The organism is Vibrio chanodichtyis, assembly GCF_028863985.1.
Lineage (GTDB): Bacteria > Pseudomonadota > Gammaproteobacteria > Enterobacterales > Vibrionaceae > Vibrio > Vibrio chanodichtyis.
The window spans coordinates 1-94,477 of the sequence record NZ_JARBFT010000009.1 but is presented as its reverse complement, the minus strand read 5'-3'; the positions used below and the strand labels follow the sequence as shown (position 1 = coordinate 94,477).

Annotated in this window: 84 protein-coding genes, 1 tRNA gene, 1 pseudogene and 1 riboswitch; of the genes and pseudogenes, 43 read left to right on the top strand and 43 right to left on the bottom strand. The window is 46.4% G+C overall.

Going from position 1 to position 94,477, the window contains the following annotated elements; translation table 11 throughout:
• Both PUN32_RS14135 and tal read right to left on the bottom strand, forming a co-directional pair.
• The coding region (locus tag PUN32_RS14135) for a hypothetical protein (protein WP_406707995.1) at window positions 1-82 on the bottom strand (82 nt) is incomplete at its 3' end.
• Window positions 83-173: 91 nt separating this feature from the next.
• Window positions 174-1,124 (bottom strand): transaldolase, encoded by a 951-nt coding sequence (tal, locus tag PUN32_RS10425; protein WP_274723042.1) that lies wholly within the window; start codon window positions 1,122-1,124, stop codon window positions 174-176.
• Between the two features lie 519 nt (window positions 1,125-1,643).
• Between tal and PUN32_RS10420 the strand changes: the two genes are divergently transcribed.
• Window positions 1,644-2,636 (top strand): sugar-binding transcriptional regulator, encoded by a 993-nt coding sequence (locus PUN32_RS10420; protein ID WP_274723041.1) that lies wholly within the window; start codon window positions 1,644-1,646, stop codon window positions 2,634-2,636.
• 138 nt (window positions 2,637-2,774) lie between these two features.
• On the opposite strand, the gene PUN32_RS10415 is transcribed toward PUN32_RS10420, so the two are convergent.
• The 3 genes from PUN32_RS10415 to moeA form a co-directional block, all read right to left on the bottom strand.
• A complete protein-coding gene (locus tag PUN32_RS10415) occupies window positions 2,775-3,617 on the bottom strand; it encodes a sulfurtransferase (protein ID WP_274723040.1) in 843 nt (280 codons plus the stop codon).
• 62 nt (window positions 3,618-3,679) lie between these two features.
• Window positions 3,680-4,438, bottom strand: a complete 759-nt coding sequence (moeB, locus tag PUN32_RS10410; protein WP_274723039.1) for a molybdopterin-synthase adenylyltransferase MoeB — start codon at window positions 4,436-4,438, stop codon at window positions 3,680-3,682.
• 8 nt (window positions 4,439-4,446) lie between these two features.
• On the bottom strand, window positions 4,447-5,682 hold the full coding sequence (gene moeA / locus PUN32_RS10405; protein WP_274723038.1) for a molybdopterin molybdotransferase MoeA: 1,236 nt from the start codon (window positions 5,680-5,682) through the stop codon (window positions 4,447-4,449).
• Window positions 5,683-5,836: 154 nt separating this feature from the next.
• On the opposite strand from moeA, the gene folE reads away from it, so the two are divergent.
• A complete protein-coding gene (gene folE, locus PUN32_RS10400; RefSeq protein WP_166015406.1) occupies window positions 5,837-6,490 on the top strand; it encodes a GTP cyclohydrolase I FolE in 654 nt (217 codons plus the stop codon).
• 131 nt (window positions 6,491-6,621) lie between these two features.
• Here folE and eat read toward each other — a convergent pair whose 3' ends face one another.
• Genes eat through PUN32_RS10385 form a run of 3 tightly spaced genes read right to left on the bottom strand, consistent with a single transcriptional unit; the run spans window position 6,622 to window position 10,271 of the window.
• Window positions 6,622-8,013, bottom strand: coding sequence for an ethanolamine permease (eat, locus tag PUN32_RS10395; RefSeq protein WP_274723037.1), 1,392 nt, complete (start codon window positions 8,011-8,013; stop codon window positions 6,622-6,624).
• 15 nt (window positions 8,014-8,028) lie between these two features.
• Window positions 8,029-8,871, bottom strand: coding sequence for an ethanolamine ammonia-lyase subunit EutC (gene eutC / locus PUN32_RS10390; protein WP_274723036.1), 843 nt, complete (start codon window positions 8,869-8,871; stop codon window positions 8,029-8,031).
• Entirely contained in the window at window positions 8,868-10,271 is a 1,404-nt protein-coding gene (locus PUN32_RS10385; RefSeq protein WP_274723035.1) for an ethanolamine ammonia-lyase subunit EutB, read from the bottom strand. Before PUN32_RS10385 ends, eutC begins: the two co-directional genes overlap by 4 nt.
• A 198-nt stretch (window positions 10,272-10,469) precedes the next feature.
• Here PUN32_RS10385 and PUN32_RS10380 point away from each other — a divergent pair, with 198 nt between their 5' ends.
• Window positions 10,470-11,492 (top strand): helix-turn-helix domain-containing protein, encoded by a 1,023-nt coding sequence (locus PUN32_RS10380; RefSeq protein ID WP_274723034.1) that lies wholly within the window; start codon window positions 10,470-10,472, stop codon window positions 11,490-11,492.
• A gap of 100 nt (window positions 11,493-11,592) precedes the next feature.
• Here PUN32_RS10380 and PUN32_RS10375 read toward each other — a convergent pair whose 3' ends face one another.
• A complete protein-coding gene (locus PUN32_RS10375) occupies window positions 11,593-13,341 on the bottom strand; it encodes a formate--tetrahydrofolate ligase (RefSeq protein WP_274723033.1) in 1,749 nt (582 codons plus the stop codon).
• A gap of 483 nt (window positions 13,342-13,824) precedes the next feature.
• Window positions 13,825-14,235, bottom strand: coding sequence for a large-conductance mechanosensitive channel protein MscL (gene mscL / locus PUN32_RS10370; protein WP_274723032.1), 411 nt, complete (start codon window positions 14,233-14,235; stop codon window positions 13,825-13,827).
• Between the two features lie 269 nt (window positions 14,236-14,504).
• Here mscL and yjjG point away from each other — a divergent pair, with 269 nt between their 5' ends.
• The gene (yjjG, locus tag PUN32_RS10365; protein ID WP_274723031.1) at window positions 14,505-15,179 is read left to right on the top strand and encodes a pyrimidine 5'-nucleotidase; all 675 of its coding nucleotides are present in this window, start codon (window positions 14,505-14,507) and stop codon (window positions 15,177-15,179) included.
• Between the two features lie 110 nt (window positions 15,180-15,289).
• Here yjjG and PUN32_RS10360 read toward each other — a convergent pair whose 3' ends face one another.
• The 4 genes from PUN32_RS10360 to phnW all read right to left on the bottom strand — a co-directional run bounded on the left by PUN32_RS10360 (window position 15,290) and on the right by phnW (window position 21,835).
• On the bottom strand, window positions 15,290-17,908 hold the full coding sequence (locus PUN32_RS10360) for a glycosyl hydrolase family 18 protein (RefSeq protein ID WP_274723030.1): 2,619 nt from the start codon (window positions 17,906-17,908) through the stop codon (window positions 15,290-15,292).
• Window positions 17,909-17,960: 52 nt separating this feature from the next.
• A riboswitch (cyclic di-GMP riboswitch) is annotated at window positions 17,961-18,052 on the bottom strand.
• Between the two features lie 442 nt (window positions 18,053-18,494).
• Window positions 18,495-19,307 carry a phosphonoacetaldehyde hydrolase gene (phnX, locus tag PUN32_RS10355; RefSeq protein WP_274723029.1) on the bottom strand — a complete coding sequence of 271 codons (813 nt, stop codon included), beginning with the start codon at window positions 19,305-19,307 and terminating at the stop codon, window positions 18,495-18,497.
• Window positions 19,308-19,316: 9 nt separating this feature from the next.
• On the bottom strand, window positions 19,317-20,714 hold the full coding sequence (locus PUN32_RS10350) for an aspartate aminotransferase family protein (protein WP_274723028.1): 1,398 nt from the start codon (window positions 20,712-20,714) through the stop codon (window positions 19,317-19,319).
• A 17-nt stretch (window positions 20,715-20,731) separates the two neighbouring features.
• Window positions 20,732-21,835: a 2-aminoethylphosphonate--pyruvate transaminase gene (phnW, locus tag PUN32_RS10345; RefSeq protein ID WP_274723027.1), complete on the bottom strand. Its 1,104-nt coding sequence runs from the start codon at window positions 21,833-21,835 to the stop codon at window positions 20,732-20,734.
• Between the two features lie 243 nt (window positions 21,836-22,078).
• On the opposite strand from phnW, the gene PUN32_RS10340 reads away from it, so the two are divergent.
• The 4 genes from PUN32_RS10340 (at window position 22,079) to phnR (ending at window position 26,845) form a co-directional block, all read left to right on the top strand.
• A complete protein-coding gene (locus PUN32_RS10340) occupies window positions 22,079-23,089 on the top strand; it encodes a putative 2-aminoethylphosphonate ABC transporter substrate-binding protein (RefSeq protein WP_274723045.1) in 1,011 nt (336 codons plus the stop codon).
• A 144-nt stretch (window positions 23,090-23,233) separates the two neighbouring features.
• Window positions 23,234-24,406 (top strand): putative 2-aminoethylphosphonate ABC transporter ATP-binding protein, encoded by a 1,173-nt coding sequence (locus PUN32_RS10335; RefSeq protein ID WP_274723026.1) that lies wholly within the window; start codon window positions 23,234-23,236, stop codon window positions 24,404-24,406.
• Window positions 24,407-24,416: 10 nt separating this feature from the next.
• Entirely contained in the window at window positions 24,417-26,117 is a 1,701-nt protein-coding gene (locus PUN32_RS10330; protein ID WP_274723025.1) for a putative 2-aminoethylphosphonate ABC transporter permease subunit, read from the top strand.
• A 23-nt stretch (window positions 26,118-26,140) separates the two neighbouring features.
• Window positions 26,141-26,845 carry a phosphonate utilization transcriptional regulator PhnR gene (gene phnR, locus PUN32_RS10325; RefSeq protein WP_274723024.1) on the top strand — a complete coding sequence of 235 codons (705 nt, stop codon included), beginning with the start codon at window positions 26,141-26,143 and terminating at the stop codon, window positions 26,843-26,845.
• Window positions 26,846-26,892: 47 nt separating this feature from the next.
• On the opposite strand, the gene pbpG is transcribed toward phnR, so the two are convergent.
• The 7 genes from pbpG to PUN32_RS10290 all read right to left on the bottom strand — a co-directional run bounded on the left by pbpG (window position 26,893) and on the right by PUN32_RS10290 (window position 34,606).
• Window positions 26,893-27,837 (bottom strand): D-alanyl-D-alanine endopeptidase, encoded by a 945-nt coding sequence (gene pbpG / locus PUN32_RS10320; protein ID WP_274723023.1) that lies wholly within the window; start codon window positions 27,835-27,837, stop codon window positions 26,893-26,895.
• Between the two features lie 111 nt (window positions 27,838-27,948).
• Complete coding sequence (locus PUN32_RS10315; RefSeq protein WP_274723022.1) at window positions 27,949-28,965, bottom strand: LacI family DNA-binding transcriptional regulator; 1,017 nt, start codon at window positions 28,963-28,965, stop codon at window positions 27,949-27,951.
• A 6-nt stretch (window positions 28,966-28,971) separates the two neighbouring features.
• Window positions 28,972-29,598 carry a dual specificity protein phosphatase family protein gene (locus PUN32_RS10310; protein WP_274723021.1) on the bottom strand — a complete coding sequence of 209 codons (627 nt, stop codon included), beginning with the start codon at window positions 29,596-29,598 and terminating at the stop codon, window positions 28,972-28,974.
• Window positions 29,588-30,412, bottom strand: coding sequence for an inositol monophosphatase family protein (locus PUN32_RS10305; RefSeq protein ID WP_274723020.1), 825 nt, complete (start codon window positions 30,410-30,412; stop codon window positions 29,588-29,590). The genes PUN32_RS10310 and PUN32_RS10305 overlap by 11 nt, the downstream gene beginning before the upstream one ends.
• 53 nt (window positions 30,413-30,465) lie before the next feature.
• Window positions 30,466-31,575 carry an ABC transporter substrate-binding protein gene (locus PUN32_RS10300; protein WP_274723019.1) on the bottom strand — a complete coding sequence of 370 codons (1,110 nt, stop codon included), beginning with the start codon at window positions 31,573-31,575 and terminating at the stop codon, window positions 30,466-30,468.
• Window positions 31,576-31,614: 39 nt separating this feature from the next.
• A complete protein-coding gene (locus PUN32_RS10295; RefSeq protein ID WP_274723018.1) occupies window positions 31,615-32,778 on the bottom strand; it encodes an ABC transporter ATP-binding protein in 1,164 nt (387 codons plus the stop codon).
• Between the two features lies 1 nt (window position 32,779).
• A complete protein-coding gene (locus PUN32_RS10290; protein ID WP_274723017.1) occupies window positions 32,780-34,606 on the bottom strand; it encodes an ABC transporter permease in 1,827 nt (608 codons plus the stop codon).
• A 241-nt stretch (window positions 34,607-34,847) separates the two neighbouring features.
• On the opposite strand from PUN32_RS10290, the gene PUN32_RS10285 reads away from it, so the two are divergent.
• The 3 genes from PUN32_RS10285 to PUN32_RS10275 all read left to right on the top strand — a co-directional run bounded on the left by PUN32_RS10285 (window position 34,848) and on the right by PUN32_RS10275 (window position 38,464).
• Window positions 34,848-36,338, top strand: a complete 1,491-nt coding sequence (locus PUN32_RS10285; protein ID WP_274723016.1) for a histidine-type phosphatase — start codon at window positions 34,848-34,850, stop codon at window positions 36,336-36,338.
• A 149-nt stretch (window positions 36,339-36,487) separates the two neighbouring features.
• Window positions 36,488-37,414 (top strand): porin, encoded by a 927-nt coding sequence (locus tag PUN32_RS10280; protein WP_274723015.1) that lies wholly within the window; start codon window positions 36,488-36,490, stop codon window positions 37,412-37,414.
• A gap of 258 nt (window positions 37,415-37,672) precedes the next feature.
• A complete protein-coding gene (locus PUN32_RS10275) occupies window positions 37,673-38,464 on the top strand; it encodes a M48 family metallopeptidase (RefSeq protein WP_274723014.1) in 792 nt (263 codons plus the stop codon).
• 97 nt (window positions 38,465-38,561) lie between these two features.
• Here PUN32_RS10275 and PUN32_RS10270 read toward each other — a convergent pair whose 3' ends face one another.
• Together PUN32_RS10270 and PUN32_RS10265 are read right to left on the bottom strand one after the other, a co-directional pair.
• A complete protein-coding gene (locus PUN32_RS10270) occupies window positions 38,562-39,041 on the bottom strand; it encodes an RNA-binding S4 domain-containing protein (protein WP_274723013.1) in 480 nt (159 codons plus the stop codon).
• Window positions 39,042-39,239: 198 nt separating this feature from the next.
• On the bottom strand, window positions 39,240-39,782 hold the full coding sequence (locus PUN32_RS10265) for a DUF3332 domain-containing protein (RefSeq protein WP_274723012.1): 543 nt from the start codon (window positions 39,780-39,782) through the stop codon (window positions 39,240-39,242).
• A gap of 353 nt (window positions 39,783-40,135) precedes the next feature.
• Here PUN32_RS10265 and PUN32_RS10260 point away from each other — a divergent pair, with 353 nt between their 5' ends.
• Window positions 40,136-41,371: an L-lactate MFS transporter gene (locus PUN32_RS10260; RefSeq protein ID WP_274723011.1), complete on the top strand. Its 1,236-nt coding sequence runs from the start codon at window positions 40,136-40,138 to the stop codon at window positions 41,369-41,371.
• A 94-nt stretch (window positions 41,372-41,465) separates the two neighbouring features.
• Here the strand turns inward: PUN32_RS10260 and PUN32_RS10255 are convergent, their stop codons facing one another.
• Window positions 41,466-41,657, bottom strand: coding sequence for a YgaP family membrane protein (locus PUN32_RS10255; RefSeq protein ID WP_274723010.1), 192 nt, complete (start codon window positions 41,655-41,657; stop codon window positions 41,466-41,468).
• A 210-nt stretch (window positions 41,658-41,867) separates the two neighbouring features.
• Between PUN32_RS10255 and PUN32_RS10250 the strand changes: the two genes are divergently transcribed.
• Window positions 41,868-42,872 carry an efflux RND transporter periplasmic adaptor subunit gene (locus PUN32_RS10250; RefSeq protein WP_274723009.1) on the top strand — a complete coding sequence of 335 codons (1,005 nt, stop codon included), beginning with the start codon at window positions 41,868-41,870 and terminating at the stop codon, window positions 42,870-42,872.
• A 1-nt stretch (window position 42,873) separates the two neighbouring features.
• Window positions 42,874-46,035: an efflux RND transporter permease subunit gene (locus PUN32_RS10245; RefSeq protein WP_274723008.1), complete on the top strand. Its 3,162-nt coding sequence runs from the start codon at window positions 42,874-42,876 to the stop codon at window positions 46,033-46,035.
• Window positions 46,036-46,106: 71 nt separating this feature from the next.
• On the opposite strand, the gene PUN32_RS10240 is transcribed toward PUN32_RS10245, so the two are convergent.
• Both PUN32_RS10240 and PUN32_RS10235 read right to left on the bottom strand, forming a co-directional pair.
• On the bottom strand, window positions 46,107-46,904 hold the full coding sequence (locus PUN32_RS10240; protein ID WP_274723007.1) for an EAL domain-containing protein: 798 nt from the start codon (window positions 46,902-46,904) through the stop codon (window positions 46,107-46,109).
• A gap of 361 nt (window positions 46,905-47,265) precedes the next feature.
• The gene (locus PUN32_RS10235; RefSeq protein WP_274723006.1) at window positions 47,266-47,901 is read right to left on the bottom strand and encodes a hypothetical protein; all 636 of its coding nucleotides are present in this window, start codon (window positions 47,899-47,901) and stop codon (window positions 47,266-47,268) included.
• A gap of 309 nt (window positions 47,902-48,210) precedes the next feature.
• Between PUN32_RS10235 and PUN32_RS10230 the strand changes: the two genes are divergently transcribed.
• Complete coding sequence (locus tag PUN32_RS10230) at window positions 48,211-48,756, top strand: cytochrome b (protein ID WP_274723005.1); 546 nt, start codon at window positions 48,211-48,213, stop codon at window positions 48,754-48,756.
• Window positions 48,753-49,322, top strand: coding sequence for a YceI family protein (locus PUN32_RS10225; protein WP_274723004.1), 570 nt, complete (start codon window positions 48,753-48,755; stop codon window positions 49,320-49,322). The genes PUN32_RS10230 and PUN32_RS10225 overlap by 4 nt, the downstream gene beginning before the upstream one ends.
• A 165-nt stretch (window positions 49,323-49,487) precedes the next feature.
• On the opposite strand, the gene PUN32_RS10220 is transcribed toward PUN32_RS10225, so the two are convergent.
• Window positions 49,488-51,119: an ATP-dependent endonuclease gene (locus tag PUN32_RS10220; RefSeq protein WP_274723003.1), complete on the bottom strand. Its 1,632-nt coding sequence runs from the start codon at window positions 51,117-51,119 to the stop codon at window positions 49,488-49,490.
• A gap of 288 nt (window positions 51,120-51,407) precedes the next feature.
• On the opposite strand from PUN32_RS10220, the gene PUN32_RS10215 reads away from it, so the two are divergent.
• From PUN32_RS10215 to PUN32_RS10205, 3 genes are all read left to right on the top strand, one after another.
• Window positions 51,408-53,150 (top strand): bifunctional metallophosphatase/5'-nucleotidase, encoded by a 1,743-nt coding sequence (locus PUN32_RS10215; RefSeq protein ID WP_274723002.1) that lies wholly within the window; start codon window positions 51,408-51,410, stop codon window positions 53,148-53,150.
• 526 nt (window positions 53,151-53,676) lie between these two features.
• Window positions 53,677-54,630 (top strand): TerC/Alx family metal homeostasis membrane protein, encoded by a 954-nt coding sequence (locus PUN32_RS10210; RefSeq protein ID WP_274723001.1) that lies wholly within the window; start codon window positions 53,677-53,679, stop codon window positions 54,628-54,630.
• 258 nt (window positions 54,631-54,888) lie between these two features.
• Window positions 54,889-54,963: transfer RNA gene (locus PUN32_RS10205), tRNA-Gly, on the top strand.
• A gap of 210 nt (window positions 54,964-55,173) precedes the next feature.
• Here PUN32_RS10205 and PUN32_RS10200 read toward each other — a convergent pair.
• Entirely contained in the window at window positions 55,174-56,412 is a 1,239-nt protein-coding gene (locus PUN32_RS10200; RefSeq protein WP_274723000.1) for a GGDEF domain-containing protein, read from the bottom strand.
• Window positions 56,413-56,714: 302 nt separating this feature from the next.
• Between PUN32_RS10200 and PUN32_RS10195 the strand changes: the two genes are divergently transcribed.
• The 13 genes from PUN32_RS10195 (at window position 56,715) to PUN32_RS10135 (ending at window position 68,631) form a co-directional block, all read left to right on the top strand.
• Window positions 56,715-57,089, top strand: a complete 375-nt coding sequence (locus PUN32_RS10195) for a late competence development ComFB family protein (protein WP_274722999.1) — start codon at window positions 56,715-56,717, stop codon at window positions 57,087-57,089.
• A gap of 18 nt (window positions 57,090-57,107) precedes the next feature.
• Window positions 57,108-57,386, top strand: a complete 279-nt coding sequence (locus PUN32_RS10190) for an HlyU family transcriptional regulator (RefSeq protein WP_274722998.1) — start codon at window positions 57,108-57,110, stop codon at window positions 57,384-57,386.
• Between the two features lie 291 nt (window positions 57,387-57,677).
• A complete protein-coding gene (locus tag PUN32_RS10185) occupies window positions 57,678-59,216 on the top strand; it encodes a Re/Si-specific NAD(P)(+) transhydrogenase subunit alpha (RefSeq protein WP_274722997.1) in 1,539 nt (512 codons plus the stop codon).
• Between the two features lie 11 nt (window positions 59,217-59,227).
• A complete protein-coding gene (gene pntB / locus PUN32_RS10180; protein ID WP_166015449.1) occupies window positions 59,228-60,604 on the top strand; it encodes a Re/Si-specific NAD(P)(+) transhydrogenase subunit beta in 1,377 nt (458 codons plus the stop codon).
• A gap of 152 nt (window positions 60,605-60,756) precedes the next feature.
• Window positions 60,757-62,214, top strand: a complete 1,458-nt coding sequence (gene vxrA, locus PUN32_RS10175; RefSeq protein WP_319946307.1) for a sensor histidine kinase VxrA — start codon at window positions 60,757-60,759, stop codon at window positions 62,212-62,214.
• On the top strand, window positions 62,189-62,845 hold the full coding sequence (gene vxrB, locus PUN32_RS10170) for a response regulator transcription factor VxrB (protein WP_166015450.1): 657 nt from the start codon (window positions 62,189-62,191) through the stop codon (window positions 62,843-62,845). Before vxrA ends, vxrB begins: the two co-directional genes overlap by 26 nt.
• Window positions 62,846-62,847: 2 nt before the next feature.
• Window positions 62,848-63,732, top strand: a complete 885-nt coding sequence (locus tag PUN32_RS10165; RefSeq protein ID WP_274722996.1) for a DUF2861 family protein — start codon at window positions 62,848-62,850, stop codon at window positions 63,730-63,732.
• A 60-nt stretch (window positions 63,733-63,792) separates the two neighbouring features.
• Window positions 63,793-64,956, top strand: a complete 1,164-nt coding sequence (locus PUN32_RS10160) for a conjugal transfer protein TraF (protein WP_274722995.1) — start codon at window positions 63,793-63,795, stop codon at window positions 64,954-64,956.
• A gap of 42 nt (window positions 64,957-64,998) precedes the next feature.
• Entirely contained in the window at window positions 64,999-65,160 is a 162-nt protein-coding gene (locus PUN32_RS10155) for a YoaH family protein (protein WP_274722994.1), read from the top strand.
• Window positions 65,161-65,172: 12 nt separating this feature from the next.
• Complete coding sequence (locus tag PUN32_RS10150) at window positions 65,173-65,619, top strand: hotdog fold thioesterase (RefSeq protein WP_274722993.1); 447 nt, start codon at window positions 65,173-65,175, stop codon at window positions 65,617-65,619.
• Window positions 65,620-65,850, top strand: coding sequence for a DUF3389 family protein (locus tag PUN32_RS10145; protein WP_274722992.1), 231 nt, complete (start codon window positions 65,620-65,622; stop codon window positions 65,848-65,850).
• Between the two features lie 81 nt (window positions 65,851-65,931).
• Entirely contained in the window at window positions 65,932-67,659 is a 1,728-nt protein-coding gene (locus tag PUN32_RS10140) for an SgrR family transcriptional regulator (protein WP_274722991.1), read from the top strand.
• Between the two features lie 405 nt (window positions 67,660-68,064).
• The gene (locus PUN32_RS10135; protein ID WP_274722990.1) at window positions 68,065-68,631 is read left to right on the top strand and encodes a PhnA domain-containing protein; all 567 of its coding nucleotides are present in this window, start codon (window positions 68,065-68,067) and stop codon (window positions 68,629-68,631) included.
• A 204-nt stretch (window positions 68,632-68,835) separates the two neighbouring features.
• Here the strand turns inward: PUN32_RS10135 and PUN32_RS10130 are convergent, their stop codons facing one another.
• The 5 genes from PUN32_RS10130 to PUN32_RS10110 form a co-directional block, all read right to left on the bottom strand.
• Complete coding sequence (locus PUN32_RS10130) at window positions 68,836-69,024, bottom strand: hypothetical protein (RefSeq protein ID WP_274722989.1); 189 nt, start codon at window positions 69,022-69,024, stop codon at window positions 68,836-68,838.
• Window positions 69,025-69,175: 151 nt separating this feature from the next.
• On the bottom strand, window positions 69,176-70,768 hold the full coding sequence (locus tag PUN32_RS10125; protein WP_274722988.1) for an ABC transporter ATP-binding protein: 1,593 nt from the start codon (window positions 70,766-70,768) through the stop codon (window positions 69,176-69,178).
• Window positions 70,768-71,820, bottom strand: a complete 1,053-nt coding sequence (locus PUN32_RS10120) for an ABC transporter permease (RefSeq protein WP_274722987.1) — start codon at window positions 71,818-71,820, stop codon at window positions 70,768-70,770. The genes PUN32_RS10125 and PUN32_RS10120 overlap by 1 nt, the downstream gene beginning before the upstream one ends.
• Entirely contained in the window at window positions 71,817-72,902 is a 1,086-nt protein-coding gene (locus PUN32_RS10115) for a microcin C ABC transporter permease YejB (RefSeq protein ID WP_274722986.1), read from the bottom strand. Before PUN32_RS10115 ends, PUN32_RS10120 begins: the two co-directional genes overlap by 4 nt.
• Before the next feature lie 8 nt (window positions 72,903-72,910).
• Complete coding sequence (locus PUN32_RS10110; protein ID WP_274722985.1) at window positions 72,911-74,728, bottom strand: extracellular solute-binding protein; 1,818 nt, start codon at window positions 74,726-74,728, stop codon at window positions 72,911-72,913.
• A 377-nt stretch (window positions 74,729-75,105) separates the two neighbouring features.
• Here PUN32_RS10110 and PUN32_RS10105 point away from each other — a divergent pair, with 377 nt between their 5' ends.
• The gene (locus PUN32_RS10105; RefSeq protein WP_274722984.1) at window positions 75,106-75,543 is read left to right on the top strand and encodes a DUF3069 domain-containing protein; all 438 of its coding nucleotides are present in this window, start codon (window positions 75,106-75,108) and stop codon (window positions 75,541-75,543) included.
• A 137-nt stretch (window positions 75,544-75,680) separates the two neighbouring features.
• On the opposite strand, the gene PUN32_RS10100 is transcribed toward PUN32_RS10105, so the two are convergent.
• On the bottom strand, window positions 75,681-77,120 hold the full coding sequence (locus PUN32_RS10100) for a sucrose-specific PTS transporter subunit IIBC (RefSeq protein WP_274722983.1): 1,440 nt from the start codon (window positions 77,118-77,120) through the stop codon (window positions 75,681-75,683).
• A 245-nt stretch (window positions 77,121-77,365) separates the two neighbouring features.
• Between PUN32_RS10100 and PUN32_RS10095 the strand changes: the two genes are divergently transcribed.
• Together PUN32_RS10095 and PUN32_RS10090 are read left to right on the top strand one after the other, a co-directional pair.
• A complete protein-coding gene (locus PUN32_RS10095) occupies window positions 77,366-78,358 on the top strand; it encodes a LacI family DNA-binding transcriptional regulator (protein WP_274722982.1) in 993 nt (330 codons plus the stop codon).
• A 78-nt stretch (window positions 78,359-78,436) separates the two neighbouring features.
• The gene (locus tag PUN32_RS10090; RefSeq protein WP_274722981.1) at window positions 78,437-80,074 is read left to right on the top strand and encodes a glycoside hydrolase family 32 protein; all 1,638 of its coding nucleotides are present in this window, start codon (window positions 78,437-78,439) and stop codon (window positions 80,072-80,074) included.
• 76 nt (window positions 80,075-80,150) lie between these two features.
• Here PUN32_RS10090 and PUN32_RS10085 read toward each other — a convergent pair whose 3' ends face one another.
• Entirely contained in the window at window positions 80,151-80,864 is a 714-nt protein-coding gene (locus PUN32_RS10085; RefSeq protein WP_274722980.1) for a tRNA (adenine(22)-N(1))-methyltransferase, read from the bottom strand.
• A 209-nt stretch (window positions 80,865-81,073) separates the two neighbouring features.
• Here PUN32_RS10085 and PUN32_RS10080 point away from each other — a divergent pair, with 209 nt between their 5' ends.
• The 3 genes from PUN32_RS10080 to PUN32_RS10070 all read left to right on the top strand — a co-directional run bounded on the left by PUN32_RS10080 (window position 81,074) and on the right by PUN32_RS10070 (window position 84,674).
• A complete protein-coding gene (locus PUN32_RS10080) occupies window positions 81,074-81,424 on the top strand; it encodes a GlpM family protein (protein ID WP_274722979.1) in 351 nt (116 codons plus the stop codon).
• A gap of 38 nt (window positions 81,425-81,462) precedes the next feature.
• Window positions 81,463-81,900, top strand: a complete 438-nt coding sequence (locus PUN32_RS10075) for an NUDIX hydrolase (protein WP_274722978.1) — start codon at window positions 81,463-81,465, stop codon at window positions 81,898-81,900.
• A 413-nt stretch (window positions 81,901-82,313) separates the two neighbouring features.
• Window positions 82,314-84,674, top strand: a complete 2,361-nt coding sequence (locus PUN32_RS10070; RefSeq protein WP_274722977.1) for a Lon protease family protein — start codon at window positions 82,314-82,316, stop codon at window positions 84,672-84,674.
• A 76-nt stretch (window positions 84,675-84,750) separates the two neighbouring features.
• Here PUN32_RS10070 and PUN32_RS10065 read toward each other — a convergent pair whose 3' ends face one another.
• On the bottom strand, window positions 84,751-85,188 hold the full coding sequence (locus PUN32_RS10065) for a DUF2850 domain-containing protein (protein ID WP_274722976.1): 438 nt from the start codon (window positions 85,186-85,188) through the stop codon (window positions 84,751-84,753).
• A 327-nt stretch (window positions 85,189-85,515) separates the two neighbouring features.
• On the opposite strand from PUN32_RS10065, the gene ppnP reads away from it, so the two are divergent.
• Together ppnP and PUN32_RS10055 are read left to right on the top strand one after the other, a co-directional pair.
• Window positions 85,516-85,803: a pyrimidine/purine nucleoside phosphorylase gene (gene ppnP, locus PUN32_RS10060; RefSeq protein ID WP_274722975.1), complete on the top strand. Its 288-nt coding sequence runs from the start codon at window positions 85,516-85,518 to the stop codon at window positions 85,801-85,803.
• A 210-nt stretch (window positions 85,804-86,013) separates the two neighbouring features.
• Window positions 86,014-86,172: pseudogene (locus tag PUN32_RS10055) on the top strand (sensor domain-containing diguanylate cyclase); the annotation flags it as partial.
• 498 nt (window positions 86,173-86,670) lie between these two features.
• Here the strand turns inward: PUN32_RS10055 and PUN32_RS10050 are convergent.
• Window positions 86,671-87,945: an ABC transporter substrate-binding protein gene (locus PUN32_RS10050; RefSeq protein ID WP_274722974.1), complete on the bottom strand. Its 1,275-nt coding sequence runs from the start codon at window positions 87,943-87,945 to the stop codon at window positions 86,671-86,673.
• 332 nt (window positions 87,946-88,277) lie between these two features.
• On the opposite strand from PUN32_RS10050, the gene PUN32_RS10045 reads away from it, so the two are divergent.
• Window positions 88,278-90,284: a cellulase family glycosylhydrolase gene (locus tag PUN32_RS10045; protein ID WP_274722973.1), complete on the top strand. Its 2,007-nt coding sequence runs from the start codon at window positions 88,278-88,280 to the stop codon at window positions 90,282-90,284.
• A 101-nt stretch (window positions 90,285-90,385) separates the two neighbouring features.
• Here the strand turns inward: PUN32_RS10045 and PUN32_RS10040 are convergent, their stop codons facing one another.
• The 6 genes from PUN32_RS10040 to PUN32_RS10010 all read right to left on the bottom strand — a co-directional run bounded on the left by PUN32_RS10040 (window position 90,386) and on the right by PUN32_RS10010 (window position 93,475).
• Window positions 90,386-90,589: a hypothetical protein gene (locus tag PUN32_RS10040; RefSeq protein ID WP_274722972.1), complete on the bottom strand. Its 204-nt coding sequence runs from the start codon at window positions 90,587-90,589 to the stop codon at window positions 90,386-90,388.
• A gap of 85 nt (window positions 90,590-90,674) precedes the next feature.
• On the bottom strand, window positions 90,675-91,526 hold the full coding sequence (locus PUN32_RS10035) for an IS3 family transposase (protein WP_274722971.1): 852 nt from the start codon (window positions 91,524-91,526) through the stop codon (window positions 90,675-90,677).
• Entirely contained in the window at window positions 91,523-91,831 is a 309-nt protein-coding gene (locus tag PUN32_RS10030) for a transposase (RefSeq protein ID WP_274722970.1), read from the bottom strand. Before PUN32_RS10030 ends, PUN32_RS10035 begins: the two co-directional genes overlap by 4 nt.
• Window positions 91,832-92,027: 196 nt before the next feature.
• Window positions 92,028-92,273 carry a type II toxin-antitoxin system BrnA family antitoxin gene (brnA, locus tag PUN32_RS10025; protein ID WP_274722969.1) on the bottom strand — a complete coding sequence of 82 codons (246 nt, stop codon included), beginning with the start codon at window positions 92,271-92,273 and terminating at the stop codon, window positions 92,028-92,030.
• Entirely contained in the window at window positions 92,260-92,526 is a 267-nt protein-coding gene (locus PUN32_RS10020) for a BrnT family toxin (RefSeq protein ID WP_274722968.1), read from the bottom strand. Before PUN32_RS10020 ends, brnA begins: the two co-directional genes overlap by 14 nt.
• Before the next feature lie 181 nt (window positions 92,527-92,707).
• Window positions 92,708-93,475, bottom strand: coding sequence for a hypothetical protein (locus tag PUN32_RS10010; protein WP_274722966.1), 768 nt, complete (start codon window positions 93,473-93,475; stop codon window positions 92,708-92,710).
• A gap of 253 nt (window positions 93,476-93,728) precedes the next feature.
• Between PUN32_RS10010 and PUN32_RS10000 the strand changes: the two genes are divergently transcribed.
• Together PUN32_RS10000 and PUN32_RS09995 are read left to right on the top strand one after the other, a co-directional pair.
• Window positions 93,729-93,971, top strand: a complete 243-nt coding sequence (locus PUN32_RS10000; RefSeq protein WP_274722964.1) for a type II toxin-antitoxin system Phd/YefM family antitoxin — start codon at window positions 93,729-93,731, stop codon at window positions 93,969-93,971.
• Window positions 93,972-93,978: 7 nt separating this feature from the next.
• Entirely contained in the window at window positions 93,979-94,278 is a 300-nt protein-coding gene (locus tag PUN32_RS09995) for a type II toxin-antitoxin system RelE/ParE family toxin (protein ID WP_274722963.1), read from the top strand.
• Window positions 94,279-94,477: the final 199 nt, after the last annotated feature.

Sequence of the window (94,477 nt, the reverse complement as noted above, 5' to 3'; positions counted from 1 at the left end):
CACCTGGGTGGCCAGAATTAGCTTTTTGAACGCCATCCATGCTCAGGGCGCGGATAGCATTGGCAAGTTGTTTGCGATTCATAGGGTTACTCATTTTCAAGAAATTGGAGAGCAGCAGCGCTCAATAAAAAACAGCATAAAAAAGCGAGCCTGAGCTCGCTTCAAAATCAGCATCACAGCTTAGCGGCGATCATTGCTTCCAGTTTGCCTTGGTCAACCGCAAAGTTGCGGATGCCTTCTGCCAGCTTTTCAACCGCCATCGCATCTAGGTTGTGCTCCCACAGGAATTCGCTGTGGGTCATGGCGGCAGGGCGAGCGGTGGTGCCTTGTGAGTCAACCAGTTTTGCAACCACTTCACCTTCGGCCGCTTCAAGCTCAGCCAGTAGTGAAGGTGCGATAGTCAGGCGGTCACAGCCGGCCAGCTCTAAGATCTCACCGATGTTACGGAAGCTTGCACCCATCACCACAGTTTTGTAGCCGTGCTGTTTGTAGTAGTGGTATATCTTAGTCACTGACAGTACGCCCGGATCTTCGCTGGCGGTAAAATCACGGCCTTGTTTGGCTTGATGCCAATCCATGATGCGGCCAACGAAAGGCGAGATCAGGTACACGCCCGCTTCGGCACAGGCGCGCGCTTGCGCGAAAGAGAACAGTAGCGTCAGGTTACAGTTGATGCCTTCTTGCTCAAGAATTTCTGCCGCACGGATCCCTTGCCAAGTTGAAGCTAGCTTGATCAAGATACGATCGTTGCTGATCCCCGCATCGTTATACATTTTTACCAGTTGACGAGCTTTAGCTACGCTGCGCTCGGTGTCGTAAGACAGACGCGCGTCCACTTCAGTCGAAATACGACCCGGAATGGTTTTTAGAATTTCTTTACCAATGTTGACTGCCAGCATGTCACAGGTGTCTTGTACTTGCTGCGCTTTATCGCTGCTTTGCGTTTTAGCGTAGGCGATCGCTTGATCGATCAGCGGTGCGTATTCAGCAATTTGCGCCGCTTTTAGGATCAGAGATGGGTTGGTGGTGGCATCTTGGGGTTGGTATTTTTTGATCGCATCAATTTCACCAGTATCTGCCACGACGGTAGTCAGTTTACGAAGTTGCGCTAATTTATTGCTCATTTCGATCGTCCTATTGGGTTAGGTTCATCTGCCGCTTAACAGTTTGAGAATGTCAGCAGTTGAGTGGCTCATGCTCTTTCACCACGAAAGAGTGAGTCAGTAATGCAAAATTTCAGCGCTCGAACCTTTACGTTGAACATTTGCTTTGAACATTTGTTCGCGCACTGAGTAAATGATGGAATTATATTTATCCTATCTAGCGTGAAAGTCAATTTGCTAAGCGGGTTTATGACAGCTTAAACCGAAAATTTATGGTGTTAAATCTTCGCCATACAATTAAATCGTTTGCTTAAATCCGTCATTGGGCAAATAACCCAACTCAATATCCAAAATTGCCACTGAGAAAATGTAATGCAACTGAATATTTGATTGATGTGCTGTGAATGGTTACCATAGCCAGTAAATTGGTTTTAAGCACATCATTATCAGTAGTGTAGTGCTTGTTTGCGCACTATGTTGGTTGAACTCGCCGTGGGTTGAACCCGCAGCGTGCCCGCTGGTAATAAAGGAAACGCCACAATGCCCCAACTTGCCGATATGCCATTAGAAAATGGTGATTTACTGACCGAAATTGCCATCGCTTATTATCAGGATGGTGCCACTCAAGAAGAGATCTCTAAAAAGTACACGCTTTCACGGGCCAAAGTGGGCCGCTTACTGAAACAGGCTCGCGATGAGGGGATTGTTGAGATTACGGTTAAGTATCATCCAGTCTTTAGCGCCAAAATTGAACAGCGCCTGATTGAGCGTTTTGGGGTGCGCCGCGCGTTAATTGCCCTTGATCATCCCAATGATGAAGCACAGCGTCAGCAAGTCGCGAGTTTAGTCTCCAATTATCTCACCAGCACGCTGAAAAACGGCATGGTGGTTACGGTTGGGCAGGGGCGCAATGTCTCGGCAGTGGCGCATCATATTGGGGTGATCACGCCGCGTGATTGCAAATTTGTGTGCAGCATCGGCGGCATTCACCCACGCGGTGGGATGTTTAACGCCGACCACATTTGTCGTCAGTTAGCCAAGAAATATGGCGGCAGTTCGGAGACTTTATACGCTCCTGCTTATGCAGAAAACCGCGAGCAAAAACGAGTCTTTATGCAAAATAGTACGGTTAAACAGACCCTAGATCTGGCACGCAAAGCCGATATCGCCTTGGTGGGGATTGGCGATATGAGTGAAAACAGCTACATGGTTGATCTTGGCTGGTTTACGCCGCAAGAGGTGGTGCAATCGCGCTTAACTCAAGGCGTGGTCGGCGATTTCGCGGGGCATGATTTTTTTGATGTGCATGGTCGAGTCGCCAATACGGTGATGAATGATCGCGTGATTGGCCTTGGGATTGATGAGTTTCGCCCGATTGCGGAAGTGATCGCCATTGCCGCGGAAAACAGTAAGCCACTAGCACTGCTCGGAGCATTACGCACTGGGGCGATTGATGTGCTTGCGACCAGTGTCAGTAATGCATTGACCGTTCTCAACTTAGATGAGCAAATGCAACGTGCATTAAGCTCATAACGGGAATTAACGTTAGTCACTCATCATTAAAGCGATGAAAAAGCGAGCGGGTTTTAATATCCGCTCGCGGTTGATTATTCGCTATTGGATATTGATTATCGCCGATGTGGGATTGGACTGCTCACTACTCACTACTCACTACTCACTGCTTATTTCAATCGGCAGATCCTGCCTTTGGCCCCATTCGGTCCATGAGCCATCATACAGCGAGAGGTTTTGATAACCGCATGCATACGCGGCGAGCAATACAATGCAAGCGGTAACCCCGGAGCCACAACTGAACAGATATTCTGATGCGCTGGGCTGTAAAACATCGCTCAATACAGGACGCAGATCTGTTTCTGGCTTGAGCTGATGTCCGTTCATTAATTGTGTAAACGGCAAGCAGATCGAGTTGGGAATGTGACCGCTGCGCACGCCAGCGCGCGGTTCAGGTACTTGCCCTAAAAAACGCGCCAATCCACGTGCATCAATAATTTGGCTGTGAGGGTTATCGATCTGTTTGAGGAGATAACTTGCATCCACCAAGGCTTGTGGTTTGAGTTTGCCGGCAAAGTTGCCTTTTGTACTGGGTTGGCGATAAGTTTGAGTGACGTTGTAACCTTGAGCCTTCCACTCAGTGAGACCTCCGTTGAGCACAAACACGTTATCATGTCCCATAGCTTTGAACATCCACCACGCCCGGGGAGCGGCAAAGGTGCCACTATTGTCGTACACCACAATCATCGAGTCTTGATTGATACCGAGTTGTTGAGCAAGCGTATTAAAGCGCTGCTCAGAAGGCATCATGTGCGGCAAGGCGGAATCAAGATCGCAAAACACTTTGTCGTAATCAAAGCGTAGCGCCGTTGGGATTTTGTTGACCCAATCTTTTTCAGACTCGCTGGCGATTTGAAACTCGATACTGCTATCAAGGATCACCAATTTGCGATCGGACAACTGCTGTTGCAACCATTGTGCGCTGACTAGTGGTGAAGTCATAAGTTACTCCTTGTATGGCGCTTAATCAGTGGGGGTTGGAACGATGGTCATGGTTACGATACTTAGCCTTGTGGGTGACAAATCGGGCAATCGGCCAATTGGATCAGCTTCATTTCTCGCCACGACATGCTCATCGCATCCAAGATCAAAATCTTACCTTGTTTCGGTGTGCCTAAACCGGCCAGCACTTTGATCGCTTCCATGGCTTGCACGGCACCAATAATGCCGACCACCGGAGCCATCACTCCGGCCTCGACGCAACTGAGCGCCGCCGAGCCGAATAGGGCACTTAAGCATTGGTAACAAGGCTGGGTCGGGTCTTGATAAGTAAACACGCTGACTTGGCCTTCCATGCGAATGGCCGCGCCGGAGACCAGTGGTGTTTTGTGCTTAAAACACAGGCGATTGAGCTGGTTACGTGTATCCACATTATCACTGGCATCCAGCACCAGATCGTGGCGCGCAATCAGCGTATCCAGAGCTTGATCGGACAAACGCGCTTGGATTGTCTCAACGTGCAGATGAGGGTTGAGTTGCCGCAGCGCATCGGCCGCCGAAGCGACTTTCGCGCGGCCAATATCCGCATCGTGGTGTAGCACTTGGCGCTGCAAATTGGAAAGCTCGACGACGTCATCATCAATCAACGTCATCTGTCCGACACCTGCGGTGGCGAGGTATTGGCTCGCGGCACAGCCCAAGCCGCCCGCGCCGAGGATCAGTATTGAACTCTGCTTAAGCCGTTCTTGCCCTTCAAAATCAAATGCTTTGAGAATGATTTGCCGGTTGTAACGCAGCATTTCGTCATCGCTGAGAATATCCACCATCACTCCTAGTACAGGGTTGGGTTAAACAGTTGGATGTGCACCGTTTCGCCGACTTCCACGCGGCCACGCTCACGCTCAAGCACCACAAAACAGTTGGCTAAACTCATCGAACGGAATGCGCCAGAGCTTTGGTTACCGGTGCTTTCCACCACGAATTGACCATTTTCAATCCGATAAATGCCGCGTTGGAAATCCGTTCGTCCTGGGGCTTTTTTAAAGGGGCTGCACGTGATCGCTGGGATCGACTCTGGCGCTTGCCAAGCCGAGTGTCCGGCTAATTTAGCCAGCATAGGTTGCACCAGCACATACATGGTCAGCATCGCGGAAACGGGGTTACCCGGTAGACCGCAGAACCAAGCATCTTGCAATGCACCAAATGCAAAAGGTTTGCCCGGTTTGATCGCCAGTTTCCAAAAACCGATTTCACCGAGTTGCTCTAAAATATCTTTGGTGTAATCCGCTTCACCGACACTGACGCCGCCGGAGGTGACCACCACATCGGCCAAGCGTTGCGCTTGCTCAAACGTGGCCGCCAACGTCGCAGGGCAATCTGGCACGATACCTAAATCAATCGCTTCGCAACCGAAGTTTTCAATCAAGGGTTTAATACCGTAGCGGTTGCTGTCGTAAATTTGTCCGGCTTGCAGCGGCTCACCGAGTGGCTTGAGCTCATCACCGGTGGAGAAAAACGCGACTTTCGGTTTGCGATACACAGTGACGTGGCTAATGCCAAGAGTGGCAATCATCGGAATATCACGCGCGGTTAAGCGTGCGCCACGTTCTAGCACCACATCGTTTTGACCAATGTCATCACCGGTTGGGCGGATATTGTTATTGTGTTTGACTTCATGCTGGCAGAACACCACACCCTCTGCGGTGACGGTCGCTTGCTCTTGCATGATCACCGCATCACACCCGACAGGGATCGGCGCGCCGGTCATGATCCGCACGCAGGTCATTGCCGGCCAGTCACCCACCAAAGGTTGCCCAGCAAAAGATTTACCGGCCACCGGTAGCGGTTGTTGCTGAGCGAGTTCTGCGCGGCGTACGGCATAGCCATCCATCGCTGAGTTATCAAACGGCGGCACGTTAATTGGCGATAAAATCGCCTCGGCCAGCACATAACCGAGCGCATCTGCCAGTGGTAAAAGTAACGTGGTTGAGACAGGAGTAATGCGTGACAGCATGTTGTCGAGCGCATCTTCTATCGGCATTAAGCCAGGAGCATCGCAGCAGCCCATTCGGGAATGTCCTATGTTGGTGTTCTTTTGCGGCAAACTGTAGCACACAATCGCTTGTACGCTGCAGTATCCACGCGAATTTTGGGGATGTAATTGTCACTAAATCCGCGTATTCTTGTCAGCCATCCAAAAGGGGTATTTAAGAGGTAGAACAATGTCTGGTTTGAGCGAATCTGCGAAGTTGGTCAAGAATGCGCTAGATCTGCGTGGTTTGGAAACGCCAATGCAGGCCAACTTGGCAACCCCAGCACAAAAAAAACAACAAATTGAACATCATATGCGCGAGATCCTCAATTTACTGGGACTCGACTTAACCGATGACAGTTTGGAAGAGACACCACAACGAATTGCCAAAATGTACGTTGATGAGATTTTCTCTGGCTTGGATTACGCCAATTTTCCTAAAATCACGGTAATCGAAAACAAGATGAAGGTGAGTGAGATGGTCAAAGTCAAAGACATCACACTGACCAGCACTTGTGAACACCATTTAGTCACCATCGATGGCACGGCAGCGGTCGCGTACATTCCGCGCGGTAAAATCATCGGTCTGTCGAAAATTAACCGTATTGTGCGCTTTTTTGCCCAGCGTCCACAGGTGCAAGAGCGGATGACCCAGCAGATTTTGGTCGCGTTGCAAACTTTACTGGAGTCTGACGATGTTGCGGTCACGGTGGATGCCACCCACTACTGCGTAAAATCCCGCGGCGTGATGGACGCCACCAGCGTTACCACCACCACTGCGTTGGGCGGGATTTTTAAATCCAACCCTGCCACCCGCGCTGAATTTTTGCATGGTTTGCGTTAGTTTTTAGGCCGTTAACTCTAACCGATTTTTTAAACCGATTGTTTTGTTTAGAAATAACAGCAAAAAAGCACCTATGAACAGGTGCTTTTTTTGGTTGTGCTGAACACATAGTTGCGGTTTATTGCATCAATTTATGCTGCTTCCAGTTCTACTTGTGCCTGATATAACAGAGCGAATTCTTCTTCAGCGCTTTTCGCAATTAAGCGATGCTGGCCAATCATAAAGTAATACAGCATACCCACCGCAAACAGGATCAGAGTAAATAGAAATGCTCGTATATCATAAGCATACACCCCAGTTAGCGCGACCATTGATAGGATCAAGGCAACGCCTGATGTAACGGTACCGCCTGGTGTTTTGTATGGGCGAGGAATATCAGGATACTTAATACGCAGCATGATGTGGCTGGCGGACATCATCGCGTAAGAGATAGTCGCACCAACCACTGCCATCGACAGAATCAAATCGCCTTCACCAGTTAATGAAATGATAAAGCCGAGAATCGCCGGGTAGATGAGGGCGCGAACCGGTGCTTTCCGTTTGCTGGTCAGTGACAGATTTTTAGGCAGATAACCCGCGCGTGATAGAGCAAACACTAAGCGGCTGTAACCGTAGATAATGGAGAAAAACGATGCAATTAAACCGGCTAATCCCAGCACGTTGACGAATGTCGCCAGTTGTGAATGACCTGCAATATTCAACGCATCGACTAAAGGCACCGCGCTACTGCCAATGACTTTAGCACCGACGGCACCACTGAGTAGTACCACAACCAATACCGCAGTAAACAACAGGAACAACATCGCGGCGATGATACCTTTAGGAACATCTTTCTTTGGATCTTTGGCTTCTTCAGCTGCCAGCGGCACACCTTCTACAGCAAGGAATAGCCACATTGCAAAAGGTAATGCGGCCCAAACGCCGTAAAGCCCCATTGGCATCATCAAATCACCACCGCTGATGGGTTCAATATCAAACAGATTAGCGCTATTGAACTCAGGGACAAGTGCGATGCCGGTAGCAAGAATGGCTAATACCGCCAGACCGCTTATCACCATCATGACTTTTAGTGCTTCGCCGACTCCAAAAATGTGTATACCAACAAAAGCAAGGTAGAACAGCGCATAAACGATTGGGCCATCAAATCCCGTGAGTTCATTTACCGCTGAACCAATAAAAATGACGATGGCGGCTGGAGCTAACGAGTATTCGATAAGCACGGCCAACCCAGTGAGAAATCCCCCCATTGGCCCCATCGCCTGACGAGCAAAGCTGTAGCCCCCACCAGCCGCTGGAATGGCTGCTGACATTTCGGCCAATGACAGTACTAGCGCTAAATACATAATACCCATTAATACCGCTGCGATAACGAAACCGCCCCAGCCAGCTTGAGCAATACCAAAGTTCCAACCGGCAAAATCACCGGATATGACGTACGAAATTCCCAATCCGGCGAGCAAGATCCAACCTGCTGCGCCCCGTTTGAGCTGGCGTTGTGCCAGATAGTCGTTTGATGTGGTCATACTAATATCCTTATGTTATGACGTTGAAGTTAAAGAAAAAACCTTAGTTTGCTGGTGTTCAAGGATCATGTCGTCAGACCGATCTTTCAGTTCTACCCCCGTGAGTTTAAGGCGGCGAGATTCAGCCAGCAGATAGAAACATTTCATCGCCGCCGCCTGATAAGGTAGGCCTTGAGGACGAACATTGGAGATGCAGTTACGTAATGAATCTTCGGTGCCGCGTTGCGGATGCCAAGTCAAATACAGCCCTAAACTGTCCGGTGAGCTTAAGCCCGGACGCTCACCAATCAATACCAAGACTTCACGAGCATTTATCGCTTCACCTACATCATCACCGACCGCAACTCGGCCCTGATGCACAATGCTCAATGGCGCGATATTCCACTCATGTTGTTGATCTAGGTTAAGTTGCATGATTAATGCGTCAATAAAGGGTGCGGCATGATGACTAATGGCATAAGACGAGAGGCCATCTGCGATGACGATCGCCAAGTCATAAGGCGCCACTGTGGCATCACTGTGTGTTTTTAACTGCTCAATCGATGATTGGCAGAGTTGGCGGCCTAGATCAGGTCGCTGTAGATAAGTGAGTCGATCATTGGCCTGACTATGCAATGAAAATGCAGGAAGATAAGGGATCAACGCTGTTTTTTCTGCCAGTTGTGCAAGCAATTGTTGTTCATCCAACGGTACATGTACCGCATCTATCGCCTGAGCATGAGAAAGCTGAAAGCGCAGCAATTCTTCGGTTGGAATACTGGTACCAACGCGACCGATCCCAATGCGCGCTTGAGTAAACTGGCGCAGTTTGTGCCACGGATCTTGGTGAATGAGCGCTGAAATTGGGATCACACTCATACGGCCTCCTGGATCAACCGTAACGGTTGGCTAAAGTGAGGCGATAATTGGTCAGCAAGTTGCTTGTCGGCATCCTGACTGACGATCTGCATTTTTTCTAGCCAAGCTTCAAATTCCGGAGCGGGTCGAGAACCTAGTACTCGTCGTGCATAAAGTGCATCATGAAATGAGGTGGTCTGGTAGTTAAGCATGATGTCATCGGAACCTGGAATGCCCATAATAAAAGAACACTCAGCGACACCGAGTAGAGTCAACAGGTTATCCATGTCATTTTGGTCTGCATAAGCGTGGTTGGTGTAGCAGATGTCACAGCCCATCGGCAGTCCGAGTAATTTGCCACAGAAATGATCCTCAAGCCCCGCACGAGTAATTTGTTTGCCATCAAACAGGTATTCAGGGCCAATAAAACCGACCACGGTATTGACTAATAGTGGTTTGAATTTACGAGCTAACGCATAGGCGCGGACTTCACAAGTTTGTTGATCAACCTGGTGATGACCGTTGGCCGAGAGCGCGCTGCCTTGGCCGGTTTCAAAATACATCACATTGTTACCGACTGTGCCTCGTTTAAGGCTCAGCGCTGCATCATAGGCTTCCGCAATCGCATTCAAGTTGATACCAAACCCTTGGTTGGTGGCTTCGGTACCGCCAATCGATTGGAATACCAGATCGACCGGAGCGCCTTTTTCGATCGCCTCTATTGTGTTAGTGACATGAGTTAGCACGCACGATTGGGTCGGGATCTCGTAATACTGAATCACGTCATCCATTAATTTCATAAGTTTTATTGCCTGACTTACGCTGTCGGTCGCAGGGTTGATCCCAATCACCGCATCGCCGTTGCCGTACATCAAACCATCAAAAATGGATGCCGCAATTCCACTCATATCATCGGTTGGGTGATTAGGTTGCAGACGCGTCGATAAGCGTCCCGGTAAGCCGATAGAATTACGAAATGCTGTCAATACCTGACATTTTTTTGCTACTAAGATCAGATCTTGATTACGCATGATCTTACTAACTGCTGCGGCCATCTCTGGTGTAATACCAGCGCAAACTCTTGTCAGTTCTACCTGTGTGGTGGTCTCTTGCAAAAGCCAGTTACGAAAGTCGCCAACGGTTAGGTGGGCAATTTCCAGAAATGCACTGGCGTTATGTTCATCAATAATTAAGCGGGTAATTTCATCTTGTTCATAAGGGATCAACGCTTCATTCAGGAAGGTTTTCAGCGGCAGTTCAGCAAGTAGCATTTGTGCGATCACTCGCTCTTCCGCCGATGTTGCCGCGACACCTGCAAGTTGATCGCCAGAACGCAGTGGCGATGCTTTTGCCATCACTTCTTTTAGGCTAGCAAACTGATAAATCTGACTGCCTAACTGGTATCGGTAGCGTGAACTCATGATGCCTCTCTACAGTAGTATTCTTGGTTCAGTTGCACTTAGGCCTGAACATTGCAATTTGGATTACGGAATCAACCAAAAAAGTTTGCGAAAACTGTTCCGTATCTATGACGGAAATAGGCAAAACAAAATAAATCAATAAAAACAATTGGATATGTTTTTAGTTGTTTAATGCTGGTGCAAAATGGGGAGATGAATTTGTCTCAGTTGCTTTATGAAGGGAATTCATGCGCACCAATCAGGTGCAAACAATACAGTTTTGATGTTAACCAACAAGCACACAGCTTGACGGCTTGGGAGCAAAAATATGATCAGCATAGTGCGGGGCAATTTTATGGGTATCTGGATGAGATTCAGTTGCCCGGTTTGCACTTGTTCGAGGAGTACACCAGCCATGCGGTGCAGCAAGAATGTTGTCTCAAGCCTAATGCAGTATGGATTGGTTTCTCAATGGGTAGCTCACGCCCGAAAGTGAATGGTTTGCACGCTGCCGCTCATCAATTGATGATTCGTCCGGCACAGCAACAGTTTGAGCTGGTGACACCTGCAGATTTTCATATTTTTGGTATTGTGATTGACCATGACCTACTCCTCAATCAATTACCAAGTAGCGATAGTGCGCAGTGGGAGAGGGCAACCCTGATTGGAAATGATCAGCCTGAATACGGATGCTGGTCGCTGATCCGTTTGATCCGAGATGTGCTGAATTCGCAGTCGATGTTTGGTCAAAAGCTATTAGAACAGGGGGGTGCGCAAGGACATTTACAAGCTATGTTAAGGCAAGCGGTGCTTGAGCGGCTGGGGGCTTTTCAAGCCTCTGCTGAGCGTGAACCTCGTAGCCATCATTCTCGACGTCAGGCGCTACAGCGACTTTATAAATACATCAAGCAGAGTGGTGATTATCCGCTGAGTATTTCGCAAATGTGTACTATCGCGTGCGTTAGTCAGCGAACACTGCAATATTGTTTTGAACAAGAATTAGGGGTTAGCCCTGTAAGTTTTGTGCGTGACGGTCGTTTAAATGCAGTGCGTCGGGTGTTATTGGCTCAATCAGAAGCTTGTGCGATTAGCGATGTGGCGCTCAGTTTTGGTTTTTATCACCTTGGGACGTTTAATTACTACTACAAGCGGCTATTTGGAGAAACACCTAGTCAGACGCGTGAGCGCGCAGAGAGGTATCAATCTGCTGCTGTAGTCAAACCATGGGGCATGACAGTTTAAGGTATCATACGAGATATTGTTTTTCTCAAGCAGCCATGCCCAGAGGGCATGGCATGATATATACAAGTTAGTGTGAATAGTCAGTCGGCGTGCGGGTGGATTAACTCAAACCGACAATATTGCCATCGAGATCGAGATCCAGCGCCATAAAGGCGGGCTTTTCTGGCAATCCCGGCATGGTCATTACATTGCCACACAATGCGTAGATAAATTCTGCCCCTGCACATAAGCGCAATTCACGGATCGGTACTATAAAATCGCGAGGTGCGCCTTTGATTTGTGGCTCGGTCGAGATAGACAGTGGGGTTTTGGCTAAGCAGACGGCCAGTTTGTCAAACCCTTGCGCTTGCAGCTGGGCTAATTGTTGCGCTGCTTTATCGCTGAGAGCAATATTGGCCGCGCCATAGCCTTTGCTGGCAACCGCTTTAAGTTTTTCATCCAATGGCATCGCGGCATTATACAGCGGAGTAAATGACATGGGTGTTTGGCACTGTTCCACCACTTTTTCGGCTAGCAAGCGAGTACCTTCGCCGCCGAGAGCAAATCCTTCGGAAATTGCCACTGAGACATGATTGGGTAGCGCGGTAATCCATTGTTCTAACTGTTGCAACTCTTGCGCGCAATCTTGTGGGAAGCGGTTGATGGCCACCACGGCTGGGACACCATATTGACTGACGTTATCAATATGCCATTTAAGGTTGGCAAAGCCGGCCTGTAATGCCGCGCTATCTGGGCGGAATAGTGAATCTGGCAGCGCTTGACCGGGACGTAAATCGTACAGGCCAGAGTTGGCTTTCAGCCCGCGCAGGGTAGCGACAATCACTGCGCAATCTGGATGTTTACCCGAAGCTTTCGCCTTAATATTACAAGCTTTTTCAAAGCCCATATCTGAGCCAAAGCCGCCTTCGGTGACGGTATAATCCGCCAAGCGAGTGGCGATTTCATCAGCAATGATCGATGAGTTGCCATGGGCAATATTGGCAAACGGGCCGGCGTGGATCAGGGTTGGTACCCCTTCTAAAGTTTGCATCAACGTGGGTTCAATCGCTTCTTTCATGCTGACAGCCATTGCACCTGCCACTTGTAAATCTTCCGTGGTGATAGGTTGATTATCGAGATCATAAGCCAGTACCACGTTGCCGATCCGACGGCGTAAATCGCGCAGATCGGAGGCAAGAGCCAGAATCGCCATTAATTCTGATGCGGCAGAAATATCAAAACCATCTTCACGCTCAAACCCATTAATGGTTTTGCCAGTTTCGTTACGTCCGACAGTGACCATGCGTAGAGCTCGATCGTTATGATCCATCACTCGTTTCCATACCACCCGCTGTGGGTCGATACGCAGCGCTTGCATGCCGGTGCGCTGCTCAAAATCTTGATAACCGAGGCGCTGCTCATGGTAAATTCGCGCATCAAGCGCGGCGGCGGCTAGGTTGTGCGCCGCCGTTACCGCATGAATATCGCCGGTTAAATGTAAATTGAGCTCTTCCATTGGGGCAACTTGGGAATAACCACCGCCCGCCGCGCCACCTTTGACGCCAAAAATAGGGCCCATCGACGGCTGGCGAATACAGGTCATCACTGAGTGATTAAGCTTCGCTAGCCCTTGGGCCAAGCCAATCGTGGTGACGGTTTTGCCCTCACCCAGTGGGGTAGGGGTAATTGCGGTGACCAAAATCAGTTTGCCTTGCGGTTGGTTGGCTAATCGTTGTAGGCAGCGCAGTGATACTTTGGCTTTATATCGACCGTGGCTTTGGTATTCTTCGGCCAATAAACCGGCTTGGTTGGCGATGCTATCGATTGGTGCTAGTGATGTTGCGCGGCAAATTTCAATATCTGGCAGCATAAAACCCTCATCGGAAGTGGTTATTGTGGTGAGGCAAACGTTTGCGCGCAGATCATAACGATAAAATATGGCTTGTAAAGGGGATTGTGCAGCCAAATCTGCGTGTGAGAGGGATTGTAAAGGATTGCTGATTTTGATCAATTGCAGCACGTGTTTCTCGCGCATTTTTAAGATGTTAGGTAAGCAGCGTGGTGGGTACGCGGCAAGATGAGCCTGATGTTTATTCCCTACTTGAAGCTGCAGTGATGTTGGCTAGGTTGGTTCACCCCAGTCAGATAGGTTTGTCTATGCTCATGGGAACTCACTCACTTGCCGCCTACCTGCAACGCCAAGTGGTTTGGGTATAGTGAGCAATAAAAATAGCGTTGACGATCAACGTCCACGCTATTTTTGCAAGTCGGCGAGTGGGATAAATTAAGCGAGTCGCAGAAATAATCGAATTTGTTTCTGGGTTGGCTTGGATCCTACCGGTGAAAATCGAGTTTATTTATCTTGCTGTGCTTTTAATAAATCACGGATTTCGGAGAGTAGTTGCTGATCTGGGGTCGGCGCTGGTGCCGCTTTGGGGGCCTCTTCTTCCTTACGTTTCAAACTATTGATCGCTTTTAGCCCCATGAAAATCGCAAACGCAATAATGGTAAAGTCGACCACGGTTTGAATAAATTTACCGTAGGCAATGACCACCGCCGGCGCATCACCTTGGGCCGCGAGCAGTACCATACTGAGGTCGCTAAAATTCACCCCACCTAAAATAATACCAATCGGCGGCATAATAATATCGGCCACAAACGATGAGACGATTTTGCCAAATGCAGCACCAATAATGATACCCACTGCCATATCAATCACATTGCCGCGCGATGCAAACGCTTTGAACTCTTTGAGTAAGCTCATGAGATTCCCTCCAAACTTGAATGAGATGTTAATATTAGGATGCAACGCGATCAGGAAAACCGAGTGGTTTTGTGCTGTCTGTTACCTTATCAAGCTTAGAAGTGCTTCAAGATTCTTGCCATTTGATAGTGAAAATTTTTTGTAAATCAACTGTTAATCTTAAGTGAGGCAACCATCTCACTTATGGTTGATCATTTGATGCGATGGCGCACCCGTATTCATTCTAGCCAAAAAACACTACACTGGCGGCAAAGAGTTGGGAGAGCCTTATGCAGTACGATTGGATTTTATTTGATGCCGATGACACCTTGTTTGATTTTGATGCGTTTAAAGGGATGCAACTGATGTTTGCCCGTAAAGGTGTGCAGTTTACTGAGCTGGACTTTCAGCAATACCAAGCGGTCAATCAGCCGTTGTGGGTCGAATACCAAAACGGCGAGATCACCGCCGACCAGCTTAAAGAGACCCGTTTTGCCAGCTGGGCCGCTAAGCTAGAGACAACCACCGCAGAACTTAACCGCGCATTTTTACAAGCGATGGCCGATATTTGCACTTTACTGCCCGGAGCGATGGAACTGATGCAAGCGCTGCAGGGTAAGACTCGCTTGGGCATCATTACCAACGGCTTTACTGAGCTACAAGCGGTGCGCTTAAGCAAAACTGGTATGAGTCACTTTTTTGAGCACATAGTGATCTCCGAGCAAGTTGGGGTCGCCAAACCGGATGCCGGGATTTTTGCCCATGCTTTACATCAAATGGGCAATCCGGATAAAAAGCGTGTTTTGATGGTAGGGGATAATCCGCATTCAGATATTTTAGGCGGTTTGAATTTTGGTATTGAGACTTGCTGGTTGAATGTACATCAGCAGCCTAAACCGGAAGGGATTGTGCCGCATTATGAAGTCGCTTCGCTCGATGAGCTGAGAAAGATTTTGTTGGCTTAACCAGATCTGGATGAGGTTGATGGTCAGTATGTTAAAGCAATGGTCATAAAAGAGGAGCGCATTTTGCGCTCCTTAATCTGTGACTGCATCTGTAGCTGTGACGCGGTCAATTAATTACATGATGCTTGACCAATGTTGACCCATACATCGGCAGTGCCTGGTTCATCACCTTGTGTCCACCATTTTGCTTGCCAACGCGAGCCATTATGGTTGGTTTGATCGGTGCCGCTATAAGCAATACCCGCCGACCATGGTAACTCAACGTTAGACACGAGTTGCCATGCTTCATTGCTCGGTGTCGGCTCAGAGCCTTGTACCCACCATTTGGCGGTGTAAACTAAACCATTGTGACTAATCGTTTCGTTGGTATACACAGTCGATGCATTCCATGCTGGATAGTTACCGGCATTAGGATCGGTCGCTGCGCATTGGTCGTCGCCGGTTCCGCCATCTTCAATATTTTTCACCTGCACTTGAGTGGCCGCCGTAGCTGACGCTTCACCATCATTCACGGTAACTTCAATTGTGAATTGAGTATCGGCATCGACCTCTGGTGCGCTAAGGGTTACTGAACTTTCATGACCACCATCCAGTAGCACAAACTCACTTGGAATACTCCATGCGTAAGCTAGGGTGTCGCCATCAGCATCATACGCGTTGGCAGTCAGGGTAAACTGCGCTTGCTCATTGACATAAGTGACAGGAGATAGCGTCACGGTTGGCGCTTGATTACTCGCTGCAGCTTGGTTGGTGATCATCACGCTGTCAGTCGAGGAGGCCCCTTTCGGATCCGTTACGCTAAGGGTAAAGGTGTACGCCTGATCGATCTCTGTGGCAGGAACCTCAATACTGGCTTGCGCGGTATGATTATTAGAGATGGTCAGTGGATTACCGCCGGTTTGTGCCCAATGGAAAGTCAGCATTTCACCTTCAGGATCGCTAGACTGTGAACCATCTAATGTAACAGTGATTGGACCGGTAACCGTTTTATCCGCGCCGGCACGAGCAATTGGTGCTCGGTTTTCTGGTTCAGTTGAACCATCACCATGGCCTAAACCTTCATGCATGGCATTGAGTAAATCACCATTATCTGCATCCATCTCCCAGTGGAAGATACCGCCCATACCTTGCTGCATCACATATTGAGCTTTGGCTTTGATTGAGCGTGGATCATCGTAGGTGATCAAATCACCGGTTGAGGCTTTAAACAGGTACGGGGCTTCAGCCGCTTGGTCATAACCGTATTCAAATCCTTGACTTGCACCGTGGTTATTGACGATATCGCGATAATCCACCACGCCATTTTCCCAAGTGCCTTTAATTGGGCCAGTCGCAACGCCAGTAAATGGATTACCATTGGTGTAGTTGTGTACACCGGTCCAACCACGTCCATAAGCGGCTGCGCCAATCACCAGTTTTTCCGCTGGAACACCTTGTTCTAGTAACAGCTCGACACCGCGCGAAGCGTAGTATTTGGACGCCGATTCGGCGCTGTTGACGCTAGACTGATGTAGTCCGGTTTGATGGTTTAATACGCTGTTATCCCAAGCGCCATAGAAGTCGTAAGACATCATATAGATGTTATCGAGGTATTGAGCGGCTTTAGCGTAATCGACCACTGCGATCTTATCGTAACCGACGTTAATCGCTGAAGTGAGCTCATAGTAGCGGCCATTTTTGCTGCCCAGCTCATCAAGCATGGTACGTAACTCTTTAAGAATTGTTACATACAGCTCACCATCGCGCTCTTTATCGCCAAGATTTGGGTTAGCACCGCCACCGCCTGGGAATTCGAAGTCAATATCGACCCCATCGAAAAATTTCCAAGTTTCGAGGTATTCACGGACTGAGGCAACGAAGGTATGTCGTTTCGCATCGTCGTGCATCAGGAAGAACGGATCAGACAGCGTCCAACCGCCAATCGATGGCAGAATTTTTAGATCGGGATTGGCTTTTTTCGCCGCCATCATTTGTCCAAAGTTGCCTTTGTAGGGAGCAGACCAACCTTCAACACCAAGTTGTGGTTTTTGAATTGCTGCCCATGGGTCGTGGATTGCCACTTTAAAATCGTCACGGCCAGCACAGGCGCTTTGCAGTGCTTGGAAAGATCCATCGATAGTTTTGAGCGAGTCATTGATGCCATCGCCGCCACAGATTGGCACAAAACCGTAAAGAATGCGGTTTAGGTTAGCGGTCGGTACTTTATCCATCGGATAATTACGGCCATAAACTCCCCACTCAACAAAGTAGGTACCGACAATTTTGCCCGATTGATTCTGGTATGGTTGGTTGTTTTCAGTCCAAATGGTCGACATGGGTTCTAAATGGCTGCCATCGGTATCGGCAATGGTGAGCAACTGGGTCTCTGAGCGACTGGTACCGTCTTGGTTTTCCAGCTCCACCGCCATGTTATAGCGGCCACCTTTACTCATTTTAAACACCGCTCGGTTAGCGGAGGCTGCACCTTCCCAAACCACTTGCTCATCGAGCAAAATTCGTGCAGTTTGCGCTGCATCGCCAGACCACACATCCCAAGTGACTTCAATGCTGATCTCATCATGTACCGCTTTAACCAGCTTTTCATAAGCGACTTGCGATTGATCAACTTCGACCAGTGCGTAAGTGTAATCGCCCCAGCCTAAGGTTGGTTTACCCGGCGCAGCAGCGAATACGCTGGCGCTGGTGAGCGCCGTTAAAATAGACAGGGAGAGCATAGATTGTTTAAGCATAAACATAACCTTGATGATTAACCCATAAGATCATCAAAACAACCATTGGTTGATTTGCAACCCCGCTACCATAGAGTGCAATAAGCACTCGACAGGCCGGAAGCTTTGCGTCTCATCTTTTCAGATGATTTGCCAAATGGATATGATTGATAAACAACAAACATAGACAACGGCTTAACAGTGAGTCCGCTAGTTTATGTGTAAAAAATGCTTTTTTAAGCGTTGGTTATGATCGCACAATCAAACCAAGCCAAAAGTCGCTGCGGATTATCGCCGTTGCAAAGCCATAGATACAAACGATTTGCCGTGATACTTATTCAAAAAAACGGAAGTGGTTGATGAACTTTTCGTTGAATAATAACTGCGTCGAATAATCGTGATGTGAATAGTTTTTTCTCTAGGTAGGAGTTAACACTACGGCATCATTTCTGCTATGGCTAAGCAGTTTGTTTTTACACCGTTAGTTTGAGCGTGAGGGCGTGGGTGAGTGATATCTGCGCCGTGTATTGGGGCAAAAAACCTGCCGTAGCAGGTTTCTGAACCGGAGTGTGAATGGCTTCATTCGACCATTGACCGCACAGCGAGTTTAAGGTTGCTCACCGGCTAAGAGTCGGCGTTCAATGTCGGCTAGGGCGGCTGGTAAATCGGCAATTGTATCAATTAAGTAGTGAGGTTTACCTAGTTGCAATTTAGCGCTGGCGCGTTCACGAGCCGCTTGTAGCGTTGCCGCGTCGGCATTTTGATACTCTTCGAGGGTTAACCCGGCCTCGTTGCCCGACAGCAGTAAACCCACTGTCCACATGCCGGCATTGTGGCCTTCTTCAATACCTGGCAGCGCATCATCGACTTTGACGCAAGCGCGCACATTGGTTACCCCAAGTTCAATTACATTTTTCAGTGCCATAAAGGGGGCTGGGCGGCCGCCTTGCGCTAAGTCATCCGTTGCGACCACATAATCTGGGTGATAACCGTAATCGGCCGCGACCGGGATCAACACATCCATGACTGGACGTGGGTAGCCAGTGCAAGATCCAATCTTAATGCCTTGCTTTTTCAGTTGATTAACCACCTCTAACGCGTGTGGGATCGGCGCTGCGTGATCGGCGACTTTAGCGATTTGCAACGGCATAAAGGCGGCATAAATCGCATCAATATCGCTGGCATCCATGGCACGACCGAATTGATTTTGCCAACGCTCGGCAACGCTCGGTAGTTTGCCAACTGCTTCAATGTGCTGCCATTTACCCAGCCCCATCGGCTCGCGTGCTTCATCAAGGCTGATCGCAAAATCAAAACCTTGTTTGAACGCTTCAACAAAAATCGAGGTTGGCGCAAAGGATCCAAAATCAACAATGGTGCCAGCCCAATCAAAAATAACCGCTTGAATCGGAGAGTGCATAGTGTTTCCTTAATGTGAATAACCCATTTGCTGGCTTACGGCGAGCAAAGCGGAGTGCAAAATATCCAGAGCTTTATCCAGCTCTTGACGGGTGATAATTAAAGGCGGACTGAGTTGCAGAACGTTGCCTTGCGAAACTTTAAAACTGAGCCCATGGGCTAAGCAGTGGTAGAGCACCGCTTCGGCTGCTTGGTGTGCGCGCTGCTTAGTGTGGCGATCGGTCACCAGTTCCAGTCCCCATAGCAAACCGATTCCACGCACATCGCCAATTAAGGCAAACTGTTGCTGCAGCGTAGTCAGGCGTTGGCGTAGGTAAGCACTGTCGGCTTGTACTTTGCCGAGCAGATTTTGCTGCTCAATCACTTCAATGGTGGCTAATGCCGCGGCGCAACCAAGTGGGCTTTTTTCATGGGTGTAGTGTCCCAATGACACCTGAGCGGCGGTGTTGTATTTTTCTTTGGTGAGTAGCGCGGCGATAGGGATCAGCCCTGCGCCTAACCCTTTACCAATACACAAAATATCCGGTTCAATACCAAAGGCTTGGTGGGTAAACCATTCACCACTGCGTCCCATGCCGTTAGGAATATCGTCAATGATCAGTAATACGTTGTGCTTATCACAGATTTCACGAATTCGCTGCCAATAGGCACGGCTTGGCACTTGCACATCGGTATTGCGTACGGCTTCGGCAATAAAGGCGCCAATGCCGCCTTCTTTTTCGATCACGTATTCCAAATAATCGGCGTAATGTACATCGCTACCATTTTGTTCAGCAAAGGCACCACGGTAAGTGATGGCGGGTGGAATGCGTTCGACGCCGGCCATTAATGGCCCCATGCCTTCACGAAAACACGCTTCGCCACCGACCGAGATAGCATCGAGTGACGCACCGTGAAAAGAGTCCCACAGACTGACCACTTTAAAGTTGCCAGTGACATGACGGGCTAATTTAAGCGCCATGCCAATCACTGAGGTACCACCGGGGGCAAATAACACCCGATTGAGCTCTGGGCCGGCAATTTCGGTTAGTTTTTCTGCGCAGCGCACCGCGGTTTCATGGGTAAAACGGCGGGGCGCAAACGGTAGATCTTGCATCTGTTGGCTAATCTTGGCGATCACCTGCGGGTGACCATGGCCAAGCTGATGAACATTGTTGCCATGAAAATCCAGATAAGCTTGACCCGCAACATCATGCAAATAGCACCCTTCAGCCCCCGCTAACGCATCCAGACAAGGGGTTGACATGGCTTGATGCAGAAAAACCTTCGCGTCACGTTGTAATAAATCGTGGGTTGCTGGGTCATCAATCTGCGCCAACCAAGCTTGCCGTGCCGCGGTGGTATTAATATCCCCCTCGCTGCGCCAATGGGTCGGATTCTCGGTCGGTGAATTCGTGCATAGTTTCATCGCTGATCCCTAACCGCTTACGCGTGATCCCAGTACATCGCTTGCTGCATGGCTGCCAGTAAGCGCTCAATATCATGCGGGTAGACTTCGCCAATATTGCCAATTCGGAAGCAATCGGCATTACTCACTTTACCCGGATAAATCACAAAGCCTTGCTGTTTTAAGCGCTGATAAAACTCAGCAAACTGATAAGCAGGGTGCGATGGTGAGTAGAAAGAGGTAATAATTGGTGAATGTAACTCTTCAGCCAGCAGCGGGGTAAAACCAAGCTGACGCATACCGCTGACTAACGTGCGCTGATTGGTCTGATAACGCTGGTAACGGGCAGCAATACCGCCTTCTGCTTCTAATTCTAACAGTGCTTGATAGAAGGCGCGCACGGTGTGAGTGGGGGAGGTAAAACGCCATTTACCGTGATTGTGCTCCATGCACTGCCATTGATCGTACAGATCGAGGGTGAGCGAGCGAGCGCGGCCTTGGCACTGTTCAAGTTCGCTGCGTTTGGCAATCACAAAGCCAAATCCCGGAACGCCTTGGATACATTTGTTGGCAGAACTGATCATAAAATCGATCCCCAGCTCACCAATGTCCATTGGAATTCCACCAAAACTGGACATCGCATCCAAGATCACCCGTTTACCGTGTTGTTTCGCCAGTTGCGCGACAGTTGCGATCGGGTTGAGCATGCCGGTGGTGGTTTCACAATGTACAATCGCCACATGGGTGATCGCGCTATCGGTCGCCAGTACGTCGGCGATCTGTTGCAGATCTGGCTGTGCGGTTTCACCCGGCGCAATCACTCGGTAAGCAATGTTGAGATAATCGGCAATTTGCGCAATACGTGCTCCATAAGCGCCATTGTCAACCACCAGCAGTTTATCATGTGGAGTCATCACTGAGCCGATGGTAGCTTCTACTGACGCCGTACCGCTGCCTTGCATTAAGACCGAGGTATAACCTGTTTGCGTGGTGGCCAAGGTGACTAATTTGCGGCGAATCACTTCAACAATCTCTAAGTTGTAGTCATCATCCCAAGTACACCAGTCTTTGAGCATCGCTTCACGTACCGTTTCGGAAGTAGAAAGCGGGCCGGGGGTGAGCAGCAGATACGCGTTTTTCATACAAGATTCCTTTTTTTGGACTATACCAATTAATTCGCTCTATCTAACAACGAGAATGGCCGGCGGTAAACCCTGTGCCGTGCGATTTCATAAAAGTTTCATAACTGGGAATCGATGCATTGGTCGGCAGTGAAGGCGAACAAGCTTAGTAAAACTGCCAATTTTTGTTCATAGAAACGTCATATAGGCTGGTTAGGGTAAATAGCAATTCTGGTGCATACCAAGCTAACTCAATCGGAGATGATGATGAACAAACGTTTCGTGAAAGGAACTCTGACCGCGATCGCGACTCTTGTAACCGCGCAAGTTTTTGCGGCACAACAAGTCACGGTTTATACCGCGTTTGAAACCGATCTACTGGCCAAATACAAAAACGCATTTGAGCAACAAAACCCTGATATTGAGATTAAATGGGTGCGTGATTCGACCGGGATCATGACCGCAAAATTGCTAGCGGAAAAAACCAATCCACGCGCGGATGTCGTATGGGGATTGGCTGGATCGTCGATGGCGCTGCTCAAAGATCAAGCGGTACTTAAACCTTATGCTCCAAAAGGTGCAGACCAGTTGCGGGCAAGCCTTAATGATCCACAAGCTCCACAAGCTTGGTACGGTAACGATGCTTTTTTCAACGCGTTGTGCTTTAACGAAATTGTCGCCAAGCAACTCAATTTGCCTAAACCACAAACGTGGGAAGATTTGACCAATCCAATTTACAAAGGTCATATCGCGATGCCAAACCCTGCTTCTTCCGGTACTGGTTACATGCAAGTTTCTGCTTGGCTGCAAAATATGGGTGAAGATCAAGCTTGGAACTATATGCAGCGTCTTGATCAAAATATTGCTCATTACACTCACTCTGGCTCAAAACCTTGTGTGCAAGCCGGTATGGGTGAAGTAGTGATTGGCCTGTCAATGGCAACTCGCGGTGCGAAACTGAAAACGCAAGGTGCACCTTTAGCGGTGATTGTACCGAACGGGATTGGTTGGGAATCGGAAGCGGTCGGTCTGGTTAAAGAGAGCGAGGCGGCGAAACGAGTGGTGGATTGGTCGGTCTCTAAAGCGGCGAATGAGCTGTACATTGAGAGCTATCCTATCGTTGGCCACCAAGAGGTCAGCAAGCAAGTGGATAACTATCCAGATGTTGAGAAAGTGATGGCGAAGATGGACTTTAACCAGATGGGTAGCGATCGGGCGCGAGTGCTGCAAACTTGGTCAGAAAAGTTCGATGCTAAATCGGAACCTCAATCTTAATTATGATTGATCAAGGAGGCGCAAGCCTCCTTTGTTGTTTCATCGACCTGTCATCAGATGGTCACGCTTTAGCGATAAAACTGTCACCGCATTGCAATAAAGTCTTGCTAAGTTTGGACTATACCAAATTTAAGGATGACCGTTATGACCACGCATCAATATCGTGCCCCTGCGCAGAGTGAATCTCAGCCACTTGATAACAGTTACTTAGCTATCCGCGATGTAGTCAAGCAGTTTGGCTCATTTACCGCACTGAATAACATCAGTTTATCGATTGAAAAGGGCGAATTTGTCTGTTTTCTCGGCCCGTCTGGTTGCGGAAAAACCACTTTGCTGCGCGCGATTGCGGGGTTAGATCTGCCAACCTCGGGCAGCATCCATCAAAATCACCAAGCGATCACCTTTTTACCGCCAGAAAAACGCGACTTTGGCATTGTATTTCAATCTTATGCGCTATTTCCCAATTTAACGGTGGAAGAAAATATTGCGATTGGCCTGCGCAATCAAGGCATGTCAGTGCGTGATGCGCTAGAGAAAGTTGAACAGTGGCTAGAGATTATTGGGTTAGCCACTTCTGCACAAAAATACCCAAGCCAACTGTCGGGCGGCCAACAACAGCGGGTGGCTTTAGCCCGTGCGCTGGCATTGTCACCGGGCTTATTGCTGCTTGATGAGCCACTTTCTGCTTTGGATGCCAAAGTTCGTACCCATCTGCGCGACGAAATTTGCCAATTACAGCGTAAGTTGGGGATCACCACCATCATGGTGACCCACGATCAAGAAGAGGCGTTAACCATGGCCGATCGAATTGTGGTGATGAACCATGGGGTAATTGAGCAAGTCGGCACGCCACAACAGATCTATCAACAACCGGCCAGCCGCTTTGTGGCGGAATTTGTCGGCACCATGAATTTCATTCCTGCGTCAATGGCAACTGCGCATCAAGTGCGGATTGCTGAATCCTTGATCACTTTACCGAAAATTGAGAACGGTACACCCACGCAAGGCGAGCAGTTTGATTTGGCGGTGCGTCCTGAAAATCTTGAACTGGTGACGCGTTATAGCGATGCGATTCCTGTGGTGATCCGACATATCGAGTTCCTTGGTGCGTTTTATCGCATTGAATGTTTATTGCAAGAGGAACGATTGGCTCCGCCAGTGTATGTCGATTTACCGATTAACCAAATGCAAGCGCTGAATTTAAAAACCGGTGATGTGCGTTATTTAGCGCTGCGTGAAGGGCAGTTACTGGCTTATCGACGCAAAGTGGTCACGGCGGCATCAGCCACCGCGAGCGCTTGTGCATATGCGGCGTAAGGAGATGAGTATGCTGAATTTAACCGCGACGCTGCCGAGAGGTGTATTACCACGCTGGAGCCGTGATAGCGTGATTTTGTCCGCCACCTTGCTGGTGTTACTAACCCTGATGTTGGTGTTTATTGTTGCGCCGCTGGTAGCGATGTTGGCCAAAAGTGTACAGAACGGGCAGGGTGAATTTGTTGGGCTGACTTATTTTGCACAATATTTTTCTTCGGCCGCTTTGTGGCAATCAATGCGCAATACTTTAGTGCTGGGGCTCGGGGTCACTGCGGTGGTCGGTTTACTGGCCTTTGGCTATGCTTATGCGTTAACTCGTTCCTGTATGCCGGGCAAAACTTGGTTTCGTGTGCTCGGCAGTGCGCCGATTCTAGCGCCATCGTTATTGCCCGCCATCAGTTTGATTTTTCTGTTTGGTAATCAAGGGATGCTCAAAGCTTGGCTGGGCGGCACATCGATTTACGGTGGGCTAGGCATTGCGCTGGGCCTGATCTTCTGGACCTTTCCCCACGCCTTGATGATTTTAACCACCTCGCTCAGCACCTCCGATGCCCGTTTGTATGAAGCGGCGCGCGCGCTGAAAACCTCGCCGCTAAAAACCTTTTTTATGGTGACCTTGCCTGCGGCTAAATATGGCTTAATCAGTGCCTTAATCGTAGTGTTTACCTTAGTGGTGTGTGATTTCGGGGTGCCGAAAGTGATTGGCGGCAGTTATAACGTACTGGCGACCGATATTTTCAAACAGGTCGTCGGGCAACAGAATTTCGCGATGGGCGCAGTGACCAGTATTGTGCTGTTGCTGCCCGCGGTGTTGGCGTTTGTGGCGGATCGCTGGGTTCAGAAAAAGCAGCAAAGCTTGTTTGATACACGTTCGGTCGCTTACCAACCCTCGCCACATCGTCTGCGTGATGGGCTGTGTTTGCTGTATTGCGTGGTGATCTGTGTTGCGATCCTCGCTGTACTGGCGATGGCGGTGTACGGTTCGCTGGTGACTTTTTGGCCGTGGAATACCGCGTTAACCCTGAAAAATTACCAGTTTTCCGAAACCAGTACCTATGGTTGGAGCCCGTATTTTAACTCGCTCACCTTAGCCAGCTTGACTGCGCTATGCGGCACGGTGCTGATTTTTCTCGGTGCTTACAGTATTGAAAAAGGTCGAATTTTAGCCCCATTGCGCCAAGTGATGCAGATGTTGAGTATGGTACCGATGGCGGTGCCGGGTTTGGTGCTCGGCTTGGGTTACATTTTCTTTTTCAATCATGCCAGCAATCCGCTCAATGGTTTATATGGTGGCATGCTGCTACTGGTGATTAATACGGTGGTGCATTACTACACCGTGGGGCATATGACTGCGGTCACGGCATTGAAACAACTGCCACCTGAGCTGGAAGCCACAGCTGCCTCGATTAAGCTGCCCCAGTACCGTTTATTGTGCAAAGTCACCTTACCGGTTTCCTTACCTGCGGTATTAGATATTGCTAGCTATCTGTTTATTAATGCATTAACCACCACTTCTGCGGTAGTATTTCTCTACTCAACCGATACCGTTCCTGCCTCGGTGGCGGTGCTGAATATGGATGATGCCGGACAAACCGGCGCGGCAGCCGCGATGGCGGTGATGATCATGCTCTCTGCGGCGTTGGCAAAATTGCTGCATGTGGGGGTTGAGTTTGGATTGTTTGGTCGCCTGCAAGCTTGGCGCAAGCGTTAGAGCAAAAAGCAATAGGATCGCAAGTGCAATACGTAAAAATTAAAGATGCTATCGTCGAGCAGATTGATGCCGGGATGCTGATGCCGCGGCAAAAACTGCCTGCCGAGCGAAAATTGGCCGAGTCGTTTGATACCACGCGAGTAACTTTGCGTGAGGCGCTGTCACTGCTGGAGGCGGAAGGCAAAATTTATCGTGAAGATCGCCGCGGTTGGTTTATCTCTCCTGCGCCGCTGCGCTATGACCCGACACAAACGCTAAACTTCACCAATATGGTGCTGGCTCAGCAGCGCCAGCCGAAAACTGAATTGATCGCCGCGAAGGCGATGATTGCCAATAAGCAGGCAACACGCCTGCTTAAGCTAAAACCCTTTGCTGATGTGTATCGGGTCGATCGCGTGCGTTATTTGGATAATCGCCCTGTGGTGTATGTGACCAATTATATTCGCCCCGAGCTATTTCCTAATCTGTTGGATTTTGATCTGTCACAATCGCTGACCGATCTGTATCGCGAGCATTACGCCACTCAATACCAAACGATCCACTATCGGATTTCCACCAGCTCATTATTGGGTGAGATGGCGCAAGCCTTGCGTGCAACCTCTGGTACGCCAGCGATGGTGGTTGAACGAGTCAATTACAACCAGCAAGGCGAGCTGATCGATTGTGATATTGAATATTGGCGTCATGATGCGATCACCATTGAATCGATCGCCGAATTAAAGCGCTGACGGGTCGCATCGCCACTGAGTGCGATGCGAGCGTTTATCTGTTGTGCTTATTCGCTAGCGACATTGGCCAGTACTTGATTACGCTGCTTTTTATACTGTTTCACTTGCGCTGGGAGCGGCGTAACTTTACCGGTTTCCAACCAATTGCGTAGGCGATTGGCATCGCCTACGGGAGAGAGTTTTCCTTGGGTATCGAGCACCACAAACGCCACTTGGCGTTGATCCATTTCGGTGCGCATCACCAAACAATGCCCTGCTGCATTGGTAAAGCCGGTTTTGGTGAGATGAATATTCCAGCGATCATTAAACACCAAGCGATTGGTATTACGAAAATCGAGCGTGTATCTGGGCTTAGCAAAAGTAACGGTTTTCTTTTCGGTCGCGCTCAGCGTGCCAAGTTGCGGATATTGTTTACTGGCTTTGAGCAGTAATACCAAATCATGCGCGGTGGAGACATTTTTTTCCGACAGCCCTGTCGGCTCAACAAAATGGGTATGCTGCATACCCAAAGCTTTCGCCTTGGCATTCATCGCTTTAATAAACGCTTGGTAGCCGCCGGGGTAGTGATGGGCGAGGCTAGCCGCGGCACGATTTTCCGACGACATCAAGGTAAGCAGCAGCAGCTCTTGCCGGCCTAGTTCGCTGCCAATCCGTACCCGAGAATAGACCCCTTTCATCTCCTTGGCTTCTTTAATCGTGATCGGTAACTTAGCCTTCATCGGGAGCTTGGCATCTAAGGTGACCATTGCGGTCATCAGCTTAGTCACCGAGGCGATAGGCTTAACCGCATTGGGGTTGCTGGCATACAGCACTTCGTTGGTTTTCAGATCAACCACCAGTGCGCTATGGGCGGAGAGCTCCTGTTTCGGCACGGTTTTCGGCGGGGCAGATTTCATGGCAGATTTGCCACTGCTGGGATCTGCCCCATAGCTGGGACTGCTCAGTATCAAACATCCATATAACATCAAAATAAGGCGCGAGAGGGTCATCATATTAAGCTCACTGAACCGTTAATGGGGTTAAATCTCCGTTATTTAACCCGTTTACGACTAAGTATAGAGCTCAGACACCGAACCGTAGCTCGTTCGCTAAAATAAATTAAGTTAGTGATTAGGGGGCGAAAGTCTAACCGATTGTCGCCAGATCAATGGGGCAGAGAATAATAAATTGAGCTTGGTTTCTGGGGCTTCCAAGCGTTGAATAATCGCATCGGTCATCTCTTCTAGTGGCTGACCAAAGGTGGTGAGTTGATAGCTCAACCACCCCGCTTGCTCAATATTATCAAAGCCAATCACACACAGATCCTCTGGGATCGAGAGTTTAAATTCCTGCCTGGCGGCATCCATAAACCCGCAAGCGATCAAATCGGTGACGCAAAACACGCCATCTGGCCGATGTCTTGAGGCGAGGATCTGACGCGCGGTTTCAATGCCAGTTTGATAACAAGTTGGCCCTGAGCGATAAATGCTACAGGCAATGTTTTCCTGCTGTGCTGCGGTTAAAAACAGCTGCTCACGTTTTACCATACTGGGTGATTGGATGGTTGATGACACCACGGCGAGCCGCTGACAGCCTGCTTGTTTCAGGCGATATAAGGCGTCGTACATGGTGCTGGTGTAATCCAACGAAATATGGTCGGCACCGTCAAATTGACCAGCACGATTGACCAAAATGACATGCTGTCCACTGTTGACACAGGTTTCAACCAGCGAGGCTTGCGGAGTACCAGAGAGGACGATGGTGGCGGAGGCGCGATAATTCAGTGTTTGACGTAGCGCCGCATCCACCACCTCGGCGGAACCAGAGGTGTTGATCACCATCACTGCACGGCCTGCCAATTGCAGTTTTTGAGTTAACGCATCCATTAATTTGGCTTGAAACGGAGCATTTAAGTTTGAGCCAAGCAGACAGACTGGGCGGCTACGCTCATTGGATAACCCACGCGCGAGGTGATTGACGTGATAATTGAGGGTATGAGCGGCGGCTAATACCCGCTGGCGGGTTTCATCAGAAACACTGGCTCCTACGGTAAAGGTTCTCGATACCGCTGAACGTGATACGCCCGCTAAGCGGGCGACCTCGGCGGCACTGGCCACCATTTTTTTGTTCGGTTTACTCATAAATCCTTATTTATCGATGTGGTGTCCAAAGCCAGCCGCGCGCAATAATTTTTCCATTTCGATCGCTTGCTGTGCCAGCTCAATTAACATCGGCTTTGGCGTTTCAAACCATTCATCTGGGTGTAATTGGCGTTTATCACGAATGTGCTGAATCGCTGAGTCTAGCGTGGGAAATTTCTCTGGCCACTCTAAATGTAGAAATACTGCTACTATAGTCACAGAGCGGCTTCTGCCGCCACGACAATTGACCAAAATATTGCCTTTTTGGCGCACCTTGTAGGACGGTTTCACTGGGATCTGCTGGCTGAGACTTGAGCGCATCAGATGGTAGCCGGCGAGCACCATCGCTTGTGGATTACCCGCGCCATCAATCAATCCGATCTTGTAATAGCGGATCGGGGCTGCGCCAAAAGCTTGCAAACCTGCGCTATGCTGCTCATCCAATTCGGTGACCAGATCAATATCTAAATTGACCGCACAGTTGATCACGGTGCTAATGTTGTGCTGTTGCAGCAACTGGGCATCACTTGCGCCGGTTGAGCCACCAATGTAAATATCCACGCCCCAATGGGGAATATTGCTGGCGATTAAGCTAATCGGTGGGCGAGGGTAGTGAGGGCGATTATTGGCCATGTGGGTTCTCTATTTCAGTCGCAGGTTTAAGGGGGATGTGTGTCGCTTGTGACAGTGTCGCGGCGACCGATGGCGCGGCCGCGAGGATCGCGCCACCTTGGATAATATCCGCAGGGCGGCTTGGGAATTGACCAATGCGTCCGCCCGATTCTTCAACCAGCAGTAAACCGGCGAGGCAATCCCATGCGTTCATATGCAGTTCGGCATAACCATCGGTGCGCCCTTCGGCGACCCAAGCTAGCGCTAAGGCGCCAGAGCCACTGCGCCGAATATTGGCACCACTGGCTAATAGTGCGGTATAGGTCTCAAGGTAGCGCTGTTGCGTCACGCGATTCGACCAGCCAAGTTCTAACGAAGTAGCCTGTAATGGCGTGTTGGCGACGTGGATTGGTTGGCCATTTTTCTCGGCGTAACCGTTTTTGCGGGTTAAATACAGCTCCTGCGTAACCGGATTATAAATGCCACCAAGCAGAGTGATGCCCTGTTCGACGAAGGCGATCACTACACAGAAATGGCCAATCCCGCGCGCAAAATTCGCAGTACCATCAATAGGATCGATGATCCACAGCCGTGCATGACCATCATCGCCACCGGACTCTTCACCTAAAATGCCATCTTCTGGAAAGCGGGTTTGCAATTGGTGACGGATATATTGCTCAACCAGCAGATCCGACTCGGTCAAAAAATCTTGCGCACTTTTGAGAGAATAACAGTTTGGATCGCGGGAGTTAAAATGGCTAAGTGCCAGTTCACCGGCTTGGAGTAACAGCTGTTTGAGCGTGATTTCTCGCGCTTGTAAGTCAAATTCGTTCAAAAAAGTTGTCCTATACAGCTGCGTAGCACTGGCTACGCAGCAAATAAAAAAGGTTAGCGTTGGTAGTTAAGGCTCCAAAGATCCATCCAATCCTGACGCATTTCCCAGTCTGATTTCGCGGTTGCGGTTTTGTACTGCATCAGTTGGTCGCGATATTGCTCGATGCCGGAGACATCTTCGCTTGGCAGACTGACTTTGAGATTGGAGGACATTTTGCCATCCACACCTTGCGCCTTGATCCCTTCCGCAGTCAGCAGGTAATGGATAAACAGCTTAGATGCGTTTGGACTGTTGGTTTGTGTGGTGATCACCCCTGGTGTTGGGTATAAGCTGCCAATAAAAGGTTGCATACCACTACAGATGCCAAGCTTCATGCCGTTTTGATTATCACGAAATTTTGCGGTACTGATCAGGCCGACAAAACTGCTTTTGGCATCTGGCGCACCGATCGCTTGTGCGGCATCACCATCGGATTTGGTAAGCAATGGACCATTGTTGGCTAAACGTTTGACAAACTCTGCGGTGGCCGAGGCTTGATCGGTAGTTAGCGGCTCACCATAGCGGTCTTGGTAAGCTTGTGCCATTTGAGCATCATAGTGCGTGGCCAATTGGTTAAAGGTGTCCGAATAGAGCGGTTTAATGAGCGGATCTTGCATGGCAATTTTATTACGCCATTGCGGCTCGGTTAATTGCCAAATATTGCTGATCGGGCAGGTGGTATATTCAGCGGTGTTATAAGCCCAGATATTAGGCGAGAGGACCACACTGAGCGGCGCGCGATATTCTGGATCAATATCTTGCTGCATATCCGCCGGAACCCAACTTTGTACATAGCCCTTATCCAGCAGTTGTACTTGAGTGGCGGGTGCGTCTTCAATCAGGGCAACATCCGCTTTGACATTGTTGGCCTGTGCTTCGCGGCTGATGATTTCAATGATTTGTGGTGATTTCGCTTTGATACCGAGCGCTTTGACACCGTATTTGGCGGTAAAATCTTTCGCCTGTTGGACAATTTTGCCAGTCGGAGCATAGATGGTAATCGACTCTTCTTGCTGCGCGGCGGCAATCATCACTGATAAGTCCAATGCTTCCGTTGCATGGGCATTGAGAGAAAGGCTTGCCGTTACCACAGTGAGCGCAAGCAAATTGTATTTCATTTCCATATCATTTCCTTTATGGGTATGGTCTAGAGTTGGGTTTAGTTATGCTAAAGCGGCATAGCCAATCGTGGTGTTGCGTTTCATCGGTTGTGAGAGCGTGGGTGACAGTTCCACTCTTACTCCGCTTGGGTCAAAAAAATGCAGGGCGTGATCGGGCAATTCAGCGTACACCTGCTGCCCGGCTTGGTAATTTGGTCGCACTTGGGTTGAATGACATAGGCGATCGTGCCCCGCAACCAGCTCTACCACCCAACTGCCTCCGGTTGGGATGATGGATTCAACACTCATGGCAATGCTGCCGAGCGTTTTTTCGCGGTGCACGATAACGGCTTCAGGTCGAATGCCGCAGTGCTGCGCTTGGTCAAGATCACGATAGCGCTGATGGAGTTGACGTCTCACTTCGCTGTGATTGAGCACGGTTTGTTCGGCAAGCGGTGAACTAAACTGACTAACCTCTAACATGTTTAGCTTCGGTGTGCCAATAAACTCAGCCACGAAACGGTTGGCCGGTGAAGAGTAGATCTCATCTGGTGAGCCGACTTGCTGTAATTCACCTTCACTCATCACCGCGATGGTGGTGGCTAATGTCATTGCTTCCCACTGATCATGGCTAACAAAGACAATTGTGGTACCAAACGTTTGGTGGATACGGCGCAGTTCCGCGCGCATTTCTAAGCGCAGTGCGGCATCCAAGTTAGATAATGGCTCATCCAATAACAGCACTCCCGGATTAACCGCCAGCATGCGCGCTAACGCTACCCGCTGTTGTTGTCCGCCAGAAAGCTGAGAGGGATAGCGATGGGCATACTGATCAATGCGCAGTTTTTCCATCACATCTAAGCAGCGTGCTCGCCGCTCTTGCTTGGGTAATTTTTTCAGCTTCAAACCAAATTCAACATTTTGTTCCACCGTCATATGTGGCCACAATGCGTAGCTTTGAAACACAAGCCCAAGCCCCCGTTTTTCTGGCGGGATAAAACAGCCGCTGGCGACCGAATCCATGATGCGACCATCAATCGCAATATGACCGCCGGTGGTGTGTTCGATGCCAGCGATCATGCGTAAAATGGTGGTTTTCCCGCAGCCGGATGGGCCGAGTAAGCACATAAAATCGCCGTGATTAACCGTCAGATCGAGCGCTTTTACCGCTGCCGTGCTGGCACCCGGATAGATTTTATTCAGTTTAGATAAAGTAATGGTCGGCATATTAACTCTCCAATCCTTGAGCTAGGCCAGTGCCTGAAATACGTTGGATCAAAATGGTTCCTCCCCATGCCACCAGAGCAATGATCAGCACTACAGCATTGGCGGCTTGGTCGTAGTTGTAGTCAATCAATCTGAGTGAATAGGTGGTGAGGACGTCGGTGGCTGGAATGGCGAGAATAATAAATAGACTCACCCCTTTAATTCCGGAAATAAAGGGCAATAAGATGCCAGTTGCTAATGGTGCGGCTTGAATTGGGATAATAATGTGGGTTAAACGGCTCAGCCAGTTTGCCCCCGCAATCCGTGCCGCTTCTTCCGGCTCTTTACCTAACTGAGCCATAGCGGCGATACCGGATCGACTCGCAAACGGCATCTGCTCGGCGATCAGCGCGATAATCAATAAGATCGGCATGCCATACAGGGCAGGGATCGGGCCGCGGCTGACCGCGAACAGCGATAAAAACGCGGCGGCAAAGGCAATTCCGGGTACCAAATAAGGCATAAAGGTGACTTGTTTGAGGCATTGTCCCATCCATGGCAAGCCACACCGCAGCACCGCATAACCGACCAATAAACCCAGTACACCAGAGACCAGTGACGCGCTACCTACAATCATCACCGTGTTCCAAGCTGCATCCCAAAATTCCTGTGTTAACAAAATCCCTTGATGCATGGCCAAGGTGTCAAGATTTTCGCCAATCCAATAATCGAAGGTGAAATTTTCGAGAGTAAAGCGCCCCGGCAAAATCATAATGGTCGACATAAATAGAGTTAGTAGGGGAATGGCGACACCAATCATCACAAACAGAGTGGCGAGACTGCTCGCGGGTAGGCGCATCAAACCGAGTCGATTGAGACGATCCATTTGTCCTTTACCGCCGACGGTGACAAATCGACGCGCTTCTTTCATCATTCGAATATCGATCAGTAAGGTGACGATGCCAATCAGCATAATCACTAAGGCGACCATGGCGGCCACGCCGCTTTGGCGAGAGTCTAATGCACGATAAAGGGTGGTCGATAAGGTGTTGAAATTGATCGGTAGCCCGAGAATATAAGGCACTGCAAATTCACCAATGCAATCAGCAAAGATCAGTAGCGCGGAAGAGAGCAAGGCTGGGCGCACGAGCGGCAGTACAATCTTTAACGAGATGGTTTTGCGATCCGCACCTAGGATACGAGCGCAATCCTCTAATTGTGAATCTAAGCGACGTAGCGCATTGCCGACAATCAGGATCACCAGCGGTATATAGTGGATAACTAAGATCACAATCATCGGGAACAGGCCATAAGCCAACCAGTCTGGGGTGGCGATGCCCATCGCTTCTAGCCAACCGGGCTGGCCGCCGACGGTGTGATTTTTAAAAATCGTGGTCCAGGCAAGGGCAAATGTCCATGATGGCAGCATAAAGGGAACAATTAATGCTGTAGCAAACCATTTCCGACCGAACATATCGGTGCGATTAATTAACCACGCTAGTGTGACACCAAAAACGAGTGCAAAAAATACCGTTACGCTGGCCATGGTTAAAGTGTGTTGCAATGGCTGCCATAATAATAAGGCTGACATCGGTGATGTCATCAGTCGTGAGAAATAATAATCGGTTATTTCTCCTTCCATTTGCTGCGTACGCATTTCATCACCAGGATGAACAATGAATGCATCAATCGCGATTGATAATACTGGGGCAACAATTAAATAGGCAAAAAATAGCAATAGCAGCAATGCTAATATATTGGCTGGTTCATGGCGCATTATTGCTGCGCGATGTTTCATCCGCTTAAAAATACTGATTGGCACCGAAGTGGGATGGGTGGTTTCTAACACAATGCTTTCCATTTCGTTTATTTGATGGTGTTAGCCTAGTTAAATAAAATGACAGTTAGATGAACCTTTTGCACATAGGTGCAAAAAAGTCGGTATTGAAATAGATATGTCATAAAGCAAAGTTAAGGTTCGTGCTGTCTCTTCTTGAATGAAGGGCATCCATTCATTCGATACTAAGGAATAGTAATGACACGACATACTCTTATTGCATCATCGATGCATTGCCGCGTTGAGCTGTGGTATGAGCGCGATGGTAACTGCAGCAAACACTTCCGGATCTTATCAGTACAGCAGTAAGGCGATTTACGCCGCCCAACAAGATGCTGCGACTTATGAAGCTGCGCCAGCGGGTTATCAAGTGGTTTACTCACAATTGGTTGAACGCCATGGTGCCCGTGCACTCTCTAGCCCTAAATACGATATTTTGAGCAAGCAAGTTTGGGAGTTAGCCAAGCAACGTGGTCAACTGACCGAACTGGGCAAAAAGCTTGGTCCAGCGATTGATCAAGTGATCGCCGCTAACCAAAAATTGGGTTATGGCTTGTTAACCAAGATCGGTGAAGAGGAGCCAGCGGGTATTGCGACTCGTATGGCACAGCGTCTGAATTCGATCCTGAGTCAGGATGCCAATCAGCCAGTTTGCATTCAGGTGCAAACCTCTGGTAAAGAGCGCGCCAACCAAACCGCACACTATTTCATGCAAACCTTGGCGCAAGATGTCGCTTATGTGAATGATAACGCAGCACAATGCTATCAGGCGCAAACTGAGCCTGAGTCGATCGATAAGCAGTTGGTTAATCCGTATGAGCTGTATTTCCACAAGAAAGATCCAGCGAAGAGCGCCGACTATAAGCAATACGCAGCCAACTTTGCCGCCTACGAAAAGTTCCAAGATTCCGACCAATTGGATGACACACTCGATGCACTGGCGGAGTTACCGCAAACCAAACAGCTGTCTCGCCAGATGTTAGAGCGGATTTATACCAAACCGTTTGTCGATTTTTTAGAAAACGAAGTTTCGCGTGATAAAAAATGCGATCTCAGCCAAGAGAATTGCATTAAAACCAATACTCGCCAGCCTGGTGAAAAAGAAGATGATTGGAAGTATGTGCAAAGTGAAGTCGATGCCGCTTCAATGCTATACAACTTATTCATCATTGGCCCTGGTATGTTGCGTGAAGCGCAAGCCCAAGGTGCAGCATGGAATTTAGAGCAGTTTATTACTCCTGAAGAGTCTGCTTGGTTCTCTTATCAATCGGATGCCGAAGATTTTTATGAGAAAGGGCCGAGCTTTGCGAATGGTCATGGCGTAACCTATAACATTGCTAAGCCACTGTTAAAAGACATGTTTAATCAAGTTGAAGCGGTAGCCAATGGACAGCAAGCTTATCCACATGTTGCCAAATTGCGTTTCGCCCATGCTGAGCAGATCATGCCGTTAGCCGCACTGCTTAAAGTCACTGGTAGCACACAACAGGCCGATCCTAACACTCTTTATAGCCAGCAAAATAACGAATGGCGCGGTGGTTGGGTTACGCCTTATTCTGCCAATATTCAATGGGATGTGTACAAAAACAGCGCTAATGGTAGCGAAACATTAGTGAAAATGTTTTACAACGAAAAAGAGATCGCCTTTAAAGCTGGCTGTGCCGTTTATCCTGGTACGCAATATTTTTACAGCTTAACTGAGCTTAAACGCTGTTATAGCGCAGAGCTTATGGCAACCAATTAATCATTGATGTAATGATGGCTGATGTGATCAATTAAAACTTTTACTCAATAAAAAACTTTTAATTAAAGGTAATGGCGAATTTCACTTGAATGAATTTAAGTGAGAGGCGATTACCTGCGCGTTAAACTGCATTTAATATGGAAATGAAAATGAAATTTGTTAAAACTGCTTTAGCTCTGGGATTAATGTCAACCACCGTTCAAGCGGTGACTTTAGTTGAAAATAAAGGTATTAGCTTTGATATTAAGGGTGACTTGCAAATACAGTTACAAAAAGATAATGACAAATATCAAGATGCCCAGTTCAATTTTGATTCTTTAGAACTCACCAATATTATCTCCTATGAAGTTAATCAAGATTTGACCATGTTTGGTGAGCTAGGTTTTGATTTTGCTGATGCGGCTAATAAGTCTGAAGACAGTGTTGAATTGAGTAATGCACTGGTTGGCTTTGAATATCGCAATATGTTATTGACCTTCGGCAAGCAAGATTATGCCTCTGATGAGTTTGGTATTGCTGAAGATTATGAAATGGATTCTGACGATGTGGCTTTCCCTGAAGATGAAGGCAAAAATGTTATTTTGTTGAAAATGGATTTTAAACCGTTTGAGCTGATTCTCTCGACCGATTTACCCGTTAAAAACAAAGACAACGAAACCACACGATCATTTGATGCCTTTGCGGCAGTCGAGGTTTGGGATTTTCAGCTAGCAGCCGCTTATCAAAATTTTGTCGATGAAGGGGATAAATTCCAAACTTATGGTCTGAGTGTGGCTTATGACGCTGGATTTGCGCTATTTGCTGCCGATTATTCACAAACCAAAGACGATGCAGAAGACGCCACCTTTAAAGTGTATAACTTAGCCACACTGTTTAGCGTGAGCGATTCAATTGATATCGCACTGGGTTATGTGAGCAACAAACAAGAGTCAAAGTCAGAAATCAATGAGTGGTATGCCAATGCCACTTACTATGTGCCTAATTTCAAACGTTTAAGCGTATTCTCTGAAATCTCTCATACCAATGGTGATGATGCCGAGCTGGCTTATTTGGCTGGGGTACAAATGAAGTTTTAATGCTTGAACAGCACTAAATCAGCACTAAATTAATTGATAGCACCGCGCTGGCGACGATTCGTGAGCGCGGTGCTTTGCATTATCGCTGGCCGATCCTGATCGCGAGCGACTCCGAGCGAACGCACAGATCCGGATCATTCCCCACTTTTGATGAACCATTTTATCGCTAACCGTACGATTTTAGCTTTCAGTTAGCGCGTTGTAACATTATGCTTTCTTAGGTTTAACATTTATTGCCGTGAACTTAAGGAGCATTTCATGCACCAGACTCGCTTGATACTGGTTTTATTGATCGCGGTTGGCTTAATCGCTTGCGCTGCATCGCCAACCGGAAGAAATCAATTATTGCTGTTTTCTGAACAGGATATGAGCCAGCTTGGCGTACAATCTTTTGCTGAGATGAAAAAGCAAACTCCAGTTAGCCAACAAGCTAAAACCAATGCTTACGTTCAGTGTGTGGCCAATGCAATTGTGGCGCAGGTACCCAAACAACCCAGTTTTGCACAGTGGGAAGTGGTGGTATTTGAAAGTGATCAAGTGAATGCCTTTGCCCTGCCTGGTGGCAAAATTGGTGTATATACCGGGCTGCTTAATGTGGCGGTCAACCAAGATCAATTAGCAACGGTGATTGGTCATGAAGTGGCGCATGTATTATCCAATCACAGTAATGAGCGTTTATCACAATCGCAGATCGCCAATGCCGGATTGCAACTGACCGATATTGCATTAGGCGCATCGGAATATAGCCAATACCGCAATGTGACGATGGCTGCGTTAGGGGTAGGGGTGCAATATGGGGTGATTTTACCTTATGGGCGCAGCCAAGAATCAGAAGCGGATGTGTTAGGGCTTGCGCTCATGGCCAAAGCAGGATTTGATCCTAATCAGAGCATTGAATTGTGGAAAAATATGGCGAAAGCTTCAGGAGGCCAGCAGCCTCCGGAATTGTTATCGACCCATCCATCTCACAGCACTCGGATTGCCGATCTCACACGGACAATTGCGACACTTCCGGTTTATCAAGCCCATCCCGCCCGCTGTGTGAGGTAATCATTATTTGACCATTGAGCCAGAGTGATCTCTGGCTCATGATCAATGTTACCGGTTCAGGATAAAAGGTACAGCGTCACATTAACATGGCGAATGATTAAAAAAGGCGAATCGCGCTACGCCCAGATGATGACGGCTTATCATCATGGTTTTTTTGCGGTTTTTTTGGCTTAGTGTTGGCTTTAGGGTTCGCCGTGTTGGATGTTTTCTGCTTTGGTTTGCGGCTCGGCTTAGCCTTGGCTGGCAACGATGGGTGAGTTTGCTTGGCTTGCTTCGGTTCGACCGCAACCTTGCTGATCGGCGCTTCAGTGACTGGCGCATCACAAATCACTAAATAAAACTCTTGGTTAAATTCAATCAAATCACCATCAAATACTTTACAACGTTTGCGAGTTTCGACTTCACCATTGACCCATACATAACCTTCGCTGATCACATGCTTGGCTTCACCGCCTCCGCTCACGGCGCTTGCGATTTTGAGCACTTTATACAGTTCAATCGGTTGATTAGAAACTTCCACTCCAATCGCTTCAATTTCGATTTCGTGATCTGCTGGGGGTAATGCTGCGTCTGTCATGCCTGGTCTCTCAAAAAATTTTTCGCAGTCTAGCATATTGTGGCGCGGCATAGCGCACTTTGCATGAGCGCTAAATAATTTTTCTTTGGCCGTGGATTTTGGCGAGCGAGAGCGGAAAGGAAATAACCTCGCCATGTGCGAGGTTATGCGTTGTCGGATCAGCCAGAATGGTGTTGATTATGGCTGGCGATCGAACGATCAGATATGGTTAGCCGCGATGTAGGCATCCAATTCTTGATGGTTAACTACGGTCAGCAGTTCGCCATCGAGATAAAATGCCACGTCATCTTGGTTTTTTTCGCCACGCAACACTTTGCGTGAACCGTCGATGTAAGTCACTTCCATCTGCAAAGTTTGTGGATCCAGTTGCTGCATGGTGGCTTTTTCGATTGGCAACACTTGCGTTTGCAAAGGAGCTTCGGTCAAAGAGCGATCCAATTGATCATTCACTTTAAAGATAGCTTTAGCTGGCAGATCAACTACTGCAGGTGATTTACCAGAAATTGGGTTTTTGCCGGTCCAAAATTCAATGGAGTTGAAAATAAACAGGTCGGCAGTACTCGCGATGCCATATACCGGAGAAAGCAGCAAGAATAGACCTTCACGTGCATAACGGTTATCGACAACTTCCAAGTTGAACTTGTTGACCAATCCAGTGGTTGCCATTTGTCCCATACAGCCAGTCAGGGAAGTTACACCTAATCCGGCCACTAGTGCCATTTTTAATAGTTGCTGATTCATATCATCTCTACGCGGTTGAAAAAAAACGAGTCATGATAGAGTTTTTTCTCAGTTTTGGAAGAAAATAAACGCAGAATTAACCATATTTTCACGCAGTGCTGTGGATAGGTTTTTACCCATTTAATCGCGTAATGGTTGGAGACAATTGATTAACATGGGAGTGAGGTTAGCCGCGGCATTTTTGTTACCACTAAGAGTTTTTTATCGCTCAACAAAAAGTAATTCCAATCATCAAGCGATTGGCTATAATCCGCGTACTTTGTCAAAAGCGTTGAATTTTGCAAAGTAATTTTGAACAAATGCCGATAACCGATGGGTTGTCTATTCTAATTTTTGACTGAGTATCACAAACAATGAGCAAGATTGATAAAGCTATGCGCATTCTGCTGGCGGGTTTCTGTATCAACCTTTGTCTTGGCATTCTTTATGCCTGGAGCGTATTTAACAAAGCCCTAGTGACCGACTTTGGTTGGAGCGCAACGGATGCTTCTTCGCCTTATGCGATTGCGACGATTGCTTTTTCTGTCTGTCTATTAATTGCGGGTATTTTGCAAGACCGAATGGGGCCACGTAACATTCTGATTTTAGGTACAACCTTAACCGGCTTGGGCATGATTGCATCTGGTTTTGCTTCTTCAGTGTTGATGCTGAATATCACTTTCGGGGTGATTACCGGTGCGGGGATTGGTTTTGGCTATGCTTGCTTATCGCCGTCAGCGATGAAATGGTTCCACCCGAGCAAAAAAGGCATGGTTAACGGCTTGATTGCCGCAGGTTTTGGTTTGGCGGCGATTTATCTTGCGCCCCTGACCTCAACCTTGATCACTCATCTCGGCATCCAAACCAGCTTTATGATCTTGGGGGCTGGCGTATTGGTGATCGCAGTACCACTGGCTTGCACGATTAACAATCCACCGGAAGGTTACCAACCGGCGGCACCGAAATTGAAAGACGGTCAATCCGCTAAAGTGGTGGCCGATGCGGTAAATCTTAACTGGAAAGCGATGCTAAAAACGCCACAGTTTTATACCTTATGGGTGATGTACGCGCTGGCTGCTTCAGTTGGTTTGATGATCATTGGTAATATCACCAATATTGCAAGTGTGCAGGCAAGCTTGCCAAATGCTGTTTATCTGGCATCGATCTTGGCGATTTTTAACTCTGGTGGCCGTGTCGCTGCGGGAATGCTATCGGATAAAATTGGTGGCGTGCGCACTCTGTTGCTGGCTTTCTTATTGCAAGGCATCAACATGGTACTGTTCGCCACATTTGATTCAGAATTCACCTTGATCATTGGTACCGCGATTGCGGCGGTTGGTTACGGTACGCTATTGGCGGTTTTCCCATCGATTACTGCTGAGTTTTATGGCCTGAAAAACTACGGTACCAATTACGGTGTGCTGTATACCTCGTGGGGTATCGGTGGTGCGATTGGCGCGGCTGTGGTGGGTTATTCAATGACGCATGGCGGTGGCTATGATGTAGCGTACATTATCTCTGCGAGTATGATGGCGGTGTGTATTGTTTTAGCGTTCATCACCAAGCCGATTTCAGCTGCAAAACTGGCTCAGTTACAAACTAACGCGTAATTGATCGTTTTTGATTGCTCTTTTCTAAGCGGTTGACCGAGGTCAGCCGCTTAAGTTTAATCTCACATCACGATCGCAAGATCGCTGCAAAACACTATTGAGCATCGAGCCCTAATTTCTTCAACAGTAATACTGCAGGGCAAAATCCAGTAAATGCGCTTTGGATCAGGTTGATGCCGACCAAGACAGTCAACCATAAAAATTGGCTATGTACCCACCAAGTCAAGATCACCGAGAGCAGAATCATACTGCCGGCTAATACTCTGACACCGTTTTCAATCGTCATATTGTCACCTCATTGATGGTTTGGGCATAGCTCATAGAGAATAGTCGATATTGGCTAGTTTTGTTCACTTCTTCACGTTGTTTGAGGATAACTGATTGATCCCAATCTAAAAGGCTTCAAAAATATCGTCACCGACAGAGTTATTAGACTAGTGTTATAAATAATAAACTTGAGAGGATGCTACTTGGTTGGCACAGGGTAAGGGAAAGGATGAAAGCATTAATATGCACTATTGGATTGCTATTGGCATGCTCCGTGTATGCCAACACTCAGTCAGAACCGCAGATCTTTGTGGTAAAAAAAGCGTCGTTTTCGCACCGGATTGAGTTCGATGGTGTAGTGCAGCCGGTCAATCAAGGCTCTTTGGCTGCACAAACCACTGGACGTGTGGTCGGAGTGTTTGTCGATGTCAATGATTGGGTCAAAAAAGATCAAGTGCTGTTAGAGATTACGGCGATCCAGCAATCTGCCGCATTACAAGCAACCCAAGCCCAGTTAGAGAGTGCCAAAGCGCAAAATAGTCAGGCACAAGCTCAGCTTAATCGCTATCGTCAACTGTTTCCTAAAGGTGCAATTTCTCAAGAGCAGATGGACTCTGCCGCTGCCCAAGCCGAGAGTAGTGAGGCGGCCGTTAGATCAGCACAGGCTGCGGTAGCACAAGCGAAAGAGTCGTTAGGCTATACCAATATTACCGCACCTTATGATGGTATCGTGACTCAGCGAATGGTCGAATTAGGTGAAACTGTTGCACCGGGTACACCATTGGTGAGTGGTTTTTCATTGGATGCACTGCGGGTTGAAATTGAAATTCCACAGCGTTATCAGCCGGTTGTGGCTAGCGTTGCACAGTTCACCGTGCGTACAGCACAAGGCGAGCGAATCAAACCCATTTCATTGAGTCTGTTCCGTTATGCCGATCCACAGTCGCATACCTTTAAAACTCGTCTTGAATTACCTGAAAAAACGCCAGCTTTAGTTCCTGGAATGTGGGTCAAAACTGAATTTGATCATGGTCAACATCAAATTTTGGTTGTTCCCCTCCATGCCGTAATACAGCGCGCAGAATTAACTGCCGTATATCGTATTACCGATGGGCAACGTTGGCTTAATCCTATTCGTGTCGGACAAATCTACGGTGATTATGTCGAAGTGTTAGCAGGGTTAGAACTGGGTGATGAAATCGTGATCGATGGCTTAAGCGTAAAAGGTGAATAACATGCAAACTCGACTTGGTATAGCGGGTCGCATTGCCGCCGCTTTTCAACACTCAGCGATGACCCCGCTGCTTGCCTTAGTGGGGTTGCTGATGGGCCTATTCGCGATAATCATCACTCCTAAAGAGGAAGAGCCACAAATCGATGTCACTTTTGCCGATATATATATCCCTTTTCCCGGCGCGTCACCTCGTGAAGTAGAGAGTTTAGTGACAACACCTGCGGAACAAGTGATCTCTGCGATTGAGGGTATTGACAAAATTTACTCTTTCTCGCAACACGATGGGGCAGTGATTGTGGCAATTTTTAAAATCGGAGTTTCACGCAATGACGCTGTGGTGCGGATCTATAACCAGCTCTATTCCAATAAAGATTGGATGCCACGAGGAGTTGGGGTAGGAGAGCCGATTATCAAGCCGAGAGGGATCGAAGATGTGCCGATTATCGCGATAACCTTGGCGGATAAAACGGGTCACTTCAATCAGCAGCAGTTAACTCAAGTGGCACATGGTTTGGAAACCGAGCTGAAACGTATCACTGGCACGCGTGATATTTATACCATTGGTGGACAAAACACCATTGTTGATGTGCGGCTTGATCCTACCAAAATGAACAGTTTTGGCATAACCATCGATCAGCTTAATCTGCATTTACCGACGGCCAATCAAAGCTCAACCATGCTGCGTTTAACTCACGATAACCAAGCATTTCCGCTGAAAATTGGCCAGTTTTTAACGCATATCGATCAAGTGAAACAGTTGGTGATCGGAGTACATCAGGGCAAACCGGTATATCTGGCCGATGTGGCATCCGTATCCTTTGGTATCAATACGCCCACTCAACACGTATGGACTGGAGATCGTGATGGTATTCATCCTGCCGTCACTATTGCCGTGGCGAAAAAAAATGGTGAAAACGCGGTGCAGGTGGCTAAAGCGGTGGAAGCACGTTTAGTTAGCCTTGAAAATCAATTGATCCCACAAGGGATTGAGGTCGAGATAACGCGCGACTATGGGCAAACTGCGGCTGACAAAAGCAATACTTTGATTGGCAAACTGGCTTTTGCCACCACGGCGGTCGTGGTGTTAGTGTTACTCACCATGGGTTGGCGTGAATCGATAGTGGTAGGGATGGCAATCATGGTCACTTTGATGATCACGCTGTTTGCTTCTTGGGCATGGGGCTTTACCCTTAACCGCGTGTCGTTGTTTGCGCTGATTTTTTCAATCGGTATCTTGGTTGATGATGCGATTGTGGTGGTCGAGAACATTCATCGCCATATGGCATTCGGCAAACACAGATTAGCCGAATTGATCCCATCGGCCGTCGATGAAGTGGGCGGCCCAACCATACTTGCGACCTTAACCGTGATTGCTGCGCTGTTGCCGATGGCATTTGTCTCTGGATTAATGGGGCCGTACATGAGCCCGATCCCGATTAATGCTTCAATCGGGATGCTTATCTCGCTGGCGGTAGCGTTTGTACTTTCACCTTGGTTGGCGAGAAAGCTTCTTAAAGCGGTTAATCATCCGCAACAAGGTAGAGCCACCGATAGCCTATTTCACAAAATTATGTCGCCTTTTGTCACCGCACCAAAGCAGAGACGTAATCGACGATTTTTGCTGTTGACCATTTTGGCTTTGATTATCGGCTCGATACTGCTACCAATATTGCAAGTCGTAGTGCTAAAAATGTTGCCGTTTGATAACAAATCGGAATTTCAGATTGTGCTCGATATGCCAGAGGGTAGCGCACTAGAGAAAACCCAGCGGGTACTGTTTGAAATGGGGGCGGCGCTTAATCAAGTTCCCGAAGTCCGTGATTACCAAATCTACGCTGGCACCGCTGCTCCAATTAACTTCAATGGTTTAGTGCGCCACTATTTTATGCGCAATCAATCCCATCAAGGCGATATTCAAGTGAATTTGTTGGGGCGTAAACAGCGCCACCGCGATAGTCATACCATTGCTCGCCAACTTCGACCACAGCTCAATCAGATTGCCCAGCGCTTTGGCGGCAAAGTGAAAGTAGTGGAAGTGCCGCCGGGACCACCGGTTTGGTCGCCGATTCTGGCTGAAGTGTATGGCCCAACGACGGAAATTCGTCACGCAGCCGCGCGTCAAGTGAGGGAGATTTTCCTTCAAACTCAAGATATTGTTGATGTGGATATCTATCTGCCAGAGTTGCATCAACAATGGCAGGTGGTGATTGATCGTAGCAAAGCGGCGCTTTGGCAAGTACCGTATGCCTCGATTGTTGATGCGCTTGCGACGGCTATCGGTGGTAAACCCATTACTTATCTACACAGTGAACATAGCAAGTACCCCATCCCGATCCAGATCCAAGCCGCCGAGACTGCCAAGGTGCGCTTAGAGCAGGTGCTGAATATGAAAGTCAGCAGCCAAACCGGTGATGCTTATCGGCTCTCGGATCTTGTTGAAGTACGCCAAACCGGTATGGATGATTACCTAGTGCATAAAAACCTAGTGCCGATGGTGATGGTTGTCGGGGATATGGCCGGCGAGCTCGATAGCCCTTTATATGGCATGTTTGCTATTGGGCATGCACTTGATCAACAAATGGGGCTAGATCAGTATTACACCCAGCAACCGGATGGTTTAAGCGCGATAGCAGTAGCATGGGATGGGGAATGGACGGTCACCTACGAAACGTTCCGTGATATGGGAATCGCTTATGCTGTTGGTATGTTATTGATTTATTTATTAGTGGTTGCTCAGTTTAAATCTTACATCGTGCCGCTGATCATCATGGCGCCAATCCCATTAACGATTATTGGCGTAATGCCGGGTCATGCATTACTTGGAGCACAATTTACTGCCACTTCAATGATTGGAATGATTGCCTTAGCTGGGATCATCGTGCGCAATTCGATTTTGTTGGTTGATTTTATTAACCAACAATTCGAGTTAGGCAGTGAGTTATCTGAAGCGGTCATTCAGTCAGCGGCAGTAAGAGCCAAACCAATTATGCTCACGGGATTCGCTGCGATGATTGGCGCACTATTTATTCTTGATGATCCGATTTTTAATGGTCTGGCGATCAGTTTGATCTTTGGGATTTTCGTTTCTACGCTACTCACTTTAGTGGTGATACCAGTACTGTATTATGTCGTGATGCAGCAACGTTTAGCACGGAATAAATAGCCGCTTATACACACAAGCCAAGCAGATATTCAACATCCGCTTGGCTTGATAAGACAAAAACGTGCTCAATGCTAATTGGTATTGGCCACTTGTGCTGCTTGAGCGATCCCTTCTGGTAAACCAAGATAGTAACCTTGATACATATGAATATTCAGTTTGCGCATTGCTGCTAATTGTTCTGCCGTTTCTATGCCTTCAACCACGGTATCGGCACCAGAACTGCGGGCTAATTGCAGGCCGGTCAGTAATCCAGTGCAATTGCCGACCATGTAATCTAACAGCAGTTGGCGGTCTAATTTGATAATATTGGGTCGCAACATCGCCACTCGTGCTGGGGTGGAGGCTCGGCAACCAAAATCATCAATCGCAATTTGAAAACCACTCGCCGCCAATTGTGCAGTGGCAATCTGTAACCGTTGTTCATCACTCGATTCGACTTCAAGTAATTCCATCACTACCCGTTGATGTGGGATGTTCAATTTAGCCAGTTGGATCGCTAGTTGGCTGGTACTAATATTGCCGTCGGCAAATTGTTCACCCGCGATCGGTAATAGATTGAGAAACAAACGAGTATCTCGGTAGACCGAAAGGTTAAAATTGCGAATGTGGATCGCTCGGCTAAGTCGTTCGACATTTAGCTTATCTTCGACCGCGAAGGCATCTGAATGGAAAAACAGATCCGGCCGTATTTGAGTCCGTTGCTGAGTATAAATCCGCACCAATGCTTCTGCACCAACCACCTGATGCTGTTTATCAAAAATAGGTTGAAAAACACTGCGTAGTGTTAAGCCGTTGTATCTTGCATAATACTCGCCATCTTCATCGTAATAGATGCTATCGAGAACGAGTCGTTTATCAGTTAGAACCATAACAATTCAGTACCCTTAGCCAAAAACAGCGTAACACTTCCCTGTACTCATACCTTTATCATTGGCATGTTATTAACCAAATATCGAATGTGTCAATCTGCGCATCATCCAATAGTATGAGACTGAGTTGTTGATGTGAGTGGTAAAGTACCTAGCCAAGTTGTAATTAAACAGTGCGTTGTTTTTATAATATCTTTAAATACATAGAGATAACACGCATACTAACGCTATGTATTGAGTTCGGTATTGATTATTATCATTTTTGTGCTAAATAACGACTCTAATGTATTGTATGCAAACGGTTTTAAAAAATTCGACTCACATCACCTTTGCATAAACTTAGTTATGCCATCGCGAATGATTAAACCCACTGTAACACCGCATAAAGTTGTACATACTTACGTACCCGTTGTTGATTTTTAGAGCGTTTAAGTGGATGACCAAACTTTATGTAGCAAGGCGTGATCTGGTAGTAGTGTTCCAAGGTTTGGGTTAATTGGGCATCACTTTCCTGTAATGCAATACCTTGGGCATGATATTCCTCCATTTCATCGGGCAATTGGCCAGTCCACCAGTGCAGTAATTCGCGGCTTTTTTGGCTGCGTCCCATCCAGTGATCATTGAGTAACAGTAATAAATCATTGGGTTGAGTAGCGTAGGCATACTCTTGCTGCCATTGGCCAATGTCGCGCATCAACTTAGTTCGGCACGCTTTGCCGGCGCTCATTAGGTGATGAGTGAGGATCCATACCGTACCGACGTCGCTGGACACCCGGAAATGGTGAGGAAGATCCCGTTGGTAGGTCGATTCCAATGCCGCGTATTCGCAAGCATGACCAAATTCACTTAATGTGCGCGCCAATCGTCTCGCAAAAGCCAAGCCTAAGTGATGTTCACTCATCCCTTGATTATGGATGGTCGGATAATGCTTCTCACAAAGCCGAAGGCAATCGACCTGAAATTCACTGATACTTTGCGTCACGATATCCAATAGCAAGATGTTGTTCTCCCTAACAAAAACCAAGCAAGATTAGCACAGTTACATTTTGTCACTAGTGGTAAACCGTGAGTTCTTGATCTCTGGCGCTTTTCTGAGTTGAAAATGGAAAAGGAATGTCGTCAATTTCGCATAAGATTGTGAATAGCAGGATGATCGGGATCGGTGTCATCACTTGTTCTAAAAATTTGATGGAGTTCTTCGGTTAGCTTGGCTAGGCACTAGGCAAGATCTGGTCAATACTCTTGATCAATACCAAGCGGCAACAATCCTCGTTGATCACTAGAATTTTATAAGAGCCAGCATGCAATGAATCAGTTAACTGTTCCACACTATAACCTTATCGCCCGTAGTCTGCATTGGATCTCTGCTTTGCTGGTGATCGCTCTGTTTGCGTTAGGGACGTGGATGATGGATCTCTCTTATTACAGTACGTGGTATCACATCGCACCGCAATGGCATAAATCAGTCGGTGTGTTACTGGTTGGATTAACATTGCTACGAGTGTTATGGAAGAGTGTGGCGGCTTCTCCGCAAATTGATGGCGCGCAGTGGCAAAAAATCGCAGCAAAAAGTGCTCACCATTTGATGTATATCGGACTCTTAGTGTTGTTTGTATCTGGTTATCTTATTGCCACGGAAGATGGACGCGGGATTAACGTTTTTGATTGGTTTACTGTCCCAGGTGCTGGGGCGTTATTTGAACATCAAGCAGATCGAGCTGGTATCGTCCATTTGTACACTGCTTGGGGCTTAATCATCATGGCGGTGTTGCACGCCGCGGCGGCACTCAAACATCACTTTATTAACCGCGACAACACATTACGTAAAATGCTGACAGGAGTATCAAAATGAAAAATAGCCTTATAGCGATGGCCGTTACCGCCATGTTATCGACCCCATTGGCAGTGAATGCCGCAGACTATGTGATTGACACTAAAGGTGCACATGCTTCGATCAACTTTAAAGTCAGCCACTTAGGCTATAGCTATATCCAAGGCCGATTTAATACCTTTGATGGTGAGTTTAGTTATGATCCAGCCAATATTAGTGCAGCAAGTGTGAAGGTTAATGTGGATACTCGCAGTTTAGACTCCAACCATGCAGAGCGTGATAAACATATCCGCAGCGCGGATTTTATTGATGCGGCTAAATATTCAACCGCTACCTTTAACAGCAGCCAAGTGGTTGATAAAGGTAATGGTCAACTTGAGATCAACGGTAATTTAACCTTGCATGGTCAAACCAAACCGATCCAGATCGAGGCACAATTTATTGGTGCAGGACAAGATCCATGGGGTGGACAACGTGCTGGTTTTGTTGGGACGACCCGTCTTGAGCTACAGGATTTTGGTATTCAAGTTATGGGTGCTTCTAGCTATGTTGAATTAGAGCTGCACGTGGAAGGGGTGCAAAAATAATTGCGCTGCAACACATTTAATCATTGATTAGTTTAATAATGAACTCCGTTTAGTCATCAATAAACTTAGTGATGGTGAATCCACCAACCTGTTAGTTAACCATCCCCCAAGCGAGCATAAGGGGGATTATTTTCATGGTGTGATGGTTAACTGGCTGATGCGTGGTTAAGTATTACCGTTTGCCATGGTAATCACTCGCTTAAGTATCCAGCGTAGCAGTAGCGGAACAGACTCAATGCCATTGCTTTCACAATGCGAGGTGATGGCTAAGGCTAAATCTGGTTTAGCATGTTTTTTCAAAACTTTAGACACTACTTTTTTGGCCGGCATTAAATGATCAGGCGGGATCTTGGCCAACTGCTTAAAGAATGCTTCAAAGCCATGCGCATAGAGAAAGTGCTCAATGTCTCGATCGGGCAACTCCGTTAATCGGTGTCGCTCTTGATCATGCTTGAGCAACCCCCTTACGGTGGCGGAGTATTTTTTACCGGCTGGGTCGCCATCACTGACCACATGCCAATCAATTCCAAAGGCACGCGCCACTTTAATTAAAGATTTCAGTCCTGATTGAGCAAACTCGATAATTTGTACCCCTTCAGCGGCTAAGTTGTAGCCACACTGGCGGGCTAATTCATGGAATAGCCAAACCTCAGTTTCACCCTCCACCAATAACCAACAGCGTGCAAAAAGAGCGCCTGAGCGGTGGAAGCGAATATGAAAACCAATCCGGCGTAATTCATCGCGACTTAAACTGCGCTGTGAAACTCGGGTGGCGATGGTGCAATCAGACTTTCTGACCAAACGACGGATCGAATGCAACGGCACCGCCGCGAGCAAATCACTACTGTTGGTGGTGAGAATTTTCTGCATCGGCAGTAAATCAAAAAAATTCCACGCCCGAGCAAGGTGAGTCGGGTGTAAGCGACCCTCTGGGTCTTCAATAATTAAGATTGGTCGAGCGCAGCGGCGCAGCTCTTTTGGCCCTTTACCTTGCAGATAAGCATTGAGCAAACCAAGCAATAACAATTTGGTCGGCTTATTTTGAGTTTGATTGATGATTTGGCTTAAATTTTTCTCGCTTGATAAATGAGTGTAGAACAGGCTATCTCGCTCACGACGTGGATTTTTGCGTGTTTGACTTTTAAAAGAAAAATAGTGCTCAATCAAAGAATTCATCGCATTCAGACTGCTGTGAATTTCCCCTTTATTAACGTGCCCAGGACTGGCCATCAGCCTCCGCCAAGTATTGCTCAGCCGTTTTTCTACTCGCGCATTGCTGCCATTACTGGATTGAATGCCGCGTTCAAAGCGACGTGAATCTTTTAAGCGGATCACCGGATGTAAACTCATCAATTCTTGCGCAAGTTGTTCCGAGTGATGCAGCGCGAGCACATTGCCGGCTAAGTCGAGAAATGCGTATTGGGTTGTGATCTGATATTGGACGCGAGAGGCGGAGATCCGATAGATAATTTGCGGAATACCTTGTTGATTGGTTTGCCAAAGTGGCTTGAGTTTACGATAGCGTCCGGCTTGGGGCTCATGATTATCCAGCGCATTAAATATCAAAATGATCTGTAGATGTTGAGTCTGAGGATCGGCAACTGAATAATCAACATGAAAATCGGCTAGGGTGAATTGATATAAGGTACCATCGGTTGGCAATGCCACCGATAAGGCATCGAGTAAGGATGATTTACCCCAAGTATTTTCACCAATCAACGTCGTCACTTGATCAAAAGTCAATGATAGTCGGCGAATGCCACGGAAACCTGCAATTTCAATGCGTTCTAAATGCATAGGTGGCTCCTTTGCTACCTCAGCAAGATTGTTACCTCAGCAACAACAGCGGATAATTTTTTGACTCTATAATTTAAGAATAAAGGAAAAATTCAATCTAAGCAGGATGTTAACTGGATGATTTCCCGTTAAAGGTCACATTTTGCAGAGGAACTTTACCCTGCTATGCCAGATTAAAAATGTGATGCCAATAAACAAGCTTCACTAAAGTTTCAAGAAGGTTTCATAAAAGTCACGATTCTGTCATGATCAGCAAGCTAGGATTAGAGTGAATAACAGAGAACACGTATGCCTATCAGAATAAGCCATCAGCCAGCTTCGATCACGTTGGCACATATTAATGACACCCACTCCTACTTTGAGCCGACTTCATTACAACTGACGCTTGAGCATCAAACCGAAATTTTAAAACCTTTTGTCAGTGCAGGCGGATTTGCACGCATTGCCACCCGTGTTGCCCAGTTGCGTGATGATGCGCAGCGTATGCAGCGTGGATTCTTATTTTTGCATGCTGGTGATTGTTTTCAAGGGACCTTGTATTTTTCGCTGTTCAAAGGTCAGGCCAATGCGGACATGCTCAATGCCCTTAATCTGGATGCGATGGTGGTTGGTAACCATGAATTGGATTTAGGTAACCAGCCAGTCGCAGAATTTGCTCAGCAAATTCAATTTCCTCTATTGGCCGGGAATTGGGATTTATCACAAGAGCGGGCCAACAAAGCACCGAGCTTGGCAAACAACCCCAAGATATACAGCTATGATGCGCAGCAGGGCCATGCTCGTTGGATCGAAAAGAGCGTCAATGGTGAAAACATCGCTATTTTTGGTCTTTCGATCGATAAAATGGCCGACATTGCTAACCCAGATCCAGATACGCCGTTTGTCAATGCGCTTGCTACCGCCAAAGCAACGGTTGCGGCTATCCATCAGCAAGGGATCAATAAAATCATTCTGCTTAGCCATTTAGGTTATGACGGTGATATCGCGTTGGCTGAACAAGTGGACGGGATCAGTGTGATTGTCGGAGGGCACAGCCATGTATTACAGGGCGATTTTTCAGCCTTAGGCATTGCTAGCCAAGATCACTACGGGCGACGGGTCAATCAAACTTACATTGTGCAAGCGGGATTTTATGCGCTGATGCTCGGTCATTGCCAGATTGATTTTGCTGCGGATGGGCAAGTAACCCGATTCACTGGGCGCAATGAGCTGTTGCTTGGTCGCCGCATGTTTGTCGATGCCAGCATGAGCCAAGTGCAGTTAGATGAGAACTATCGTCAAGCACGTGATCAGGTTGATAATCACCCGAATGTGGTGGTGTGTAAAAAAGATCTTACGTTGCAAGCGCTGCTGCAGGACAAATATGTTGCTAAAGTGCGCCAACTCCAACAACAAATTATTGCCCACGCGGATCATGGTTTACGCCATATTCGCATCCCAGATGCACAAGGAGGAAGCCAGATTGCACCCTTGGTCGCCAAAGCATTTGCCCACGCTTTAAATAAACGTGGTTTAGATGTTCAGTTTGCGATCCATAACGCCGGAGGGGTACGAAATTCGATTTTACCGGGGGCCATTTCTGTGGCCGATGTGGCCGGAAAACTGTTGCCTTTTGCCGTACCAATTGGCGTTTACCAAGTGAGTGGACGGGTGATTGCTCAAGTATTAGAAGGGGCGATCAATAACGCTTTAAGTAATGGTGTGGTCGGTACCGGTTCAGGAAGTTACCCTTATTGTGATCGATTACGTTTCCAATATATTGCGGATAACCCACTCGGTGAGCGGATCACCAAACTACAAATCCAGCAAGCAGACAAGTGGCAACCGATTGATTTTAATCTTATGTACTGGGGGACATCATCGGCTTATACCATGAAAGGCAAAGAAGGCTACGATGCTTTGCTGGCGATGGAAGGCGAGGGAATAGTGACGCAAATTTCCATGGCTGATGCATTTATCGAACTATTAACCGACTGCCCAACACTCTTATCACTGGATTCCAATACTATCTATGAATGTCCCCTGCAATAATAATCAAGTTGGCATATTGTTTGCTTCGTTACAGCGAGTTGCCGCTCACCTCTGATGGGCAAAACGGAGGGAATATGTTCAGTAAAGATTGGTTTGACGCATTAATGATGATGGTTTGGGTAGGGATATGGTCAGCATTGGTTTATTTGTTGCCTTTTGCTGGTGTTTAGCCACTGTATACATCTACTCATCTACTGGAATAGATAGACTGAAATTGTTCACATGTTGGGCTGGAGATGCTTCATGGTTATTTGCTAAAAGAGCCTCAAATGAGGCTCTTTTTTATGGATCTAGACAGTTTCTGAGCAGAGGCATAGAATGATTGAGTTTTGGGGAGTAGTCGCCTAAGGTTTATTTGTCGTCATCACGTTGGAATGAATTCAACCGGCAAATATAAGTGCTGAATCCGAGTTCAATACTTCGACGAGACCAACGCATTCAATGCCGCACTAAATGCGGTGATTATTAGTATGCGGAAGGTTTCGACACTCAATAATTGAGCGAAATCTTCCAACATGGAGTTAGCATGTCCCCAATCACTTATCTGGGCTTTGGCCTACTAACCTTAGCGCTGGTCGTCGTTGATATTTGGCAAACGCGCGGTGGTAATGTCACTATCAAAAAAGCCGCTATCTGGAGCTTATTTTGGTTTCTGTTAGCTTTTGTGTTTGCCGCCACCATTTATTATGGCTGGCAATGGTATGCCCCAACTAGCACTTATAGTGCGCAAAAAGCCACTATCTCCTTTATTACCGGTTATCTGCTTGAAAAATCATTGAGTGTCGATAACTTGTTCGTGTTTGCGATTATTTTCCATCAATATGCGGTACCTGACCATTTACGCCCTCGAGCTTTACTATGGGGGGTAGTTGGTGCTTTGGTGCTACGTGCGATTATGATTGCGGTTGGAGCTCAGTTACTTAGCCAATATCATTGGGTCTTATATGTGTTTGCACTGTTCTTGATTTGGACTGGGATCCAGCTTGCACGTGATAAAGGTGAAGAAACCATCAATCCATTGCCCGAGCGATTGATCCGCCGCTGGTTTAAAGTCACTGACCATTATCAAGGTAATGCACTGTTTACCAAGCAGCAAGGCAAGTGGTGGGTTACGCCGATGTTTATCGTGATTGGCGTGATTGCTTTTATGGATGTGATGTTTGCACTTGATTCAATTCCGGCAATTTTTGCGGTCACCCAAGAGCCGTTCTTAGTGTTGGCGGCCAACGTCTTTGCTTTGCTCGGATTGCGTTCACTCTATTTTGTACTACAAGGCATGATGGATAAGTTCTTCTACCTGAAACCAGCCTTGGCTTTCATCATGGTATTTATCGGGATCAAAATGATGTTAGTCGGATCAGAGTGGGCAATTCCTACCCCGGTTTCTTTATGCGTATTGCTGATCACCATGACGGTCGCGGTAATTGCCTCTTTACTGCGTGAGCGTAAAAAACAGATCACTTGTGATCAAAAAGGCTAGCTTCAATCTACAGTATCTCTCCTTAATAATGTGATTAGGGAGAGATCTTTATCACGGTGGACGGACATCTCGCGGATACAGTGCGGTTTAACCAAAAGGCTTACGATTGAAAAAACACGGCTCACTGCGTCAAGCTCAGCCCGCAGAGAGTGAAATGCAGATGGTTTTGCTCAAGAGATAAGCAAACAGTATGCGAATGATTAAAAAGGGGTTTTCTTTTTCGAAGAGTGTGGCATAGTAGCGGCGTCTCTTCGATGCGCGGGCATCGTATAATGGCTATTACCTCAGCCTTCCAAGCTGATGATGCGGGTTCGATTCCCGCTGCCCGCTCCAAGTCCCTATCACCTATCTATTCGTTCCTTAGCCGTTTATCTATTAAACCCATACTGTTTTTGTTACTGCTTATTTACAGCTATTTTGTCTTAGCTGGATTCGTTTGACGATAAACGCCAGAAATAGCGAGTACGCTCTTTTTTGTTTTTTAAATCAAACACTTAAGGTATTGGATGATGTACTAGGGTATATTCATCAACTGGTTAATCATTAGCGTGCTAATTTTACGCAGTTACGACCGGCTTGCTTGGCATTATAGAGTGCGCCATCGGCTGCTTTGAGGGCTTCATTGGGGTCACGATGTTTTTCTGAGTCACAAACTCCAATACTGGCAGTTATCGTGACAATGTCACTGTTTGTTTTGCGGGAACGCTGTTTAGCCCCATCAGCATTGTTTTTCGGTCGTTTGCTTGGATTACGGATCACTAGCTCATAGGATTCAATATCTTGGCGTAACGCTTCAATAAAAGGCTGCACCTCTTTAGCCAATTTCCCCTTGTAAATGATCGAAAATTCTTCGCCACCGTAGCGATACACCCGAGCTTTACCACCTATCAGACGTAAACGTGCCGCAACCAGCTTTAACACATCATCGCCCGTATCATGACCGTAGGTGTCATTAAATTTTTTGAAGTGATCGACATCAAGCATAGCGACGGTAAATTTTCTTCCCATGTGCTTAAGATCTTGATCTAATGCTTGTCGGCCTGGGATCTGGGTCAGTGGATCGATGAAAGCCATTTCATGTCCAGCCGAGATCAGGTAAATCAGCAACAGCAAACCCGCCAGAGAAAACATGGTGGTAGAAATGTAAGCCACATGAAATAGTACAAATGCATTCATGGCTAACAGAATGGCGCTATAAACCACCGCATCCAGTAATTGATTACGCGTGAGTACTGAAATTGCGGCAATACCGGCTAAAGCAACCAAGTACCCGACCATAATCAGCGGTAAACGGGAAATTTGCGGTACCACAAAGAAGATATTTTCGGTCAAATTCAGATGATTTTTTTCGATAAGGTGTGACTGAGTTAGCCAAGCCCAAAAGATAAAAAGCAATAAAATCAATAAATAACTAGCAAAAGAGTGACTGAGTAATCCCGAATTTTTGTAGGCATAAGGTAAGAAACAAGCCACGGGTAGAAGCAGGCTTAACATGATCAATTCAAGCATAGTTGCGCTATTAGTTAACGGCGTTTGCAAACGAATTTGAATCAAAGCGTAGGCGACCAGCATAGTGACAGCCACCATCGCGATCCGACTTTGCTTAAAAATATGTGCCACAATTAGCGATACGAAGAAGAGTATGTAGGGGAGATTCATCGTCATGCCCAGATTGGACGTTATCACGACTTCCACATTATGGATGCAAAGCCATACCACAGCCAATAGCGACAACGGAAAACCAAAACGAAACCAAGGTGATGTGACAAAGCTAGAAGACATGAATTCCTGAGGTTCTAGAATGAATTAGTAATAATTCTACGATTAAAATCTGTCACCAAGGATACTTTGATTTCATGATTTTCCAAGCTTTTTAGGCAAGTTAAGTGATGAATACAGTGCTAATCAGCTCTTTTCATTATGAAATTTGCACTTGATTAAAGAAAAAGCCCCTTAAACTCGGCTATATTCATTCCAGTAGCGAGTGTTTTTCGGCATAGATCGCCGGTAGCCTACCGTAGCATGTCGATGAGTAATGATGTGGTAAGCGGAGCAGCGTTTAGGTATTTGGGTAGGAGATAATGATGCAATTGAGTGAAGATGTGCATAACTATATGGAAACCTTGGTTGGTCAAGTGCTCGGATTGCCAACATATTCGCAAGTTTATTCGCCAGATCAATTGGCAGATTTGGCTTGTTTGGCTTTAAGTCAACTTAGGCCAATTTATATTCGTCATGATATCGATTTTCTCGCAACATTACCTGAAGCCAAGCTGGTGATCCTTAAAGAGTATGCTCAGATTGCTGTTCAAGCGGCACAATCCATGATAATTAATGATCGGCGTCAGCAGCGCGATCATGACCTACCGGTAATTTTCACTCATGCGCGATTTGATGATGATGCCGAATTAGAGTGGTTTGAAGCTCCAATTGTGAATAACATTAAGCCCCGTCAATAAAATAAGGAACCCAACCCAATGGGATTATTTGCGCGCATTTTTGGAAAAACGAAACAAGCTAAATTACCCGAAATAGAGCCGATTGAGTACCAAGGGTTTCTCATCTATCCAGAGCCGATGGCTGAAAATGGTCAGTTTCGTGTCGCGGGTCGTATCACACAAGAGTTGCAGGGCGAATTAAAAACCCACCGTTTTATTCGTTCGGATCTGGTGGCGAGCAAAGCGGATGCGGAAGAGCTAATGCTCAAGAAAGCACAGCTTTTTATTGATCAAATGTCCGGTCAGATTTTTTCCTAATAAGCCTACATGTTGATAAAAGTCATGAATAGCTTAGGTTGTTCAGACCATGCTCAATCGCTTTTCAGCTCTGGCCGATGTAACTTACTGTTTTTATGTAATATCCACAGCACTGGTTTGACCTCTGCTGTGTGTGAAAATCGTTGTAATTATCTAACAGAGTTCACACAATTAGCCGCAACCTGGCATTAAAAGTAACCAAGCTTCGTAATTGAATTACAAACAACTTGCAGTTCATGCCATCGTCCGATAAAAACAGTTAATCATTGTGCCAATAGTCAAGGAACCGCTATGCAAATTGGTGTACCAAAAGAACAGCTCGCCGGAGAAACGCGAGTGGCTGCCTCCCCATCCTCGGTGGAGCAGCTAATAAAATTAGGATTTGAGGTCTGTATCGAATCAAAAGCTGGCGTTTTGGCGAGTTTTGATGATGCCGCTTATGCCGCCGCCGGAGCGACGATCGCTTCAACGCAAGAGGTGTGGGCATGCCCATTGATCCTTAAAGTTAATGCGCCTTTAGATGAAGAAATTGCCATTCTAAAACCAGACACTACGCTGATCAGTTTTATTTGGCCGGCACAAAATCCAGCGTTGATGGAAAAGCTGGCGAGCAAAAATATCAACGTGCTCGCGATGGACGCCGTGCCGCGTATTTCTCGCGCTCAAGCATTGGATGCGTTGTCTTCTATGGCCAATATTGCCGGCTATCGCGCGGTTGTTGAAGCGGCCCATGAGTTTGGCCGTTTCTTTACTGGTCAAATCACGGCGGCCGGTAAAGTGCCACCGGCGAAAGTGTTTGTGGCTGGCGCAGGTGTGGCTGGTTTAGCGGCGATTGGCGCGGCGGGTAGTCTAGGGGCGATTGTTCGTGCATTTGACGTGCGCCCTGAAGTGAAAGAGCAAGTACAATCGATGGGCGCTGAATTTTTGGAAGTCAATTTCCAAGAAACCGCAGGCTCTGGTGATGGCTATGCCAAAGAGATGTCGGATGAGTTTAACCGTAAAGCGGCTGAACTTTATGCTGCTCAAGCGAAAGACGTCGATATTATTATCACTACCGCATTGATCCCAGGTAAACCAGCACCAACGCTGATCACTAAAGCGATGGTCGACAGTATGAAAGCGGGAAGTGTGATTGTCGATTTGGCCGCGGCTAACGGTGGTAACTGTGAATATACCGTGAAAGATCAGGTGATCACGACCGCTAATGGCGTCAAAGTGATTGGTTACACTGACATGGTTGGGCGCTTGCCAACTCAATCTTCACAACTGTATGCCACCAACTTAGTTAACCTGCTCAAACTGCTGTGCAAAGAAAAAGATGGCAACATTGAGATTAATTTTGACGATGTGGTGTTGCGTGGCGTCACGGTGATTAAACAAGGTGAAGTGACTTGGCCTGCACCGCCAATTCAAGTTTCTGCTCAGCCTCAGCAAAAAGTTAAACAACAACCGGTCAAAGCTCAGAAAAAAGAGCCTGAGCCAACCTCACCAATCAAAAAACTGGCTGGTTTTGCGCTGGGTGTCGGTCTATTTGGCTGGGTTGCCTCGGTTGCACCGGCGGCTTTTCTTGGCCATTTCACCGTATTTATCCTTGCGTGTGTCGTCGGTTACTACGTGGTGTGGAACGTTACTCATGCATTGCATACACCTTTGATGTCAGTCACTAACGCCATCTCCGGTATTATTGTGGTTGGTGCGTTACTACAAATTGGGCAAGGCAGTGGGATTGTCACCGTGTTAGCCTTTATCGCTATTTTAATTGCAAGCATTAACATTTTTGGTGGCTTTACTGTCACTAAACGTATGCTTGAAATGTTCCGTAGAAACTAAAGGAGTACATAATGTCTGCAGGATTAGTACAAGCAGCGTACATTGTTGCTGCTTTATTTTTCATCATGAGTTTGGCGGGGCTGTCTAAGCAAGAATCCGCGCGCATGGGTAACTATTATGGTATTGCCGGTATGGCAATTGCCTTACTGGCGACAATTTTTAGCCCTAGTGCGCAAGGTATTGCTTGGGTATTACTGGCGATGGTGATCGGTGGTGGGATTGGTATCCACTACGCTAAAAAAGTTGAAATGACCGAAATGCCTGAGCTGGTGGCGATACTGCACAGCTTTGTGGGTATGGCGGCAGTATTGGTTGGCTTTAATAGCTATATCGATGCACCACAAGCGGCAACTCACGCCGAACATGTGATCCATTTAGTTGAGGTCTTTTTAGGGATCTTCATCGGTGCGGTGACATTTACCGGTTCGATTGTCGCGTTTGGCAAACTGCGTGGCATCATTAAATCCACCCCATTGAACCTGCCACACAAACACAAATTGAATTTGGCTGCATTAGTGATCTCTGCTCTGCTGCTGGTGCACTTTGTGAATGTTGATGGCAGCATTATGGCACTACTGGTGATGACTTTAATCGCCTTTGCGTTCGGTTATCATTTAGTGGCCTCAATTGGTGGGGCGGATATGCCAGTAGTGGTTTCCATGCTTAACTCCTATTCAGGATGGGCAGCGGCTGCCGCTGGTTTTATGCTGGCCAACGATCTGTTGATTGTGACGGGTGCGCTGGTTGGTTCTTCTGGTGCGATTCTGTCTTACATTATGTGTAAAGCGATGAACCGCTCTTTCATCAGCGTGATTGCGGGCGGCTTTGGCCAAGAAGTGGTGATCAGCAGTGATGAAGAGCAAGGTGAACATCGTGAAACCAGTGCGGAAGAAGTCGCAGACATGTTGAAAAACTCCAAGTCGGTGATCATTACTCCTGGATATGGCATGGCGGTTGCGCAAGCACAATATCCAGTTTACGAAATCACTGAAAAGCTGCGTGCACAAGGCATCACAGTTCGTTTTGGCATCCATCCGGTTGCCGGCCGCTTACCTGGTCATATGAACGTACTGTTAGCGGAAGCTAAAGTACCGTACGACATTGTATTGGAAATGGATGAAATCAACGATGATTTCCCAGCCACCGATACCGTATTGGTGATCGGTGCTAATGATACGGTTAACCCAGCGGCACTCGAGGATCCAAACAGCCCGATTGCCGGTATGCCAGTATTGGAAGTGTGGAATGCGAAAAATGTCATCGTGTTCAAACGTTCGATGAATACCGGCTATGCTGGGGTGCAAAATCCACTGTTCTTTAAAGAGAACACCATGATGTTGTTTGGTGATGCGAAAGAGAGTGTCGACGCAATAGCTAAGGCACTATAAGTTTCACACACACCATCGAATCGAGAAGCCAGCATTATGCTGGCTTCTTTGTCTTTGTGTTGATCATTATTGACATCAATATAACACTCTAATATCGCTTTATCCGATAATGCGTTATAGTTTTTGCATACCAAGTCAAACAGCATTATCCCTTGATAAAAGCGTTTATTGTTACATTGGCAAGTTTACACTTAGCCATTTTACCCAGCACCGTTTATGCCGATTCGCTCCCTGAGCGCATCGATCTTTTTGTGTCGCTGTTTGATTATCATGCGGCCATCACATCTTATGATATTCGTTCAATTCAAACGGATTTTCCCACTCGCTTGTTGACGCCCGATAGTATGTTACCGCAGACCTCTGAGTATCCACTGAAAGATATTCAACAACTGTACAAATTAGCGCAAAATTGCACCGGAAAGTTGCCGCTCAGTCCACTGATCACAGAGCCTTTAGTTTTTACTCGTTCGTTATGTAAAGGCTCCAGTCTTTCTCCTCGTTGGTTTGCACGCAGTGGCCTTATTCATCCAGGAGGGGGGAGCTATGCCGTTCGTTATGCTGAAAAATACCCGGCTCAATTTGATAAACTACAGCCTTATATGCATATTCAAGAGCGCCCCAAAGCGGTAGAAGGGAGCTTGCTGTATCATTTACAAAATATGAGTGAAGACTCGATCAATGCTTTGATTAGCGGCGCATCAATGTTTGGTGTTGGTGATCAATTATGGTTGCGAAAAGGCGATATTTATTACTTATTTAATGAGGAGACTTGGTTAAGTAATACCAATAAAGCCGGATTAAGCTATAGCCTGATCTCGGCGGAAAATACCTGTTTTATTCAGCGCGGCAATTTATGCTGGGATGTCGAAGATCATTCAGTGCTACTGCGTACCAGTATGATTATTTTGGTGCTGGCCAATATTTTGTTGGTGCTTGGCTGGTCAATTTATCGCTGGAATTACAAACGGCAAGAAATGCGCAGCCGTATGCTGATTTTACAGATTTTAACTCATGAATTACGTACCCCGATCGCGAGTTTATCGCTGACCGTGGAAGGATTTCGTCGTGAATTTGAGCAGTTACCAGAGTCTCTGTACGATGAGTTTCGCCGCTTATGTGAAGACACCCGACGATTACGCCAACTGGCTGAAGCCAGCAAAGACTATTTGCAGTCCGACAGTCAACCTTTAGCTTCAGATTGGGTTCCTTCGGTTGAGGAATGGTTGCAGTATAAAGTTGAGGAAGAATTTAGCGGCAGCGTTACTTTAAAGATTAATCAAGATGTTGCAGCTAAACTCAATGTGTATTGGCTCGGTGCATGTATGGATAATTTACTGCGTAATGCGGTCAAATATGGCGTAGCACCTGTGACTTTAGAAGTCATCACTCAAACTCATTCAGTCACCTTTAAAGTGACTGATCAAGGCTCGCTAACGCACCGGGATTGGCGTCATTTGCGCAAACCGTTTGTCAGTAAAAGCGGCTTAGGACTCGGTTTGACGATTGTCGAATCAATGGTGGAACGGATGGGGGGCAAAATGTCACTCGAAGGTCCGCCGACTACCTTTATTTTGGAGATACCTTGTGAAACAGACACTGCTTCTCGTTGAAGATGATAAAAACCTCGCAGATGGTCTATTGGTTAGTTTAGAGCAAGCCGGTTATGACTGTTTACACGCAGAAACCATCGCCGATGTGAAACCGCATTGGAACAAAGCCGATCTGGTGATCCTTGATCGCCAATTACCGGATGGTGATTCAGTTCAACATTTACGGGATTGGAAAAAAATCAAAGACATTCCCGTCATTCTACTGACGGCTTTAGTGACAGTGAAAGATAAAGTAACCGGGCTTGATGCTGGAGCGAATGACTATCTCACTAAGCCTTTTGCAGAAGCCGAATTATTTGCACGTATTCGAGCCCAATTGCGTTCACCAGATAATGGGCAAGATGATAGCAAAGTGGTGACCGCCAACTTAATGATTGATAAGGCGACTCGCGAGGTCCTATTTAATGGTGAATTAATTACTTTGACGCGTACCGAATTTGATCTGTTGCTATTTTTAGCCAGTAATTTAGGGCGAGTGTTTACTCGTGACGAATTATTGGATCATGTTTGGGGTTATAACCATTTTCCAACCACGCGCACGGTCGATACTCACGTTTTACAGTTGCGCCAAAAACTACCGGGGTTAGAGATCGAAACACTGCGTGGTGTTGGCTATAAAATGAAAGCTTAACCATGTTTCGAGTGAACTCTCTATTACTGCTAACCGGCGTGTTCTTGAGCACGCCGGTTGTGGCGAATGTTACCCGCTGGTTTGAAAAAAACACGCCACTAACTCAAGCCCATCAACATTTATTAAATAATGATCTGGAAAATATGTTCAGCTCATTGGTTGAAGTATGGCAGCTTGAGAAAAATAAAAATTTACCAACACATTTGAATAACTTATTAATTCAATCACTCAGTGTTGATTGTGGTCGCGGGCTGGATAACAAGCCTTTTCCAGAATGGATTCAAGGAATTACCATCAGAAGAGTGGATGTACAAAGTCCAGGCCGAGATGCCTATCAAGTCGCGATTGAGACGAAGACCAAAGTACCCATCGTTGATATCCGCTTGATGAAATGGGTTGATAAAGTGGTTTCAACCGATAGTTCCTTGATTAATCGTAGTGACAGCGTCACACCAGCCAATTATACCTATTCCCGTCGTTATAATTTGAGCAATCCGCTTGGCGCAGGATTATATCGCATCGATATTACGGCCGCTGATCAGTCATCATGGAGTGCTTGGGTTATTTTAGGCGATATCATTGCCAAACAAGTGGTACGTTGGACCTCAAAAGATGAGTGGCAAATTCAAAAGAATCAACTGCTTAATCCACACTGCCCATTGCCTAAATTATCCATTTCTGTTTTTGACCATATTGATGGTAGTTATAAGCAGATTTGGAATCAGAGCTATGAATCCGATTACCCCACCAATTTAGAGAATGTTTCATTACCCTCTGATCGTTACATTGTAACGGTATCCATGATCCAGCAACGTTGGCAAGGTCCGATTGCGATTGAGCAATCTCAAGTTATTAGTAAAACGTACGATGTTAATGTAGAGGAATAGCTGAAGATATTGGACAATATGCCGCTATAGAATAAAAAGACGAATAGGCGCGTTATTTCCATGAAAAAAATTAATCTGGCGGTGGGTTGTTCATTAGTTTTTCTTTCTCCCGTGGTTATTGCTGCTAATTATGCGATTGAAGCTCGTGGTGATGCCATGGGCGGGGTTGGCGTGGTGTCCGGTAATTTTTTAACCGGGCCATTTTATAACCCTGCGCTAGTGGCTATTTATCGCCGCAATGATGACGTAGGTATGATTCTGCCTAGCATTGGCTTGTCGTATAACGACCCTAATGACCTGGTGAATGATTTAGACAAAGTGTCGGACATCATCAAGCGTGGTAAAGAAAATTACCAAGGTGAACTCAATCAAACGCTAACCTCAATGCAAGGCAGTGTGCTGAATGCTGAGCTGGGTGGGGTGGTAGCGTTTGCCATTCCGAACCAATTCATTTCTGCCAATGTGTTTGGTAAAGCTTATACCGAATCGTTTGCCGCTCCCATTATCGAAGGGGGGTCATGTGCGGATAGTGACTTTAACTGCCAGCTACAACAAGCTCAAAAAAGTTCTGTGCATGCGGTATCGGTTGGTGTCACTGAACTGGGGATCACGCTGGCTAAATATCAAACTTTCCTTGGCCAACATATGGCGTTTGGTATCAGCCCTAAGTTGCAGCGCGTCTACACTTATGTGTATGAAGCCAGTCTAGATAACTATGACATCAAAGATCTGCGCGACAATGGCACCGGTGAAACCATGTTCAATATCGATGCGGGTGCATTGTGGTTTTATGGCCCGTTTCGCGTTGGCCTTGCGGCAAATAACTTAATTGCCCGTGAAATTACCACCAAAACCATTACTTCTTCAGCCTCTGGTAAGCCAATTGCATACACTTATGATATGAAGCCACAATACACAATTGGTGCGGGGATTGTGGCAGACTACTTTACACTCAGTGTTGATTACGATCTCAACGAAGATAAGCGCTACAAAAATTTCCAAGATAATACGCAAATGATCCGCATTGGCGGTGAAATTGACCTGATGCGCCAGCTAAAACTGCGGGCTGGCTACAATAAAAACCTTGCCTATGATAATAGCGAAGGAACCTTGACCGCAGGGGTCGGTTTATCACCACTGAATCTTTTCCAATTGGATATTGGCGCCAGTTATACCAATGAAAACGCGATGGGGGCTTACGTTAACTTCCTTGCCAGTTACTAAGCATCTCTTTATAGTATGGCTCCCTGCTGAGGAGCCTATTTTATGTTTGATGATCTACCCACGTTAACCCATGCTGAGCAGCAAGCCGCCGTTGAACAGATCCAACAATTAATGGCGCAAGGTATCAGTACCGCCGAAGCCATAAAAATAATCGCACAGCAAATTCGTCACCAAAAAGCCCATCAACCTGCAACCGATGATTAGATAGGAAGCGGTATGACCATTTGGAAAAAACCGATCAGCTTAGAAGTACTGAATGCCACTTCAAAACATACCCTGATTGAGCATCTCAATATTGTGTATAGCGAGCTAACCGAGCAGAGTCTTTCCGCTACCATGCCTGTGTGTCATTTTACCCATCAACCATTAGGCATGTTGCACGGTGGTGCTTCAGTGGTATTAGCCGAAACCTTAGGATCGATCGCCGCCAATTTCAGTGTGGGAGAGGAGTCTTATTGCGTTGGATTAGATATCAATGCTAACCATATACGCGCGATGCGTGAGGGGATAGTGACTGGCACGGCAACTCCGCTGCATATCGGGATCTCCACTCAAGTGTGGCAAATTGAGATCAAAGATCAGCAAGGTCGATTAATTTGTATCAGCCGCCTCACTGTGGCGGTAAAACGCTCTCGTCCACAATCCACAATGACAGAGGCTTAAGTGGTTATTCAATTTAGTGGCGGAAAAATCATTCTCTCTGTACATGAAGTTGTGGTGCGACTTGATCGTCACTCGGTAACTTTACAAGCTCACGCTGATGCCATCACCTTGATGGGCAAGGGCGCAAATGTCATGATCGCCAATGGTAGTGAAAGCAAGTGGTCGATCAAACTCGATGATGAAATTCAACTGCGGTCGATTGCGGATATGCTCGCTTGTGACGTGCTTTAAAAGTTTGTGTACTCAACTTGCTCCAATGTCGAAAAATAGGGAAACTATCGACAATTAGTCTTGAGATGAGATTTCCTCTTTATGAGCAGCCCTCGGCTACGTGTTCAATTCGATACATTGTTCGAACATTTTCAAGGACAAGATGTTGAAACTCAATTAGAAGATGTAACAGACATTCTATTTTGTACCCGGCGTAACGCGCGAATTGTGCTCAATAAAATGGAAGAGGAGGGTTGGCTTGAATGGCATCCCGCCCCAGGACGTGGCAAGCTCTCGCAATTAATCTTTAAACGTACTCGGGCAGATGTGTGTGAAAATCTCGCTCGCCGCTACCTGAATGAAGGCAAAATAAGCCAAGCGTTTGCAGCACTGAATCAAGATGCCGCGAAATTAACCCAAGTGATTGAAAGCTATCTTGGGGTACAGCATCAAGAGGGACTGCAAGTGGTCAGGTTGCCATACTATCGTCCACTTTCCATGCTCAATCCGCAAAAAATGATGCGCCGTTCAGAGCAGCATATCGCTCAACAGGTGTTCAGCGGCTTAACTCGCTTAAATGAGGCGGAACAATTACAGCCGGATTTAGCCCATGCTTGGCAAGCGATTTCTGAGACGCATTGGCGATTTTATTTACGTCCCGGGGTGCGTTTTCATAATGGTAATTTACTGACGACTGAATTGGTGGTGCAAAATCTTTGGCAACTTCGATTGGTGAATCTATTTGCCCATATCGAGCGAGTCGCTGCGCCGTATCCTTGGGCAGTCGATGTGTTTTTAAACAAACCCGATGCACATTTGCCGTTAATGCTTGCCGAAGTGTGCGCCAAAATGCTTCCAGCCGATGCCGATCGCAACCAAGATTTTGATTTAATGCCTGTGGGTACTGGTCCTTATAAAGTGGTATTAAATGATGAAAAACGCTTAGTATTACAAGCCTTTGATGGCTATTTCGGCTTTCGTCCATTACTCGATAGAGTCGAAGTCTGGGTGATTGATGAAGTTCACTCATCCATGGTATTTCCCAGCTTATCCAATCCGATCAAAACCGCGCGAGGATCTTCAGAAGAAGAGGTGGAGTTGGATCCCGGCTGTACTTATTTGCTGCTCAATCGTCGTAATGGTGTCGCCAAAGATGCACATTGGGCGCGTTATTTATCCGAGCGGCTCAGTGCGCTAAACCTATTTCGCCTATTACCGGAAGAGAAGATTATTGAGCTTGGGGTTTTGCCCGCTTATGGTTTAAAACCCGGTTGGTACCATCACTCAACACCGCCTCATAAGATATACCCACCAGAAGCAAAACAAATCACCATTGCTTATCATGCACAGCATCCAATGTTTCCCACCGTAGCCAGTGCGATTAAGCAACTGCTTAATCAAGATGGCATCAGTGTCAACATTATTAAGTATGAGCATACCGTACTAGAAACCGAACAGGTTGATATTTGGATCAAAGCGATGGGAATAGCTAATCATCGTGACGAGGCTTTAGCGGGATGGATACTCAATTATTCGGATATTGAATTTATGAGCCAAAATGAGGATTTTAATCAGTGGGTGAGCCTAATTGATACTTGGCGTGCGAATTCATCGGGCGTATTTCCGGCCAAAGAGTTAGGTAAGTCCTTGATTGAAAAACTACAGTTGATCCCAATGTTCCATTGCTGGTTAGGGATCAGCAAAGATCAGTGTGGTGCTTTGCAAAATGCTAAATGCAATGCACTGGGCTGGTTTGATTTTAGTCAAGTCTGGGTTAAACCAGAATTATCTGCCAAAGGTTTTGCTGTGCAACGTTATAGCAAGTCATGAAATCGTAATATCAAGCGGTGATCCGCTGATGGTTATTCGCTAATCATCATACTTAACATTGCTCAATGATAAATATGATGATTAGCTATTTTATGGTAAATCCTATTATGTTTAATCCCATTTAAGCGGGGGATCATAGGCAAGAGAAAGGCTGGTGGTTTTAATACTACATTTAACATAAGATTGATAATGCGAAGTGCATTGCTAATTTAAGACAATTATGTCTTAATCACCGTAAGTGAACGATTCATGAAAATTGGAAGTTTAACATACCTTACTGTTTGACTATTAACGCATTTATTTGCCACCACGAGTCACAACACAAGGTAAATCTCGCGATATCCCTTTAAATTTTGAGTTTAAAATGGATAATACGCGCTTACATATTTTTACAAGGTGGGTACCATGTCTACTGAAGCAACTTTACTTGAACGCTGTCAATCACAATGCGAGCTATGTGCCGCACCAGCGCCTCTTTCTCCTTTTGTGGTTGCGCCGCACACACTAGTTACAGTTGATCACGCGGTTATGCTATGTGATACCTGTAAAGGGCAAATCGAAAACCCTGAGACGGTCGACGCGAACCACTGGCGCTGCCTAAATGACAGCATGTGGAGCCAAGTTCAACCGGTTCAAGTACAAGCATGGCGTCAACTAAAACGTCTTGCCGAAACGCAAAGCTGGGCTGGCGATCTGCTTGAAATGATGTATCTGGATGAAGACACGGCGAAATGGGCTGAAATTGGTATGGATGATGATGCCGATAAGCCGCGCGATGTGAATGGTGTCGAACTGAAAAAAGGTGACGATGTCACTGTTATCAAAGATCTGCCAGTTAAAGGCTCAAGCATGGTGATTAAACAAGGCACTGCTGTGCGTGGTATCGCTCTGACTGATGATCCAAAGCACATCCAAGGCAAAGTTAATGGTCAAACCATGTATATCATTGCCGAATATTGCCGTAAGAAATGATCACTCTTAAGTACAGACTGATTTAACAGCGACTTAATGATGTGTATAACCCAAAGTGCCTCAATAGTGACTTTGGGTTATTTTTTTACGTTCAGGCACACAAGCTAATCATCTGCACCAGAATGATGTAGGCAAAGCAACAAAAACGCCGACCATTGGCCGACGTTTCCATTGATATCTACTGTCAATCACTCGCTGAGTGACTTACCGGTATAAGCCGAGATCTTTTTGAAGATGCGCTGACAATTCGTCCGCTTGGTAATGACGTGGAGCATTTGCCAAAAACAGAATGTCGACTAGGTGAGCTATCAATCCTTTGAAGTTAACCGCGTAGGTCTTGCTATCCTTAGAGGTTGGAGCCGCAAGGGTCCCCATTTGCATTAGCTGAGCCATGTTTGCCTCTGTTGAATCGGTTACTTATTTTATTAGGTTCAATTTTAGTCAATCACCGCGTGGTTAGAAAATGACGAATTTTACCGATTCAGATAACTTAAACTAATGCACTATTCCCAACTTACTCGCCTAGCTACCCTTTATGCTTCATTTAGGCCAAGGCAAGACGCACCAACTGTTGTGTATACGGATGCTGTGGTTGAGCAAATAAGCGTTGGGTTTCCCCTTGTTCGACAATGGCTCCCGCCTTTAGCACCATAGTGTGGTGGCACATTGCGCGGATCACCGCTAAATCGTGACTGATAAACAGATAAGTTAACTGGTATTTTTGCTGCAGATGTTTAAGTAAATCCAAGACTTGTGCTTGCACTGTACGATCAAGTGAGGAAGTCGGCTCATCGAGCAAAATAAACTCGGGCTTAAGGATCAGCGCACGAGCAATCGCAATACGCTGGCGTTGTCCACCTGAAAACTCATTCGGATAACGATGCCGCGTGCTGATATCCAACCCCATCTCTTGCATGACCGCACAAATGGCTTGATCAATCTGCTCTTCATTCATCTGACGATGAACACGCAAGCCCTCCCCAATCACTTGAGCGACCGACATGCGCGGATTCAGCGCGGAATAAGGATCTTGAAACACCACTTGCATTTTGCTGCGATACGGCAACATCTCCTTACGCCCTAGCCTTTGCAAATCTTCTCCAGCAAAACGAATTTCTCCTTGGGATGCGAGCAGTTTTAAAATGGCCATACCAGTGGTGGATTTTCCTGAACCACTTTCGCCGACTAAGCCCAGCGATTGCCCTTTGACTAAAGTGAAATTAACGTCCGTCACGGCTTTGCTATACCCTTGTGTGCGCTGAAAGAATCCGCCTTTGATGGGAAACCAAACTCGCAAATTTTCGACCTGTAATAACGTAGGGGCATTCATGTCCGCCGTAATTGGAGCCCCACGAGGATCGGCGTTGATCAACTGTTGTGTATAAGGATGCTGTGGCGCGGCAAAAAGTGTTTGGCAATGATTGGTTTCCACTAGCTTACCTTGTTGCATTACGGCCACTCGATCTGCAATTTGGCGCACTATGCTTAAATCATGGGTAATAAACAACATCGCCATGCCAAGCTCTTGTTGCAGTGATTTCAATAGCGCCAAGATCTGGGCTTGCACTGACACATCCAACGCGGTAGTCGGTTCATCGGCGATCAGTAGTTCAGGCTCATTGATCAGCGCCATCGCGATCATCACCCGCTGACGTTCACCACCTGAAAGTTGATGTGGATAAGCATTAAGCTTAATTTGTGGATGATGGATCCCGACCTTGGTGAGCCATTCTAATGCGATTTGCTGTGCCGCCGCTGAGCGTAAACCACGGTGAATGGCTAACGTTTCCACCAACTGTTGACCAATTTTATGTAAGGGATTGAGTGACACCATTGGCTCTTGAAAAATCATGCCAATTCGCCCGCCTCGTAATCCGCGCAGTGTTCGCTCTGAGCAGCGCAGCGTATCAATCCCGGCAAACTGAATACGGCCATTTAAGTAATGAGCCGAACCTTTGCCAAGTAGGCGTAAAATCGCATTTGCCGTCACTGACTTGCCCGAGCCACTCTCGCCCACCAAGGCTAAGGTTTCGCCACGCGCGATCTGTAAGCTGACCCCTTCTGTCACCGGGCGTATTTTGTCTGCCGCACCAAAACCGATCGAGAGATCATCAATCTTCAATAACCAATCGTTCACTAGCCCCTCCGTTGCAAATGAGGGTCAAAGGCATCACGCACCGCTTCACCAATAAAAACCAATAAGCTCAGCATCAGTGATAGTACGATAAACGCCGATAAACCAAGCCAAGGTGCTTGCAAATTCGCTTTACCTTGCGCGAGCAATTCCCCTAGCGATGGCGAGCCGGCAGGCAAACCAAAACCAAGAAAATCTAACGAAGTCAAAGTAGTGACCGAGCCAGAGAGGATAAATGGCATCATAGTCAATGACGCTACCATCGCATTCGGTAACATATGGCGTAGCATGATCCGTAAATCACTGACCCCCAGCGCCTGTGCTGCCCGCACATAATCAAAGTTACGGCAGCGTAAAAACTCGGCACGCACGACACCCACTAAACTCATCCAGTTAAACAGTACCATGATGCCAAGTAACCACCAAAAATTAGCTTCAACAAAACTCGATAAAATGATCAATAGAAACAAAGTCGGCATCCCTGACCAAACCTCAATAAAACGCTGACCGAGCAGATCTAACCAGCCGCCGTAATAACCTTGCACCGCGCCAATCAGCACGCCAATCAGGGAGGAGATCAGCGTTAATATAAAACCAAACACGATCGAGATCCGAAAGCCATAGATGATCCGCGCTAATACATCACGACCTTTATCATCGGTACCCAGCCAATTGACCGCATCAGGTGCTGATGGTGCGCTGCCAGCCAGATTGAAGTTGATGGTGTCATAGTGAAAGCGGATCACTGGCCAAATAATCGTCCCTTGCTCTTCTATCAATTCAATGACGAATGGATCGGTATAATCGGCAGCGGTAGCAAATTCTCCGCCGAACTCGGTCTCGCTATAAGTTTGAAAAATCGGCGTATACCAGCGTCCTTGGTAGTGGATCAGCAGTGGCTTATCATTGGCGATCAACTCAGCAAATAGACTTATCACCAGCAATAGTAAGAAAATCCATAATGACCACACACCACGCCGATTAGCGTTAAATCGAGCCCAGCGCGCTTGGGTTAACGGATTGGGCGCGGGTTGTATTTTTTGCCACATTTTCATCCGCGAGCCTCAAAATCGATACGTGGATCGACCCACATGTAAGTCAGGTCTGAAATAATACTCAGCAGTAATCCGAGCAGGGTCATAATATACAAAGAGCTAAACACCAGCGGATAATCGCGTTGGATGGTGGCCTCAAAGCCGAGTAGACCTATCCCTTCCAATGAGAACATCACTTCAATCAGCATTGAGCCAGTAAAGAAAATACTGATAAACGCACTTGGAAAACCGGCAATAATGATCAACATTGCATTACGAAACACATGACGATAGAGGATCGCTCGCTCATCCAACCCTTTAGCCCGTGCAGTCACCACATATTGCTTATTGATTTCATCCAAAAACGAGTTTTTGGTCAGCATACTTAAGGTGGCAAAACCGCCGATCACCATTGCCAATGTAGGTAAGGTAAGATGCCAAAAATAATCAAAAATTTGTTGGTACCAAGGTAACGCGGCAAAATTATCGGAGACCAATCCACGCAGTGGAAACCAACTGAAATAGTTGCCGCTGGCAAATACAATGATCAACATCAGCGCAAACAGAAAACCAGGAATGGCATAGCCGATGATCACCAACGCACTCGACCAAATATCAAATCGTGAACCGTGATGGATCGCTTTGCTGATGCCCAGTGGGATTGAAATAAGGTAAATCAGTAAGGTGCTCCAAAGCCCAAGCGAGATCGAAACGGGCAAGCGTTGAATGATCAAATCAATCACGTTGCCACCACGAAACAGACTCTCACCAAAATTAAAACTGGCGTAATCTTTCAGCATCTGCCAATAACGCTGGTGCAATGGTTTATCAAACCCAAACCGACGAGTGATTTCTGCCACCACCTCTGGGTCTAGTCCCCTTGAACCTTTATAGCCACTCACTGTCGCGTCCGTAGTGGCGGTGACCTCTTGGCCGCCACCACTAAAACGCTCCATTAAACCAGAAGTGTTGCCTTCCAGCTGGGCGATCGCTTGCTCAACTGGACCGCCTGGGGCAATTTGAATGATAAAAAAGTTAATGGTGATAATCGCCCATAAGGTCGGCACCACCAGCAGTATACGGCGTGCAATATAACTCAGCATTACGCCTCCTAACGCCGTTTTTCCGGCAAACGCTGCGCTTTTTGTTGGTCTATCCACCAAGTGTCTAAGCCTAAAGAATATTTAGGCAATTGCGTTGGACGGCCGAATTTATCCCACATCGCCACCCGATACATGCTTAAATGCCATTGTGGGATCAGGTAGAAATTCCATTGCAATACTCGATCGAGCGCTCGTCCTAACGCGCGCAGCTTAATGGTATCTTGCTGACTCGTTGCGATTTGCTCGGTGAGAGCATCAAGCACCGGATCATTTGCCGCGGCGGTGTTGTAAGTGGAATCCATATAATGTGAATTCCACACAATCAATAAATTGGGACTCGGATAGGGATTCGCACTGTAACCATGTGAAATCATATCAAAGTCACGATCACGTAACCGTTTCGTGTACTGGGTGGTATCGACCGTGCGGATCTTCATCTCGATCCCCATTAATTGCAGATTTTTTTGCAGCGGAATGGCAATTCGCTCCGCGGTTGGGCTGTAAATCAGCAACTCAAAACGCAGTGGTTGACCGGTTTGGGTATGGGTCATCACCTTATTATTCAACTCCCACCCGGCCTCTTTCAGTAAGGCAAATGCCTTACGCATCTGTTGGCGGATCCGCCCGCTACCATCGGTCACCGGTGGTTGATACACCTCACTAAAAACGCGGGCTGGCACACTCTCTTTATAGGGCAATAAAATCGCTAACTCAGCGGCATCCGGCAGTTGTTGCGCGGCATATTCAGTATTTTGGAAATAGCTGCGAGTGCGCTGGTATTGATCATAAAACAGGTTCTTATTCATCCACTCAAAATCTAAGGCGTAATTTAACGCTTCACGCACTCGAACATCTTGGAACACCGGGCGCTGAGTGTTGAAAATAAATCCTTGGGTAGCTGCGGGGGCCTGATGAGCAATTTGCTCTTTCTTGATCAATCCTTGATCAAAATGACTGCCGGTATAGGCGGTTGCCCAAAATTTAGCTTGATTCTCTTGGCGTAGGTCAAACTCTCCCGCTTTAAAAGCTTCCAGCATCACCGTATCGTCACGATAATAATCATACTGAATTTGTGCAAAATTATGCCGACCCACGTTGACCGGTAAATCTTTCGCCCAATAATTTGGATCGAGCTGATAGGTCACGCTTTGCCCAGGTTTGAAAGCCACAATTTGATAGGCGCCACTACCAATTGGTGGCTGATTGAGTGGTTCGGCCAGATTTTTATCTTGCCAGAAATGTTTGGGTAACACGCGGGTTGATTGTGCGAGGCTAAACAGTTGTTCACGGTTAGGTTGCTGCATTTCGATGCGGACTGTTCGTTCAGCAATCGCCCGCACTGACTTTACATCTTTGTAGTACACCCGATATTGCGCGACCCCTTCGCTCATAAATTTATCAAAGGTAAATTCCACATCTTGCGCTGTAATGGGCTGTTGATCATGAAAGCGTGCCAGTGGATTAAGATCAATTTCCAACCAAGTGAAATCATCAGAGTAGCGAATTTTACTGGCAATCAGCGGATAGTATGAGTCGATTTCATCCGCCGGTGAGAACATGAGTGGATCATACAATTCTTCGCTATTGGCGGCGGCTACCCCACGAGATGCAAAACGGTTAAAGTTATCGTATGTGCCTAATTCGCCAAAGGTGACTTTGCCATATTTGGGCGCCTGTGGATTTACATAATCAAAATGCGCAAAATTGGCAGGATATTTGGCTTGCCCAAACCCAACCAGCCGAGTGGTTTCGACCACATTGGCCCAGCTTATCTGGCTAGATAACACCAGCAGGATACCTAATCCTATCGCTTTGTAACTGCGCATCGCTCTCTCCCTCAGCATGTTATCTTATCCTATTCCATATCAAACTTAGATGTGATGGTATAAATAACCAATCATACAGACAGTTAAATCGCCTTAAACCTAAGCTTTTGGCCGATGCTAACACAATTTTTTATCTGAAACGCCACCAATCCGTAGTCAATTAAAATCGATTGGGCTTCATGATTGCCATCGCTATTCGCTTGATTCTGGCTCAAATCTCATTTTATTGATAGAGCAACCAGCGTTTAGGCTAAGTGTGCAAAAATTGATGCAACAAAGCGCGTTAAATGTGCAGACAACGCCTATTTTACGCGGTTGTATTGACATTTTTTGATAACTTCCTAGCATGGCATTTTTCACTGTAATGAGAATTTTCCATGTCTGAGACAACCCCAACCGAAACACCAGCAGTGGACTTAGCATCCATCTCACCAGAACTGCGCCAAGTTCTAGAGTTTGATCAAGTGCCAGAAGCAATGTATCACATGGTAACTTCGATTCATGAAGTCTCTGAAGAAGTGGTTCGTGAATCCTGGAACTCACTGCCAGCCAGCGCACAAAACATTCTGGATAATTTTGAACAGTTTCATGCACTGATTTCCGTTAGCCAAGCTTTTGCTGGGCTTAATGTCATGGAAGAGTTCCCAACCTTGAATCTTCCTAAAGAGATGAGCGAGCAAGATAAAGAGGCCTATCGGGCTCAGTTGCTGGATCAAGTGCTGCACAACTGTGTTAAAGACATGGTTAAACAGATCAAAAAAGCACGCCGTGACCCAATCCTTAAACGTGATTTTAAAGACGTGTTTGCCCAATAAGCCAATCACCTAGGATCTTGTTGATCAAAAGCGGTAAATGGCCAAGCAACTATGCAAGGAGCGCATTAGCGCTCCTTGCATTTTAGGCAAAAAAAAGCCCACTCAATCAGTGGGCTTGCGTACTTCATAGGGGGAAGTTACGCCATTACCTGAACCCCTTGCTTGGCCTGCTCACGTAGCCCAAGTAAGAAAGTCAAACCAAATGCGGCGACAAAAGCAATCACCATCCCAACAATATAGTAGCCAATTTGCTGTGGAGTAATCGAAATGATCCCAGGCAAGCCTGCCGCGCCTAAAGCTTGAGCTTTGACATTAAATAACGTAATGAAAGCACTTGCCAAAGCCGAACCACAAATCGCTGCAATAAACGGATAACGCAGCTTCAAATTAACACCAAACATTGCAGGTTCGGTAATACCCAATAATGCGGTGATACCAGATGGAATCGCAATCCCTTTGAGTTTACTCTCTTTGGTCATCACGCCCACCGCTAACGCTGCGGCACCCTGAGCAACATTTGACATAGCCGCAATCGGGAAGATAAAGGTTCCACCAGTGGTGATAATGTCGGCCAATAATTGCGTTTCGATGGCAATGAAGCTGTGGTGCATGCCAGTGATCACAAAAGGCGCATAGATGAAACCAAATAAACCACCACCGATAAAGCCTGCTGAATCATAGAGCCAATTTAGCGCATCTCCGAGCATGAAGCCAATATCACGAGTCAGTGGGCCGACCAAGGTGAAGGTGAGAAAACCGGTGATAAAAATTGCCAACATTGGTGTCAGTAGGTTATCCAACACTGAAGGCACAATTTTACGCAGACCATTTTCAATTTTGGCTAAAATGAAAGCCGATACCAGTACCGGTAGCACCGAACCTTGATAACCCACTTTCTCAATAGCAAAACCAAGAATATTCCAAGTTGGCACTGTGCCCGATACCGATGCACTGCCAAACCCCCAGCCATTAAGCAGATCTGGGTGTACCATCAGCATGCCAAGTGCGGCGCCTAAAAACGGATTACCGCCAAATTTACGTGAGGCTGAGAACGCAAGTAATACTGGCAGATAGACAAACGGAGCATTGGCAAAGGTGTTGATCATGCTGGCTAAATCAGCCAATCCAGGATTAGCATCAATCAGTGATTGCCCTTCAATGAATAAACCGGTGGCCGTAAGTACATTGAATAACCCCATTAACAGACCACCAGCCACAATGGCAGGAATAATCGGCACAAAAATATCCGATAAACCTTTCACCGCCCGTTGCGCCCAGTTCTGTTTTTCTGCACCAACCGAAGCCACATCATTGGTTGACATGTCAGCTAACCCAGTTAATTTAGCCATTTCAGCATAGACTTGGTTCACAATGCCTGAGCCAAAAATGATTTGATACTGCCCTGCAACTTTGAATTGTCCTTTCACGCCTGGCAGTGATTCGATGGCGCTTTCATCGAGTTGCGTTTCATCTTTTAACACTAAACGTAGACGAGTCGCACAATGCGCAAGTGCTTGAATATTGCTTTTGCCACCCAAGCTATCTAGAAGTTGTTTTGCTATGACTGGATAGTCCATAACTCACCCCGGTATTTATTTTTGTTCAATTGAAAATAGGCCGTTTGCCATATCAATTGGGAACGTTTGCAAGATCATTCTTGTCTGTTTCTGAGTTGTGGTCAAAATCAATACCATCAAAATGTGAATAAGATCGCCAAATTTACTAAGGATGCCGCATGAAACAGGGTTAAAATGCGATTACTCATTTGTTTGTAGTCTCTATTTCTGCAATCAATCCCAATTTTGCGCCTTCAGGATGCTCTATGGCCAGTTTGCATGATGTTGCCCGTTTAGCGGGTGTTTCTAAATCTACCGTTTCTCGTGTTATTAATGATGAATACGGCGTTAAACAATCTACAAAAATCAAGGTGTTACAGGCAGTTAAGCAATGTGGTTATGTCGTTAATCAAGTCGCAAAAGATCTCAAATCACAAACCACCAATTTGATTGGTGTGATTGTACCCCGTGTTTCTTCTCATGCCACTGCGCAAGGAGTAGATGGACTAACGGCCATTTTCGAACAAGCAGGCAAGCATGTGCTATTGGCCAACACCCATCAAGTGCATGCAAAAGAAATCGAATATATTCAAATATTTAACCAAAAAAGAGTCGAAGGCATTGTCTTTTATGCGACGCACCTTGATAAGCCTCTAGTCGAAGCGATTCAGCAATCAGCCGTTCCGGTGGTGTTGGTGGGACAAGACGGCTCGTTATATAACATTCCGAGCATAGTGCACGACGATCATCGAGTGGGTTTTGAGGCCGGACAACGCTTAGTCACTGCCGGATGTCAGCATATTGGTTTTATTGGTGTGCAAAGTGATGATATCGCAGTCGATGTACTGCGCTCACAAGGCTTAGAACAAGCCCTCGCCTTTCATCAATTAGAACTGCTTTTTCATAGGCGCGGAGATTTTTCGCTGCACTCCGGTTATCAAATGGCCAAACAAGCCTATCAAGATCACCCACAGCTTGATGGCCTATTCTGCGCAACTGACCGACTGGCGATTGGCGCAATTAAAGCGCTGCAAGAGCTCGGCGTTCAGGTTGGCCAGCAAATTAAATTGCTTGGGGTGGGCAATGATGAGTTGGCTTATGTGAGTACACCACCATTGGCAACTTTTAACTATGCATTTGATAAAGCTGGCGAAAATGCAGCGAAAATGCTGTTGGAGCGGATTGCGGGTCGTGGACAAGAAATGAGTAAAGTGGTGCTGACCTTCCAAAATATTCAACGGGAAACTTGCCCTGTGTGATCACGAAAAACTTGCTTTACCGGTTTGGGGACGCTAAATTGAGAACGTTCCCGACATTTTTGATGGTAAGGTAAGTCAATGTTATTAGAAAAACTGCTCGCATATGCCGGTGGAATCGACAACGTCACACGGATTTTAGCCCCGCAAGGTCGCGTGGCTTTAGCTCTACGCGGCGCGCCCTTAACAACTGATGAATTAGCAATCGACGAAATTGATCTGCAATCGGTACTTGGCGAATGGCAGATTTCCATCCCACGTAATGCTTCTATCTCTGATCAGCAGTTAGCCGAGATTGGTTTAATTATTGCTCAGCGCCAAAAAGCGCAGACCTTACCTTATCAACGTGCGGTGGCAAGCCCTTATCGCCCCCAATGGCACATCTCTCCACCACAAGGGCTGCTCAATGACCCCAACGGTTTTATTTACCATCAAGGGCAATATCACCTTTTTTATCAATGGTCACCTTTTGCCTGCCAACATCAAGATAAATATTGGGTCCATCTTACCAGTGCTGATTTAGTCGATTGGCAGTGGCAATCGGTCGCTCTAACCCCTGCCGATTGGTTTGATAGCCATGGCGTTTTCTCCGGTCATGCGGTCAGTGATCAAAAAAATTTATGGTTATTCTATACTGGCAACACCCGCTTAGGGGTCGATCGCCAACGGCAAACGATGCAGTGTGCAGCCCGCATGAATGATTGCGGAGAGTTTGAAAAACTCGGGCCGATGATCCGCTCGTTACCTACTGGTGTAACTGAACATATTCGCGACCCCAAAGTAATTGGCCGCCAAGGCGATTGGCAAATGTTACTGGGAGCTCAAACGCTGCAGCATCAAGGACGACTGGCGATTTACCGCTCCCATGATTTACTCAATTGGCACTTTGATAAGCTGTATGGGGATGAACTCGGCGACTATGGTTATATGTGGGAGTGTCCTGATTGGTTTGAACTACAAGGTGAGCGTTTCTTGGTATTTGGTCCACAAGGGATCAAGTCAGACAATCCTCATCACACGATTCAACATCAAAATCGGATTTTCCGGGTGACCCAAAATCCGCAAGGTGAAGTCGCCTTCCACCAAGGTTGGCCTTTGGATGAAGGGTTTGATTTTTATGCTCCGCAAAGCGCTCAAACTGCCGATGGGCGTCGTGTACTCTGCGCGTGGATGGGCTTGCCCGATGAACTGCAGCATCCCACTTGCGACCAAGGTTGGATTCATCAACTCACGGCACTGCGTGAATTAGAGTGGCGCAATGACCGGCTTTATCAACAGCCATTGCGTGAGCTACAAACGCTAATGCATGCCCAGCAATCACTACTTTTAAGTGACATTGTCACTGACATGCAAAGCAAAAGCTTTGCCCTTAAAGTGACTCTGCCCTGGGGCTGTGAATTGCGCTTAATGCAAAACGCACACTATCAGGTCCGATTGACGTTAGATGCCGAGCAACAAGTACTGCGCCTTGACCGCTCAGCAACCCAGATCCGTCAAGGTGATACGATTCGCGAACTTTCACTGAGCAGCGCAAATGTCGAGCTATACATTCTCGCCGATCAATCCTCACTGGAAATTTTCATCAACCAAGGTGAACATGTGATGACAAGTCGCATCTTTACCCCACAAGATGCTACCGGGATTTCGTTGCATGGTGCCACTGTACGCGCTGAATGGGCCAATATCGCTGCAAGTTGTGCGCCATTTGCTACGGTTTGATACTGCAACAATCTGATACCAAATAAACACTGAGCTGGGTCAACCGCCTAGCTCAGTGCTTTTTTTGAACCAGCACTTAGTCATTTAAGCCGTGAGTATGCGGGATAATGACCTGCTGATACGCTTGCCTGCGCTGCTCGGCAGCCCTATCACCGCCTTGAGCTTTGCGTTGATAATGATGCTGTAATTGTTGTAAATAGCGCTGCGCTATTTTTTGCTGCACTTGGTTGTCGGTGTGCCACAACGCTTTGCCAGTTAAAGAGAGCGGATGCTCAATGGCGGCCGAGGCGCGGTTAATTTGCACATGCAACAGCTCATAAATCCGCTGATTTTCTTCCAACAAATGCTCACTGTGCAACTCAGCACCAAGATTGATTAACTGTTCACGCAATGTATACGTGTGATGTACTGGACACAGCAGCAGATCTAAGCTCAATGTCGGATGGCGTTTAACCAGCTCAGTGATAAATTCACTCATCAAATCACCACCGACTCCAGCAATAATCACCAGCTGCGATCCAGCATGTGCTGCTAATGGCAAATCGCGCACATCAATACAATAGGTATGCCAACGAGCTAAGTCTGAAGCTGCTGGAAAAAAATCGGTTAAATCGCGCGTTACCTTTTCCATCAGCTGCGGCACGATATCGACAAAATGCACGCAGCTGTGCGGATGTTGCTTAAGTAATGCGGCGCCGAGTAAGCCATGATCGCAGCAGCAATCCCAAATGTGATCATAGTGTCGATTGACTTGCTGAACTAACCGGGTTAGCCGTTTGCCTAATTTCATGCCATTCCTCAATTCACCGTCTTATTCAACTGGTGACTTAATTAAAACTTTGCCAATTATACGGATGGTTGAATGGTGACTTAAGTTGGTTGTTTTTACACGCGAAAAATTTGCCAACCAAAACTACAGATGGCTCAATTGCTAGTTCACCTTGATCCTTCGCTGTTTTATAGTGAGAGCATCTTATCTCGCTTCTCAAAGGAAATGTCATGGCGAGCCTGTTTATCAAATGCCTACTGGGTGCATTAGCGGTATTGATGATTGCTTTATTATCCAAAAGCAAAAATTTTTTTATTGCCGGATTAGTCCCCCTGTTTCCCACTTTTGCCTTGATCGCCCACTACATCATGGGCACAGAACGGACGATGCAAGATTTACGGATCACCGCACTATTCGGCCTTTATTCGCTGATCCCATACGCAGCTTATTTGCTCGCTGTTTATTATTTTAGCTATCGTTACAGCCTAACCGCGACTTTGCTTGGCGCAACATCAGTTTGGCTGATGTTTGCTGGGCTATTGCTGATGGGTTGGACCCGTTTTGCCACTCACCTTACCTAAAAAAAACAGACTTAACTCACCGTTAATTTGAGGAAAATATGTCGATTGTCAAACCGTTAGCCACTCAGTTACCGATCGCCGAATGTGTTTCGTTCTTGCTGATCAAACAAAATCAAGGATTGCTGGAGCGCCGCTCCGCCAGCAAAACTTGCGATCCCAATATTGTTGCCATTCCGGGTGGCCATATTGAAGCGGGAGAAAACCAGGCACAAGCCCTGCTGCGTGAAGTGCAAGAGGAATTAGGCATTGAGGCGACACGCTTTGGGTATCTCTGCTCGCTCTATCATCCGACCCAACTTGAGCTGCAATTGCTGCACTATTACGTTGTCACCGAGTGGCAAGGAGAAATTGCGTGTCATGAAGCCGATGAAGTATTTTGGCAACCGCTGAGCACTAGTGCAGTCGAAACCGTGGCCGATAAAATTGCAGTGCAAGAATGGCAACGACTTTATCAAAGCGGATTACTCAGCGCTTAATGCTTTGTTGCAAGATGCCAGATCGCATGTACGCTCTATTGGTAGCAATAAAAAACTCGCTCTTTATCGAGCGAGTTTTTTAAGGTCGGCGGCCAAACCGAATTGACAGCTATGCCATGGTCAAATCAGCGAAAACGCACCAAGCGTATTCACCTACAGCTCAGTATAGACCGCGTTTGTGAAGCTAATATGAATCACCAAAAATTCTATTGCATATTATCGAGTTAAGTAATTGTTGACTTAAAAGATCACTGGATGGCAATCGGTTCAATACACTTGCCAATAACGATTTATACGCTAACTTTTGGGCTGAAACTTATTTAAATTGGTAATAAATCACTAAAAAGACAATGATTTATCTCTACACTTAAGTGAGATATTCCCAACCCCACCTCGACAATAGGAGTGCATTGATGGCGATTCAGCATCTGAGTTTTGAGCAACTCTACCAAGTAGCAAAACTAGAAAATTTAGCCTGTAAGTCAACTAAGGAACTGGCTCCGATTGATCAAATCGTTGGGCAACAACGCGCACAAAAAGCCGTCGAATTTGCCATGTCGATTAAAGAAAAGGGCTATAACATCTACGCAATTGGCCACAATGGATTGGGTAAGCGCACCATGATTTTACGCTATCTCAGTCACCATCAACATGATGCAAGTCAGCTGTATGATTGGTGTTATGTAGCCAATTTTGATGATATCCGCGTACCCAATGTACTCAAACTGCCCTGCGGGATCGGCCTTAAATTTCGCCAAGATATTGAAAAATTGATGAGTAAATTGGTAACCGCGATTCCCTTAGCCTTTGATAACGAAATCTATTTTAGTCGTACCGAAAAGCTCAAAAACCAACTGACCCAAAAACAAGAAAGTGAACTGGCAAACATTACCCGTAGTGCCAAAGATCGTGGTGTCAGTTTAACTTTGACTGCGCAAGGAGAGTATCAATTTGTTGCTTTAAATGGTGAGGAGATGCACACCGAAGCGACATTTGATGCACTCTCCAAACGAGAGCAGGAGCATTTTTGTCATACCATCGATGAACTCGAGGTGAGCCTGCGTAATATGGTCCGTCAACTTACGGAATGGGAAGAGTCATACAGCGAAAAAATCAAAAAATTGAATGATGAAGTAACGCTGGACGTGATTACCCATTTTATCAAGCAGTTGAAATTGGACTATTCAAAAATCCCTGAAATCAAAGCCTATTTGACCGACTTACAGAAAGATATTGTAGAAAATGTCGATATTTTCTTAGATGAAACCAACGATCAAGGTGAAATCGCCAACGCCTCTTTGGATAAAAAACTTCCTCGCCGTTATAAAGTGAATTTATTAGTAAGCCGTAATGCCGATGAATTCCCAATAGTGGTTGAAGAGAGCCCTAGCTATCATTCACTGTTTGGTTATGTGGAAACCGCGACCTACAAAGGGACCGTCTTCACCGATTTTTCCTTGATTCGCCCGGGTAGTTTGCATAAAGCCAATGGTGGTGTGCTGTTAATGGATGCAGTAAAAGTGCTTGAACAGCCCTATGTTTGGGATGGTTTAAAGCGTGCTCTGCGCTCACGTCAGCTCAGCTTCACCTCATTAGAAAAAGAAGTCACATTAACTGGAACGGTATCACTTGATCCCGAGCCGATCCCGCTCGATGTCAAAATTATTTTGTTTGGTGATTATCGGACCTATGAATTACTTACTCATTATGATCCTGAATTTAGCGAACTATTTCGGGTAACTGCCGATTTTGCTGATGAAATGCCACGCAATGCCGATTCGGAGCTGCACTATGCGCGTTTTATATCTAGCATAGTGCACGATGCCAATATGCTGCATTGCGATCGTAAAGCGATCGCCCGCATCATCGAACACAGCTCGCGCACTACCGGCGATCAAACGAAATTGTCGTTACATTCGGCACATATTGCCAATTTGCTACGCGAATCTAACTATGTCGCCAAGCAAGCCAATGCCAATCTAATCCGCCAAAGCCATGTTGAAGAAGCGTTACGTAACCAAGAATTGCGGGTCAATCGTCTGCAACAAACAATGATGGAGAGCTTCGTCAATGGAACTACGCTGATTCAAACCGAAGGCAGTGCAGTGGGCCAAGTCAACGCATTATCCGTGTTAGCCACTTGCGATCATATGTTTGGCATGCCCAATCGGATCACCGCGACGACTTCCTATGGTGAAGGCGAAATTATTGATATTGAACGTAATGTGGATCTTGGCGGCAGCATCCATTCCAAGGGGGTAATGATTTTATCGGCTTATCTTAGTTCTGTCTTTGGTCGTACCGCACATATTCCGTTAACTACCACAATTACCTTTGAACAATCCTATGGCGGAGTTGATGGTGACAGTGCCAGCATGGCGGAGTTTTGTGCGATTGTTTCGGCATTCTCCAAGCAACCGAATCGGCAAGATATCGCGATTACTGGCTCAATGAACCAATTTGGTGAATCACAACCGATTGGTGGGTTAAACGAGAAAATTGAAGGTTTCTTTGATGTCTGCGCGATTAAACGTCGCCATAATAGCCAAGGGGTGATTATTCCTCGCTCTAATATGCATAACTTAATGTTGCGTGCCGATATTGTTAAAGCGGTGGAAAAAGGTGAATTCCATATTTGGGCAATTGAACATGTGACAGAAGCGATCGAGATTTTTACAGGAAAACCCGCAGGTTTACCGACCGAAGATGGTAGCTATCCCGTCGATACGGTGTTTGGTCTTGCTCAAGCTAAACTGAATGCATTGCGTAAATAACCAATAAGTAAACTGACCAAGAGCCGTTATTGCACGTCAATTCTAGGCTCAGTGATTGATGGTTAAGTAAGACATATTATTCATTAAAATGGTCGTATAATGCCGCGCGCCTAACCTGCGCGGCATGAGAGCCCTGATCATTAACGGTATGCTCATAGCCAGCTCGGATAAAGCGTTGTAACGGGTTGACAGGCACGAGACGTTTGAGCTGTGGAGAATTGACGTTTCCGGTCAACTCATAAATGAAGGTGCCGCTACCAGTATCAATCGTGATCTTCACACCATCAAATTTAAACTGAGTACTGATCAAACGATCATTACGAAACACACCTTGCTCATTAAAACGCAAGACCTCGGTTTGATAGCTGGGAGCCCCGATCTCAATCCAAGTTCCAAACACATGTTTGGGATTAACGTAATCTTGGTAGCTCACATACAGCAAAGTAGCAAATATGCTGCCTAAGATGACCAGAGAAGACCAAAATACCGTTTTAACGACCCATTTTTTTGCCATAAATTCACTTGGTTGAATAATAAACATAATGAAAAATAAACTGTTATCGTTTAATGCAGAATAAACGATAACGACCTTCGCATTGATAATGTTGCCTCCCTTCTCCCATCGCAAAAGCCATACGGTAAAAGCGTGATCTAAAGCGCAAAGATATCGGTTAGTTTGGAATTAAATGCGCTTAATTGATCAGTGAGTGATGCCATAAAAGCGATTTAATTATGACCAGAGCATGGTCAGGGGTTGAACAACTGATCAGCATAGGTTAAAAATCGGGTTCCACTAATGCAGTGGTATCACTTAACGCTCAACACTCAACAGGAAAATGGCATGATTAAGGAAAATGTATATTTTGATGGCCAAGTGAAGTCATTAGGATTTAAGCAGCAAGATGGTGAAAGTACGATTGGTGTTATGGCTCCAGGCCACTACACCTTTGGAACAGGTGCGCCAGAGCGTATGACGGTGGTAAAAGGTAGACTGATAGTTAAACGTGTCAATGACCCAGATTGGATCACCTTCAATAACGGTGAACGCTTTGAAGTAGCGGGAAATTCCTCTTTTGATCTACAAGTAGAGGTCGCAACTGCTTATTTGTGTGAATTTTTACCAGACTAACAGTACAAATATGATGAGTTGAATGGTGAGAAACCGCTAAACTCTTCATAACAAAACTGCAGAGTCGACATTCTCATGGCTATTTTAGCTAAGCATACTGATCAATATGCTCATAATGATCTTCGCCAAGATCTGACTCAACAGCAGCGACAAACTCCACCCAAACCGCTACTAGTACTCTACAGAAAGCATGTTAAGCCACATCTCTCAACCCTGATTGTTTATGAAGATAAACGGATTTTACTGCAACCAAGCATTGACTACGCATTATATAACCCGTATTTCGTCAATCCTGATGGTATGTTTAAGCTTGCAGACCAACGAATGTATGCCGCTAACCGGCGACAGCTCATGCCCAAACATGTTTGATTTGCATTTTAAAAACCAACCCTTCGCAGAATGCAAAAGATTTTGCATTCTGTCACTCGATTATGTGCTTAGTTGTAATTAAACTGCCTGCAATTTGCCCTATAACTCTATTTTTAGGCCAATTTAAAAGTTGGCACACAAAGTGCATATATGAGTCCGACCCTTGTAAACCCAGGGTCACCTAGCCAACTGACGTTGTTAGTGAACAGTTTTGTTCGCACTTATAAACGGCCAATCACGCCTTTTGTGGTTGGTCTTTTTTTTGTCTGCCTTCGGTGAAGCAACCAAAGAAATCCAAGATGAAATTGGAGCAATTCAAAACACAAACTGCTTTAGTTCGCCAATTTCGCCGTTTGTAATACACGAGCTGAGCATCTTCAGTCAACGATACGGACTCTACTTTCCACCAAACAATATCACAGCTAAAAAACGTGGTTTAGTGATGACAAAAAAAAGGCCGTTCCCCCCGAACGGCCTTGGCAACTTGCCAATATTATTTTATTTAACGATGCGTTGTTTGGCTCGATCCCAACGTGAATCTAATCTCTCAAGCGCTTCATTGAAATTTTTCGCAGTGATCACATCTTGAATATAACCACCTGAATAAAAATCGATTTTTGAACGGTTAGTCACTTCAATAAAGGTTGATGAGTTAACTGGTGTTTGGATCACCTTTGGCTCATAGCTCATAAACTCATTAAGCTGTTCCAATGAAGGACTTTTACTTTTCAGGGTAGGAATAAAGCCCGCAATTTTTTCAAAATCAGAATTTTCAATCAAAAATTTCAAATACGCTTTGGCAGTTTCTTTATTGTTTGAAAACTTACTAACGGCATAACCCCAGTCATGATTCATCTGTGCCTTAAGAACACCCGTTTCATCTGATGGAATCGGCATAAAGCCAATATTGTCTGAAGCGGCGCCACGTTCAATCACTTGCGGAATAACCCAGTTGCCGAGGTAATACATCGCTGCATCACCTTTAGCAATCGCATTTTTTGAGTCTTCCCATGAGTTGGTCATCAAATCGCGCTCGGTTAACCCTTGGTCAATCAGTCTCTTCAATACCGTCAATGACTTGTTATATGCTGTATCTCCAGAAAATGGTTTATCTTGAGTGAGCATTTTTTCGTACACATCATTACTACCCTCGATCACCAATGGAAATTTATCCCACTGTTGGAGCGGCCATTGCGCACCAAAGTTAATGTAGAATGGGATTTGTCCATTGGTTTTAATCTTTTCAGCCGCAGCAAACAAACCCGACAAGGTTTTGATCGGCACTTCTACCCCAGCTTTTTTTAGCACCTCTTTATTATAAACCAGTCCCTCAACCGAGTTACCCATTGAGATACCGTATGCCTTGCCATTATTTTGCCAAGCATCGTAAAAATAGACATCGTCTTCCGCATATAACTCATTGAGCGGCTCATAAAAGTTGCCATATTGCTCGGAAGGAACCGATGGCAAAATTAACACTAGATCGCCATAGTCCCCAGTATTCATCCGTGGTCGTAAACCGCCTTGGTAATCAGCGAATCCAACCACTTTAACTTCCGTCACACTTGGGTAAAGCTGCTTAAATTCTTGCTCATAACGGCGATAGACACCCGCTTCAACCAAATCGGTTCGGTTGGTATAAAAGGTAATCGAACCTTTGACTAACTGTGGATTAATACCATTGGTGACTTCTGCACTAGCCACGCCTTGTACACCGAAGGCGACTGCACCAGCAAGTAATGTTTTGGTAATTGTAGGTACCAGTGATTTCATTCTCGTTCTCCATTCCCATCTCAGTCCAAGATGTGTTGTTTATCTATCTGACGCAATATTAACGTTACGATTTTTGTTTACCAATGCGATTGTTTGGTTACGTGATAACCATCACCAACAGAATTCAGTTTTTTGGCAGGAAAACAAATAAAAACAATCAATAACATGCATTTAAAAATAAAAAAACGCTAAGAAACAGGAAGAGAACAAGCTCACAATTTCTGGATTAAATTGAGCCACAACACAAAATCGAAACGTTACCATTAATATCTTGAACTGTTTTAGCGACAATGGCGACAGCATTAATGATTGTGCATTTTTAAGGACGAGAGATGAAAAACATCCACTATTCACTACCCTTACTCACATTACTCACTGCCTGTAATGGGGTCAGCCATACCGCGGATACCACAATCCCGCTGGATAACATGCAACATTTTGTGGTGCAACAGGGTAATACTTTGTTACTCGATGGTCAGCCATTTCGCTTCGCGGGAACCAATAACTACTATATGCATTATCGCTCCCACGAGATGATTGATGCGGTTTTAGACGATGCCAAAGCCATGGGTCTAAACTCGATTCGGGTGTGGGGCTTTATGGAAGGAATTAGCCATGAGCACACCATGCAGGCTGAACCTGGCGTATTTACCCCTCCAGCAGGAGTGCACAGTGCGTTAGAAAAATTAGATTATACCGTGGCTCAAGCCAAAGCTCGTGGCATCCGAGTAGTGATTGCTCTCACCAATAACTGGGGCGACTTTGGTGGTATGCAACAGTATGTGGATTGGTTTAATGGTAGCCATCATGATGATTTTTATACACAACCTTCGATTAAACAGGCTTATAAAGAGTATGTAAAACATCTGGTTGAACATAAAAACCGCTACACTGGCGTGATGAACAAAGATGAACCTGCGATCATGACTTGGGAACTGGCTAATGAACCACGCGCGCAATCCGATCCCAGTGGTGAACTCCTCTATAACTGGGCAAAGGAGATGAGCGATTATGTTAGAGATCTTGCTCCTCATCAGTTAATTGCGTTAGGCTCTGAAGGTTTCTTCAACCATAAAGGTGCTGATGATTGGACCTACAATGGCAATGAAGGTGTCGATTGGGATCGGATTATCACCTTACCCAATATCAACTATGGAACCTTCCACCTCTACCCCGAACATTGGGGAAAACACAATTCTGAACAATGGGGCACACAATGGATTATTGACCATGCCAACGCCGCAAAAAAAGCCAACAAACCGGCCGTACTAGAGGAATATGGCATTGGGCGCAATGAACCACAAAACCGAGACTTCATCTATCATAAATGGACCCAAACTGCTTATGAACAAGGTCTCGCTGGCAGTATGTTCTGGATCCTAACCAGCCTTGATTCTGATCAGCCTGACCGACTCTATCCCGATTATGATGGTTTCCGGATCCTCAATGACGGTGGCAGCACCGCAACGTTACTGACCAACCATTCAAAGCAGATGCGTGGCCTGCCCTACGAGCAAAAAAATAGTGTATACCTTGCCTATCCAGTAGAGGGGATGAAAGTATCTGAAGCCACATTTACGGTTCGCAGTTACCCAATGCCAATTACTGGTAATAAAGTAGAACAAGTTCAATTGCGGTTACCAGAGAGCGATCAGTTGCTTGAAATGACCGATAATGATGGCGATGGATATTACGAAGTCGAACTCAAGGCAGACGACATTGGTTATGGCAATAAGACATTGATCACCATTGCGAGTTTTACTCAAGGAGAGCGACAAACTGATCGTGCCAAAATCGAAGTTGATCGCCCAATCATCGGTTACGAAGTTGGTACCCGCTATGATTTTAACGATGGCACACTGCAAGGTTGGCAAAAAGAAGGCACCTGGCAAGCCAATTGGAAAAATCCCGCCCTACAGATCGCGACCGATTTGGGTAGCCCAATGTTACAGCTAAATCTCGAATGGTCCGGGAAGCATGACTGGGAAGAGCTAAAACTACGCAATCATGGCGTGGAAAGCTTCGGGCAGCATACTAAGATGCGTTACACCTTGTATGTTCCTGTCACCGCAGGAGATCAGGGTGGTGTGCGCCCTTACGCTGCACTCGGTGACGGTTGGGTAAAATTGGATGCGGATAAACATCGCTCTCCAGTTAACCAATTAGAGAAAGTACAGCTTAACGGCAAAACATTTTACAAACAGATAGTTGAAATTAATCTTGGCGATGTTTCAAAGAAACTCCCTGATATCTTCTTATGTATTGTCGGTGACAAACTTGCACTCGATGGTTCTGTATTTATTGATGATATTGAGTTTTTAAAACCTATCTACAATTAACCAATATAACTCAGAGGATGAGCTGTAGTGGTCAAGTAAAATTGGCCACTACACCTTATCCTTAAGTGACGTAAAGATAGATTTATAGCCTTCTATACCAATCATTTTTCCATTGTTCTCAAGTGGAAGGATTTGAACATACTTACAGCTAACTCAGGAGCACTTGTACCAAAGGCAACTACGGTCAAACCAATCACAAGACTCGGAATTCCAATTCTAGCCGCTAATCTGGCAGCTCCCTTAACTAATCCTTCAGCCCCTACAATCAACAAAATCAGGCCAAACACTAAAAGAAGATAATCCATTTTCACCTCATAAATTTGGAGCTAAATTAAAAAGTGGTGTGCCCCACAAAAATGGTGTGCCCCACAAAAAGTAGACAGTACATAACTACATACTTTCGTACTCAACCGGGCTGACATACCCCAACGCTGAGTGTCTTCTTTTGCGATTGTAAAATACCTCGATGTATTCGAAGATGCCCATTCGGGCTTCTTCGACAGTTTGGTAGTCTTCTGCGTATATCAGTTCGACTTTCAGGCGACTGTAGAACGACTCCATCACCGCATTGTCCCAACAGTTGCCCTGTCGACTCATGCTCGGTACACCTCCATGCTTGCGCATGAAGTCTTGATATTTATAGGCTCTGTATTGTACACCACGATCCGAGTGAATAATGATGCCCTTAGGCGGCTTACGTGACTCAAACGCCATTTTTAGAGCATTGATGATGAGCTCGACGGTCATCGTTGTCCCTAACGACCAACCCACAATACGCCTTGAATGCAAGTCCATCACTGTCGCTAAGAAGAGCCAACGGCTCTTCACCCAGATATACGTGATGTCTGTGACCCATTTCTGATTTGGAATCTCAGACTCAAAGTCTCTACGCAGTAAATTGTCAGCAACATTCGTCATCGCGGCCACATCCTTGCTGTATTTAAACCCCTTGCCATTACGTGCCCTGATACCTTTTTCCTTCATGATATCAGCCACATAATTCACGCAGCAGGCATAGCCTGCTTCGTTTAGCTCTTCTGCTATTCGCACTGAACCGTAACGTGCCCGATATTGGGCAAAGGTACACATGACTAGCTGCTCAAAGCGCTCTCGCCGCTTTGAACGCTCACTCGGCGTATGATGACACCACTTGTAGTAACCGCCTCGACTCACTTCTAAAACGCGACACATTAAGCTAATCGAGTACTCACCGGTATAGCTTTCAATGAACTCGTACTTCACTCTTGCTGCTTCGCGAAGTACGCCGAGACCTTCTTTAGGAATTCCATTTCAGCTTTGAGCTGCTTGTTCTCGCGCCTTAGCGCTCGAAGCTCTTCCGACTCTTTCTTCGAATAATCGACACCGTCTAAGGTATTAAACTGTTTATCAGATAGCCGTGTGAACTGGCGCTTCCAGTTCCGGATTTGCTGGGCGCTGATGCCCAGCTCCTTGGCAACAGAGACCGCTGTTCGGCCAGGAAGACTGGCCAGACGGACGGCTTCCTTGCGGAACTCTTCGGTGTACGCTGGATTACGATGTTTAGCCATAAATCACCTCTCAATTAGACCCTAGATCTAACTTAGTAAAGTGTCTACTAAACGTGGGGTACTCGGTGACCTAACGCCGCATTAAGGGGCGAACAACGCACAAAAATACTTAATGCATAACTCCTTAATCACAAAAAGAAACGCATGACAAAAATGCCACGCGTTGTGAGTCCCTCTTAAATGCTTTGTTAGCCGTTTATCTCACACTTGCATGATGAGAAACACTTTCTAGCCTTTCTGCTAGCCAAATTTTAATGATTGATTGACGTGTTACACCTACACGATTGGCTTCTCGGTCTAAAGACTCAAGCATCCACGCTGGAAAATCGACATTGACTCGTTTTTGCTTATGCATTGGCCTTTTTACTTGCGACAAATCCAAATCCATTAAGATGTCATCGTCGTCACTTTCAAACTTAGCATCAAATTCATGCGCTTTCATAAAGGTTTATCTCCGCTTTCCGTGAACGCCGAACTGAGATGAGCCTGATATTCATGCCTCGGTAGGTAATGACACCTGACCAATGCTTACCGTTTAGTAAGCCGACAACCAAATATCTTGGTTCATCACTCGTATTAGCAGGGATCTCGATAAGATCTGAATCATTCCACAATCCTTGAGCGGTATGAAAATCGATACCATGTTTTTCGAGATTACTTCTGCTTTTGTTTTCATCAAATTCAAATTTAATCATGAGTAAAAATTACACCCTTTTTACTCGTTAGGCAAATTTTGTTGATTGATGACGGCTAACGCCCAATTAAGGGGTGAAGCACGCAACCACGACACTTAATTTGACCACCGTAAACACTAAACTCAACCCAAACCAAAACTGCCAAGCGTGCTGAATCACTCTTAAATTGTTTGTTAAGCTTTTAGCCAAATAGCCAACTGAAAAAACCTTGTTTGAAGCCGGAATTTATCTCGCTGGCAGACTTTTTGCGAATTTCCGAGAAAAACTCAGCTTCTATTTCGTATTTTTCTTGCTCGATTTCAGCCTGAATCAAACTTGCCTTTTCTATGAGGGGTAACTTATCACTGAACTTAGTCACTAACACTTTTATATCTTGATCCGAGCCTGGACGTATACTTCCAATTTGATACATCATCTTCACTAATTCATTACCGTCAAAGTCACCATGAAACTGTTTTAACTTTTCTCGATATTTTTTATCGAGCTCATTCAACTTCTTATCTCTTGCGGCGGCTTGAAGAGAAAAATAATCATATGTGCCAGTAGCAATTGAAAGGGCTTCAAGGCTTAAATAAACTTGCGCTCGACACTTTTCAACGGCTTCAGGTAGTTCAGATTGAGTTTTCTGTGTCGACTGTAAGTTATGTAGTAGCCCTTTTAGCACCAACTCATAATTTGGGTTTCTTTCAAGCCGAGGGTTTTCCATTAGATTGATCATTGCATCAAACAGCAAACGAAGAGACGTGCCATTCTTAGGGTAATGAAGGTATAACTGATTTTGTTGTTTGAGGCAGCTGTTTGCCATTGTTCGAGCAGGTTTAAAATAGTCTTCTAACTGCTTTACTTTAATAGAGTCATCGCTTTTATAATCTTCTAATATGCCTACGAAAATAAAAGATCCTAAGGCCAGTGTTAGCAATGTAGCGAACAGTTGTTTCACATACTCCATTTTTTACTCCATTAGAATTTGCAATGTTGATTCAGAAGCTTAACGCCCGCCTAAGGGGCTGGCAACGCACAATCCAACTTAACGCATAATAAATTAACCACAAAAATCACCGCATACCAAAAATGCTGCGCGTTGACAGTCCCGCTTGAGGCGTTTGTTAGTTTGCATTTCACTAAAATCGCACGATTTAATTAAATTGAACATTTCGCGTGATGAATTATAATCTAACCGTACACTCAACTAGGAACTTACCATGCATACATTAACAGCAAATGATGCCAAACGAAATTTTGGTGAGCTACTTCTAAGCGCACAACGAGAGCCTGTAAGAATCAGCAAAAACAGTAAAGACACCGTTGTTGTCATGTCTATTCGAGACTTCGAAGAACTTGAGGCAATGAAAGTTGAATACCTTAAACACTGCTTCACAATGGCGAAGGAAGATTTAAACAATGGAAGTACTGTCGATGGCGAAAGCTTTCTCAATTCACTGTAAATGACTTATGCACAAGAACAAATATAAGCTAAGTAACTTAGCGCAGTCACACTTGCGCAAAGTAAAAAACTACACTGTTGAACACTTTTCCGAGTTGCAGTGGCACAATTATAAAAACACGCTCCTATCTGGATTTCAGATGCTAGCCGATAATCCTGGTTTGGGCAGAAACTGTGATGATACATACCCAAACGGCTTTTATTTTCCTATTGGAAAACATACAGTTTATTTCACAAAAGAAGACCAATTTATTTTGATCGTTGCTGTTTTAAGCCAATCGCAACTCCCTCAGAATCATCTGAAATGACTCTGCTCTCACTCTAGATGACTCGTGCACTAGAGTGAATATTTGCACATGCAAACTAACGCCCGCCTAAGGGGCTGGTAACGCACAATCCAACTTAACGCATACCAAATTAAACACAAAGCTCAAAGCATTACAAAAATGCTGCGCGTTAACAGTCCCTCTTGAGGCGTTTGTTAACTGGCCAGAGCTGAGGATTTCC

Bases quoted from the DNA above. Each gene is read 5' to 3' on its own strand.
- tal (WP_274723042.1), bottom strand. From the start codon at position 1,124: ATGAGCAATAAATTAGCGCAACTTCGTAAACTGACTACCGTCGTGGCA.
- PUN32_RS10420 (WP_274723041.1), top strand. From the start codon at position 1,644: ATGCCCCAACTTGCCGATATGCCATTAGAAAATGGTGATTTACTGACC.
- PUN32_RS10415 (WP_274723040.1), bottom strand. From the start codon at position 3,617: ATGACTTCACCACTAGTCAGCGCACAATGGTTGCAACAGCAGTTGTCC.
- moeA (WP_274723038.1), bottom strand. From the start codon at position 5,682: ATGGGCTGCTGCGATGCTCCTGGCTTAATGCCGATAGAAGATGCGCTC.
- folE (WP_166015406.1), top strand. From the start codon at position 5,837: ATGTCTGGTTTGAGCGAATCTGCGAAGTTGGTCAAGAATGCGCTAGAT.
- eat (WP_274723037.1), bottom strand. From the start codon at position 8,013: ATGACCACATCAAACGACTATCTGGCACAACGCCAGCTCAAACGGGGC.
- eutC (WP_274723036.1), bottom strand. From the start codon at position 8,871: ATGAGTGTGATCCCAATTTCAGCGCTCATTCACCAAGATCCGTGGCAC.
- PUN32_RS10385 (WP_274723035.1), bottom strand. From the start codon at position 10,271: ATGAGTTCACGCTACCGATACCAGTTAGGCAGTCAGATTTATCAGTTT.
- PUN32_RS10375 (WP_274723033.1), bottom strand. From the start codon at position 13,341: ATGCTGCCAGATATTGAAATTTGCCGCGCAACATCACTAGCACCAATC.
- mscL (WP_274723032.1), bottom strand. From the start codon at position 14,235: ATGAGCTTACTCAAAGAGTTCAAAGCGTTTGCATCGCGCGGCAATGTG.
- yjjG (WP_274723031.1), top strand. From the start codon at position 14,505: ATGCAGTACGATTGGATTTTATTTGATGCCGATGACACCTTGTTTGAT.
- PUN32_RS10360 (WP_274723030.1), bottom strand. From the start codon at position 17,908: ATGCTTAAACAATCTATGCTCTCCCTGTCTATTTTAACGGCGCTCACC.
- phnX (WP_274723029.1), bottom strand. From the start codon at position 19,307: ATGCACTCTCCGATTCAAGCGGTTATTTTTGATTGGGCTGGCACCATT.
- PUN32_RS10350 (WP_274723028.1), bottom strand. From the start codon at position 20,714: ATGAAACTATGCACGAATTCACCGACCGAGAATCCGACCCATTGGCGC.
- phnW (WP_274723027.1), bottom strand. From the start codon at position 21,835: ATGAAAAACGCGTATCTGCTGCTCACCCCCGGCCCGCTTTCTACTTCC.
- PUN32_RS10340 (WP_274723045.1), top strand. From the start codon at position 22,079: ATGATGAACAAACGTTTCGTGAAAGGAACTCTGACCGCGATCGCGACT.
- PUN32_RS10335 (WP_274723026.1), top strand. From the start codon at position 23,234: ATGACCACGCATCAATATCGTGCCCCTGCGCAGAGTGAATCTCAGCCA.
- PUN32_RS10330 (WP_274723025.1), top strand. From the start codon at position 24,417: ATGCTGAATTTAACCGCGACGCTGCCGAGAGGTGTATTACCACGCTGG.
- pbpG (WP_274723023.1), bottom strand. From the start codon at position 27,837: ATGATGACCCTCTCGCGCCTTATTTTGATGTTATATGGATGTTTGATA.
- PUN32_RS10315 (WP_274723022.1), bottom strand. From the start codon at position 28,965: ATGAGTAAACCGAACAAAAAAATGGTGGCCAGTGCCGCCGAGGTCGCC.
- PUN32_RS10310 (WP_274723021.1), bottom strand. From the start codon at position 29,598: ATGGCCAATAATCGCCCTCACTACCCTCGCCCACCGATTAGCTTAATC.
- PUN32_RS10300 (WP_274723019.1), bottom strand. From the start codon at position 31,575: ATGGAAATGAAATACAATTTGCTTGCGCTCACTGTGGTAACGGCAAGC.
- PUN32_RS10295 (WP_274723018.1), bottom strand. From the start codon at position 32,778: ATGCCGACCATTACTTTATCTAAACTGAATAAAATCTATCCGGGTGCC.
- PUN32_RS10285 (WP_274723016.1), top strand. From the start codon at position 34,848: ATGAGCGCGATGGTAACTGCAGCAAACACTTCCGGATCTTATCAGTAC.
- PUN32_RS10280 (WP_274723015.1), top strand. From the start codon at position 36,488: ATGAAATTTGTTAAAACTGCTTTAGCTCTGGGATTAATGTCAACCACC.
- PUN32_RS10275 (WP_274723014.1), top strand. From the start codon at position 37,673: ATGCACCAGACTCGCTTGATACTGGTTTTATTGATCGCGGTTGGCTTA.
- PUN32_RS10270 (WP_274723013.1), bottom strand. From the start codon at position 39,041: ATGACAGACGCAGCATTACCCCCAGCAGATCACGAAATCGAAATTGAA.
- PUN32_RS10265 (WP_274723012.1), bottom strand. From the start codon at position 39,782: ATGAATCAGCAACTATTAAAAATGGCACTAGTGGCCGGATTAGGTGTA.
- PUN32_RS10260 (WP_274723011.1), top strand. From the start codon at position 40,136: ATGAGCAAGATTGATAAAGCTATGCGCATTCTGCTGGCGGGTTTCTGT.
- PUN32_RS10255 (WP_274723010.1), bottom strand. From the start codon at position 41,657: ATGACGATTGAAAACGGTGTCAGAGTATTAGCCGGCAGTATGATTCTG.
- PUN32_RS10250 (WP_274723009.1), top strand. From the start codon at position 41,868: ATGAAAGCATTAATATGCACTATTGGATTGCTATTGGCATGCTCCGTG.
- PUN32_RS10245 (WP_274723008.1), top strand. From the start codon at position 42,874: ATGCAAACTCGACTTGGTATAGCGGGTCGCATTGCCGCCGCTTTTCAA.
- PUN32_RS10240 (WP_274723007.1), bottom strand. From the start codon at position 46,904: ATGGTTCTAACTGATAAACGACTCGTTCTCGATAGCATCTATTACGAT.
- PUN32_RS10230 (WP_274723005.1), top strand. From the start codon at position 48,211: ATGAATCAGTTAACTGTTCCACACTATAACCTTATCGCCCGTAGTCTG.
- PUN32_RS10225 (WP_274723004.1), top strand. From the start codon at position 48,753: ATGAAAAATAGCCTTATAGCGATGGCCGTTACCGCCATGTTATCGACC.
- PUN32_RS10220 (WP_274723003.1), bottom strand. From the start codon at position 51,119: ATGCATTTAGAACGCATTGAAATTGCAGGTTTCCGTGGCATTCGCCGA.
- PUN32_RS10215 (WP_274723002.1), top strand. From the start codon at position 51,408: ATGCCTATCAGAATAAGCCATCAGCCAGCTTCGATCACGTTGGCACAT.
- PUN32_RS10210 (WP_274723001.1), top strand. From the start codon at position 53,677: ATGTCCCCAATCACTTATCTGGGCTTTGGCCTACTAACCTTAGCGCTG.
- PUN32_RS10200 (WP_274723000.1), bottom strand. From the start codon at position 56,412: ATGTCTTCTAGCTTTGTCACATCACCTTGGTTTCGTTTTGGTTTTCCG.
- PUN32_RS10195 (WP_274722999.1), top strand. From the start codon at position 56,715: ATGCAATTGAGTGAAGATGTGCATAACTATATGGAAACCTTGGTTGGT.
- PUN32_RS10190 (WP_274722998.1), top strand. From the start codon at position 57,108: ATGGGATTATTTGCGCGCATTTTTGGAAAAACGAAACAAGCTAAATTA.
- PUN32_RS10185 (WP_274722997.1), top strand. From the start codon at position 57,678: ATGCAAATTGGTGTACCAAAAGAACAGCTCGCCGGAGAAACGCGAGTG.
- pntB (WP_166015449.1), top strand. From the start codon at position 59,228: ATGTCTGCAGGATTAGTACAAGCAGCGTACATTGTTGCTGCTTTATTT.
- PUN32_RS10165 (WP_274722996.1), top strand. From the start codon at position 62,848: ATGTTTCGAGTGAACTCTCTATTACTGCTAACCGGCGTGTTCTTGAGC.
- PUN32_RS10160 (WP_274722995.1), top strand. From the start codon at position 63,793: ATGAAAAAAATTAATCTGGCGGTGGGTTGTTCATTAGTTTTTCTTTCT.
- PUN32_RS10155 (WP_274722994.1), top strand. From the start codon at position 64,999: ATGTTTGATGATCTACCCACGTTAACCCATGCTGAGCAGCAAGCCGCC.
- PUN32_RS10150 (WP_274722993.1), top strand. From the start codon at position 65,173: ATGACCATTTGGAAAAAACCGATCAGCTTAGAAGTACTGAATGCCACT.
- PUN32_RS10140 (WP_274722991.1), top strand. From the start codon at position 65,932: ATGAGCAGCCCTCGGCTACGTGTTCAATTCGATACATTGTTCGAACAT.
- PUN32_RS10135 (WP_274722990.1), top strand. From the start codon at position 68,065: ATGTCTACTGAAGCAACTTTACTTGAACGCTGTCAATCACAATGCGAG.
- PUN32_RS10130 (WP_274722989.1), bottom strand. From the start codon at position 69,024: ATGGCTCAGCTAATGCAAATGGGGACCCTTGCGGCTCCAACCTCTAAG.
- PUN32_RS10120 (WP_274722987.1), bottom strand. From the start codon at position 71,820: ATGAAAATGTGGCAAAAAATACAACCCGCGCCCAATCCGTTAACCCAA.
- PUN32_RS10115 (WP_274722986.1), bottom strand. From the start codon at position 72,902: ATGCTGAGTTATATTGCACGCCGTATACTGCTGGTGGTGCCGACCTTA.
- PUN32_RS10110 (WP_274722985.1), bottom strand. From the start codon at position 74,728: ATGCGCAGTTACAAAGCGATAGGATTAGGTATCCTGCTGGTGTTATCT.
- PUN32_RS10105 (WP_274722984.1), top strand. From the start codon at position 75,106: ATGTCTGAGACAACCCCAACCGAAACACCAGCAGTGGACTTAGCATCC.
- PUN32_RS10100 (WP_274722983.1), bottom strand. From the start codon at position 77,120: ATGGACTATCCAGTCATAGCAAAACAACTTCTAGATAGCTTGGGTGGC.
- PUN32_RS10095 (WP_274722982.1), top strand. From the start codon at position 77,366: ATGGCCAGTTTGCATGATGTTGCCCGTTTAGCGGGTGTTTCTAAATCT.
- PUN32_RS10090 (WP_274722981.1), top strand. From the start codon at position 78,437: ATGTTATTAGAAAAACTGCTCGCATATGCCGGTGGAATCGACAACGTC.
- PUN32_RS10085 (WP_274722980.1), bottom strand. From the start codon at position 80,864: ATGAAATTAGGCAAACGGCTAACCCGGTTAGTTCAGCAAGTCAATCGA.
- PUN32_RS10080 (WP_274722979.1), top strand. From the start codon at position 81,074: ATGGCGAGCCTGTTTATCAAATGCCTACTGGGTGCATTAGCGGTATTG.
- PUN32_RS10075 (WP_274722978.1), top strand. From the start codon at position 81,463: ATGTCGATTGTCAAACCGTTAGCCACTCAGTTACCGATCGCCGAATGT.
- PUN32_RS10070 (WP_274722977.1), top strand. From the start codon at position 82,314: ATGGCGATTCAGCATCTGAGTTTTGAGCAACTCTACCAAGTAGCAAAA.
- PUN32_RS10065 (WP_274722976.1), bottom strand. From the start codon at position 85,188: ATGGCAAAAAAATGGGTCGTTAAAACGGTATTTTGGTCTTCTCTGGTC.
- ppnP (WP_274722975.1), top strand. From the start codon at position 85,516: ATGATTAAGGAAAATGTATATTTTGATGGCCAAGTGAAGTCATTAGGA.
- PUN32_RS10050 (WP_274722974.1), bottom strand. From the start codon at position 87,945: ATGAAATCACTGGTACCTACAATTACCAAAACATTACTTGCTGGTGCA.
- PUN32_RS10045 (WP_274722973.1), top strand. From the start codon at position 88,278: ATGAAAAACATCCACTATTCACTACCCTTACTCACATTACTCACTGCC.
- PUN32_RS10040 (WP_274722972.1), bottom strand. From the start codon at position 90,589: ATGGATTATCTTCTTTTAGTGTTTGGCCTGATTTTGTTGATTGTAGGG.
- PUN32_RS10030 (WP_274722970.1), bottom strand. From the start codon at position 91,831: ATGGCTAAACATCGTAATCCAGCGTACACCGAAGAGTTCCGCAAGGAA.
- brnA (WP_274722969.1), bottom strand. From the start codon at position 92,273: ATGAAAGCGCATGAATTTGATGCTAAGTTTGAAAGTGACGACGATGAC.
- PUN32_RS10020 (WP_274722968.1), bottom strand. From the start codon at position 92,526: ATGATTAAATTTGAATTTGATGAAAACAAAAGCAGAAGTAATCTCGAA.
- PUN32_RS10010 (WP_274722966.1), bottom strand. From the start codon at position 93,475: ATGGAGTATGTGAAACAACTGTTCGCTACATTGCTAACACTGGCCTTA.
- PUN32_RS10000 (WP_274722964.1), top strand. From the start codon at position 93,729: ATGCATACATTAACAGCAAATGATGCCAAACGAAATTTTGGTGAGCTA.
- PUN32_RS09995 (WP_274722963.1), top strand. From the start codon at position 93,979: ATGCACAAGAACAAATATAAGCTAAGTAACTTAGCGCAGTCACACTTG.